The following is a 111,134-nucleotide window of genomic DNA, read 5'->3' as shown; positions in this document are numbered from 1 at the left end:
AGAAAATCAATCTTCCGAATGGGTCAGTTCCGGCACGTCCGAGGCGCCAGCGGAGCCGCGTCCCGACAGAGACGGGTATTCCATGAAGAAGCGGTGGCAGTTGAACGGGCGCTCGATCGTGGCCAGGTCCGGGCGGGTGAAACTGCCGTCCGGGTTCATCACCCAGCTTTGCGCCACATCGGCCAGGTTTGCCGCCATGATCTGGCTGACGATCTGCGCCTTTACCGTGGCATTGGTGATCTCGACCAATGTCTCGACCCGCCGGTTCAGGTTGCGCCCCATCCAGTCGGCGGACGAGATATAGACCTTCGCCTTCTTCGCGGGCAGCCCGTGGCCATTGCCGAAACAGACAATGCGCGAATGTTCCAGGAACCGGCCGACGACGGATTTCACGCGGATGTTTTCGCTCAGCCCCTTGATGCCCGGTCGCACCCCACAGATGCCGCGTACGACCAGGCTGATTTTCACGCCGGCCGCGCTGGCCTTGTAGAGCGCGTTGATCACCTCGGGTTCGATAAGCGAGTTCATCTTGGCCCAGATTTCGGCCGGTTTGCCCGCCTTGGCATATTCGATCTCGCGGTCGATCATCTCGATTAGCCGCGGTTTCAGGGTAATGGGCGAAATCGCCAGGTTCTCAAGAGCATCGGGCTGCGCGTAGCCCGACAGGTAATTGAACACTCGCGTCGCATCGCGCCCCAGCGCTGCGTCACAGGTGAACAGCGAAAGGTCCGTGTAAATGCGCGCCGTGATCGGGTGGTAGTTGCCGGTGCCATAATGCGTATAGGTCACCAGACGGTCGCCTTCACGCCGCACCACGGTCGAGATTTTCGCGTGGGTCTTGTAGTTCATGAAGCCGTACACGACATGCGCCCCTGCGCGCTCCAGGCGGCGCGACTGGCGGATATTGGCGGCCTCGTCGAAACGCGCTTTCAGCTCGACCAGGGCGGTGACCGACTTGCCGTCCTCGGCCGCCTCGCAAAGGGCCGAGACGATCGGACTGTCATGCGACGTGCGATAGAGCGTCTGTTTGATCGCCACCACATCAGGGTCGGCGGCAGCCTGTTTCAGGAAACGCACCACCATGTCGAAGGTCTCATAGGGGTGGTGCAGCAGCATGTCTTTCTGCTGGATGGCTGAGAACATGTCGCCGTCATGGTCCTGCACCCGTTCCGGCACGCGCGGGGTAAAGCTGGGCCACAGAAGGTCGGGGCGTTCGTCCAGCACCAGCTCCTTCAGGTCGGCGGTGCCGATCAGCCCGTCCACCTCGACGATCTCATCGTCGGTGACGCGCAGCTCCTCCTGGATCATCCGGCGCAGCCCGGCGGGGGCACCGGCAGAGAGTTTCATGCGCACGACCTCGCCGCGCTTGCGGCGTTTCAGGGCGGTTTCGAACTCGCGCACCAGGTCTTCGGCCTCTTCTTCCAATTCCAGGTCGCTGTCGCGCAGGATGCGGAAGGCGCAGTTGCCTTTCTCGACGTAGCCGGGGAAGAGCGAGCCGAGGAACTCGAGCAGCACCTCTTCCAAGGGGAGGAAACGGGCCTGGCCCTCGGGTGCGGGAAGGCGCACGAACCGGTCGATCTGTTGTGGCACCGGCAACAGCGCCTGCAGCTTGCGCTTGTCGGATTTGCGCTCCAGCTGAAGGGCCAGCGAAAAGCCGGTGTTCGGGATGAAGGGGAACGGGTGGGCCGGGTCGATCGCCAGGGGCGAAAGCACGGGGAAGATCTGGTGCAGGAAGGTCTGGTCCAGGTGTTTGCGATCCGCCTCGGTCAGGTCCTTGCGCGAGCAGATGGCAATGCCCTTTTCCCGCATTTCGGCCGCCAGAACTTCGAATGTGCTTTGCTGCCGGGCCATCAGATTGCGCGCATCCGCATTGATCAACTTCAGCTGGTCTGTGGGCGACAACCCGTCGGCGGCCGGGGTTGTCACGCCTTCGCGCATCAACTCGCGCAGGCCCGCCACGCGCACGGTGTAGAATTCATCGAGGTTGGTGGCCGAGATCGACAGGAAGCGCAGCCGTTCCAGCAGCGGCACGCGCGGGTTCTCGGCCTCTTCCAGCACCCGCCAGTTGAAGCTCAGCCAGCTGAGCTCGCGGTTGAAGAAGCGGCGCGGCCCGGCGGTGTCCTCTTGGGGCAGCGCGACAGGGGCGGGGAAGGCGGAGTGAAGGAAGTCGGCATTGGTCATGAGGAGACCTTATCGTGCTGGATTGTGAAGGGAAGGTGACGATAGGACGTTTCCCGCGATCTCCCCTTGCGATGGATCAACTTGGGCGGATTTATGCGCCCGTTTCCGGTGTCTGGTCCAGAATTCGCGCAGCGAAGGTGCGGGTGATCGGGCTGTGTTCGGCCAGTGCGGCGCGGTCCAGCTGTTCGACCAGCGCTGCGGCCTGCGCCAGCGACCGGTCCATGCGCCGCGCCAGGTAGGTGATCAGCGGGTGGTTCACGATGATCTGCCGGTCATCGAAGAATTTGACCAGCACGGCGGACAGCAGCATGTCGTCGGGCGCGTCCAGGCGGGTGAGCGTGGTGCCTTCCATGCGGCTTCGCAGGTCGGGCAGGGTAAGCCCCCAGCGGCTGGGCGCGCTACGCGCTGTGACCATCAGATGGCCCCCTTCGGCCAGCACCAGGTTGTGCAGGTGAAACAGCGCCTCTTCGGCGGGGCGGTCCCCGGCGATCTGGTCGGCGTCTTCCACCACCACCGACTGACCGGCCAGGGCGGCGATATCCGTGTCGGGCAGGTCGGCGGCACCGATCAGTCGCGCGCCTGTCATCTCGGCCCAGACCAGCGCCAGGTGGGTCTTGCCGGAGCCTTCCGGCCCCTCCAGCACAAGCTTGCGATTGGGCCAGCCTTGCCAGCCCTCGACCGTCGCCATGGCGGCTGCGTTCGAATGGGTGACGAAGAAGTCGCCACGCCCCTGCGCAGGCCGCGCAGGCAGGTCAAAGGTCAGTTGCCGGGCCATCTCAGTCGTCTGCCGCTTCGCCCTTGCCGACGATGCCGGTGTAAAGCCGCCCCTGCTGGTACTGCCCCACGCCAAAGCGCGCAACTACGCCAATGGATGCGGCCACCGGCACCGCGACCAGCATGCCGACGAAGCCGAAGAGCGCGCCGAAGGCCGACAGGGCAAACAGCAGCCAGACCGGGTGCAGCCCGACCGAGCTGCCCACCAGCTTCGGCGTCAGGATATTGCCCTCGAGGAACTGACCGGCAAAGAAGATCGCGGCCACGCCCGCCAGCGTCCACCATTCGCCCCAGAATTGGAACAGGCCCAGACCGATGGCCAGGGCCCCGCCCACCAGGGCACCGATATAGGGGATGAAGGTGATGAGCCCGGCGATGAAGCCGACAATCAGTCCGAATTGCAGCCCGATCACCATCAGCGCAATCGCGTAATAGGTGCCCAGGATCAGGCAGACCGTGCCCTGTCCGCGAATGAAGCTCGACAGGGTGGCGTCGATATCGGCGGCAATCCGGCGAATGGTCGGCGCATGATCGCGCGGCAAGAGCTTGTCGATCTCGGCCACCATGCGGTCCCAGTCCAAAAGCAGGTAGAAGGCCACCACTGGCGTGATCACCATCAGCACGACGACGTTGATAATGCCCATGGCCGAGCCGACCACCGCGCTGACCAGTTCGCCACCACGTTCCTGGATGGTCTGACCCAGTTCGTTCAACGACTGGCGCAGGGTCGAGCTTTCGTCCATCAGGGCGGGAAAACGCTCGGTCAGGAACCCCTGCAACTGGTTGAACAGGTCCGGCGCCACATTGACCAGCGAAACCGCTTGGCTGACCAAGGTCGGTACGATCAGCAGGATCGCGATGATGAAAACCAGCGCCGCGAGAACCGAGATGATCGCAGTGGCCAGCGCCCGTGAACAGCCCGCGTCCTCCAACCGGTCCGCCACCGGGTCGAGGAAATAGGCAATCGCGCCCCCCAGCACGAAGGGCAGGATCACGTCGCCCAGAAACCACAGGGCGGCTACAAGGATGGCGGTGGCAATGGTCCAGTACTTGGCCTGGGTCTGAACGGGCAGGGCCATGAAAACTCCGTATAACTCCTGCCCTATGTCGCGTTTTTTGGTCTGTGGTTCAAGGGGGCGGGCCTGGCCGCCCTGCGGGCCCCTCTCTTTTTCTCGCCCCAAGTATCTTGCGGGAGCCCCCTTTGCCAGGCGTCAATCGTGGATCGTGCCCAGCTCCGGTGTTTTCTCGTCGGCCTGCTCGTCCGGCCAGTTGGTGCGCCAGGTCTCTGCCGACCAATGGCCGACATGGACCGAGGGTCGGTCGAACCCGGGAACCGGGTCCAAAAGCGGCGCGATCACCACGTCATGGCGCGGCACCGCGAAATAGGGGAAGGAATAACGCTCCTTGCCCGACCGGTTCACCACCCGATGCGGGGTCGAGACCAGCCGCCCGCCGGACCACAGCTCCAGCATGTCGCCGATATTCACGACGAAGCCGCCGGGCGGGGTTTGCGGGCTGATCCAATCGCCCGCACGGGTCTTTACCTCCAGCCCACCCACCGGGTCTGGCGCGATGATGGTCAGCGCGTCGGTGTCCTTGTGCGCGTGAATGCCGAAGCCCGCTTCGTCTGGCGCCTGCGGCGGGTAATGCAGCAGGGTCATATTGGTCATCGGACGCTCGAACCCGCCCGTCAAAGCGCCGGGTGACAGCGCCAACCCCTCTTCCAGCGCACCCAGCAGCCGCATCAGCACCCCGTCCATCGCTGCCCAATAGGCCAGGATCACCTCCCGCGCCTCCGGCAGTTCGTGCGGCCAGACGTTCGGCCCATAAAGCCCGCAGTCGGCCACCACCGGATCATCCGCCGACACTTCCGCATGCAGCTTGTAACCCTCGTAGCGATCTGGCGTGCCGGAGCCGTCATTCGGCGTAAAGAACCCCATCGGGATGAAGCCGCGATAGTTCTCGCGCGTGATCGCCTGGTCCCATTTCGCCTGTTCCGGTAGAGCAAACAGCGCCCGCAGCATGTCGCGCGTGCCATCGACCAGCGCCGGATCCACACCGGTGCCGGTGATCGACAGAAAGCCGATCGAGGTGCAGGCCTGCATGACCTCGGCCACGCAATCCGCATGCCCCGGCCCGCCCAGGCGTGAGATGTCGATGGTTGGGATATGTTCAGTCAAGGCGCACCTCCTGCCTTTTGAGTTCAACCTGCACCGCCGTGATATCCACCGCGTCCAGCGCACAGCCGCGCCGCACCGCTTGGGCCGCCGCCACGCCCGCCCCCTGTCCGGCCACCGCGCAGCACGCCATGTTGCGCGTGGCGGCATGGGCGATCCTGTCCCCGCCAATGGCACGGCCCGTCACCAGCAGACCACGCACGCCCTTGGGAAGCATCGCCCGGTAGGGCACCTGCATGTAGCGGCCGGTCGTGGGCAGGATCAGCACGCCATAGCCATCAATGAACTCAGGATAGATGCCGATGCTGTCCTCGAAACGACCCTGATGTCGCACATCGGCCTCGGTCATGTTGTAATGCGCGTCGATCTTGCGCGTGTCGCGAATGCCGATGGTCATGCCGAAGTTCCGGAGCCGCGCTGCCTCGCAGCCGGGCGTATAGGCGCGCAACGCGTCAATCGCCAACATCGCCTGGCGCCGCCCCTCGATCTCGCCCTTGGTCATACTGTCGGGGCAGGTGCCGTCCACCTCAGCCAGGTGTACCAGGTTCATATAGGTCATCTCGCCACTGTCATGCACCGCGCCCCAGGTGCCGCCGATTGTGTTGAGGTTCGCGGGCAGCAGCCCGTCGCGAATGGCTTGCTCGAATGGTTTGCCCAGGAAGGGCGAGAACATGTTGTCCTCTTTGCCATCCGTCTCCACCACCCACTCGCCCGAGGACCAGTCGGCATAGGTCTGCGGATCGGCCCGCACCCCCTCCATGAACCGCGCCTTGTCGACGCCCGCGATGTGAAACATCACGCTGGCAGCCTGCATCTGCTCGATGGGCGTCTTCACACAGGGCGCGCCCATCATGCGGGCGATATCGGCGTCCCCTGTGGCGTCGATCACCACCTCGGCCAACACCGCCTCGCGGCCCGCCTTGCTTTCGACAATCACCCCGGTAATGCGGTCACCGTCGCGAATGGGAGCGACGAACATCCGGTGCAACATCGGATGAATGCCAGCTTCCTCGACCAGCCGGTCCGCCACCAGTTTGAACCCCTCGCTGTCCAGCTCGTAGGATAGCGACTGGCTTTCCGGCACCGCAGCCCCCATCGCCTTGGCGCGTTCCTCGAACTCGCGCCCGATCCCACCCGCCTCGACAGTCGCCTCATGCCGATACCAGGCAAAACCCTCGACGCCCACGGTGGTGATATTGCCGCCGAAACAGCCGAACCGGTCCAGCAGGGTCACCTCCACCCCCGCCCGAACCGCTGCCAGGGCTGCCGCCAATCCTCCGGGCCCCGAGCCCACCACCAGCACCTCAGTGCGATGAATGACCGGCACCTCCCGCGCCGGTTCCCGGATCGTATCTGCCATGCTCGCCTCCCTGTCACATGACCGTTGCAAACCGGCCCAGCCTGACCACGCAGGGCGGAATGCGTCAATTCAAAACAACACGCGGCCCCTCCTAGTTGTCTTGCCATGAATATCTCGGGGGAGGGGGCTGCCCCGGGGGCACCGCCCCCAGGCTCACGGAGTGAGCCACGCCCAACCCCGGACGAGCCGAAGGCGTGGGCCGGGGGCGGGAGACCCACCTTTGCCCACCTTCTTGCAATCAAGATTGCCCCCGCCCGCGCTTTGGCATAGGACGAAGCAAAGCTTAGAACAGCCAGATCAGACGAGAGACAGCCCATGCGCCTCAGCCGCTATTTCCTGCCGGTCCTGAAAGAGAACCCCTCCGAAGCCCAGATCGTATCCCACCGCCTCATGCTGCGCGCGGGCATGATCAAACAGCAAAGCGCCGGGATCTATTCCTGGCTGCCGCTCGGCTTCAAGGTGCTGCGCAAGATCGAAAACATCGTGCACGAGGAACAGGCCCGCGCTGGTCACATTGCAATCCAGATGCCGATCCTGCAGGGCGCGGACCTGTGGCGCGAAAGCGGGCGGTATGACGATTATGGTCAGGAAATGCTGCGCATGCAGGACCGCCACGGGCGCGACATGCTCTACACGCCCACGGCCGAGGAAATGGTGACCGACATCTTCCGCAGCCACGTCAGCTCCTACAAGGACCTGCCGCTGACGCTTTACCAGATCCAGTGGAAATTCCGCGACGAGATCCGCCCGCGTTTCGGCGTGATGCGCGGCCGTGAGTTCTACATGAAGGACGGCTACAACTTCGACCTCACCAAGGAAGACGCGCTGCACGCCTACAACCGTCACCTGGTCAGCTACCTGCGCACCTATGAGCGCATGGGCCTGCAGGCGATCCCGATGCGCGCCGACAGTGGCCCCATTGGCGGCGATGATACGCATGAGTTCCTGGTGCTGGCCGAGACTGGCGAGTCTGAGGTTTTCTACGACAGCGCCGTTACCGACCTGAGTTTCGGTGACCGCGTGATCGACTATGACAGCGTCGAGCAGTGCCAGGCCGTGCTGGAGGAGTTCACCTCGAAGTATGCCCGCACGGATGAGACCCATGACGAGGCCGCCTTCCACGAGCGTGTGCCCGAAGAGCGCCGCCGCGTTGCGCGTGGCATCGAGGTTGGCCAGATCTTCTATTTCGGCACCAAATACTCCGACGCCATGGGCGCCGAGGTCCAGGGCCCGGATGGCAAGAAGGTTCCGGTGCACATGGGATCGCACGGGATCGGCGTGAGCCGCCTCCTGGGTGCCATCATCGAGGCCAGCCACGACGACAAGGGCATCATCTGGCCGGAGGGCGTGACGCCCTTCCATGTCGGTATCGTGAACCTGAAACAGGGCGACGATGAAGCAGACGCGGCCTGCGAGAGCCTCTACAAGGCGTTTGAGGCCGCCGGTCTGGAGCCGCTCTATGACGACCGTACCGAACGGGCAGGCGGCAAGTTCGCCACCATGGACCTGATCGGCCTGCCCTGGCGCATCACTGTCGGCCCGCGGGGGCTGAAGAATGGCGTGGTGGAACTGACCTGCCGCCGCACGGGGACCAGCGAAGAGCTGCCGCCCGAACAGGCGATCGCCAAGGTGGTGGAGATCTATTCGCACCACTGAGGCGGAAAATCGCTGAGATATCAGGGGTGTGGGCGGTCATCTTGACGCCCGCGCCCTTTTTCTTTCATCCTGCCTGCAAAAGAACAGAGCAGGTGACAGGCATGATCAGCCAACCGGAGGCGGGGCGATGATCCGCGTGCTGGCCCTTGTGGGCGGGCTTGGCGGTGCCGTGACCCTGTCGCAATTCCCCGAGTACTCGCAGCAATATCTGCAACGCCTGGCGGGCGCGGTGGATGAGCTGACGGCGGTGGTCGCCGCCTTTGACGCCTCTGCCGATGGTTTTGGCCTGACCCGCGATGAGGCGCTCGATCAGATGGGAGGCACGGCTTTCCAGAACCAGCTGCGCGATGACATGCAGGGCAATATCGCCCGGTTGGAGCGTCTGTCGGCGGATTACGCGGCGCTTTCCGGCACCGCGCCGCTGGAGCGGCTCACCATGGTCTGGCGGTTGCGCGACAGTGAGCTTGCCGCGCGCACCTGGGGCGATTTCCGCCCCGCCGTGCCGGTGACTCGCGACGGGGCGCTGGCGACGGGCATCGGGTTTGGCGCTGGCTGGCTGGTGGTGGTGGGGTTTCTGAAGGGGCTGTTCGGCCTCTCGCGACGGCGCAGGGCCGCGCGAGAGGGGAAGACGCCCAGGCCGACCCCCGTTGCCGACAAGACCCGGGGCTTGCGTGAACCGCCCCCGGTGACCCGTGCCGCGCGCGCGGCGGTGGCGGGGCTGGAACACCCCGCCGAATGAGGATTAGAATCGCAGGTTCACCCCCAGTTTGAGATTGTGAAACCGCGGCGTGGCCTGGGTCGCGGCGCCGCCTGCATCCTCCAGCCGGGTCTTGCCGAAGCTGGAATGCTCGTATTCCCCGGTCACGGACAACCGATCGCCCAGCTGTTTCTCGATCCCGAGGCCGAGGATATGGCCGTTGGCCGAAAACGCCGTGTCGATCGCGGCCGGGCCAGCGGCGCCCGTCCCGGTGACCGCGTAGTCGAATTCTCCACGTGATACGCCCGCAATCGCATAGAGCTGCGTGCCCCAGGCCGGTTGGGCGAGCCCGGCCTTCAGGCGCAGGGACAGGGCGCGGATCAGCCGGGTCTCGGCGTCATAGCCGCCGGTACTGAACCTGTCCTCAACTTTGCCGCCTTCCAAGGCTAGTTCGGGGCCCGCCACCACCATACCGATCTGCCAGCGATAGCCCAGCCGGACCCCGCCGTTCAGCCCTTCGCTATCGAGCTGCCCGATCGCGATCGAGGCCGGGCTGCCAGCAGGAGATACTCCGACCGCGTCTTGGCCGGGCAGCGCGAAGCCCAATGTTAAACCGCCATAGGCGCCGGCCCACTCCGGATCGGGGCTGACGGTGGCGGGGGCCGAGAGAGCCGTGGGAGCGGCAGGGGGCACGGGCCCGGCCGCCCAGAGGGTGCAGGGCATGAGCGCGGCGCAGGCGAGCGTCGCGGCACGAGGGAACTGCTTCGATGTCATTGATCTGGTCCTGTGTTGGGGCGGAGATGCCCACAGGATCGCTAGCGTGACCGAGGGCGGCGTTCCAGTTTTGGCGGTTTTCGAAGAAAATTTAACTCTAACCTGTTGTAAATAAACATGAATATTTTGAACTGCAATAAGAGCAAGAATCGTTCGAACCTACCCTTTTCAAAGGGAAACGCCGCCACTCGAAAGAGCGACGGCGTTCCAGAAAAACATGCGGCTAGCGTCAGCTCTTCGGCCCAACAATCCGGTTCACGTGGCCCATCTTGCGCCCCAAGCGTGGGCCTTTGGCCCGCGCGTTGCCCGGCAGCGTATTTCGGCACGAAATGCGCGAGAGGGGGCCTTGGGTTCGAGTTGGCGTCAGCTCTTCGGCCCAATAACCCGGTTCACGTGGCCCATCTTGCGCCCCAAGCGTGGGCCTTTGGCCCGCGCGTTGCCCGGCAGCGTATTTCGGCACGAAATGCGCGAGAGGGGGCCTTGGGCTCGGTCCGGCTCAGTTCTTCGGCCCAACAACCCGGTTCACGTGGCCCATCTTGCGCCCCAAGCGTGGGCCTTTGGCCCGCGCGTTGCCCGGCAGCGTATTTCGGCACGAAATGCGCGAGAGGGGGCCTTGGGTTCGAGTTGGCGTCAGCTCTTCGGCCCAATAACCCGGTTCACGTGGCCCATCTTGCGCCCCAAGCGTGGGCCTTTGGCCCGCGCGTTGCCCGGCAGCGTATTTCGGCACGAAATGCGCGAGAGGGGGCCTTGGGCTCGGTCCGGCTCAGTTCTTCGGCCCAACAACCCGGTTCACGTGGCCCATCTTGCGCCCCAAGCGTGGGCCTTTGGCCCGCGCGTTGCCCGGCAGCGTATTTCGGCACGAAATGCGCGAGAGGGGGCCTTGGGTTCGAGTTGGCGTCAGCTCTTCGGCCCAATAACCCGGTTCACGTGGCCCATCTTGCGCCCCGCCTTGACCTCGGCCTTTCCATAGAGGTGCAGCGCCGCGTTGGGCTCCTTGGCGATGTCACCCACGCGGTCCATGTCAGCGCCGATCAGGTTCTCCATCACCACGTCCGAATGGCGCGATCCGTCGCCCAGCGGCCAGCCCGCAACGGCGCGAATGTGTTGTTCGAACTGGTCTATGGCGCAGCCGTTCTGGGTCCAGTGGCCGGAATTGTGCACCCGAGGCGCGATCTCGTTCACCACCAGGCCCTGCGGGGTGACGAAGAGCTCGACGCCCATGACGCCGACATAGTCCAGCGCATTCAGGATCTTGCCCGCCAGCAGCACGGCGTCCATGCGGTGGGCCGCATTCAGGCGCGCGGGCAGGGTGGTGGTGGACAGGATTCCGTCCTTGTGCACGTTCTCGCCGGGGTCATAGCAGGCGACCTCGCCGGTCACACCGCGCGCGGCGATCACGCTGACCTCGTGGGAGAAGTTCACGAACCCCTCCAGCACGGCAGGGGCGCCTGCCATGTCGGCCAGCGCTTGCGCCGCGTCCTCGGCGGCCATGATGCGGGCCTGGCCCTTGCCGTCATAGCCGAAGCGGCGGGTCTTCAGGATCGAGGGCGCACCGATGCTGCCCATCGCGGCATCCAGATCGGCGGCGTTTTCCACGTTGGCATAGGGCGCGACGGTCAGGCCCAGCCCGGTCAGAAAGTCCTTCTCCACCAACCGGTCCTGGCTCACGCGCAGGGCCTCGCGGTTGGGGCGGATCGGGCGGATCGCCTCGATCACGTCCAGCGCGGCGGTGGGGATGTTCTCGAATTCATAGGTGACCACATCGACGCTTGTCGCAAAGGCACGCAGCGCGTCTTCGTCGTCATAGCCCGCCGTGGTCACCCGGTCGGCGACATGACCCGCGGGCGGGTTGGCGCCCGGTTCGAACACATGGGTGCGAAAGCCAAGGCGGGAGGCCGCGACGGACAGCATGCGGCCCAGCTGACCGCCGCCCAGAATGCCGATCACGGCACCGGTTTGCAGCGCCTCAGTCATCGGAGGGCTCGTCGGGGATGGAGGCGGACAGCGCCTCGCGCCAGGTGTCCAGGCGCTGGGCCAGGTCGGCGTCAGCCACTGCCAGAATGCCAGCAGCCATCAGGCCAGCGTTGGCGGCACCCGCCGCGCCGATCGCCATGGTCGCGACCGGGAAACCCTTGGGCATCTGCACGATGGAATAAAGGCTGTCGACACCGGACAGCGCCCGGGTCTGCACCGGCACGCCCACCACGGGCACCCGGGTTTTCGAAGCCATCATGCCCGGCAGATGCGCCGCCCCTCCCGCGCCCGCGATGATCACGTGCAATCCGCGGTCGGCTGCGGTCTTGCCATAGTCCCACAACCGGTCCGGCGTGCGGTGCGCCGAGACGATCTTGGTCTCATAGGCAATGCCCAGTTCATCCAGAATGTTGGCGGCTTCCTTCATCGTGGGCCAGTCCGACTGGCTGCCCATGATGATCCCGACTTTCACGTCCGTCATGCTGTCCCCCGAAGTCTTTGAAGCCCGCTTTATAAAGGGCTTGGGCCTTTACGCAATGATATCCGGCGTCAGTTTGTCCTCGATCGCGGCAATCTTGTCCTTCAGCGCCAATTTCTGCTTTTTCAAGCGGCGCAATTGCAGTTGATCGGCGCGGCCGGTCTGTTCAAGGGCGGTAATGGCGTCGTCCAGATCGCGATGCTCGCGGCGGAACACTTCCAGCTCGACGCGCAGCACCTCTTCGGGCTTCATTTCTTCGGCATTGCTCATCAGTGAGTCGGCTTTCCAAATCTTGCCCACAACTTAGCCGCCCGACCCTGTTCCGCCAAGGGGAACAGGAGCAGGTGACCTAGGGTCGTGCACAACTGGTTAAGGCTGCGGGTGGAGAGGGCTTGCAGCCCGCCCGGTGCCCCCCCATATTCAACCAAGGGTCGCCGCGCGCGGGGCCCCAATACGTGTCGCTTTGATGAAGGACGTGTCGATGACGAAAATGACCCTTGGGTCCCACCCTTTCCTGCTTGGCTTTGAACAGCTTGAGCGTCTGGTTGAACAGGCGTCGAAAGGGCAGGATGGATACCCTCCCTTCAATATCGAACAGGTCAGCGAGCGGGGTTACCGCATCACCCTCGCGGTTGCCGGGTTCTCGGATGACGACCTGTCGATCACGGTCGAGGACCACAAGCTGGTCATTCGCGGTCGCCAGCCCGAGGCCGATGCCACCCGCGTCTTCCTGCATCGCGGCATTGCCGGGCGGCAGTTCCAGAAAAGCTTTGTCCTGGCCGATGGGGTCGATGTGAAGGGCGCCACGACCGAGAACGGGCTTCTGCATATCGATCTGGAACGGGCCGAGCCCGAGAAGGTCGTGCAGACGATCCAAATCAATCGCGGCTGATATTTCAGACCATCAACAGCTTGTGAGCGGACGGGCGAAACACCCGCGCCGACCCCATATCTTGTGTATGGAAGGAGACGTGTCATGGATGCGAAATATGAAATCATGCCGGAAAACGGCGAACGTATCGTCTATGTCCGGCCAGTGAATATCGAGGACCTGCCGGAGGAGATCCGGCCCCAGGTCGAGGGTATCAAGCGGCTCTTCGCCGTGCATGATGCCGATGGCGAACGCCTGGCCCTGGTGCGCGGTCGTCGCCTGGCTTTTGCGCTGGCACGGCAGAACGACCTGTCGCCGGTTTCGGTACACTAAGACGGCCGGTCAGCCCCTCGCGCAGGGGCTGGTCAAACGCGCGGATCGGAGGCATGGTGCCTCCGACGAAGGAGCGCGTGATGGCATATGAATTCGACTGGGTGGATGCGTTCACCTCTTCCCCATTTGGTGGCAACGGATGTGTCGTGGTGCATGGCGCCGCAGACTTGTCGATTGACGACCGGCTGGCGTTGGTGCGGGAAACCTCGCTCAGCGAATGCGCCTATCTGGTTGGTTCGGACAAGGCCGATTTCGGCGCGCGATACTACGTTGCCGACAAGGAAATCCTCATGGCTGGCCACCCGACGGTGGCGACCGTCGTGTCGCTTGTCGATCGGGGGCTGGTCGATCTGTCCTCGGGTCGGGCGGCGTTCACGCTGGAGGTTGGCGCAGGCGTGTTGCCGATCGAGGTCAAGACCGGGCCAAAGGGCCCCATCGTTACCATGACCCAGCTCGCGCCGGTGTTCGGTGCCACCCATGATCCGGCCCGGATTGCCGCGATGTACGGGTTGGAGGCCGGGGACGTGGTGGGTACCCCACAGATCGTCTCGACCGGCACGCCCTTCTGCATCGTTGTCCTGAAGGACAAGGAGGCCCTGCGCCGTGCCACGCTGCGTTCCGAGGCCTGGGAGGCGCTGAACCCGCCCGGCACCCTGCCTGGCGATCTTGTTGAACCCTTTCTGGTCACACTGGGCGGGGAAACGGCCATAGGCGATACCTTCTCGCGCCTGCTGTTGCCCGCGCCCATGCCGCCCGAGGATCCGTTCACCGGATCCGCCACCGGCTGCATGGCCGCCTATCTGTGGCATCACGGGCTGATCAATCAAACGGATTTCATCGCCGAACAAGGCCATTGGATGGGACGTCCGGGCGCGGCTCAGGTCGAGGTGCTGGGCCCACGCGAGGCCCCCACCGGGGTCAAGGTCGGCGGCCCGGGCCGGGTGCTCATGCGCGGGGAGCTCCTGCTGTGAAATGGGCTGCGCTTGTGGCCTGTCTGGCCGCGCCCGCAGTCGCCGAAGAGGTCAGCGCACCGGGGCCCGCCGGGCCGCTCAAGGGCGCGTATCTGCAGGCAGAAGATGAACAGGCGCTGGCCCTGATCATTCCCGGCTCCGGCCCGATTGACCGGGATGGCAACAACACCCTTGGCATGACCACCAACCTCTACAGGCAACTGGCCGAGGGGCTGGGGGCGCAGGGCATCAGCACGATCCGCATCGACAAGCGCGGCATGTTTTCCAGCGCCGCGGCGGTGAGTGATGCCAATGACGTGACCATCGGTGCCTATGCTGCGGACATTCGCAACTGGGTGGCCGCCCACCAAGGTGCGCGCGACTGTGTCTGGTTGATTGGCCATAGCGAGGGCGCGCTGGTTGCCTTCCACACGGTGGCGCATGGGGCGGAGAATGTCTGCGGCGTGGTCTCGCTGGCCGGGCCGGGGCGACCGCTGGGGGCAATCCTGCGCGAGCAACTGGCGGCCTCACCGGCGATGATGCCCGAACTTCTGGAGGTCTCGGAGCGCATCATCGCCTCGCTGGAAGTCGGGCAGGCGGTCAGTGCCGATCAGGTCCCGCCTGCGTTGGCCGGGCTGTTTGCGCCGGGGCTGCAACGGTACATGGTCGACCTGTTCTCCCATGATCCAGCGGCGCTGGCCGGGAAAAGTGACCTTCCCTTGCTGATCCTGCAAGGCGGGCAGGATTTGCAGATCACCGGCACGGATGCCGCTGCGCTGACCGCCGCAAGGCCGGATGCGCAGCGGGTGGATTTCACGCAGCTCAACCACATGTTCAAACCGGTCCCGCATGAGGACGTCGCGACAAATTTCGCGACCTATTTTGATGGTGAGCTGCCTGTGGGACAGCGCGTCGTTCCCCAAATCGTGCAGTTTCTGACTGCGAACTGATCCGCTCTACAGGGGGCGCCAAGTTCCGAATCGCGCCGCCAGATGCAGGGCGCAGGCCCGGTTGGCCTCGGCTCGGGTCTGGCCGTCCACCTGCGCGGCTTGCAGATTGCCGGGATCGGCCAGAGGGGTGGCCAGCCTGCGCGCCTCAGGCAGTTCGACCACCGCACGCCCCGCCCGGGCAAAGGCGCCGGACAGCCAGATGTCATCGACGGCCCAGGCGATCTCCGGCAGGGTCATGGCCAGGTCATCTAGCCAATCGGGCTGGATCATGACCCCTGCAAACCCCTGAACGATTGGTGGGCCCGAGAGCTTCAACCGCTCCGCCCCGAAGGTGGCGCCCGCCAGAACTGCCCCCGGATGCGCCAAGCGCGCCTTGCGAAAGGCGTCCACCCAGCCCGGCGCATAGTCCCAGTCATCATCGCAATACAGCAGGTCCACATCCTGCCCACGCAGCCTCTGCGCCGCATGCACTACCTTGGCCGCTGGCCCCAGATCCCCATCCGGGCGCAAGACCTCTGCGCCCGGCAGGTCCGGCACCGCATGATCCCCGGGAAAGCGGCGGTATCGACGGGGCAGGGTGACGATCACCTGCGCTCCTTGCGCCTGTAACGTTGCAACCACGCGGGGCAACTGCGCAAAACGGGGCGGGATCGAGGTGAGCGAGACGATGGTTTCGCTCATGTTGCGCTCTGTGACCGAAGCTGTTGCTGCACCCGCTGCCCATCCTCGGTCAAGGCAGCCGTGAAGCCGCGCATCCATGACCCCGTGATGGCGCCCTTGTCGATGATCTCGACCCAGTCTGGCATCTGCCGAAGCCTGTGCCAGAGAACAAGATCGCCCAGGTCGTCACGCGGGTCTCCTTGTGCCGCCATCGCCTCGCCCACTGTTCGTGCTGCTGGCCGATGTTCGGCGGTTGCGGCCAGGATCAACCGATGTTCGATTGACCCCAGTCCGGTTTCGGGGTCCGGACGGCGCGCGAGGCAAAGTGCAAGCGCCTGATCCAGTGGCGCATGGCCGGAACCGCGCGCGACAAGTTCGTCCATGTCCCTTGCCGTCCCAGAGGTCAGTGCCCCCAGCGCGTCAGTCAGCCAATCCGGAAATGCCTGCGCATCTGGCAGAGGTGCGAACTCCTCTGGGCGCAACATGAATAGGGCGGGGATGTTTCGAAACTGGTGAAACTGGCGAAAAAAGATGCGGTCCTTCGGGAAATCATGTCGTGCCAGAAGGCCCAGGCAGACGAGCAGAAAGAACTGCTCCCTGACGGTTTGGCCGACCCAGATCTCGATCCGTTGCGCCCCGCGCAGCTTTGCGACCTTGTAGGACAGGAACTTGCGCCAGTGGCGTTTGGTGGCCTCGTCTTCGGGAATTATGGTTTTCCAAAACCCAGAGCGCGCCTGGGCGAATGCGGCCATGTCTTCGAGACCCGGGAGCGGTCCGCAGGAAAAATCTTCGACACAGCCAATCACCTGGGCCGAGGTGTTTTGGGAGTTGAGAAAATCGGTAACGTGGCCCACCGCGCTGTCACCCATAGTCAGTACAGATAATGTCATGCGCCGACCCTGCCTGACAAAAAAGGCCGGGGCAATGCCCCGGCCTTCCAGTGTTTCTGACCAGGCGCTTACGCCTTGATCAGCCCCATGCTTTCGAGCTTCAGCAGAACCTGATGGGCGCAGTTGTCGACCTCGACATTCTCGGTCTCGACCGACAGTTCCGGGTTCACCGGCACGTCATAGGGGTCGGAGATCCCGGTGAATTCCTTGATCTTGCCCTCACGTGCCAGTTTGTAGAGCCCCTTGCGGTCGCGGCGCTCGCATTCTTCGATCGAGGTGGCAACGTGCACTTCGATGAAGGCGCCGAACTGCTCGATGTCCTCGCGCACTGCACGGCGGGTGGTCGCATAGGGGGCGATTGGAGCGCAGATGGCGATGCCGCCGTTCTTGGTGATTTCCGAGGCGACATAACCGATGCGGCGGATGTTGAGGTCGCGGTGTTCCTTCGAGAAACCCAGTTCCGAGCTGAGGTTTTTACGCACGATGTCGCCGTCCAGCAGGGTCACGGGGCGGCCGCCCATCTCCATCAGTTTGACCATCAGAGCGTTGGCGATGGTTGATTTGCCCGAGCCCGAGAAGCCGGTGAAGAAGACGGTAAAACCCTGCTCCGAGCGGGGCGGCTTGGTCTTGCGCAGTTCTTCTACCACGGCGGGGAAGGAGAACCATTCCGGGATTTCCAGACCTTCAGCCAGGCGGCGGCGCAACTCGGTGCCCGAGATGTTCAGGATGGTCACGTCATCCTTGTCGGCGATCTCGTCGGCCGGTTCGTATTGGGCGCGGTCCTGCACATAGACCATGTGTTTGAAATCGACCATCTCGATGCCCATTTCCTCGGCGTGTTCGCGGAACAGGTCCTGGGCGTCATAGGGGCCGTAGAAATCTTCACCGGCCGAGTTCTTGCCGGGCCCGGCGTGGTCGCGGCCGACGATGAAGTGGGTGCAGCCGTGGTTCTTGCGGATCAGACCGTGCCACACGGCCTCACGCGGGCCGGCCATGCGCATGGCCAGGTTCAAGAGGCTCATGGTGGTGGTGGCGGACGGGTATTGATCCAGCACCGCCTCGTAGCAGCGCACGCGGGTGAAGTGGTCGATGTCGCCCGGCTTGGTCATGCCGACCACCGGGTGGATCAGCAGGTTGGCCTGGGCCTCCTTGGCGGCGCGGAAGGTCAGTTCCTGGTGGGCGCGGTGCAGCGGGTTGCGGGTCTGGAAGGCCACCACACGGCGCCAGCCCAGCTTGCGGAAATAGGCGCGCAGCTCGTTCGGGGTGTCGCGGCGGGCGCGGAAGTCGTAATGCACTGGCTGCTGGATGCCCACGACCGGGCCGCCCAAGTACACTTTGCCCGCGTGGTTGTGCAGGTAGTTCACCGCCGGGTGCGCTTCATCATCGGCGCCAAAGACCTTTTCAGCCTCGCGTGCCTTGTTCGGCACCCAGTTGTCGGTGACGGTCATGGTGGCAAGGATCACGCCTTCCTGGTCGCGCAGGGCGATGTCCTGGCCTTCGGTAAGCTGCGCCGCGAAGTCCTCGGACACATCCAGGTTGATCGGCATCGGCCACAGCTGGCCGTCGGCCAGGCGCATGTTTTCCACCACGCCGTTGTAGTCTTCCTCGGTCAGGAAGCCCTTCAGCGGGTTGAACCCGCCGTTCATCAGCAGTTCCAGGTCGCAAATCTGGCGCGGGGTCAGGTCCCAGCTGACCAGGTCGGCGGCTTCCACTTTCAGTTTCTGCGCGCTTTCATAGCTCACATAGAGCTCGGGGATGGGCGTGAGGTTGTTTTCCATGGGATTGGTCCTGTGTTTCAGCGGCACAAGGCCGCTGGTGGTGCCGGTAAGCTCCGCGTGCAGGGCGTTGTATTCGGCCAGTTTGCGGGCAAGAAAGCGGTCGGTGAGGCGGCGCTTTTCGGTGCCGCCGCGGGCGGTGAGCGTATAGGTGAACCTCTGGCGCTTGTCGGGGCCCTTACGGTCGCTGACGCTGATCAGCCCGGCCTCGGTCGCCATACGCAACAGCGCGTTGAGTCGTCCCAACGAGACACCGATCACCGCCGCCAAGGCGCGTTGCGAGGCATCCGGCGCCGTATCAAGCTGGCGCAGGAGCCGGAAGAGCTGGTCTTCCTCGGCGGTGGTTTTTGTCTCTTGGGTGGTCATGGCGACGACTCAAAGTGTGTTCACGCATGAACGGATCGCATGAAATGCCCGCTCTGCAAAGCCTTTTTCACGTAAAAGGTGAATATTCGCCGAAACCTGTGCCACCACGGGCGCTGTTGCCTGACAAGGGGGCGGTCGGTGCGCTTGTTCGCTCCAGTGTGACGTTTTGAGGCGAATGTTCCGGGCCAATCCGCCCTTGATGGGGTGCCAGAAGTGTCTTAGGGCTTTCGATAAGTACTTACTCAATTTTAGGGAGATCGCCTGTTTCAAGGTGCGCAGAGCATAGCTCGGAATATTTCGACATTTGGGGATGGGTTCGCCTCGCTGATTATCCTTTGATCGACAGAGCGCATTGCTGCGGTTCGCGCTGAAGCCGTCAATGTGGTGGATGGCAAACAGATCCAGGCATTGGACGTGGATTTCAGCCGTTCGAACGCCGACATTTCCGAAGAGATCGTTGAACGTGTTGCCGCTCTGTCCGCCACACCCGACGACAGCCTGATCGTCCTGGCAGATCATGCGGGCGCACGGTTTCACCGTCTGGCGGCCATCGTCAATCCGCTGCGCCGCCGGGGGTACGTGGTCACACGGGTTTTCGGGCGCGTGATCTTCGGCGCGGGGGAGGTGGCGCCATCGCGCGGGGTCACCTTCCGCGAGGCATTTTCGACCGTGGCCCAATACGTACATTACCAGGCGTCACATCAATATGCCGGGCGCGAGATCGGTTATTTCGAGTTCGGTATGTTCGAGGGCAAGACCTTTACCCTTGCCTATCAGGAAATGGCCGCCAACCTTGGGGTGCGCTTTTGCGGTTTCGACAGTTTCGAAGGGATCATCGGGTCTCTTGAGGAAGAGGATTTCCGGGACGAGACCTTCTTCTGCAACAAGCGTACCTTCCTGCACAATCTGGCGCTTGCGTCGGTTGATCTGGAACGGGTCAACCTGTGGCAGGGGAACTTCGTGACCGACCTGCCGAAAAGTGGCCCAATCGAAGGTGTCTCCCAGACCTGCATGGTGGCGCATATTGATTGTGATGTCATGCTGCCCAGCAAGGCGGCGCTGGATTTCCTGACCGACAAGCTGGTGCAGGGCAGTGTTCTGATGTTCGACGACTACAATGCGCAATGCGGCTCGAACAAGACCGGAGAACGGGCGGCGCTGCATCAGTGGCTTGCGGAAAATCCACAGTTCTCGGTCGAGCCCTGGTTCGCCTATGAAGGTATGGCGCAGGTCTTCTTTGTCCATAAGGATGACTGAGGAACGGAAGAGGGCAGGCGTCGGGCTATGCCAAGCAGGTTACCCGGATTTATGGTGACCAGTCTTTGAGGGGGGCGCCCCTTCTGGGTCGGGCCAAGGCAAGGGCGTTCCGGCGCGCTGGACCTGCGCCTTGTGCATCTCGTTCCACGAAAATAGCGTCAGATGGGTCAGATCGGGGCGGAACCGTGACGGGGTCAAGATCCCGTCGGCCCCCATGTCTCGCAGCCGGTCCGCCAAGGTCCAGGTTGGGGAGTGCTGGCCTGCGTCTAAAAGATCGGCCCAGAAGGCGTGTATCTTGTCCAGCGACGTGCCCAGGGAGGTCCGGGCCTCCGGACAGCGCAGATCGGCGATCCGGCGGGCGCTGACGTCTAGCGGGTAGATGCCCCGCGGCCCATCGTCTTGGCGCAAATAGACCTTGAGCGCCACTTGGCAACCTTCCGGGCTGCCCGACAGGTAAAGCGCCTGTTGGCCGCCGTGATGCCAGCGGCCTTCGGGCGCGCGGGCCGGAGTCAGCAGATCCGCCTCGTGGGCGATGAACCCGGCCCGCCAGAAGCGCCCCGTCAAGGGGCGCAGCAGGTCACTCCTGTTCGGCAACGAAGGCCTCGGCTTCCAGCGCGGCCATGCAGCCCATCCCGGCCGAGGTCACCGCCTGGCGGTACTTGTGGTCGGTCAGGTCGCCGGCGGCAAAGACCCCGGGGATCGAGGTGGCGGTGCTGTCAGGCTGGGTCACGACATAGCCGCCCATATGGGTTTCCAGCGTGTCCTTGACCAGTTCGTTGGCGGGTGCGTGGCCGATGGCGATGAAGACGCCTTTCGCCGGGATCTCGGTAATCTCGCCAGTCTTCACGTGTTTGGCGCGCACGCCGGTCACGCCCAGCGGGTTCTCGTCGCCCACGACCTCTTCCAGGGTGTGATCCCACAGGGGTTCGATCTTCTCGTTCTTCATCAGGCGGTCGATCAGGATCTTTTCTGCACGCAGCGTGTCGCGGCGGTGGATCAGGGTTACTTTCGAGGCGAAGTTGGTCAGGAACAGCGCCTCCTCGACGGCCGTGTTGCCGCCGCCCACGACGACGATTTCCTGGCCGCGATAGAAGAACCCGTCACAGGTGGCGCAAGCCGAGACGCCGAAGCCCTTGAACTTCTCTTCCGACGGCAGCCCCAACCACTTGGCGCGCGCGCCGGTGGCCAGGATCACGCTGTCGGCGGTATAGGTCGCGCCGCTGTCGCCCTTCGCCTTGAAGGGGCGTTCGGACAGGTCCAGGTCGGTGATGATGTCGCCGACAACCTCGGTGCCCATGGCGCGGGCGTGCTCTTCCATTTTCACCATCAGCTCGGGGCCCTGGATGTCGATGAAGGACGGGTAGTTCTCCACCTCTGTGGTGGTGGTCAGCTGGCCGCCCGGTTCCATGCCCTGAACCAGGATCGGGTTCAGCATGGCGCGCGCGGCATAGACGCCGGCGGTGTAACCGGCCGGGCCGGAGCCGATGATCAGGGTTTTGGTGTGGCGGGAGTCGGACATGGGGACCTCTGCGGCAGAATTCAGCGTTCAGCCGCATATATATCTGACATGGGCCGAGGCAAACCCCTCTCACGCATTTGCGAGCGCGGGCGTGGTTTTGCGGCGTCGCACCGGGCGATTGACTTCGCTGGCGCCTCTGGCACAGTGCCGCGATGCGCGAAACGGATTTCGGTAAGAATTCATGACCCTGCCTCCCTTCCAGACGGTATCGACCGGGGCTGTCGTGGCCATTGTCGGCTTCTTCAGCTCCTTTCCGATCGTGTTGCAGGGGCTGACCGGTGTGGGGGCCTCGCCACAGCAGGCGGCGGCGGGGCTGATGGCGGCGGCCCTGGCGATGGCGCTTGCAGGCGCGGTTCTGTCGATGGCCTACCGCATGCCGATCAGCGCGGCATGGTCGACGCCGGGCGTGGCTTTGCTGGCCGTCACCGCCCCGGTCGAGGGTGGGTTTGCCGTTGCCGTCGGGGGCTTCCTGCTGGCAGGCGTTCTGACCGTGGTGGCCGGGTTCTGGCGGCCGCTTGCCCGCTTTGCCGCTGATATTCCCGCCCCTTTGGCCCAAGCGATGCTGGCGGGTGTGCTGGTATCCCTGTGCATCGCGCCGTTCGAGGCCCTGGCCGAGGCGCCCCGTGCCGCCCTGCCGATCATCCTGACCTGGTTCCTTGTCGGGCGGGTCAACAAGCTCTTCGCAGTGCCCGCCGCCGTTGTCGCCGCCGGGGGCGTGACCTTTCTGTGGGGCGACCTGTCCATCCTGTCGGAGAGCGCGGTTCTGACCGCGCCGCTGTTCATCCTGCCCGAGTTCACGTTCCAGGGCGCGATCAGCATCGGCCTGCCCCTGTTCGTCGTGACCATGGCGGCACAGAATATCCCGGGCATCGCGGTTCTGCGCAGCTTCGGGTACACCCCGTCGCCGGGTGGGCAGATCGCCGGGGTTGGTATCGTCAGCGTATTGGGCGCCCCGTTCGGCGCGCCGCAGACCTGCCTGGCCGCCATCACCGCCGCGATGTGCGCGGGCGATGACGCCTGCGCGGATGCCGCCCGCCGCTATTGGGCCGCGGTCATGGCCGCGCTGTTCTATGCGGTCTTCGGCCTCTTCGCCGCGCTGATCACCGCGCTGGCCGCTGCCGCCCCGCCGATGGTGCTGGAAACCTTGGCGGGCATTGCCCTCATGGGCGTCTTTGCCAACTCCGCCCAAGCGGCATTGCACGAGGTCTCCAGCCGTGAGGCCGCCGCCGTGACCTTCCTGATCACCGCCTCGGGTGCTTCGGTCGCCGGGATCGGTGCGCCGGTTTGGGGCTTGGCCGTCGGCGGGTTGGTCTATATGTGCACCGCACGGGCGCGCCGCGGCGCGTGACGCTGCGGAACGAGCGGAAATCCGGGCATGTCGAATGTTGCGCGAGTGCGAAATAATATTGCGCGTTCATGCGCGCGCGGATAAGGTTCGCGCAACTTCTGACAGGATATCCCGCATGGCCACCAGCAAACTTGACCCGATCGACCGCATGATTCTTGCTGAGCTGCAGGCCGACGGGCGCATGACCAATGTCGAGCTGGCCAAACGGGTGGGCATCTCGGCACCGCCCTGCCTGCGCCGGGTGCGTACGCTGGAGGAATCGGGCTATATCCGTGGCTACCACGCCGATGTCGACGCCCGCGCGCTGGGTTTCGAGGTACAGGTCTTTGCCATGGTCGGGCTGGTCAGCCAGGCCGAAGTCGACCTGTCCGCCTTCGAGGAAAAGTGCCGCGAATGGTCGCTGGTGCGCGAGTGCCACATGCTGAACGGCGAGGTGGATTTCATCCTGAAATGCGTGGCGCCGGACCTGTCGACCTTCCAGACCTTCCTGACCGAGCAGCTGACGGCGGCGGACAATGTGGCGAGCGTCAAGACCTCGCTGGTCATTCGCGACGCCAAGGACGATCCCGGCGTGCCCTTCGACGTGCTCGAAGCGCGGCTGGCGGAAACGCCCTGAGCCCTACCGGTACTGCGCGGCAGAGATGAACTCGCCGAAGGCCTCGCACCAGACCAGGACGGTATTGTAGGCTTCCAAGTTCGCGCCCTCGGGCAGGTCCAGCACGAACCCTTCGAAGGTCTTCACGGGACCAATGCGCAGGGATTGGCTTTTTACCGCTTCGAAACTGGCCTCATCCGTCACGAACTCCGGCACCAGATAGACCATGTAATCCGGCCCGGGCGACAGCTCGCCCGCGTGTACGATTTGGGTCGCCGTCAGGCTGACCCTGCCTTCGCCCCAATGCAGGAAATCGCTGCCCGGCAGGTCGCGGGTGAACTCGGCGGTAAAGACCGCGTCCTGTGACATGCTCTCCAGCGTCGCCGCATCGGGCGAGGGGGGGGCGGTCAGGATCGGCAACAGGTAGATGCCCAGGGCAAAGCCCACCGCCAGCGCCACCCCATGGGTGACCAGGAACATGATCAATCGGCGCATTGCACCCTCCCGTGTTGTTGCACGCATGGTACGGAAAATGCGGGTATTATCCTAAATCTTTATGAATGTAGGCGAGGCGCATGAAAAAGGCCGCCCTCCGGAGCGGAGCAGGCGGCCAGTTTTCTCTCTGCTACCGAGAAGTCTTACGCAGCGCGGGCGCGGGTCTTGGCGGCCTGTTTGCGCGCGGCGCGACGTGCGCCCCGGGCCCAGGGCAGTTCCACCGCATCGGTGTCGGCTTCCACGATCCATTTCATCCAGCGCTTCTGTTTCATCTCTGCCTCGTCATCTTCGCCATTCTGGCGGTGTTGTCCTTGTGTTGAGGATCAACCTAGGCCGGGATTCGGGCAGGGGTTTGGCGGTTTCGAGAATTCTTTGAAATTTGGCCGGGAAATGTTGCGGGTCACGCGGGGCCTTGAAAACAAGGGGTGTGGGAAACATTCGGCAAGTTGGGGCGCGATTGTTTCCGCGAATGGGGCGCGATTGGGGCGGGGGGCTGCCAAAGTTCGGTCACGATCCGGTAGAGCGGGTCGACCGCGCGGGTTACAACCGAATGGCCGAGACCAGCCGACCGTAATCCGGCTCTCCGCGATGTACGGAGCGGCGGTAGGAGTAGAACAGCTCCGGGTCGCCGTAGGTGCAGTGGCGCACCCATTCTGCGTTGCCGATCCCGGCGGCACGCAGGCGGGTCAGGCAATAGACCGGCAGGTCGAACTGGTACTTGTCGCCCCGGCCGTTAACGAAGAACCGGTGGTTTTCCTCATCCACGTCCAGGAAGCGATCCAGGAACTCGGGGCCCACCTCGTAATTGGCCTGCGAGATTGTCGGGCCGAGCACGGCGGTAATGCCCTCGCGGGTGGCGCCCAGGCTGACCATCGCCTTGATCGTGGCTTCCAGCACGCCGTCCAGCGCGCCCTTCCAGCCCGCGTGGGCTGCGCCCACGACACCGGCGGTGCGGTCAGCAAACAGCACCGGGCCGCAATCGGCGGTCAGGATGGTCAGGGCCAGGCCGGGGGTGGCGGTGACCACGGCGTCGGCCTTTGGCCTGTCGTCCAGCGGCCCCTCGGCCACGACCACGTCGGGCGAATGCACCTGGTGCACGCCGACCATGGCTTCGGGCGCCACGCCCATCGCCTCGGCCACGCGGGTGCGGTTGATCTGGACCGCCTCGGCCATGTCATCGCTGCCCGACCCGCAGTTCAGCCCGGCATAGACCCCCGACGAGGCGCCGCCCTTGCGGGTGAAGAACCCGTGGCGCAGGTCCCCGAAAGCGTCTGAGGTAATGGCTTCAAGCGTCATGTGTTGTTCCCGGAATGCAAGGCTCGCCCGCGCGAGTCAGGCCGAGCACCTTGAAGAGCGTCCCCATTTCCTCGGGGTGCGTCAAGCGGCGATGGGCGGCGATATGGCTGTCCAGCGCCGGACCGCTCAGCCCCTTGGCGAGCGTCTGGGCGCGCTGGGTAATGCCGAGCCGCTCCAGGAACAGGCCTTGCGGCGCCACACGGGCCGGGATCAGGTCACTGGCCGCGATCAGCGCCTCGAAATCGACGTGGCAGGTCAGGTCGGCCTCGCCGGGGTAGGCCAGGGGGGCGACGGGTTCATGTGCTTTCAGCGCCTGCAGCGTGTCGCCCTGGGAGCGCCATTCGCCATAGTCGATCACCAGAGCCACGCCCCCATGCGCCTGGATTCGGGCCGAGATCGGCGCCAGCACCGCGCTCGCGGTGGGGCAGTATTCGACCAGGTCGCCATGTTGGGTGTCTTCGCGCCGGTGGTTCAGGAACGGGGCGGGCAGAGGGTCGGACAGACCCAGCGTAAGCTTGCCCGCCTTCACCCCAATCTGACGTTCGCGCCACCCGTCTTCGTCACGCACGAACTGGCGCACGGGCAGGGCGTCGAAGAACTCGTTGGCGACCAGGAATAGCGGCTGGTCGGGCAGGGTCTCGGCGCTGTCGTGATGGGTGGGCGCGTGGCCCGCGAGCTTCTCGGTCTGGAGCGCGCGCAGGGTCGGGGAGGCTTCGACCAGGTGGACCTGCGCGGCCTCATGAAACCCCGGCACGCGCACGGTGGCACGCAGGATGTCACCCATCAGCGTGCCACGTCCGGGGCCAAGCTCGGCCAGGGTAAAGGGCGCCGGTGCGCCGCGGTCCAGCCAGGCCTGGGCCAGTGCCAGCCCGACCACCTCGCCGAACATCTGGCTGATTTCGGGTGCGGTGGTGAAATCCCCCGCCGCGCCCAGCGGGTCGCGGGTGGCGTAATAGCCGTGCTCCGGATGCAGCAGGCACTCCGCCATGTAATCGGCCACAGTGATGGGGCCGCTCTGGGTGATGCGGGCGATTAGCAGGTCTTTCAGCGCCGTCATAACGCGGGCCTCCGCGCGGCCCAGATCAGGGTGGCAAGGCCGATCAGGATCATCGGTGTAGACAGGAGCTGGCCCATGGTGATGCCGATCTCGGGGCTCAGGCGGATCACATGGCCCCAGGGGTTGTCCGGGGTAATGTACTGCGCATCGGCCTGGCGGAAGAACTCGACGGTGAAGCGTGCCAACCCGTAACCCAGAAAGAAGCTACCGGTCAGGAGGCCGGGGCGTTTCAGCCATCCAGACCGCCACGCGAGGTGCAGAAGGACCGCCGCCAACAGGGCACCTTCCAGCGCGGCCTCGTAGAGCTGGCTGGGATGACGCGCGCAGGGGGTGGTGAAACCGGGGCAGAACTGTGCGGCCTCGCCGGGGAAAATCACGCCCCAGGGTACATCGGTCGGACGCCCCCAGAGCTCGGCATTGATGAAATTCGTCAACCGGACCAGGCCGATGCCGATCGGGGCGGCGATGGCCAGAAGGTCGGCGATCGAGGCCGTGGCCAGGCCGTGCTTACGCGAGAACATCCAGACCGCCGCACAGACCCCCAAAAATCCGCCATGGAAGGACATGCCACCCTGCCAGACCTGCAGGATCTCGGCCGGGTTCGCCAGGTAATGTGCGGGTTGATAGAACAGCACGAAGCCCAGGCGGCCGCCCGCGATAATGCCCACCACGATCCAGGTCGACAGTGCCTCGAGCTGCTCTGAACTCATCGGTGCGCCATTCGCGCCCCAGAGCCGCAGTGTCTTCAGCGCCCGGGCGATGATCCACCAGCCGATGGCAATGCCGACCAGATAGCCGACCGCGTACCAGCGCAGGGAAAACCCGCCGTCGCCGAAGGGGATGGTGAAGATCTCGGGCGAGATATCGGGGAAGGGGATCGCTGCAATCATATGCGTTAGGTGCAGGCGCGCGCAGGGCAAGTCAACCTTGTGATTTGCCCCGTTCGGGCCCATATAGGCGTCATTGGACGAAGGAGGCCCATCCATGCAGACGCGCAACAAGGTTCTGGACGATATTTCCCAACTGATGACCAACGCCATGGGCGTGGCCCAGGGCGCGAAGGACGAGGCCGAGACCGCGATGAAAAGCTGGATGGATCGCTGGCTGGCCGACCGCGATTTCGTGACCCGCGAGGAGTTCGACGCGGTGCGCCTGATGGCCCAGAAGGCGCGCGAAGAAAACGAGGCGCTGAAGGCGCGTATCGCCGCGCTGGAAGAGGTCTCCAAGGGCTGATACCCGTTTCCCCGGATCAGACGTGCGCCCGGTGAGGCTTCGCCGGGCGTTAACCTTTCCGTTGCGGTGTCGCCCGATCCCGCCTACCTCTGCTAGGCAGAGGTGTTTCACGGTGAGGGTGTCATGAGATTTGATCGCATTGCAGCCGCCGCTCTGGCGGCAACTGTCTGTCTTGGCGCGTTCGGGCAGGCGGCACAGGCCGCATCCTGCAACATGATGCCCAATACGCAGGCGCTTCTGACCGAGGCGGCGGCCGAGGTCGAAGCCGCGCGGCGTCAGCTGGGGCGTCGGGCTTTGTCGCGCGATGCTACCCTGGACAAGGCGGCGCAGGATCACGCTTGCTGGCTGTCGCGCAAGAGCGGCAGTCTGCGTGATCCGCATCGCGGACAGGGGGGAAACACGCCCAAGACTCGTGTGAAGCGGGCGGGTTACCGCAGCTGTCTGACTGCCGAGAATATTGGTGTGAACCAGCGCTCCGGTACGGCGGCGGTTCAGGCCTGGCTTGCTTCGCCCGCCCACCGTGCCAACCTGTCGCGCGCCAAGCTGCGCGACTACGGGCTTGGCCTGGCGGTGGTCGAGGGCAAACCGGTCTGGGTCCTGGTGCTGGCAGAGCCCTGCTGAGGGTCTATTTCAGGATTGGCGGTTTCGCCGGATCCATGCCCGGCGGTTGCGGGGCAGAGGGCTCCTGCCTGGCCGGTTCGGGCAGGTCATAGCGCAGCCCATGGCGCATCAGGCTTTCGCCCGCCTTGTCTTCGCTTGAGAAGAAGCCGACATCCAGCTGCCCGGCCTCGATGCCCGAGAAGGTCAGCGCTTCGCTGACGGCGCCTGCCAGTGCGGCCTCGGCACCCGCAACCGGGTCGATGAAGCCCAGCAGATGGCCCTTGCGCCCATCCTCATAGATTACGCCGACCACACAGGCGCAGCGCGCCAGCCCGCCGGCGGTGGCCAGCTTCGCATCCAGCCCCTTCAAGAGGCCCTCAGGCAGGGCGCCAGGGGCGGAAACTTCGGTAATGCGCGCCTCGACCCGTTCCGGGCCATGGCCCAGGGTTTCGGCCAGCCAGCCCATCGCCTCGGCCGGGATCAGGATGGACGAGGGCGCGACGCCCAGGTTGACCCCCAGGCCAATGCCTTGGCCTGCCAGCATGCCCGCGATCACGCGCCCCGGCAGGGCGGCATAGGGCGAGGCGGTCTCGGTAAAGGCCGTCAACCGGTCTTCGCGGTCGAACACCAGCACGAACTTCTCGCCTTCCAGCTCAAAGAGCTCCGGATCCAGGCTGTCGCCCTCGGCCTCGCGGGTCAGCAGCAGGAACAGCTCGCCATCCGCCAGCCGTTCATAGAACCGCAGCCGCGCGGCGTCGTCTTCCAGGTTCGCCTGCATCTCGGCATGGGCGGCGTCGAGCCGGGTCAGGTCGTCGCTGGTGGGATCGGTCATGCAAGCACCTCGGATATGCGGGTTCGAAGGGCGGGCAACAGCTCTGCCTCGAACCAGGGGTTCTTCTTCAGCCATCCCGTATTGCGCCAGGACGGATGTGGCAAGGGAAAGAGCCGCGGCGCATGGGCGCGCCAGCCTTCGACGGTTTCGGTTACACCGGTTTTCGTGCCCAGGTGCCACTTGTGGGCATAGCCGCCGACCAGCAGGGTCAGGGGAACGTCGCCCAGGGCCGCGTCGACCCGGTCGGCCCAGGTTTCAGCGCAGATCTTCGGCGGCGGTAGGTCCGATCCCTTGGCGTCATAGCCCGGAAAGCAGAAGCCCATCGGCGTCACGGCGATCCGGTCGCGGTCATAGAAGGTCTCGCGATCCACACCCATCCAGTCACGCAGCCGGTCGCCGGAGCGGTCGTTGAAGGGAATGCCCGTCTCATGCACCCGTAACCCCGGCGCCTGGCCGATCACGCGAATGCGCGCTCCGGGTTGGAACCAGGCCACCGGGCGGGGCGCGTGGCCTGTATGGGTCGCGGCGAAGCGGTCGGCGCAGAGGCGGCAGGCCGAGATCTCATCGGTAAGCGCGGGCATGGGGGCAGGGTAGGGCGCCCGGGAGGGGGGAACAAGGTGGTGCAGTTATTTCGATGGCTCTCGAAATAAAGCTTGCGTCACGGCATTATTTCGATATTTCTAGAAATATGAAACACGAATCTCCCTCCACCCACGGGCTGTCCGTGGAAGTCGTTGCCAGCTCCTTCGCGGCGCTGGGCAGTGAGCAACGTCTTGAGGTCCTGCGCACGCTGGTGCGGGCCGGGCCCAAGGGGCTGAGCATCGGTGAGCTTGGCAAACGCTCCGGCGTGTCGGGCTCGACCCTCACCCATCACATGAAGATCCTGGCCGGTGCCGGCCTGGTCACCCAGGAAAAACAGGGCCGCTCCATCATCTGCGTGGCCGCGCAGATGGAGGTCATGCAGGCTCTCTCCGACTACCTATTGAACGAATGCTGCGCCGATTGCGCGCCAGAGGACAGAGGCCTGCACCACCATGGCTGACACGACACAACCGAACACCCAACCCACGGGCCGCACCTGGAAGGTCGACAAGGCCTGGGTCACGATATTGCTGATCCCCGTAGTCCTGGCGATCTTCGACCCGGCCGAGGTCTGGCCGATGCTGACCTTCGCCGCCGGGGCCATTGGCCATACCGGCATTTTCATCATCTTCGCCGTGCTCGCCGTGGGCTACATGAAGGCGACCGGGGCCGAGAACCTGCTGGCCAAGGCCTTTGAGGGGCGCGAGACGCATATGATCGTCATGGCCGCGATGATGGGCGGGCTGTCGCCCTTCTGCTCCTGCGAGGTCATTCCTTTCATCGCCGCCATGCTGGCGGTGGGTGCGCCGTTGTCTGCGGTCATGGCCTTCTGGCTGTCGTCGCCGCTGATGGACCCGGCCATGTTCCTGATCACCGCCGGGACGCTGGGCGTGCCCTTTGCGGTGGCCAAGGCGGTGTCGGCCGTGTCGCTTGGCCTGTTCGGCGGTTTCATGGTCAAGACCTTCGCCCGCACCGCTGTTTTTGACGACCCCCTGAAGAACGCGCCGGTGAAAAGCTGCTGTGGCTCCTCCTGCGGCGATGACAAGCCGCTGCAGGGCAAGACCGTCTGGAAGTTCTGGCCCCATGCGGACCGTCGCCGCACGTTCCGCGAAACGGTGATCGAAAATGTGCTGTTCCTGGGCAAGTGGCTGTTGCTGGCCTATATGATCGAGGCTCTGATGCTGCGCTATGTGCCTGCCGACATGATCGCCCGCGCGCTGGGCGGTGACGGGATCGGCCCAGTCATCCTGGGCGCCTTGGTCGGCATGCCTGCCTATCTGAACGGCTATGCCGCCGTGCCGCTGGTCGGTGGCCTGTTGGAACAGGGCATGTCCAACGGTGCCGCGATGTCCTTCGTCATTGCCGGTGGCGTCAGCTGCATCCCTGCCGCCATCGCCGTCTGGGCCCTGGTCAAGCCGCGCGTCTTTGCCGCCTACCTCGGCCTGGCCGTCATCGGCGCGGTTGCCGCCGGACTTGTCTGGAATGTTATCGCCTGAGGCAAGTTTCGCTGACTGTTGACATTGACCGGGCGCCTCGTTCCACTATCTGACCATCAGGGTCGGACAAGGAGCGGGGCGCCCGAACGCCTGCCACCGGCCCGAACGGGTGCTGCTCACGCATCCGGGGAGACACCGGGAACACCCGGGTAAATCAGGGGAGTCCCGCGACAGGCGGGGCAATACGGGGGACGGCATGTATCGCGTCTGGAACTTCATCACTACCTATTCGGTCCTTCTGATCAGCGGCGCGCTGATCGCGTTGATCTGGGCCAACATCGACGCGCACAGCTACCACCACTTCGTGGAATATCCGATCCTGTTCAATGACTTGATCGGGTTGGACCTGTCCTATTGGCAAAAGGCCTATGGTTCGGATGCGGCGCATTTCGACACGGGTGGCGCGGCCAAGGTGCTGACCTTTCACTACCTGATCAACGACATCCTGATGGCGCTGTTCTTTGCCATCGCCGGCAAGGAGGTCTGGGAGGCCGTGGCGCTGAAGAACGGATCGCTGCGCGGCAAGAAGGCGGCAACGCCACTGGTGGCGACGGCGGGCGGCATGTTCGGCCCGATCGCGGTCTACCTGGGACTTGCCGCATTTTTGGGCAGCGACGTCTATGACGCCGTGTCGCGTGGCTGGGCGATCCCCACCGCGACCGACATCGCGTTCAGCTATCTGGTGGGTCGCATCGTCTTTGGCGCAGGCCACCCGGCGGTGCGTTTCCTGCTGCTCCTGGCCATTGCCGATGACGCCGCCGGGCTGATCATTCTGGCGATCTTCTACCCGTCCGGCGACCTGGCGGTCGAATGGCTGGGCCTGTCGGTCGCCGCCTCGGCCGCCGCCTTCATCTTTTTCAACTGGCTGCCGCGCCGCATGGATCGTGGCAAGCAGGAGCGTCCGGCCTCGACCTGGGTGCGCCAGAAACTCAGCTTCTGGCCCTATGCGCTGGCCGGGGCGATCAGCTGGTTCGGCTTTGCCCAATCGGGCATCCACCCGGCGCTGGGCCTCTTGCCCGTGGTGCCCGCCATCCCGCACGCTGACCGCGCCTTCGGCATCTTCGCCGAGGCCGAGAAATACCTGCATGACCTGCTCAATGAAATGGAACACGCGCTGCAATGGCCGGTCGAGATCGTTCTGTTCTTCTTCGGCCTTCTGAACGCGGGCGTGACTTTCAACGCCATTGGAGAGGCGACCTGGCTTGTGCTGGCGGGCCTGATCATCGGCAAGCCGGTGGGCATTCTGCTGTTCGGCTGGATTGCGGCCTCGGTCCTGCGGTTGGGTCTGCCACAGGGGATGCGCATCATCGACCTTGTGGTGGTCGGGTTCATCGCAGCCATCGGCTTTACTGTCTCGCTCTTCGTGGCCTCGGTGGCCTTCGATCCGGGGCCGACGCAGGACGCGGCCAAGATGGGCGCGCTGTTCAGTTTCAGTGCCGTGTTCCTGTCGCTCTGGGCCGGAAAACTGTTCCGGGTCGAGAAACAGAACGCCTGATCCGGCCCCGATTCCCGGGCGATTGTTGCTGTCCGGGACACAAAAAACGCCGAATTTGCGCCGCAAACTGGCCGACAAGCCCCCGAACCCGTTGTGTTTCGGGGGTTTTTTCGGACATAATGCTGCCCAAATGGCCCTCTATAGCTCAACGTTAACAAAGCTCGTCTAAAACAGAGCAACGAGGCAGTAGCAGTTCGGAGCGCGTGAATGCTCGAATTCATCAATGTCAGCAAGTCCTTCTGGACCGGCAAGCAGCGCAAGGTCATCCTTGATCAGGCGTCGTTTCGCGTGGAGCTGGGCAATTCGATGGGTATCCTCGCGCCGAACGGCACTGGCAAGACCACGATCGTGAACATGATGGCCGGGCTTGAGAAGCCGGATGAGGGTGAGGTGCGGCGCAATTGCCGTGTGTCTTTCCCGCTAGGCTTCATGGGTGGGGTGATTGGCAAGCTCTCGGCCAAGGAAAACGCGCGCTATGTGGCGCGGCTTTATGGGCTCGACCCGGATTATCTGGAGGCGTTTACCCGCTGGCTTTGCGGGCTTGAGGAGTATTATGACTTCCCGGTCGCCACCTATTCCCAGGGCATGCGCGCCCGGTTCACCTTTGCGCTGCTGCTGGCGCTGGAATTCGACATCTACCTGATCGACGAAGGCATGCCGCAGACCACGGATGCCGAGTTCAACCGCAAGGCCGGGGATGTGCTGCGCCAGCGGCTGGAAAACGCAACGGTCATCGTCGTCTCGCACCAGGCGCAGACGCTAGAGAAATTCTGTCGCTCGGCAGCGGTCCTGAGAGATGGGCAGCTCTATCAGTTCGACACCTTGGAAGAAGCGAAACAGCTCTATGACTACCAAACCCAAGGCTAAGAAATTCCGCATCCGCCGGGCCGCCCCGGTGGGGAACTCGGGTGAGGCGCCCGGGCGGGGCGGAGCTGCTTCCGGTCCGGCCCGCGCGACCGCAGCCGGTGTGGCCGGGGGCGAACGGCCCGAGGTCACAACACCCGAACAGGCGGCTGCCCCCGCAGCTGCCCAGAGGGGCCGGGCCAAGCCGCGCAAGCTGAACCCGCTGGAAGAGGCCGCCCTGGGTCCGCAGGAAGACGGTTTCCCCTCCGGGCCCATGACCTCTCAGGCCGCCGCCAAATCCGGCACGGTCGAAAACGCCGGTGAGGTGGGCGCCGAGGCCGAGATCGCCGCGATCCGCAAGGAAGGCCTGACCGGGCGCCAGCTGCGCATGGCGCGTCGGGTGGCGCAGAAGCACGGGATGCCTGCGACCTCGGACTTTGATGCGGTGCGCCTGTTGCGCAAGGCGGGCATCGACCCGTTCCAACGCGCCACCATGCTGGAGCTGGTCAGCCCTGAGGGCGCCAAACCCGCCGAGAAGCAGGTCCAGCTGCCGCAGACGGTGAAACAGCCGGAACAGAACGTGCCCTCGACCCGGGTGATGGACGCTGCCGAACGTGCCAAGTCGGTGATGGAAATCCAGCTCGACATCGCCAAGCGGCGGCGTCGCAAGTCGATGCTGCTGTTGATCCGGTTGGCCTTCTTCGTCTTCCTGCCGACGATTTTTGCCGGGTACTATTACTACGCCGTGGCCACACCGATGTATGCCACCAAATCCGAATTCGTGATCCAGAACGCCGATGGCGGCGTCGGCTCGGGGGCTGGCAGCTTCCTGCAATCCGCTGGCCTGGGGTCGCCGGACAGTATCGGCGTTCAGGGCTACCTCTTGTCACGCGAGGCGATGCAGCGGCTGGATGCGGACGAGGGGTTCAAGGCACATTTTGCGGACCCGTCGATCGACCCGATCCAGCGCCTGGATGAGGGGGCCAGCGACGAGGACGCATACAAGCTCTACAAGCGCAACGTGAAGATCGGGTATGACCCGACCGAGGGCATCCTCAAGATGGAGGTGATCGCCGCCGACCCGCAGACCAGCCAGCGTTACTCCGAGATCCTGATTTCCTATGCAGAGGAAAAGGTCGACAACCTGACCCTGCGCAAGCGCGCCGACCAGATGAAAGGCGCACAGGAGGGCTTTGAGGAGGCCGAGGCCAAGTGGCTTGAAGCCCTGGCCGAAAAAGAGCGGTTGCAGATCGAACGCCAGGTGCTGGACCCGACCGGGGAAGGCAGCCTGTTGATGGGGCAGATCTCGAACCTGGAAACCTTGCTGCTGGACCAGCAGCTGAAGGAAGAGCGGTTGAAGAACAACTCGCGCCCCAACCAGGCGCAGCTGTCTGCGGTGCAGGATGAGATTCGCATCCTCACCGCCCAGATTGCCGAGCTGCGGCGCAGAGTGGACAAGCTTGCGCGAATCCAGGGCCAGCTCGCCGAGGCCGAGACCCTGGTGCTGACCCGCGCCGCCCTGATGCAGCAGTCGCTGCAACAGCTCGAGATCGCGCGTGTGGAAGCCAACAAGCAGACCCGCTATCTGGAAACCAACGTGAACCCGACCGCGCCGGACAGCCCGACCTATCCGCGTTCCTTCGAAAACACGGTCCTCGCCTTCCTGATCTTTTCGGGCATCTATCTGATGGCCTCGCTGACCGCATCGATCCTGCGCGAACAGGTCTCTGCGTGATGCAGCATGTGTCTGTCGGCGGGGGGCAGATCGGCAATGACCTGCCCCTGACCGTGATCGCCGGGCCTTGCCAGTTGGAAGGGTTGGATCACGCGTTGCACATTGCCGAAACAGTGGCGCGGGCCTGTGAGGCTGCCGGGCTGGGCTATGTCTTCAAGGCCAGCTTTGACAAGGCCAACCGCACCTCGATCGATGGCCAGCGCGGGCCGGGTATGCACGAGGGGTTGGAGATGCTGGCGGGCGTCAAGTCGCGCCTTGGACTGCCGGTTCTGACCGATGTGCATGCGCCTGACCAATGCGCCCCGGTGGCCGAGGTGGCCGATGTGCTGCAGATCCCCGCCTTCCTGTGTCGACAGACCGACTTGCTGCTGGCGGCTGGCCGGACCGACGCCGTGGTCAACATCAAGAAAGGTCAGTTCCTCGCCCCCTGGGACATGGAGCACGTGGCGGCCAAAGTTGCCTCTACCGGCAATGATCGCATCCTGCTGACCGAACGCGGCACCAGCTTCGGCTACAATACCTTGGTTGCGGATATGCGCGCCCTGCCGCAAATGGCTGCCAGTGGGTATCCAGTGATCATGGACGCCACCCACGCGGTGCAGATGCCGGGCGGGCAGGGTGGGTCAACTGGTGGCCAACGGGAGTTCGCCCCGGTCCTGGCGCGCGCTGCCGCGGCGGTTGGCGTGGCAGGCCTGTTCATCGAAACACACCCGGATCCGGACCATGCGCCCTCGGACGGACCCAACATGATTGAACTGGACCAGATGCCTGCGCTGATCACTCGCCTGGCGGCTCTGGATGCGTTGACAAAGGGGTATGGCTAGCGGCTGTGCCACCCCGCTCAGCCCGCTATGTCGCCGGTCGAGAAAACCGCGCGATTTTGTGTTTTTTGCTCTTGCACCCCCGCCCGGCTTTGACTAGATAAGCCTCCACCGTTGGGGTGTAGCCAAGTGGTAAGGCAACGGTTTTTGGTACCGCGTACCGTAGGTTCGAATCCTACCACCCCAGCCACCTTCCCTTTGAAAGACAGACGTAAGAGCGATGTAGCTCGCCACACATTTCCGCAGTAAATGACACACATTCTTGCAGTAGGCCAATTTTGCAGGCGAACCCAGACACCATTTTAAAACCGGATTGAATGTCGGCTTGAAGGTGACCAGAGACAATTAGCGCTGTAGCTCGCCACGCTTTTCCGCAGTAAATGACACGCTTTCTTGCAGCAAAGAGATTTTCAAGACCCGCTAGTAAACACCCGTCTCAACGGCGCTTTAAATAGATGCAGTCATCATCCTTTGGTCGACGGCCTTTCCTCAGTTTCCAAGTAGGCTCGATCTTTCCTGCATCCGCAAGTTCGACCACCACGTCCTTAATCTCCGCTTCCTTTAGATAATGCGTCTCCTGCATTTCTGCGCGGAGGGTCGCAAATTTCAAACTCGGGGATGAAGTCTGAAGTCTTTTCAAGATAGCGCCCGCTAAACCTGAAGCATGTTCCTGCCGGGCTTGGAGGTAGGGGCCCTGGACCTCGAGGTCTTCCCCAAACAGGCTAAACTGGTATTGATCTTCCTTCTTCTCAAACCGATTCCTGTCGTGTTGCGACAGCGCCTTGTATTCGGCGTCACGCATGACTTGCATCCCGGCAGGATGGTGGGTCCCATAGAAGAGGTGAAAGTGAACCTGATCCTTATCAGGGTTGTGAATTGGTGACTTTGCTGCAAAGCGAAACCCGAGGTCATCTTTCAAAACCTCAAACAGTTCTTCCTCGATTTTTGTGATTGGCAAATGTTGCCCTGCCAGCCGCTTGGCGCGTTTCTCTCCAAGCAAGTCGGTTAAACGGTCCATTTGCTCTGGGCCAGGTGGGCAAAGGTGCCGAACGATGAAACTGCGCATGAAGTTGATGATGACTTCGGAGTTTCGCTGGCCGATCAGAGTGCCTAGTGCGTCTGGCGAGAACCCGCTCCAACCCGTTGGATCGACGAACAAGAGCATGAATTTGTGCGTTGCCAGCTCCTTGATTTTTCCAGCGTTGTTTTCGAACGTTCCGTGCAGAGTGTGGATCTCAAGAAGAGGGAACTTTCCGCGATTAGCTTCCACATAGGCTTGAAGTTTGGCAAAGGACTTTGCGGTTTTCTCGTTGAAGATGCAGCGGATGCGCTTCCGCCCGTTGGTATCAAGAGTTTCCGCAACGCTTTGAAGCTTCCCTAGTGCGATCGCAATGGATGTGTCGCTGAGATCTTTGCTGTCCCTCTCTTCCCAAGGGCCACAAAAGGCATCGACGTAGTCGATCGTTTCATAGGTGCGCCCAACTTTGTGTGCAAAGCTCTCCAGATAACGGCGAAGAATCTCGTGTTTAGCCTCTGTCTGCTCGCGGTCCTTGTATAAACCGTTCATAAATGCCCCCTTGAATTCGGGAACACTAAAACAACCATTCATTGATTCTGCAATTCAAGCGAGTTGCACGTTCTGTGGCGGCAGTTAGGAGCGTAGGGCTTCCAGGATAGGCGCGGGAACGACTTGAGTTGGAAACCCATTCCATTCTTCGCCATCGAGAAGGCGGCCATTGGATTTTGGGCGAGCACCGCCCCATTGTTTGAAAAAGAACGCCACGTCGTCACGCGCGCAAATATCCCTGATTTCAGTTGCCCACTCCGGATGCATAGGGCGGGCTTTGGGGCCGCTCTCGCCTCCTACAATCGCCCAAGCAATGCCAGATAGGTCTACATCTCCAACGGCACCGAGCAATGGCTCAAAGGAAATAAACCGCGCGGGCGAGTTGATTTTGCGCAGATGTTCAATGCGGCCTGCGTGTGCACGGTCTTCGACCGACACACCGAGCCAGATGTGGGAGGGCACCTTGCCTCCAGCATATCGATTCTGAACGTACTTCATCATCAAGGAACTACGCTTGGTAAGAACCTGGTAAACGTGCCAGTTGGCCTTCTCCATGGCGTCAAACACCTGGTCGACAAAGTCTCGATCGATCTCCTTTTGGAACAGGTCGCTCATCGAGTTAACGAAGATCATTCGCGGTTTTTTCCAGATGGATGGCTGGGCCAGACGAGCGGGCCATAGACGAAGGTCAAACCCCTGTTCGTAGGGATGGCCAGGAATGCCACGCCACCTCTCAGCAAAGCGTTCAGCGTAGCAGTTGTCGCAGCCTGGCCCGACCTTGATACATCCAGTCACTGGGTTCCAGGTTGCATCTGTCCATTCAATATCGGATTTTTGGGCCATTCTCGATCCACCACTTTGTTCAACTCTAGATTTTAAACCGGAAGAAAGGAAGCCGTGTAGTGTCTTTGAAGTCAGAATTCCGCCGTGGTGGCGCAATGGTCCGTATCTTCCCGTGGTTAAAGACAATCGATAAGGTTCTCAGTGCCTGTGCCCCTCCGAGCCGAATAGAGGAGAACATGTTCGTCGGATCAGACTTTGGCGGGTACCACAAGGGAAGCCGATTTCTTGTTTTTGGCTATTTGGTATGTGGTCGCGGGATGGCTCCTTGGAACTCCCTTCGAACTTCTGTCCGGGATGCATTTCTCGGGGATGGTCGGAGAATTTCTTTTAAAAGACTGAACAACTCCTACACGCGGGATGCCCTCGAACCTTTCTTACAGGCAACGGACGCTTTGCATGGGAAACTTGTGTGTTTTATGGTCGACAAGCGTCTCTTTCCACTGAACAAGGCGGCTAAGGGCGGTCCACTGCTAGCATCACTAAAGGGGAAATGGTCAGATAAGGGGTTCGACGATGCCTTTATGAAGGCGCTGCTGTTTTCTGCGGTGTCAGCAAAGTGGCTTAGGCCCAACTCGAATGTCTCATGGGTGACCGATCAAGATCCTTTCATCGCAAACGAAAACTATCACGATGACATGCTTTCATTGTCAGCAAGGTTATGCGCTCTCTCTTCGCAAAAGCCAATTAGGCAGTTCGCGCTAGTGTCAACTGAGGATGATTTACATGACCGGATGTTCGAGGACTTTGTGGCTATTCCGGACCTTGCTGTTGGGATGCTGGCGGAGCTCGGAACAAGCCTGAGAGACGAGACCAATTGGCAAACACTAGGCAACTTGATCCCCCACTCCAAAGAACTCCAAGAGAAGACCAGCACGATAATGGACTGGTTTTGGAGCTATTCACCGTTTCTTGAAAAAACCTGCATTGTTATCGACAAAGCACCTGAGGGCATACGTGCATTCCGTTTGGATAGGTTTCAGTAGCATGGTCAATGGCGTGCAATCCCTTCGCTTTATCAAACGAAGCCCCCTGCCAGGTCGATCTGGCGGCTTCGACCTTCTTGAAATGCGAAGTTCATCTCCGCCACCCGCGTAGCCAGATCTCCTGGTGCGAGAGCATGGGACCGATCGTATCCCAACAGCATCCCAATGAACTCAGAGCAGAACCACCGGTCAGGATCATGGCGTCGAAGGGCGACGATTTGGGACAGGGCAATCCCGACCAGATCATACTTGGCTCCGAAATGACGATGCGCATTGTCCCAAAGGTGAGCCGGGTACCAGGGGCGCAGCTCGATCCAGTCCCAGCGATCGGGCTCGAAGTCGATGACCTTCGCCCGAACCCCGCCGTCGCGCCAGGACGAAGAGATCGCCCAGGCGCGATGGACGCCGTTCGGCATGTCCATGCCCATCTGCACCAGCTCAACGTGGCTATAGGGCGACCTGGTGCCCCAGCGGATCATCTGATCGACCCAGGTTCCCTTGCCCTTGTAGAAGGCTAGGCGCAGCTCATCAGCCATCGCGCTTCTCCTCGTTGTCGCGTTCGGCGTCGAAGCTGGTCAGCAGGCGACTGTCTAGACGGTGTTCGACCCGGTTCACCAGCCACTCGCCGCGCAGCTCAGGCTTGATGTCGGGAAGGGTGACGAGCCCCTCTGCGTAGAGATCGGGCAGGAAGCCGGTCAGGGAGGCGCTGAGCTTGCCGCTGGCGCGCTTGGAACGGTCCAGGGCACTCTGCGCCGCGCGCTGGGCCTCGGCTTGTGTGGCGTGCCTGTGGCGCAGTTTCAGGGTCGGATCGGCATCGCCCAGGGTGACCTGGTGAACGGTGGCCGCGCCCAACTCGGACCACTCGGCCGTGACCCTGCCGTAGCGCCCGCGTCCGGTAGCTTTCCAGGTGAGGTTCGAGATCTCGCTGGCGGGCACCGTCGCGGCCGGGAGGTCAGCCCCGTCAGCCGACTTGCCCTCGCCGCGTTTCACCACCACCAGGGCGTCGCCTGCGGGTTTGGCGGTGGCGTCCAGGTCGCGCGCCAGGCGGGTCAGGAAGTTCAGGTCACTTTCGGCCGTCTGTGCCAGGTAGCCGAAGAAGGCGGGCTTCAGACTGTCGCTGATCGCCGCCCGCAGACCGTGATCGCCCGCGATCTGGTTGACGATCTCTTCAAGCGTCTTGCCTTCCCAGGCGCGGGTCTTCGGCGCGCGGATGGTCTTCAGCATGTCGGCCGCCTTGGCCTTGATCGTCATCGTCCTGACCGGGTAGTCGCCCGCGATCTCGTCGACCGTATAGGCGCCCATGTAGGTCAGGCCGGTCTCCTTGAAGCCGATCGAGATCTCGAGCCGCACGCCGGTTTCGGGGAGCTCGATGAGGTAGTCCCGATCATCGACCACGATCTCGGCCGTGTCGGATTTCATGCCGACCTCGTCCACGATCACCAGGCTCTTCAAACGGTCCTTGAAGGGCTCTGTAATGTCCTCGCCATCCAAGAGGATCTGGAAGTCCGGTGTCATGATGAGCGGCTCCAAAGGCGGATCGGCCGAGCGACCGGCTGCGGCGTGGCCTCAGGCAGCTCGATGTAGTTTGACACACTTTATTGCAGGAAAGCGGAAGAGGTCGGACGATCACGGAAGACCTCGGATGGAGTAAGGAAAAAAGGCTTTCGAACAAATTGCGCATCGCTTCGGTGCTTTTTCCCGTGGGGCTGCGATGCGGCTCTCCCGGCCGCACACAGGTCGTTCAACGGGCAGGGGGAACAGGTCGGAACGGCGGGACGGCACTGGCCGAGTTGCTTCACGAGCTGATGATGGGCGTCAAGCTCCGCTGCGCTCCAGTCTGACGGAAGAAGCGGCGCCAATCGGTCATAGGCCTGTTCCATCGAGGCGCCGTGCCCGACCAATCCAAGGCGCGTGATCACCCGTAAATGATGCGTGTCGATGACAAGGGCCCGTCTTCGGAGTGTGCTGAAATTCAGGACCGTTGCGGCGGTCTTGCGTCCGACACCCGGCAGGCGCTCCAACCAGGCTAGAGCCGCGCTGACAGGGAGCGCTGCGAGAAAGTCGAGCGTAAGGGCGCCGCGCATCACTGTGATCTCAAGAAGCGCTGCTTTCAGCCACGGCGCCTCGATCTCGGCGAATGTGACACCCGAGATCATGTGTTCGATGTCAGTCACAGGCGCGTCGCGAAGGCTCTCCCAATCCGCATAGTGCAGCCGAAGACGCGTCAACGCGGTCGCCGAAACCGCACCGCGTGTTCGGCCGCCGATGAGACCCATGACCAGTTGCGACACCGGGTCGAGGGGCTGCCGAGGCTCGGGTAGGCCAAAATGCTCAGTGAGCCGACTATGAATGATCGTCAAACGCTCTGTTCGATCATCGGGGATCAGATTCAGTTGCATGGGTGGAGTATAGATTGAGTCAGAACAAAAAGCGAACAAATGACAATAAATAGGCGAAAATCAGTACTGATCCGTGCAAAGCTCACTGCTGTTGTCTTCAACAGGATGCCGGGTGGCGTCAGATGAGGCGCCTCGCCGGAACCCCACTGGCAACGAAAGTGCGATCATCGGCCGTGTCGCCGACAATTGCGCCATGCTGGCCTTTGCCTGTGCTCTCCGCTTCGCACGGGACGGGGGCCGCCGAGAACCGGTAGTCGCGTGATCTTTGGTGAGAAGAAGCAGCACTGTCACGGTCAAGTCTTCAAGGTGATCAAGACAATTGGCCAGCTGCGGATCAACGCTCTGGATCTTGCGAACTGATGGTGCTGTGGTATCTGGACATTCGCACAGCTCCTCGCCACTGTGGCCTCCGTGAAACGCAAGTCCCTCTCTCTCGGCCAGATGCGGGCGATCGAAGCGGTCGCGACAAACCGCAATTTCTCGGATGCCGCCAAGGCGCTGGGCGTATCCCAGCCGTCGGTCTCGAACCATGTCACATCGGTCGAAAGTCGCTTTGCCGTGCGCCTGTTCGACCGACGCGGCCATGTCGCCGTGCCCTCGCCCGAGCTGGAGGCGCTGCTTCCGCGCCTGCGCACGATCCTGATGCTGACCGACGAACTGGAGGGCGAGCTGGACAGCCGCCGCGCGCTGGAGATCGGTCAGCTCCGGGTGGGGTACTCGACCCACCAGGTGGCGGTGCCGATCCTGACCCGGTTCATGCGTGATTATCCGGCGGTGAAGGTCGAGGCGCGTGCGATGGCCTCGGACGATCTGATCAAGGGGCTGGAGGCGGGCGATCTTGATGTGGCCTGCGTGACCGCGCGCGAAGTGCCCGGGCAGCTTTCGGGCATCTGGCTCAGGGACATGAGAATTGTATTGGCCGTGCCAGAAGATCACCCCTTTGCTGCGCGCGGCAGGATTTCGATCCGCGAGCTGGAAGGCCAGCCGTTGATCCAGCGCGAGGTCGGCTCGTCAACCCGTCGCCTGCTGGAGGCGCGCGCGGCCCTGGCCCGGGTGCCGTTGACCACCATCCTGGCGGTTGGCTCCTGGGGTACCATCGTGTCCATGGTGCGCGCGGGCGTGGCCATTGGCGTGGGGCTGGACGTCGAGGTCGAGGGCGTGCGCGGTGTCACGCGGGTCGACATTGAGGATGGCGATATGGCGGCGGGTCAGTTCCTGGTCTATCTGCCCGAGCGCAAGGTCATCTCAGCGGTGCAGGCCTTCCTGGCCACCACCGGGGACATGATCGCTGAATGACGGTTTTCTTACAGTCTGGATATCATAGCAAAAAGCTATAGATACTTGTCTTGTGTTGATCTTGAAAATACGCCGGTTCGTGTGAGATTCCGCTCTGCAAGGACCGACCCATGCCCGATCTGCCTGCGCCCCATCACGGCGAACCCTATCTTCTGACCCCGGGGCCGCTGACGACCTCCTATACGGTGAAACAGGCCATGCTGCGCGATTGGGGCAGCTGGGACGGTGATTTTCGCGCCATGACGGCCGAGCTGCGCGCGCGGCTTCTGGCCATGCTGGGCGCGGGGGGCGAGGCGTTCGACTGCGTTCCCATGCAGGGCTCGGGTACATTCGCGGTCGAGGCGATGCTGTCGTCCTTCATTCCGAAAGACGGCGAGGCGCTGGTGCTGGCCAATGGCGCCTATGGCAAGCGTGCGGCCGAGACGCTGTCCTACCTGGGCCGTGCCCATACGCTTCTCGACAAGGGCGACTACCTGCCGCCACAGGGCGATGAGGTCGCTGCCGCCCTGGCCGCCGATCCAGCGATCACCCATGTTGTGGCCATTCACTGCGAAACCTCCTCAGGCATCCTGAATCCACTGGCGGAAATCGCCGAGGCCACCGCCGCCGCCGGACGCCGCCTGCTGATCGACAGCATGTCCGCCTTTGGTGCGGTGCAACTGGAGGCGGCCGACTTCCCCTTCGACGCTGTCGTCTCCTCGGCCAACAAATGTATCGAGGGCGTGCCGGGCTTTGGTTTCGTTCTGGCCCGCAAGACGGTGCTGGAAGAGGCCAAGGGCAATTGCCATTCGCTCAGCCTGGACCTGCACGCCCAATGGGCGGCGATGGAAAAGACCGGCCAGTGGCGCTTTACCCCGCCCACCCACGTGGTCGCCGCCTTCCTTCAGGCCCTGCGCGAGCATCAGGACGAAGGCGGCGTGGCCGCGCGCGGCGCGCGCTACGCGGCCAACCGCGATACCCTGGTCGTCGGTATGCGTGCGCTTGGCTTCGAGACGCTGCTGGACGACGCCTGGCTCTCGCCGATCATCGTCACCTTCTTCTGCCCTGCCGACCCCGCCTTCGATTTCGCCGTTTTCTATCAGGCGATGAAGGCGAAAGGCTTCATCATCTACCCGGGCAAGCTGACCGTGGTGGACAGTTTCCGCATCGGCTGCATCGGCCGGATGGACGCGCCCGTGATGGAACGTGTCGTGCAAGCCGCCCGCGAAGCGCTGACCGAAATGGGCGTCGCCGATGCCACCCCGCCCGCCGTGGCGCTGAAAGAACGCAAACGCCTGTCCGCCCCGCAAGCGGCGGCCTGAAAGAAAGGACCTCATCCATGACCAAATTCAAAGCTGCCGTATTCGACTGGGCGGGTACCACCGTCGATTTCGGCTCCTTCGCGCCGATGGGCGTTTTCGTTAAGGCGTTTGAGCAATTCGGCATCGCCGCCACCATCGATGAGGCCCGCGGCCCCATGGGCAGTGCGAAGTGGGACCACATCCGCACGATGATGGACATGCCCTCGATCTCCGCCCAATGGGAAGAGAAATACGGCGACGCGCCGACGGACGCCGACGTGGACAAGGTCTATGAGGTCTTCGTCCCGATGAATGAAAAAGTCGCCGCCGACTATGCCGACCTGATCCCCGGCACGCTGGACACGATGGCCTATCTGCGGGGCAAGGGCATGAAGGTGGGCTCGACCACCGGTTACACCCGCTCGATCATGGAAAACGTGCTGCCGGTCGCCGCTGCGCAGGGCTATGAGCCCGACAACCTGGTCTGCTCCGACGATCTGCCCGAAGGCCGCCCGGGCCCCCTGGGCATGTACAAATGCATGGTCGACCTTGTGGCCTATCCGCCGTCCGCGATCCTCAAGGTCGACGACACTGCGCCGGGCATCGGCGAGGGCGTGGCCGCGGGCTGCGTGACCGTGGGCCTGGCCCTGTCGGGCAATGCCGTGGGCAAGACGGTGGAAGAGCTGGGCGCCATGGATGCCGCCGAGATTGACGTGCTGCGCCAGAACGCCACCAAGATCCTCAAGGACGCAGGCGCCGATCACGTGATCGACACGATCGCCGATCTGCCTGCCCTGATCGACCAGCTGGAGGCAGAATGACCATGGCCCGGCGCCCCAACATCCTTCTGATCACCGCCGACCAATGGCGCGGCGAATGCCTAGGGGCGCTGGGTCACATCGTGAAGACGCCCCACCTGGATGCGCTGGCGGCGGAAGGCACCACCTTTACCCAACACCACGCTGCCTGCGCGCCCTGTTCGCCGGCCCGTGCGAGCCTGTACACGGGCCAATACCAGATGAACACACGGGTGGTGCGCAATGGCACGCCGCTGGACGCACGGTTCGACAATATCGCCTTGGCTGCCCGGCGGGGCGGCTATGTGCCGACGCTGTTTGGCTACACCGACACCTCGCCCGATCCGCGTGGGCTGGATCCGGCGGATCCGGCGCTCACCAATTATGAGGGTGTGCTGCCGGGCATGGAGGTGGGCCAGATCCTGCCAGAAGACGACGGCCCCTGGCTGGATTGGCTGGCGGATCAGGGCGTGACGGCAGACCATGCGCTGCAAGCCGGGGCGCCGCAGCCGGGCGAGCTGGTGACGAATGCCCCCACTGCCTTCACGGCCGAGCAGAGCCAGACTGCCTTCCTCACCGGCGCCTTTCTGGATTGGGCCGAGACGCAGGACGGCCCATGGTTCGCCCACCTGTCCTTCCTGCGCCCGCATCCGCCTTTCTCGGCCCCCGCGCCCTACAATGACATGTACGAGCCTGGCCAGGGCCCGGCCTATCTGCGCGCGGACAGCGCGGCGGCGGAACCGGCGCATCACCCGATGCCCGGCCACAAGCGCGCTACCACCAACCTGGGCGACTACATTGCCGAGGCGACCGGCGGGCTCGATCAGCTCACGCCGCGCGACTTCGACCGCATCCGTGCGGTCTATTACGGCATGATGAGTGAAGTGGACGCCCAGATCGGCCGCTTGATCGCGACCCTGCGCGCGCGCGGGGATTGGGAGGATACGCTCCTGGTCTTTACGTCCGACCATGCCGAGATGATGGGCGACCACTGGATGCTGGGCAAGGGCGGCTACCACGCGCAAAGCTATCATATCCCGCTGATCCTCAAGGTGCCGGGGCAGGGGGGGCAGGGCCGGGTCGAGGCCTTTACCTCAGCCATCGACATCTTCCCCACGCTTTGTGATGCCATGGGGGTGGCACCCGAAACCGTACCGAACGGCGCGTCGCTGTTGCCCTTTGCGCGCGGCGAAGACTCCGACTGGCGCAAGGGCGTGATGTGGGAGTTCGACTACCGCGACCATGACCAGCACGGCCATGACCCGGATGATTGCGTGATGGCCTGCTGGCGATCGGGCGATCACCTCTATGTCCATACCCCCCGGGATGGATCGCTTCTGTTCAACATCGCCCGCGACCCGGGCTGTTTTGAAAACCTTGCCGCTGTCCAGCCCTCGCGTCGTGCGGCAATGGCCGAAGGGCTGCTGACCGCCCGTCTGCGTGCCGCCGACCAAACCCTGGCGCGCCACATGGTCTGGGACTGGGCCGAAACCTGAGGACATCCGCCATGACCCCGCCGCTGATGACCCGCGATGCCCAGGCATTCATCCATCAGGCGGGGTCGACCCCGGCCATGGCGGCGGTGACCCGGGCCGAGGGCGCCTATCTGTGGACCGAGGACGGGCGCCAGTTGCTCGATTTTCACGGTAACAATGTGCATCACATCGGCTACGGCCATTCCCGGGTCAAGGCCGCCATCACCACCCAGATGGAAGCGCTGCCCTTCGCCCCGCGACGTTTCACCTGTGATCCCGCCGTGGCCCTGGCCGAACGTCTGGCCGCGCTTGCGCCGGGCGATCTGAACCGCGTGCTCTTTGCCACCGGCGGCTCGGACGCGGTGGAGATTGCCCTGAAAATTGCCCGTGCCGCCACCGGGTGCTACAAGACCCTGAGCTTCTGGGATAGCTTTCACGGTGCAGGCTTCGGCGCCGCCGGGGTTGGCGGCGACGGGATGTTTCGCTCGGGCCCCGTCGGGCCGCTCATGCCCGGCGATCAACATGTCGCGCCCTTCGCCTGTTTCCGCTGTCCCTATGGCCATTCCGCGCCGGACAGCTGCGGCCTGACCTGCGCACAGATGGTGCGCTATGTGCTGGAGCGTGAAGGCGACATCGGCGCGGTCATCGCCGAGCCCGCCCGCGCCGCCCCGTATATCCCGCCGCCTGGTTTCTGGGCCGAGGTGCGCGCGGCCTGTGATGATCACGGCGCGCTGCTGATCTTTGACGAAATCCCCACCGGCTTGGGCAAGACCGGCCGCATGTTTGCCTTCGACCATGACCGGGTGGAGCCGGACATTCTGGTGCTGGGAAAGGCGCTGGGCGGGGGCATCCTGCCGCTGGCCGCCGTGGTGGCGCGCGAGGGGCTGAATGTCGCGCCGGACCATGCGCTGGGCCATTACACCCATGAAAAGAACCCGGTCATGGCCGCCGCCGGACTGGCTACGCTGGACGTGATTGCCGACGAATACCTGGTAGAAAACGCTGCCGCCATGGGGACTTATACGATGGAGCACCTTGCCGGGCTACAGGCCCGCCACCCGCAGGTTGGTGACATTCGCGGGCGTGGCTTGCTGATCGGGATCGAGCTGACCCACCCGGGCACGCGCGACCCGGACCCGGCGCTTGCGGGCCGCGTGCTGGATCACTGCCTGGCCCATGGGCTCAGCTTCAAGACCACGATGGGCAACATCCTGACCTGGACGCCGCCACTGATCGTGACCCGGGCGCAGCTGGATTTCGCCATCGCCCGGCTGGACGCGGCCCTGACCGCTTGTGTGACAGTTTCGTGAAGATCGGAAAGTCATAGCTAAACGCTATAGATTTGCCCATTTTACAATTGTGTCACATGAAAGGGGTTCAAGGGCTGCGTCGATAATACGTCAAACCTGCCTGGGAGCACTTTCATGACGACCAAGACCATCCTTCTGTCGGGCGTTGCCCTGCTGGCCTTCGCCGCCACCGCGCAAGCCGCCGACTGCCCCGCCGCCACCGTTGCCGACATGCGCGGCCTGACCTCGGATTTCCCGCAGCAGTTCGAACTGGCCGAGTTCGAAAGCAAAGCTTCCTGCGACCTGGGCTTCAACCAGAACCCGACCATCGCCGAGCTGAACGCCCGCATCTATGGCAATGCCGAGCTGGCCGCCGTCACCGACCGTCTGCCGACCGAGCCTCTGGTCGTCGCCCCCTATGCCAAGATCGGCAGCTATGGCGGTGTGCTGACCGGCCTGTCGAAAGGCACGGAATCGGGCACTTCGGACCTTTTGTCGGTGCGCCACGTGAACTTCGTGCGCTACTCGGACGACCTGCAGACGGTCGTGCCGAACATCGCCAAGTCCTGGGAATGGAACGCCGACTACACCGTGCTGACCTTAACCCTGCGTGAGGGTCACAAGTGGTCGGATGGCGAAGCCTTCACCGCCGAGGACGTGGCCTTCTGGTACAACGACCTGATCCTGAACCCCGACGTCTACGAAAGCACCCCCGGCCGCTGGCTCTTCGCGGGAGAGCCGGTGAACGTGGAAGCCCTGGACGCCACCACCGTGCGCTTCACCTTCCCGGTGCCGACCCCAGGCATCCTGAACCGCTTTGCCGTCGACTTCGGCCAGCCGTTCCAGCCCAAGCATTTCCTGTCGCAGTTCATGCCGAAGTATAACGCGAACGCCGAGGCCCTGGCCCAGGAACACGGGTTCGAAAACGCCGCCGCCGCGGTGGATTTCTACTACGGTGGGTCCGACTGGAAAGACGTGCCCAGCCCGCTTCTGAAGGACGCCGACCGTGCCATGGCCCTGGGCCGCGCCGTCGTGCCGACCCTGGAAAGCCACATCGTGGTCGAAGAGAGCGCCGAAGGCCGCAAGCTGGTCGCCAACCCCTATTTCCACCAGGTGGACACGGCCGGCAACCAGCTGCCCTATATCCCGGAAATCGTCGAGACCTATGTCTCCGACAAGGAAGTTCAGAACCTCAAGATCATGGCCGGTGAGGTCGTGTGGAAACAGCAGGCGATCTTCCTCGAAGACTTCCCTCTGCTGAAGGAAAACGAAGGCCGCGGCGGCTATAACGTGCAGTTCGCGCCGACCTTTGGCGAAAACGTCTTCTTCTCGTTCAACCGCACCCACAAGGATCCGGTCCTGGCCGCGATCTTCTCGGACGTGCGTTTCAACCGCGCCATGTCCATCGCCATGGACCGCCACGAGATCAACGAGATCGTCTACCTGGGCCAGGGCAAACCGATGCAGGGCGTGCCGGCCGAACCCAAGACCGTTTCCTTCGTGACCGAGGAAACCCTGACCAAGGACATCAACCACGACCCGGCGGCCGCCAAGGCCCTGCTGGCCGAGATGGGCCTGACGGATGCCGACGGTGACGGCACCGTGGAACGCCCGGACGGTAAGCCGCTGGTCGTGCGTCTGGTCTATTCCTCGCAGGGTGTGCCGGTGAAGATGATGGAACTGGTGCGTGACTACTGGACCGCCGTGGGCGTGCGTGTCGACCTGAAGGAGGTCACCTCGGACGAATACCGCGCTGCCGGTAACAACAATGACCTGGACCTGACCACCTGGAAATACGACGGCAACGCGGGTCCGACCATTTCCCAGGATGTGACGGTCTTCATCCCGCCCTTCGGTGATTTCTTCAACCCGGGCACCGGCTTTGGCTGGGCCGAATGGAAGGCCACGGACGGCGCCGCCGGCACCGAGCCGCCCGCCGACATCAAGGAGCTGTGGACCCTGGCCGAGATGTTCATCCAGCAAGAGATGGGCAGCGAAGAAAGCAACCGTCTGGGTGCGGAAATCACCCGCATCCACGCCGACAACATGCTGAAGATCGGCACCGTCGGTGACATCGTCGCGCCCTTCCTGCACCGCAACGACCTGATGAATGTCGAGCCGATCCGCGCCAAGACCTACGACTTCTACTGGACCTATCCCTATCGTCCGACCCAGTGGTTCCTGGAGCAGTAAGCCGCTGACTTGAAAGATCTTTCGGGGCGGCAGTCACGTCGCCCCGAATGTTCGCGGGGGAAAGAGAATGCTGCGTTTCACGCTTGAACGGCTGGTCGGCATGGTGGTGACCATGGCCCTGGTGTCGGTCATGGTCTTTCTGATCATGGAAATCCCGCCGGGCGACTACGCCGACCGTTATGCGTTTCGAAAATACTCGGGCACCGGGGTCAACGTGACCCAGGCCGACATCCAGGCGATCCGGGTCGAGCTGGGCTTGGACAAGCCCATGGTGCTGCGCTACTTCGACTGGATCGGCGGCATCGTTCTGCGCGGCGATTTCGGCCAGGCCTTTGCCTTCGAGACCTCGGTGGTGAAGGTGATCGGGGACAAGGGGTTCCTGACCCTGGGCATCCTCTTTTCCACCCTGCTGGTCACCTACCTGATTTCCATTCCCGTCGGCATCTTTGCCGCCGTGCGCCGCGCCTCGGCGATGGATTACGGGCTCACGATCTTTTCCTACCTGGGCCTGGCGCTGCCGAATTTCCTTCTGGCGCTTGTGCTTCTCTACTTTGCCAGCCGCTGGTTCGGCGCGGATATCGGCGGGCTGTTCTCGGACGCCTATGCCGACGCGCCCTGGTCGCTGGCCAAGGCCTGGGACCTGATCAAGCACCTGTGGCTGCCCGCCCTGGTGCTGGCCTGGTCCGCCGTGGCCTATCAAATTCAGACCGTTCGCGCGACCATGTCGGACGAGCTGAACAAACTGTCCGTGACGGCAGCACGGGCGCGGGGCGTGCCGGAGTTGAAACTCCTGATGAAATACCCGGCACGCCTCGCCATCAACCCGGTCGTCTCGACCATCGGCTTCGACGTGAACCGCATCTTTTCCGAGCTTCCGATCGTCGCCGTGGTGCTGGGCCTGACCGAGCTGGGCGAGCTGCTTCTGAAAGCCTACCTCGACCTCGACATGTATGTGGCGGGCGCGATCCTTCTGCTGCTGACCTTCGTCATCGTCTTCATGAACTTCGTGTCCGACCTGCTGCTGGCCTGGCTGGACCCGCGCATCAAGCTGGGAGCCTGAGATGAGCGACGCGACCCTGAGCCCGGAAGAACAGAAGCGGCTGAAATACTACTCCGCTTCGCAATGGACCCTGATCTGGTGGCGCTTTCGCCGTCACAAGGCGGCGATGGTGGCGGGCATCATCCTGGGGCTGATGGCGCTGGCGGGCGTGTTTGCCGAGTTCGTCGCGCCCTATGGCACGACCACGCGCGACACCGCCTATATCGACGGGCCACCCCAGATCCCGCAGTTCTGCGACCAGAACGGCTGTTCGGTCCAGCCCTTCATCCACGGCGTCACCACCAAACGCGACCCGGTGACCCTGCGCGCCATTTCCGTGCCGGACCACGAGAAACGCATCTACGTGCGTCTCTTCGTAAAGGGCGAACCCGTGCGCGTGCTGGGCCTGATCCCGACCGAGCGTCACCTTTTCGGCCTCTCGGACCCGGCGGCCAAACTGCACCTCTGGGGCACCGATGACCTGGGGCGCGACGTATTCTCCCGCACCATCCACGCGACCCGCGTCTCGCTGTCCATCGGGGTGATGGGGGTGATGATCTCCTTCGTGTTGGCGCTGATCATCGGCGGCGTGGCGGGTTATGCGGGCGGTTGGATCGACAATGTCATCCAGCGTGCGACCGAGGTCATTCGCGTCGTGCCGATCATCCCGCTCTACATGGGGCTTGCCGCTGCCATGCCCAAGGAATGGTCCACCACCCAGGTCTATTTCGCCATGACGCTGATCCTGGGCCTGTTCGGCTGGCCCACCCTGGCCCGCCGCATCCGCTCACAGCTTTTGTCGATCCGAAACGAGGATTACGTGGTCGCCGCCCGTCTGGCGGGCGCCCGCCCGGCGCGCATCATCAGCCGCCACATGCTGCCCAGTTTCACCAGCTTCATCATTGTCGATCTGGTGATTTCCTTCCCTTACATGATCCTCAGCGAAACTGCGCTCAGCTTCGTGGGTCTGGGCCTGCGCCCGCCGACCGTCAGCTGGGGCGTTCTGCTGCAACAGGCACAATCGGTGCGGGTGATCGAACAGACCCCCTGGCTCTTCATTCCCGCGGTCTTCGTCGTCGTGGCCGTCCTGGCCTTTACCGTGATCGGCGACGGGCTGCGTGATGCCGCCGACCCCTATGCCGATAGCCACTGAGGAGCTGGGACCATGCTGACAGTCGAAAATCTGACCATCTCCTTCCACACGGACGAGGGGCTGATCACCCCGGTTCAGGGCGTAAGCTTCGAGGTCAAGGCAGGCCGCACCCTGGGCATCGTCGGTGAAAGCGGCTCGGGCAAATCCGTGTCGACCAAGGCGCTGATGCGGCTCTTGCCGGGCAATGCGGTGATCTCGTCCGAGGCACGCATGACCTATACCGACAGCTCCGGCGCCGTGGTGAAGATTGAAAGCCTGAAACCCAAATCCCGCACCCTGCGCCAGCTGCGCGGGGGCGAGATCGGCATGATCTTTCAGGAGCCGATGGCCAGTTTCTCGCCGGTCTACACGATCGGCAACCAGATGATCGAGTCGATCCGGCTGCACCGCAAAGCCTCGAAAAAGGAAGCGCGCGAGATCGCGGTGGATATGCTGAACCGCGTCGGTATCTCCAATGCCGCGGCCCGGGTGGACCAATACCCGCACGAGCTATCCGGCGGCATGCGCCAGCGGGCGATGATCGCGCTGGCCCTGTCGGCCGGCCCTGCGCTGCTGATCGCGGATGAGCCCACCACGGCGCTGGATGTGACCATCCAGGCCCAGGTGCTGGAGCTGATGGCCGAACTGCAACGCGACCTGGGCATGGGCATGATCTTCATCACCCACGATCTGGGCGTGATTGCCCAGGTGGCCGATGACGTGGCGGTCATGTACCTGGGCACCATCGTTGAACGCGGCGCGACCCGCGACGTGATCCGGAACCCGCGTCACCCGTACACACAGGGGCTGCTCAAGGCGATCCCGTCGCTCGACACGCTGCACGACCGCCTGTCCCCCGTGCCCGGCGACATTCCCAGTCCGACCGAGCGCCCGACAGGCTGCCCGTTCCACACCCGCTGCGCCCAGATACGCGCCGGGCAATGCGACACCTACGCCCCGCCCGAAGTGACCATTCGCGAAGGCCGCGCGGTGCGTTGCTGGCTGGACGCAGACGCCCCTGCCCAGACCCCTGCCGCCGTGGAGGAACCCGCATGAAAGACGATGTGCTGATCGAGGTGAAGGACCTGGAGGTCCGCTTTCCGATCAAGAAGAAGAAACTGTTCAAGACCGAGATCGAAGAACTGCGCGCGGTGGACGGGGTCACATTCGACATCCGCCGGGGCGAGACCGTCGGTCTGGTCGGCGAAAGCGGGTCGGGCAAGACCACCGTCGGCCGCGCCATCCTGCGTGCCATCGACCCGACCGGCGGCGACGTGATCTTTCACACCAAGAAACGCGACGTGGATGTCGGCCACCTGGAAGGTGAGGAGCTGCGCAAGTTCCGAAAGAAGATGAACATGGTCTTCGCCGAGGGTTCGCACAGCCTGTCCGACATGGCCTCGGACCTCCTGCGCGCCTTCCGTCCGCGTATGAGCCTGGTGTTCCAGGATCCCTATTCGTCGCTGAACCCGCGCATGACCGTGCGTGACATCATCGCCGAGCCCTTGGTGGCGGGCGGGTTGATGACGGACCGCGAGAAGATCGACAAACGCGTGCGCAAGATTGCCGCACGCTGCAAGCTGAACCTCGAACATCTGCGCCGCTTTCCCCACGCCTTCTCCGGCGGGCAACGCCAGCGTATCTGCATTGCCCGCGCCCTGGTGACCAAGCCCGATTTCGTGGTCTGCGACGAAAGCGTCTCGGCGCTGGATGTGTCGATTCAGGCCGAGATCGTAAACCTCCTGAAAGACCTGCAGGAGGAAATGGGCGTGGCCTTCCTGTTCATCGCCCATGACCTCAGCGTCGTGGCGCAGATGAGCCACCGTGTCGCGGTCATGTATGTCGGCAAGTTCGTGGAATATGCGCCGACCGAAAGCCTGTTCTTCGAACCGCGCCACCCCTACACCCGCGCGCTTCTGTCCGCGATCCCGCAGGCCGATCCGGACGCCACCTTTGATCCGATGCGGCTGCAGGGCGAAATTCCCAACCCGCTCGCCGCGCCATCGGGCTGCCGGTTCCACACCCGCTGCCCCTTGGCGACGGAAGAATGTGCTCGCGGCGAACCCGACTGGCGCGAGGTTGCGCCAGAACACTTTGTCGCCTGCCACAAGGTCTGAGCGGCCGACAAAACGCGGCGAGGTTGCCCAGAAGGAAGGCCAGCCCCAGAACGGTAATGCGCAACAAGTCGGGCCAGACCGTGTCCAGCCCTGCGCCGCGGAACACCACGGCCTGTGCGACGGACATGTAATGGCGCGAAGGCAACAGCGCGGTGATGGGCCGCAATGCCTCGGGCTGGCTTTCAATCGGGCTGATCCCGCCGGATAGCAGCATCATCGGCATGACGATCAACAGGATCAGCAGGGCAAACTGCGCCATGGTGCGGGCGAGCGTGCCCAGCAGGATACCAATGGCTGAGGCGGCGAACAGATAAAGCGACGCGCCCAGCACAAGCACCCAGCGCGATCCGGCCACCGGCACCTCCAGCGCCCCGTCGACCACGACGACCATCGACAGGGTAAAGGCCCCCAGGATCAACAGCCCGTTGGCCCAGATCTTGGCCAGGGCGACCTCGACCGTGCGCAGGGGCATGACCATCAGATGTTCGATCGTGCCGTGCCACGTTCACGGATCACGGCCGCGCCGGTCAGCATGGTGATGATCAGGTTCAGGAAATCCAGAATGCCGGTGCGCACATGCTCGATATGACCTTCGACCAGTTCCTGCGGAACGCGCACGCGGATGCGGAAGACCAGGTTCTGGCGCTCGTCGGCGGTCTCGACCTCGCGCGGTGTGAATTGCGAGGCCGGCGAGACGAAAGTGACCGTCGCAGGCACCACCGCATCGACCACGTCAAGCTTGATGCGCGCCTCGCTGCCAAGGGCCACCAGATGGGCCTGTGAGGCGGGCAGGTAGAACTCCAGATTGACTTCGGACAGATCGGCCATGGTCATGACCCGTGTGCCCGCGCCGATCACTTAGCCAGGTTCGACCAGCCGGTAAAGCACGCGCCCCATGGCAGGCGCGGTCAGTTCCGTATCCTCGAAGTTCGCGGCAATCTGCGCGGCGGCGGCACGGGCGGCATCGACGCTGCGCTCGTGGGCCACAAGCGCGGCGCGGGCAGCATCCAGATTGGCCTCGGCCACCGAGACGTCGGTCAGGCGTGCATCCAGCTGGGCTTGGGGTGATGTGCCGCGCGCGACCAGTTCGCGGGTCCGTTCGGCCTCGTCTCGGTCCAGGTTCAACATCGCCTCTGCCTGTGCCAGTTGCGCGCGGATCGTGTCGGCTTCGACCCGGGCGACGATCTGTTCGGGGTGGATCAGGTCCCCTTCCTTGACCGAAACCTCGGACACACGACCGGGCACCAGTCAGGCGATATCGACCCGGACCGCCTCGATCCGCCCATTTCCGAAGGCGATGTCGGCAGGCAGCCCATCGCCCTGCGTCTGCTGCCAGGCGTAATACCCTCCGCCCGCAAGCGCTACGGTGAGAAGGACGGCAAATCCGGTGTTCAAACGCATCTTACCTCTCCGCGAACGAAAATGACCATCGGGTCAAAACCGATCAATGCCGCGCTGCAGCCAGGTTTCAAGGAGGCGCGACAATTCGTAACGCGTGACCCTGGGGAAGCCTTGTGATACGAGGCCTGTGGGCGCTAACACTGAGCCCGCAGGACGACCTGGTCCGCAAGGGAGGGCAGGCGGTCGTAGGCAAGTTTTGCCGCGGCTGCAAAAGCATAACCGTTCCGTCACGTTTCTGCGGTAGGCAGGGGCGCGACGCGCAGAAAGGCCCGACCATGAGCACTCCGGTCAGCTCCCAATCCCCTCCCCACGGCGACGGTGAGACCCATGGCATGCAGGGGATGGTGATGCCCTGATCCCGGCCAAACTGGACCGACCCGCCCCCGGCAACTGGTCATGGACCCAAGCCGGGTGCGCGGCGCTAATGACGGGCAGGCCGCCCGTCGCTATATCACGAGACGAGTAGCCAAGAAGAGAGACGCGAACATGATCCGGCGCAACAAATTGTGGGACGACCTGTCGGTCGGTGACAGTGCCAGCCTGAAACGGCAGTGCACGGCGAATGACCTTTATGTCTTCGCCCATGCTTCGGGCAACCTGAACCCGCTGCACCTGCCCAATGACGAACATGACAATCACGAGGCGGTGGCGCCCTCGATGTGGGTCGGTTCGCTGTTCAGCTCGGTGATCGGCAATTCGCTGCCCGGGCCGGGGTCGCTCTATCGTTCGCAGACGCTGGAGTTCATGGGCCGCGCGCGCATTGGCGACGAGCTGACCGTGACCGTGACCGTGGCCGAGAAACTGCCCGACCAGATGGTGCGCCTGGACACGCAGATCACCAATGACCGGGGGCGCGTGCTCTGCGCCGGGGTGGCCGAGGTGCAGACCCCGACCTCCCGCGTGGCGATCGAGGTGGAAGAGGGCGACATCCCTGAGGTGCTGATCACCCGCCACGCCCATTTCGATCGGATCCTGGAAGAGGTCGAGGGGCTGGAGCCGATCCCCACCGCCGTGATCGCGCCCGAGGAGCCCGATGCGCTGGGTGGCGCTCTGCTGGCCGCGCAGCACGGGATCATCAAGCCGATCCTGATCGGTTCGCGCAAGCTGATCGAAGAATGTGCCGAGGAAACAGGCGATAACCTCTCGGGCATTGAAATCATTGACGAACCGCGCCACGACAAGGCCGCCGCCGCCGGTGTCGCCATGGCCCGCGCGGGGCAGGTGGGCGCGTTGATGAAGGGGCATCTGCACACCTCTGACCTGCTGTCGGCGATCCTGAAGAAGGGCGAAGGGCTGCGCACCGGGCGCCGCCTGAGCCACGCTTTCATCATGGATGTGCCGGGGCTGGACCACCTGCTGGTCGTCACCGACGCGGCCGTCAACATCGCGCCCACGCTGATGGACAAGGTGGATATCTGCCAGAACTCCATCGACCTGTGTCTGGCGCTGGGCATGGATCAGCCGAAGGTCGGTGTATTGTCGGCGGTCGAAACCGTGAACCCGGCGATCCAGTCCACGCTGGACGCCGCCGCCCTGTCGAAGATGGCCGACCGCGGCCAGATCAAGGGCGGGCTGGTCGACGGCCCCCTGGCGATGGACAACGCGATGGACGTGAACGCCGCGCGCACCAAGGGCATTACCTCGCTGGTCGCGGGCCGGGCCGAAGTGCTGCTGGCCCCGAACCTCGAAGCTGGCAACATGCTGGCAAAGGAGCTGACGTTTGTGGCCCATGCCGAGGCCGGCGGGCTGGTCCTGGGCGCGCGCGTGCCGGTGATCGTGACATCCCGCGCGGATGGCGAAAAGGCGCGGCTCGCGTCCTGCGCCGTCGCCGCGCTCTATTCGCAATGGCTGCTGCGCAACGGCCGTGGAGGACACTGAGACATGACCCATGTGCTGACCCTGAACTCGGGGTCTTCCTCGATCAAATTCGCGCTTTATGCCAATGGCGGCACGCCGGTGGAAGAGCTGCGCGGCCAAGTCGAAGGGCTGGGTGCCACGCCGCGCTTTGCCCTGAAGACGCAGGACGGCACCAGGGAAGAACGCGAGTTGAGCGCCGAGGAAGGCGCCGACCACGGCGCCGCGCTTCAGGTCATCCTGGCCCGGTTGGAGGCTTTGCGCCCCGACGCGCAGGTCACCGCCATCGGCCACCGTGTGGTGCATGGCGGGCCGGACCACTCCGCGCCCATCGTGATGGATGACGCGGTCATTGCCGACCTTGAAGGGCTGGTGCTGCTGGCCCCCCTGCATCAACCCGCGAACCTCGCGGGCATCCACGCCGCCCGCGCGGCCTTTCCCAGCGCCGTACAGGTCGCCTGTTTCGACACAGCCTTCCACCGTGCCCAAACCTGGGAAGCCGACACCTACGCCCTGCCCAAGGCGCTTTATGACGAGGGCATTCGGCGGTATGGTTTCCACGGGCTCAGCTACGAATATGTCTCCGGCCGCCTGACCGAGATTGCGCCGGAATTGGCCAACGGTCGGGTGATCATCGCCCACCTGGGCAACGGTGCCTCGATGTGCGCGGTGCATGACGGGCACGGGGTCGGCAGCTCGATGGGTTTTACCGCGCTCGACGGTCTGCCCATGGGCACGCGCTGTGGCCAGCTGGACCCGGGCGTGGTGCTTTACCTGATGGCCGAGAAGGGCATGTCCGCGGAAGAAATCGAAACGCTTCTGTATCGTGAAAGCGGGCTCAAGGGGCTCTCCGGGCTCAGCCATGACATGCGCACCTTGGAACAGGCGGATACCGAGGACGCGCGGCGCGCCATTTCCTACTTCGTGCACCGTATCAAGCGCGAGCTGGGCGGGCAGGTGGCTCTGCTGGGTGGGCTCGACGCGCTGGTCTTCTGCGGTGGCATTGGCGAGAACGCGACAGCCGTGCGCGCTGGGGTCTGCGAGGGGCTCGACTGGGCCGGGATCGCCATTGATCCGGCGGCCAATGAGGAAGGCCGCCGTGAGCTGACCGCCCCCGGTGCAGCCACCCGCGTCTTCGTCATTCGCACCGACGAAGAACAGATGATCGCCCGCCATACGGTGGCGCTTTTGACCGGATAGATTCTGCGAAAATTTCACGACCCGGGTTCGGGTTGAACGATCCAGACCGAGTCGCACCCGAATGCGCAAGATTGTTAGCGTCGCAATCAGAGCGATATTTTACCAGATAGTTTGCACGTGCTTCACAACTATCAATATGAATTTATTGGTGAAATGGTGTTAATGAAAATTCTTTTTACAGAAAAAATGAAGGATAGTTAAACGAATTTACAAGAAATCTGTTGTTCCGCACGGGGATGTGAACCTATTTTCGGCCTCGGAGGGGGAGTTCTGTCGCGACAGGGCCTTCCCCCGGGCGTGCCACGCACGTCAGAGGAGGATACTTTAGGAGGACCCCGAATGTCGTCGGATGCTACCACCGGTGCGACTTACGCCCCGTCGGACGAGATCGTTGCCAACGCCCATGTGAATGCCGAGCGTTACGAGGAAATGTACGCGGCTTCGATTGCCGACCCCGAAGGGTTCTGGGCCGAACACGGCAAGCGGATTGATTGGATCCGTCCGTTTACCCGGGTGAAGGATGTGAACTACAACTTCCCTGACGTGTCGATCAACTGGTTTGCCGATGGCACGCTGAACGTATCAGCCAACTGTGTCGACCGTCACCTGGCGACGCGCGGCGACCAGACCGCGATCATCTGGGAACCGGACAGCCCCGAGGATGAAGCGCAGCATATCACCTACCGCCAGCTGCACGCCGAAGTCTGCAAGATGGCCAATATCCTGACGGATCAGGGTGTGACCAAGGGCGACCGTGTGGTGCTCTATCTGCCGATGATCCCGGAAGCCGCCTATGCCATGCTGGCCTGTGCGCGCATCGGTGCGATCCACTCGATCGTCTTTGCCGGTTTCTCGCCGGATGCGCTCGCCGCCCGGATCAACGGCTCCGAGGCCAAGATGGTGATCACTGCGGACTTCGCCCCGCGCGGCGGCCGTCAGACCCCGCTGAAATCCAACGCCGACGAGGCGCTGAAACACGTCACCCACGCCTGCAAGTCGCTGGTCGTGCGCCGCGCCGGCGCGGACGTGGCCTGGAACGACGCCGTTGACGTGGATTACAACGCGCTGCGCGAAGGTGCCTCCGCCGAATTCGCGCCGGTTGAAATGAGCGCAGAAGATCCGCTCTTCATCCTCTATACCTCCGGCTCGACCGGCCAGCCCAAGGGGGTCGTCCACACCTCCGGCGGCTACCTGGTCTATGCTTCGATGACGCATGAGATCACCTTCGATTACCACGACGGGGACATCTTCTGGTGCACCGCCGACGTGGGCTGGGTCACCGGCCACAGCTATATCGTCTACGGCCCGCTGGCCAATGGCGCGACCACGCTGATGTTCGAAGGCGTGCCGACCTACCCGGATGCGGGCCGGTTCTGGGACGTTTGCGAAAAGCACAAGGTGAACCAGTTCTACACCGCGCCGACCGCGATCCGCGCGCTGATGGGCAAGGGCACCGAGTTCATCGAGGGCAAGGACCTGTCCGCCCTGAAGGTGCTGGGCACGGTCGGCGAGCCGATCAACCCCGAAGCCTGGAACTGGTACAACGAAAACGTCGGCAAAGGGAACTGCCCCATCGTCGACACCTGGTGGCAGACCGAGACCGGCGGTCACATGATGACCCCGCTGCCGGGCGCCCATGCAACCAAGCCCGGCGCGGCGATGAAACCCTTCTTCGGCGTGAAACCGGTGGTCCTGGACCCGACCTCGGGTGATCTGATCGAGGGCAATGGCGTCGAGGGTGTTCTGTGCATCGCCGACAGCTGGCCCGGTCAGATGCGCACCGTCTGGGGCGATCACGAGCGCTTCCAGAAGACCTATTTCAACGACTACCACGGCTATTACTTCGCCGGTGACGGCTGCCGCCGCGACGAGGATGGCGATTACTGGATCACCGGACGCGTCGATGACGTGATCAACGTGTCCGGCCACCGCATGGGCACCGCCGAGGTGGAAAGCGCCCTGGTGGCGCACGCCAAGGTCGCCGAGGCCGCCGTTGTGGGTTACCCGCATGACGTGAAGGGGCAGGGCATCTACTGCTACGTCACCCTGATGAACGATGTGGAACCGACCGACGAGCTGAAAGTCGAGCTGCGCAACTGGGTGCGCACCGAAATCGGCCCGATCGCCAGCCCGGACCTGATCCAGTGGTCGCCCGGCCTGCCCAAGACCCGTTCGGGCAAGATCATGCGCCGCATCCTGCGCAAGATCGCCGAGGATGACTTCGGCGCGCTGGGCGACACTTCGACCCTGGCCGAACCCGGCGTGGTGGACGAGCTGATCGAAAACCGCATGAACCGGAAGGACGCGTAAGATGGACGGAGCAAACACCGCCACCGCCGCCCCCGTCCTGATCCTGCTGGGCCCGCCGGGTGCGGGCAAGGGCACCCAGGCGCGCATGCTGGAAGAAAAGTTCGGCCTGGTCCAGCTGTCCACCGGCGATCTGCTGCGCGCCGCCGTGGCCGCGGGCACGGAAGCCGGGCTTGCGGCCAAGGCCGTGATGGAAGCGGGCGCGCTGGTCTCGGACGAGATCGTGATCAACATCCTGCGTGACCGTCTGGCCGAGGACGACTGCGCCAAGGGTGTGATCCTGGACGGTTTCCCGCGCACCACGGTGCAGGCCGAGGCCCTGGACACGCTGCTGGCCGAGAGCGGCCAGAAGATCAACGCCGCGATCAGCCTCGAAGTGGACGACGCCGCGATGGTGACGCGTATCTCGGGCCGCTACACCTGCGGCTCCTGCGGCGAAGGCTATCACGACAGCTTCAAGCAGCCTGCCGTCGAAGGCACCTGCGACAAATGCGGCGGCACGGAGATGAAACGCCGTGCCGACGACAACGCCGAAACCGTGGGCAGCCGCCTTGAGGCCTACCACGCGGAGACGGCACCGCTCATTACCTATTACGAAGGCAAGGGCGCTCTGCAGAAGATCGATGCCATGGGCGCGATCGAGGAGATTGCAGAAGGACTGAGCGCGATCGTCACCCAGGCGACCGCGTAAGGGTAGGAGAGGCGGGGGCCCGGCCCCCGCCATAATCGAAAGAGTGGGAGGGGACACATGTCCGACAACTCATCCAACAATGCGTATTGGTCCGCAAACCTGCGCATCATTGTGATCAGCCTGGTGATCTGGGCGCTGGTCTCGTTCGGGTTCGGCATTCTGCTGCGCCCGATGCTGAGCGGAATCTCGGTCGGTGGATCCGATCTGGGCTTCTGGTTCGCTCAACAGGGGTCGATCCTCGTCTTCTTGGCGCTGATCTTCTTCTATGCGTTCCGCATGAACAAGCTCGACCGTGAACACGGCGTTGAAGAAGAATAAGGACGGGACAGAGGGACAATGGATCAGTTTATTCTCAACTGGATCTTTATCGGTGCGAGCTTCGCGCTCTACATCGGTATCGCCGTCTGGGCCCGCGCGGGTTCGACGTCTGAATTCTATGCCGCTGGCCGGGGTGTGCACCCCGTCGTGAACGGCATGGCAACCGGCGCCGACTGGATGTCGGCCGCCTCGTTCATCTCGATGGCCGGTCTGATCGCCTTCACGGGCTATGACAACTCGACCTTCCTGATGGGCTGGACCGGCGGCTACGTGCTGCTGGCGCTGATGCTTGCGCCCTACCTGCGCAAGTTCGGCAAGTTCACCGTGTCGGAATTCATCGGTGACCGCTTCTACTCGTCGACCGCCCGCATGGTGGCGGTTATCTGCCTGATCGTGGCCTCGACCACCTACGTGATCGGCCAGATGACCGGCGTTGGCGTGGCCTTCGGTCGCTTCCTGGAAGTGGACAACACCACCGGCCTGCTGATCGGCGCCTGTGTCGTGTTCGCCTACGCCGTGTTTGGCGGCATGAAGGGCGTGACCTACACCCAGGTGGCTCAGTACTGCGTGCTGATCATCGCCTACACCATCCCGGCGATCTTCATCTCGTTCCAGCTGACCGGCAACCCGATCCCGGCCCTGGGCCTGTTCGGCGACCACGCTGCCTCCGGCGAGCCGCTGCTGGCCAAACTGGACCAGATCGTGACCGAGCTGGGCTTCAACGCCTACACTACGCACCACGCGGACACGCTGAACATGGTGCTGTTCACCCTGTCGCTGATGATCGGTACCGCCGGTCTGCCGCACGTGATCATGCGCTTCTTCACCGTTCCCACCGTGTCCTCGGCCCGTTGGTCGGCCGGTTGGACCCTGGTGTTCATCGCCCTGCTGTACCTGACCGCTCCGGCCGTTGGTGCCATGGCGCGTCTGAACATCTCGGAAATGATGTGGCCGAACGGGTCTGCTGGCGAACCGGTTTCCGTCGAACTGATGGAAAGCGATCCCAAGTACGACTGGATGGCGACCTGGCAGAAGACCGGTCTTCTGAACTGGGAAGACAAGAACGGCGACGGCAAGATTGCCTACTTCAACCAGGAGAACAAAGACAAGGTTGCCGAGATGGAAGCGGCTGGCTGGGGCTCGGAAAACGAGCTGGTCAAGTTCAACCGCGACATCCTGGTGCTGGCCAACCCGGAAATCGCCAACCTGCCGGGTTGGGTGATCGCCCTGGTGGCTGCCGGTGGTCTGGCTGCTGCGCTGTCGACCGCTGCCGGTCTGCTGCTGGCGATTTCCTCGGCGGTGTCGCATGACCTTCTGAAAGGTCAGCTGACCCCGAACATGACCGAGAAAGGCGAACTGATGTCCGCCCGTATCGCCATGGCCGTCGCGATTGTCATCGCCACCTACCTGGGTCTGAACCCGCCGGGCTTCGCCGCCCAGACGGTTGCCCTGGCCTTCGGTCTGGCTGCTGCCTCGATCTTCCCGGCGCTGATGATGGGGATCTTCTCGACCCGCATCAACAACTCGGGTGCCGTGGCTGGCATGATCGCGGGTATCACCGTGACCCTGATCTACATCTTCCTGCACAAGGGCTGGTTCTTCATTCCGGGCACCGCTCTGTATGGCGATGACAACCCGCTGCTGGGCACGATCAAGTCGACCTCCTTCGGTGCCGTGGGTGCTGCGATCAACTTCATCGTCGCCTATGTGGTGTCGGGCATGACCAAGGCGACTCCGAAAGAGATCGTCCAGCTGGTCGAATCGGTCCGCGTCCCGCGTGGTGCTGGTGCCGCCGCTGCGGATCACTAAGATGTGTGGGGCGGGTGGCCCTGCGGCCCTCCGCCCTCTTTTCATCCTGTCCCGTCCGGTGCACACCGGGCGGGACATTTCTTTTCCCGAGAGGCCATTGCCGCCATGCCCCTGACCCACGAGCAGATCCTGCGTTTCCTGTCTTCGGTGCATCCATATGATACGATGCCCGCCGAGGCCGTTGCCGCCATCGAACCGGCCTTCGAGGCCCGCGCGGTGGCCGCCGGTGACATGGTCTACAAGCTGGGGCAACCGCTGGATGGGCTGTTCATCATCTACGATGGTGAGGTGGAGGTGACCGACGAAAACGACGTCGTGGTCAGCCACCTGGGCCTGCGCAACACCTTCGGCGAACGCGGGCTCATGCGCGAGGGGCTGTCGGTCACCGCCGCCCGTGCCGTGACCGACACCACGCTTCTGATGTTGCCCGCCGCGGGCTTTCACAAGCTGATCGCCGAACAGGAGATCGCTGCCCGTTTCTTCGACCGTTCGCGCGGCGACAAGCCGGTGAAGGCCGACTTGGCCACCACCCAGGTGGATACGCTGATGGCCGCCAACCCGGTGACCTGCGTGGCCACGGACACGGTGCAGGACGCCGCCCGGCTGATGCGCGACAAGCGCGTCTCGTCGCTTTGTGTCACGGCTGGTGACAAGCTGTCGGGCATTCTCACCACGCGCGACCTGTCGGGCAAGGTGCTGGCCGAGGCGTTGCCGATTTCCACCCCCGTGGCCGAGGTCATGACCGCGAACCCGATCACGCTTGCCCCCAGCGCCATTGGCTCGGACGTGCTGCACGCGATGATGGAGCGCAAGATTGGCCATATCCCCATCGTCGAAAGCGGCAAGCTGGTGGGCATCGTCACCCAGACCGACCTGACCCGCTTCCAGGCCGTCAGCTCCGCCGAGCTGGTGAGCGAGATCGCCCATGCAGACACCGCCGAGGAGATGGCCAAGGTCACCGCCCGCATCCCGCAACTGCTGGTGCAGCTCGTCGCCGGTGGTCGCCCGCATCAGGTCGTCACCCGCCTGATCACCGACATTGCCGACACCGCCACGCGACGCCTGCTGATGCTGGGTGAAGAGAAGCTGGGCCCGCCGCCGGTGCCCTATCTGTGGCTTGCCTGCGGCTCGCAGGGCCGCCAGGAACAGACTGGCGTTTCCGACCAGGACAATTGTCTGATCCTGGATGACGCCGTCAGCGATGCCGACCGGACCGGTTATTTCGCCCAACTCGCCAAGTTCGTCTGCGACGGGCTCGACACCTGCGGCTATGTCTATTGCCCCGGCGATATGATGGCGACCAATACCAAATGGTGCCAGCCGCTCGCCACCTGGCGCGGCTATTTCGAAAGCTGGGTGAACAAGCCGGTGCCCGAGGCGCAGATGCTGGCCTCGGTCATGTTCGATCTGCGCCCCATCGGCGGGCACGTGGGCCTGTTTGAGGACCTACAGGACCAAACGCTCGCGATGGCCTCGAAGAACTCGATCTTCGTGGCGCATATGGTGTCGAACAGCCTGAAACACACGCCGCCGCTGGGATTGCTGCGCGGCTTTGCCACGATCCGCTCAGGCGAGCACAAGAACCAGCTCGACATGAAACACAACGGCGTGGTGCCGGTGGTCGATCTGGGCCGAGTCTATGCGCTGCAAGGGCGCTTGGGCGAGGTCAACACCCGCGCCCGGCTCGAGGCCGCGATGCACGCGGGTGTCCTGTCGGGCGGTGGCGGGCAGGACCTGCTGGACGCCTATGACCTGATCGCCGAGACGCGCCTCGAACACCAGGCCGCCCAGGTCAAAGCGGGCAGCGCACCGGACAATTACCTGACCCCCTCGGACCTGTCCGAGTTCGACCGCAGCCACCTGCGCGACGCTTTCGTGGTCATCAAGTCGATGCAATCGGCGATCGGCCACGGGCGGGGCATGTTGGGATAAGACAAGACCCCGTGCCGGGAGGCGCGGGGCGCAGGGAGGAAAGCCATGTTCTATGAAATCGTTGCCACGCTGGTGGCGGGTGTTGCCGGGGCCGGTATCGCGATGATGCTGAACAAGCTGACCGGCGGGCGGCTGCCGCGCTGGATCGTGCCCTTCGGCGTGGCCGCGGGCATGCTGGCCACCACGATTGCCAATGAGTACGCCTGGTTCGGGCGCACCATGGCGAACCTGCCGGACGAGATTGTGGTGATCTCGCAACAGGAGAACACCAGCTTCTACCGCCCCTGGATCCATGTGAAACCCTTCGTGGAACAGTTCGTCGCCGTTGATGGCGCGTCCCTGCGCACCCATCCCGACCACCCCGAGCTGCGCATGGTCAACCTCATGCGCCTGGGACGCTGGGCCACGCCCAGCCAGCGCGCGGTGATGGTGGATTGCGCGGGCGGGCGCCGCGCGCCCATCGCGGGCCCGGCCGAGATCGGCACCGAAGGCTGGCTGGACCGGCTGGGCTGGTTCGACGCGCCCGAGGATGACCCGGTCGTCTCCACCACCTGCGCGTTAAAGGTGAACCCATGAGCCTTGCCACCAAACTGTCCCTGCGCCTGCGCATCTTTCTGTTCTTCGTCCTGCTGGCTGTTGGCGGGATCGCCGTGGTCATGATCGCGATCTGGCTGGGTTACCAGCGCGCGGCGGAAGGGGATGCGGTCAACGGGTTTGCTTTCGCCGCCATGCTGGCGGGCTTCGGCCTTCTGGCCCTGTCGACCACCATCTGGTTCCTGTTCGATGAAAACGTCGCGAAGCCCATCGAACGGCTTGCCGTGTCGCTGCGCTCCCGCGCGGCGGCCGGGGCAGGCGGCATGGACACCCATTCTGCCCGCTACCTGGGCGATCTGGTCCATGCGGCAGAGGCCGTTTCCGTGCAGTTGGAACAATCAACGATGGACCAGGCCAATATCGTTGCGGCCGAAACCGCGCGGCTGGCCAATGACCAGGCTCGCCTGACCGCGCTTCTGTCCGAGATCCCGGTCGCCATGGTGCTGATCAACCCGGCGCACCAGATCGTGCTCTATGACAGCCAGGCGGCGGGGCTTCTGAACCAGGTCTGCACCGCGCGGCTGAATGCGTCCATTTTCGACTACTTCCAGGAAGGCCCCTTCCTGGCCGCCTATAACAAGATGATGAAGACGGGGCTGGAGCAGAGCTTTACCGATCTTTCGGCCGCCAACGGGCTGGAGTTCGACGCCCGCCTGAAACCGCTGGAGGCCGGGCAGGGCTATCTGCTGATCATCGATGATGCGCATTCCATGATGGACGCCGACGCCGCGCGGCCCGTGGTGTTCGACTTCGGTCTGATGGAGGAGCAGGTCAGCGGCAGTATCTGGGACCGGCCCCTGTCCGAGCTGACCTTCGTCGTTTTCGACACGGAAACCACCGGGCTTTTGCCGCATAAGGACGAGATCGTGCAGATCGGCGCGGTGCGGGTTCTGAAGGGCCAGATCGTGCCCGGCGAGGTGCTGGACACGCTGGTCGATCCCGGCATGAAAATCCCGCCCGCTTCGACCAAGGTGCACGGGATCAGTGACATTATGGTGGCCGACGCGCCGCTGATCGCCGAGGCCGGCAAGCGCATGCACAATTTCTCGCGCGGGGCTGTGCTGGTGGCCCATAACGCGCCCTTTGACATGGCGTTCCTGCGCCGCCACGCGGATGACATGGGGGTCGATTGGGATCACCCGATCCTCGACACCGTATTGCTGTCCGCCGTGCTTTACGGCACCACCGAGGTGCACACACTGGATGCGCTGTGCGAACGGCTGGACGTGGTCATCCCGGAGAAACTGCGCCACACCGCCCTGGGCGATGCCCAGGCCACCGCCGAGGTGCTGGTCAAGATGCTTGCCATGCTGGAATCGCGCGGCATCCTGACCCTGCACCAGGCCGTGGACGAGGCGAAGAAGCACAAGCGGCTGCTGAGCGACCTGAACTAGAGCGTTAGAGCTCGATATCCGCCAGAACCTGCGCGAAGGACGCGCCGTGCATGTCCCGGTCTGCCCCGGTGCCCTGGATCTGCGGGCGGGGCAGGCTGAACTTGACCACGTTCAGCTCGGCCATGTCGAAGCGTTTCAACTGCTCTGGCGCGACCCGAAACCGCGCGGCGACGTCGCCCGTATCCAGCCCGTCACGCACCCGCGTGAAGGCCTCGGGCGTGCCGCAGAAGATATCCACGGTCAGCCAGAAGGGCCCGGCGTTCTTCGACCGGATCTTCTGCACGATATCCTTCAGCGCCGTCATGGCCCCACCTCCTCGACCGACAGGCGGAAGGCCTGCATCGGGTCGTCCAGGGTCAGCACATGGTGCAGGCAGAACTCGTGCACCAGCCCGCGCGGCATTTCGGGCGGCGAGAAGGGAAAGGCGAAGGTTGGCATTTCTTCCTGTTCCGTCAACGGATGGTGCAGAAGGTAAGGGTTCAGCATCTTGGCAATCTCGCGCGCCAGCGCCTCGGTGGGGGCGGTGACCACGCCCATGACGGCCACCTCGCTGCCCTTCGCGGGCGCGGGGTCGAGTGCACCCAAGGTGGCGTCGTGCCCGATCACGCGCAGCTCCAGGGTAAAACCGTCGCCCACCCGCGCGCGGGCCTTTTCACTGCATTTCGCATGGATGTCGGCGCACCAGGCGTCGATGTTCTCGACATAACGCGGATCACGCACCAGCACCAGCGAGACAACCTGGTATCCCGCCGCCCGCGCCCCTTCGAGCTTGACCGTGTAGCGGTCTGACGGCACCCAGCGCGAGCCGGTCACCCGCACCCGGCGCACATCCAGTGCTTCGTAAGAGGTGCCCGTCACATCCAGATGCCCACCGGGTTCATGCAGGATGTAGGGGTCCGAATTCTCGTAGAGCATATGGGCGGAGACCGTGTGCGGCGTCGCCCGCGCCTCCGCCCCCATCGGGGTCATGGTGAAGCCGCCCTCGTCGAACTCCAACAGGATCGTGCCCGAATTCGGACTGGTCGTCGCCAGCGCGCCGCATTCGCCCACCTTGGCCCCGTGCCAGGCCGCCCCCGCGTCGCAGCCGTGCATCAGGGGCAGAGCGGCGATGACCGCCGTGTCCGTGGTGCGGCCCGCGATGATGATATCGGCGCCGGTGTTCAGGGCTGCCTGGATCTGCTCGGCCCCGGCGAGGGCCACGATATTGGTGCAGGTCGGGAAGGTGGCCGCGTCCACCTCCGGCGCGCCGGGCAGGGGGGTGATGCGCCCGGCCTCGAAGGCCGAGGCCATGGCCGCTCCACCTTGACCGGATTTCAGCACCGCAACTTTCAGCGCCTCGCCCCGCTCGGTGGCGATCTCGCGGGTAATATCGACCATCCAGTCCACCGCTCTGTCCGCCCCGCAGGTGCCCGCGGTGCCGATCAGCAAGGGCACGCCCGCCTCGGCCCGTGCCGCCATCAGTTCGGCCCATTCCGCCTTGACCGACCCGCGCGAGTATTTCGACGTGCCGGTGCCCAGGTAATGGGGCCCACTGTCCGTGGACCCCCCGTCGATGGCGATGATATCGGGTTTGTGAGTGATCCCCCGGGCGAGCGCGTCGCGGTCGTAACCGAGACCCAGCGCGCCCGAGGGAATGAGGACTTTGACCATCAGTCTGTAATCCTTTGTGGTTTCTGCAGCACGCCGCGCAGGAACATCGGCGCGACGAAGCCCGCGATGGCCACGGCCCAGAGCGTAATGGCGATGCCCGAGCTGAACAGGTAGGTCCAGTCGCCGCCCGACAGCACCATGGCGCGGCGCAGGCTGTCCTCCATATGACCGCCCAACAGGATGCCAAGGATGATCGGCACGGTGGGCACGTCAAGCTTGCGCAACACCCAGCCCAGTACGCCGAAGGCGACCATCAGCAGCAGGTCAAAGTAGCTGCCCGACAGCGAATAGATGCCCACGAAGCTGACCATGGTCACGCCGGGCAGCAGCACCCAGGGCGGTACCGACAGGATTTTCACGAAGATCTTGACCATCGGCACGTTCATCAGAAGCAGCACGAAGTTGGCAATGAGCAGGCTGGCGATCAGGCCCCAGACGACCTCGGGCCGTTCGGTGAACAGCGTCGGGCCGGGCGTGATGTTCAGCGTCATCAGCAGGGCTAGAAGGACCGCCGTTGTACCCGATCCGGGCACGCCCAGGGTCAGCATCGGCACCAGCGCGCCACCGGCGGCGGCGTTGTTGCCAGCCTCTGGCGCGGCCACGCCCTTGGCGACACCGGTGCCGAACTTGCCTTCCTCACCGGCGATGGATTTCTCCGACATATAGGCCAGGAAGCTGCCTAGCGAGGCCCCCGCGCCGGGCAGGACGCCCGCGATGAACCCTACCAGCGAGGCGCGCAGCTGGACCCACTTGGTGGACCAGATTTCACGCACGGGGATCGTCACTTTCTCCAGCTTCACCCCGATCGAGGTGTTCTTGCCGTGGCTTTCGATGAAGAAGAAGACCTCGGCAATGGCAAAGAGTCCGACGATGGCGACCAGGAAGTCGATCCCGTCAAACAGGTGCAGGTTGCCCCCGGTCAGGCGCGGAATGCCGGAGTTGTTGTCGACGCCGATCATGGCGATGCCCAGGCCGATGCAGGACGCAATCGCCGCCTTCGCCTGGTTGTTCGAGGCGATGCCGCCGAGCGTCGCGAAGGCCAGCAGGTAAAGCGCGAAATATTCGGCGGGGCCGAACTTGAACGCCACCTGCGCCAGCATGGGGGCCAGCAGCATCAGGCCAATGGTCGACAGGAAGGCCCCGGTGAAGGACGCCACGCCCGAGATCACCAGCGCATCGCCCGCGCGGCCCGCCTTGGCCATGGGATAGCCGTCCAGCGTGGTCATCAGCGCCGGTTCGTCGCCGGGGATATTGAGCAGGATCGAACTGATCCGCCCGCCATACATGGCGCCGTAATAGACGGCTGTCATCAGGACCAGCGCGCTGGTGGCGTCGAGGCCAAGGGTAAAGGTCAGCGGGATCAGGATGGCCACGCCGTTCGACGGGCCAAGCCCCGGCAGCGCGCCGATGATCGTGCCGATGAAACAGCCGAAGACGGCCAGCATCAGCGTGTAGGGTGACAGCGCGATCGAAAAGCCGGTCGCGAGATTAGCAAGCAGGTCCATGGGATCCCCCTCAGCCGTGGAAGACGGCCGGCAGAGCGACAAGGCCGAGGCCGAGCGCGAATTTGAAGATGAAGAACAACCCAACCGACAGGCCGATCCCGGCCAGCGCGGCGGCCATCGGGCGCGGGCTGATCTGGTAGCTCAGGATCGCGGCGGTCACGGCAGTAGGCAGGATGAAGCCCAGCGGTTTCAGCGCATAGGCATAGCCGACCAGCACCACGACGGCGACAAGCAGGGCGCCCAGGGTGGCCAGCGCGGGCCATTCGGGGTCCTCGTCCGGTTTCAGGGCGACAAGGATGCCGCAGAGCGCGGCGACGGAGCCCACGAGGATCGGGAAGGTGCGGGGGCCGACCGGGTCGGCCAGGAAGCTGGTCTGGATCTGCGTGGCGCTGGCAACATAAGCCAGCGCCACCAGGGTCACGACCGCTCCGAAGATGCGGTCCGACGCCATTACTGGATCACCCCGATCTCTTTCGACAGGGTGCGGATTTCGGCCACGACCTCATCGACGTAGGACTGGAAGTCACCGCCCACCTTGGTGAAGGGGGCCAGACCGTTGGCGGCCATCGCCTCGGCCCATTCGTCGCTGTCGGCAACCTGCTGCAGGCGCTCGGCCCACATGTTGAACGTGTCGTCGCTCACATCCTTGGGGATGTAGAGGCCACGCCAGTTCACCGCGACCACGTCGATGCCCTGTTCCTTGGCGGTCGGGATGTCGTCAAATCCCGGCACGCGTTCCTCGGTCAGAACCGCCAGGGCGCGCACGTCGCCTGATTTCAGGAAGCCGACGATCTCGGACATGTCGCCAGACATGGCGGCGGTAAAGCCGCCGACGGTCTGGGTGATCGCATCCGCGCCGCCATCGACGCCGATGTATTTCACCGCTGTCACGTCGGTCACACCCGCCCGTTGCAGCACCATCAGCGGTTTCAGGTGGTCGAAACCGCCCACCGCCGAGCCACCGGCAAAGGCCAGTTCGCCCGGGTTGGCCTTGATCGCCTCCACCAGGTCGTTCAGCGACTGATAGGGGCTGTCGGCAGCCACGACGATCACGCCCGGGTCCGCGCCGATTGCGCCCACGAACCGCACCTGGTCGGCGGTCATGCCGGCATAGGCATCCTGCGCCAGGCGGGTCGAGGTCGCCGAGCTGGCGGCGACGATCAGGTCCGCGTCATCGCCGCGTTCGGTGACCACATGGGTAAAGGCCAGGCCGCCGCCTGCGCCTGCCATGTTGGTGACCTGCACCGGTTTGTCCACAGCGCCGATGTCGAACATGATCTTGCCGATCTGACGGCAGGTGAAGTCCCAGCCACCGCCGGGGTTGGCGGGCGCAATGCATTCGGCGGCGTATGCGCCGCCTGCCGACAGGCCCAGAACGGCACTGGTCATCAGCGCCTTGAAAAGACGTTTGGTCATGGTTTCCTCCCATTGATGGCGGTTACATCCGCCCGTTTGACACGGCGAGATCCGCCGCTCATGCTCTAGCCAAACGCCCCAACCTGACATCAACCTGACACGCGTTCAGGTGGAGGATGTGCGGGGCGCGGGAAGGGAAGGCGATGCGATTTCTGCTGATCGAGGATAATGAAAGCCTGGCCGCCGCGGTGGTCGAACGGCTGCAGCTCGATGGTCACGCGGTGGACCATACCGTGACGTTGGACGCTGCCGAGGGGTTCATGGATGTCGCCTCTTACGATTTGATATTGTTGGATATTATGCTGCCCGATGGCGACGGGAGAGATTTTCTGGAGCGTCACCGACAGGCCGCGGAACGCACGCCGGTGATTGTGATCACAGCGCGCTCGGCGGTATCGGATCGGGTCGGTCTTCTGGACCTCGGCGCGGATGATTACATCACCAAACCCTTCGACTTTTCCGAGCTCGAAGCGCGCTGTCGGGCGGTGATGCGGCGTCAGGGCGGGGCGGCTGACAACCGCAAATCCTTCGCCAATGCCACGCTTGATTCGACGGCCGGAGAGTTGCGATTCGCGGGCCGCCAGGTGCCGCTGCGCAACCGTGAATTGCGCCTTTTGGAGGTCTTCTTCAACGCCCCCGGCCAGGTCTTTTCCAAGGCGCATCTGGTGGATCGGTTGTTTTCCCTGTCCGACGAGGCCAGCGAGAATGCGATCGAGGTCTATGTTGGTCGCCTGCGAAAACGGCTCGAAGGGTCTGATGCGCGGATCGAAACCGTGCGCGGGTTGGGCTACCGGATGGTCGCGGCGTGAGCCCTCTGGGCTCCATTCGCGGGCGTCTGTTCCTGCAACTGGCGGGGGTCGCGGCGCTCCTGTCGCTGGCCTTCTTCCTGGTGGTGCGCGGGGTGGCCGAAAGCGCGGCCGAGGGCACGCAGGACGATATCCTCGCCGCCTCTGCCACCGCCATTGCCGACAGCCTGCGCAGCGAGGACGAGGGGGTCACGCTGGACATTCCCTATTCCGCCCTGTCGATGCTGGGCACGGTGGGCGAGGACCGGGTATTCTACCGCGTGACCGTCGCGGGCACGACGCTCACCGGCTATGATGACCTGCCGGAGGCTGCGCGTGATGACGTGCCCGAAGGCGCGCTGTTCCTGACCCGCGATTATCGCGGTGACGAGGTGCGCATCGTCTCCGTAACCCGCCAGGTGGGGTCGGTGGCGGACCGGGCCGAGGTCGTGGTGACCGTGGCCCAGACCCGCCAGGCCCTGGCCGCCACCTCGCGCCGCATCACCACCACCGCGATGGGGGTTGGCGTGGGCTTCTTCCTTCTGGCCACTGCGCTCAGCCTCTGGGCGGCCAGCTCGGCGCTGGCTCCGATCTCGCGCCTCACCGGGTCCGTCACCCGCCGCGGCCCCAAGGACCTGCGTCCCGTGGTGGCCGACACCCCCGCCGAATTGGTGCCCTTGGTCGAGGCCTTGAACGGCTTCATGTCCCGCCTGCGCGCGTCCTTGTCGCGGACCGAGGACTTCATCTCCGAGGCCGCCCATCGCGTGCGTACACCACTTGCCACCGTGCGCGCCCAGGCCGAGGTTACCCACCGCAAGCTCAACAAGCCCGAACATAAGCAGGCCATTCGCGAGATGATTCGCGCGATCGACGAAAGCTCGCGCTCGGCCGGGCAGATGCTGGATCACGCCATGGTCACCTTCCGCGCCGACAGCCTGGCGCGGGATGACTTGGACCTGGGTGTGCTGATGGCTGAAACTTGCGACCGCCTCGCCCCCACCGCCGAGCTGCGCGACATCGCCATTCAGCTGGATACTCCCGATGATCCGGTGCCGTTCCAGGGCGACGGTATCCTGCTCCAGGCGGCGCTGTTGAACGTGCTGGACAACGCGATCAAGTATTCGCCCGAGGACAGTGACATTGTTGCTACGCTCACCACCGGTAACGAGCTGCGCCTGACGATTGCGGATCGTGGCCGCGGCTTCGGCGATATGGACCTGGCGCGGCTGACCGGGCGCCATGTGCGCGGCGGGAACGTGGGCAATATCGTCGGCTCCGGTCTGGGGCTGACCATCGCCGATGACGTGGCGCGCGCCCATGGCGGGCGGCTGGAGATCGGCAACAACAGGGAAGGGGAGGGCGCATGCGTCTCGCTGGTCTTGCCGCGCTGATCCTGGGGCTCTGCGCGCGCGCCGCGCTGGGGTTCGAGGTGGAGGAACAGGTGCTGTACCAGGCGCCCGAGGAACGCGTCGTGTTGCGTGTCATCTCCACCGCCGACCGTGCGGCCTTCGAGCCGATCCTCCTGGGCTTTCAGGCGGAACATCCCGGCATCACGGTGGATTACACGATCACCAGCACCTCGGAACTGATGCGCGCCATAGCTGATGAGGGCGCGCAGTTCGACCTCGCCATTTCCTCGGCAATGGACCTACAGACCAAGCTGGCCAATGACGGCTTCGCCATGACCTACACGGATGCCGAAACCGAAGGCCTGCCCGGCTGGGCCACCTGGCGCGACCAGATCTTCGCCTTTACCCAGGAACCCGCCGTGCTGGTCGTGTCCGAGGCCGACTTTCCCCCCGGCACACCGGTGCCTCGCAATCGCGACGAGCTGATTTCGCTCTTGCGCGACAATGCCGACCGGTTCATGGGGCGCGTCGGCACCTATGACGTGCGTCGGTCAGGGTTCGGTTACCTCATGGCCACCCAGGACAGCCGCAACAGCGAAGCCTTCTGGCGGCTGATGGAGGTCATGGGCCGCCTTGATGCGCGGCTCTATTGCTGTTCGGGCGACATGATCCGCGATGTGGCCAGCGGCGACCTGGCCCTGGCCTATAACGTGCTGGGCAGTTACGCGCGGTCACAACAGGAGGCTGTGCCGGGTTTTCGCATCGTCGAGATGGAGGACTACCTGTCCGTCATGCTGCGCACTGCGTTGATCCCGGTCAATGCCGAGGAGCCGGAAGCTGCCCGCGCCCTTGTCGATTTTCTGCTACAACTGCGCAAGCGTCCGGACCTGGTGGTTGCGTCGGGCCTGCCTTCGATAGACGCGCAGATCCCAAGGGCAAACGCCGCCCTGCGTCCGATCCGCTTTGGCCCCGGGCTGCTGGTCTTCCTCGACCAGCTCCGACGCGAAAACTTCCTGCGCAGCTGGGAAAGCTCCTTGGTGCAGAACTAGGTCGCCCCGTGGCCTGCGCTGGCTGCCTGGGCTTCGACGGCAAAGGGTGCGCACGATGATCTTGGAGTTCATTTGACCGGCCCCATCCGGCGTGACATGCAGGAAGTTGCGCCCGAGATCACGCCATTCACATCGCCCACGGCGGGCCCGGTGAAATAACCGTTCATGCGCAGCCCCTCCTCGGGGATCGGCACCAGGCCACCGAAGATTGCGACGACCTCGATGCCATAGTTTTCGGCCCTGTTCAGGCGACCTTCGCCGGAATAGACCGACTGCGCCGCCGGGTTTGCTTGCAGATGTTCCAGCGTGGAGGGGAAGTTGGCGTGGTCCATGGTGCTGATATCGGGGTCGGCGAAGGGCGCCTCCGCCTCGGATTTATGGATGGCGGGCCTTGCGGCACCGCCCGGCGCAGCCGGATCTCGGTCCGCTTCTCGCCCCCTTTGCAGCGCATCCGGAAGAAACCCAGGTTCTCGGCCCGTGCCGCCGACCGGTATTCGTAGAACAGGCCAGGGGTCAGGATCGCGACAGTCATGAATCAATGATCCAATGATCCAATGATCCGCCCGGCAGCGCGGCCGTTAAAGTGCGTTTGACACGGCCTGACATCGCCCCCGTGCCCATCCGATCCTCATGTTGCTTGATGAAGCTTGGCTCCAATGCTTCCCAAAGCGAAGCGCCTCGTGTGATGAGCGGCAACTCTGCATCTTTGGCGGAGAAGGTGATGCACGGGCTGTCCGAGAGGGTCGGGCTCATTCCCAGATAGTCGAGACAGGCGGCATCCAGCAGGCATTGCCCGGGCAGGGTCGCGACAACTGGGGTTGCCGACGAACCGGAAAAGGTCCGCGCGCAGTCGGTGATGTACAACAATTCGAACAGGCCCATGCTTGGCGTCATCGACAGGCCGGGCTCGGATGGGTCCAGCGACAGGCTCAACTGCTCGTTTGTGCGCGTGAGGTCATGTTGAACGGCCCGATGAGTGGCTTGAAGTCGGGCAGGCGTGCCAGCCCCAGGAGAAGGCGAAAGCAGCGGGGAGGAAAGGCCCGTGTGAATAGGCCATGGCCAAGTCCATCTCGACCCCGGGGCGGTTTGCCTCGGTGGCCATTGCCTCCCATATGGTGAAGAACCTCTCGGCATCGACCTTCAACTCTTCGCCGTCGGCGAGGGTGGCGGACAGGCCAGCGCGACGTCGCACCCGTTCGGGAGAGGTGTCGAGGATGACGACAGTCTGCTTCAGGATGGGGCCGAGCGCGTATCGCATGGGCATGGCCGTCCTCCGGGTCGAAGATGATCGCCATTTGTGCGTCAAACAGGCCCACCCTTTCCATAGGATCGCCGCGCTTTGACATGATGCGCCAGTAATTTGGCGCGATATGCTAGTACACCCGACCTGCTTCTTTCAGTACGCTCATTGCAACAGCGAACAGGGAGGCAGCTTAATGCGACTGACTGTGAATGGAACCGAACATGAAGTGGATGTCGAACCCGACATGCCGCTGCTTTGGGTGTTGCGCGATGAGCTGAACATAACCGGCCCCAAATACGGATGCGGCATCGCGCAATGCGGCGCCTGCACCGTGCATGTGGATGGTATGGCCGTGCGTTCCTGCCAGTTGGCCGTGGGGGACCTGGCCGGGGGCGAGGTCACCACGATCGAAGGGCTGGGCCAACCGGAGAGCCTTCATGCGGTGCAGGAGGCCTGGGTCGAAAACCAGGTCGCACAATGTGGGTATTGCCAGGCGGGCCAGATCATGCAGGCGGCCGCTCTGCTCGATCTGAACCCGGAACCTACCGATGATGATATCGACGCGGCGATGTCCGGCAACCTGTGCCGCTGTGGCACCTATCCCCGCATTCGCGCTGCGGTGAAAGCCGCCGCTCTCAAGCTGCAGGAGGCGTGATCCATGCCCAGTATCGGAAAAATTGCCCGCCGCACCTTCCTGATCGGCTCCGCCGCGGTTGCGGGCGGCGTCGCCTTTGGCGTCTATGCTGCACGCCAGCCCTTTGACAATCCCAACCTCGATGATCTTCCCGAAGGATCCGCCAGCTTCAACCCCTGGGTCATCATTGACAGTGACAAGATCACGCTGATCGCCACCCATGCCGACAAGGGGCAGGGCATCTTCTCGGCCCAGGCCGCGTTGATTGCCGAAGAACTGGACGTGGACCTCGACCAGGTCGAGATCAGCTTCGGCGTGCCCGACAAGGCCTATTACAACGGGGCCGCCATGGACGCGATGGCGGGTTTCCCGATGTATGACGTCAGCCCGACCGCCGAGCGTGTGCGTGGTTTCCTGGGCGGCGTGGTCAAGCTGGCGCTGCCGATGATGGCCACCGGCGGGTCGTCGGCCATCCCCGACACCTATGACAAGCTGCGCAAGGCGGGTGCAACCGCGCGCGAGACGCTGAAACTTGCCGCCTCTCAGCAGACCGGCGTTCCGGTGGATCAGCTCAAGACCGAACGTGGTGCCGTGATCCTGCCCGATGGCACGGAACTGGCCTACACCGCGCTGGCCGGGCTCGCGGCGGCGATCGAACCCGTTACCGAGGTTCCGCTGCGCGACAGCAAGGATTGGAAAATCGTCGGCAAGCCGATGGAACGGGTCGATATGGTGCAGAAATCCACCGGGACCCTGAACTACGGCATAGATTTCCGCACCGAGGGTATGCTGCATGCCACCATCAAGGTGAACCCGCGTCAGGGCGGGGCGATGAAGGGCTATGACGCCTCGGCCGCCGAAACCATGCCCGGCGTCAAGAAGATCCTTGAGATCACCGGTGGTGTCGCGGTTGTCGCCGACAACACCTGGCGCGCGATCCAGGCCGCCAACGCCATTGAATTCGACTGGGACGAGGCGCCCTATCCCGCCGAGCAGGACCAGCATTGGGAGGTGCTTTCGAATATCTTCGATGACGAGCACCTGAACTCCGAAGCCCGTGTCGAGGGCGATGTCGAGGCCGCCGAGGGCGAAAAGGTGACTGGTGAATATCGGTCGCCCTACCTGGCCCACGCGCCGCTTGAGCCGCTGAATGCCACCATCCTCGTGACGGACAATCGCGTTGACATCTGGACCGGCCACCAGATCCAGATGTTCGTGGAACAGGTCGTCGCGGGGATCACAGGTGTCGACCAGGAGAACGTACACCTGCACAACATGTTCATCGGCGGCAGCTTTGGCCACCGGTTGGAGTTCGACTTCATCAGACAGGCCGCCGAGATCGCCAATCAGATGCGCGGCACGCCGGTGCAGATGACCTATTCGCGAGAAGAGGATTTCGCCCACGACTTCCCGCGCCACATCACCATGGGGCGCGGTGTGGCCAAGCATATGGACGGTAAGGTCACATCGCTGGATGTCCAGATCGCCGGGCAATCGGTGATACGCTCGCAGATGAGCCGGATGGGCCTGAGCCTGCCGGGACCGGACAGCCAGCTGCATGAGGGCGCCTGGGATGCGCCCATGTTCAACCTGCCGAACCTGCGGGTCCGGTCCTACCTGACCGAGGAACTGGCGCCCGTGTCCTCCTGGCGCGCGGTGGGCGCCGGGCCGAACGTGTTCATCTACGAAACCCTGCTGGACGAAGCGATTCACGCCGCCGGGGCCGACCCGCTGGAAGAGCGCATTCGCCTGATGGGCCATGACGTGTCGGTCAAGGTGCTGGAAGCGGTGGGCGAGATGTGTTCGTGGAACGGCCATGATCTTGGGGACAACCGTGGCCGTGGTGTCGCCTATGGCTTCTCCTTTGGCGTGGCCGTGGCAACCGTTGTCGAGGTGACGCGCACGGACGCGGGTATCAAGCTGGATCATGTCTGGATGGCCGCCGATGTGGGCAAGGTCATCGACCCGGTGAACCTGGAAAACCTCGCGCAGGGTGGCACCGTGTTCGGGCTTGGCCACGCGATCAACTGCGAGATCACCTATGCGGACGGCATGGCCGAGCAGACCAACTACCATGCCCATGAAGGCATGCGCATGTGGCAATGCCCGCCGATCGAGTTCCGGGCGCTTGAGAACAACCCCAAGATCCGCGGATTTGGCGAGCCTCCGATCCCGCCCTCGGCCCCGGCCCTTGGCAATGCGATCTTTGCCGCGACCGGACAGCGCATCCGCGAGATGCCGTTCAACAAGCACATCACCTTCGTTTGAGGAGCGCCACCATGAAAGCCACTGTTCTGGCGGCCCTCGTGCTGGCCGTCGCCGCCCCGGTCCATGCCGAGGTTGATCTCACCCCGCCCGCCTCGGCCACCAAGGCCGAAGGGCTTGACGCCTGGAACCGCATCTATGAGGTGGCAAGCCACCCGCGCTGCGCCAATTGCCACACCGGCCCCAGCGACAGGCCCATGTGGTCAGGCCCCAGCTATGGCCAGCCACGGCCGCACGGCATGAATATCCAGGCTGGTGAAAGCCGTATCGGTGCCGAATACGTGCTTTGCCAGACCTGCCACACCACCAAGGACGAAGACTGGGAAAACGCCAATGCGGTGCCCCATGCCGCGCCACGGGTGGCCGCGTTCTGGCAGTTGGCCCCGGTCGAGGCCCATTGGTTCGGACGCAGTTCGGTCGAGATCTGCCAGCAGCTTCGCGATCCCGAGCAGAACGGCGACCGCGACATGATGGAGCTGGCCGAGCATCTGGACCACGATGTGATCCTGCACTGGGCCTGGGCGCCGGGCGGCAACCGCGAACCTGCCCCCTATTCGCTGCAGGAACACGTGACTGACATTCTGATCTGGGGCACCGCAGGCTTCCCCTGTCCCGAAAGCTGAGGAGACACGACATGTATGCAGGAATTGCAGGTGGGCTCCTCGTCTTCACGGGGCTTTGGCACGCAACCGAATGGATGATGGACGGCCGCCGTCGGGATACCTGGGCGCTGGTTCCGGTGGGGCTGGTTTATGCCCTGCTGGGGTGTCTTGTCGTGATGGGTGCCGGTGGCATGGTCGCGCAGGGCGTCGCGCTTGTGGCCGTCGCCGCAGGTGGCAGTTTGGCCTTCATGCGGCGCAACCAGTTCGAGATCCGCAAATGGGTGACCTGGACCTTCATTGTCATCGACATCTTCATCGTCGCGGCGCTTTTGGTGTCCCTGCTCGGCTAGGGGGCGTCGAACAAGCCCGAGGGCCTTCGACGACAGCCCGGTTCATGCTGATCATGTGTCTGGCAAGGGCCTTGTCAGTCCCGGCTGCGGGGGGAGCAGGGCGAAGAGGCGCGCGGGCATCTTTGTTTTCCGGGCTCCTCAACCATCCTTGCGGTGGCGCTGTTGTTATTGCGATCCGAAAGCCGAGCGCTTCTAGATGACCAGATCCAAAGGCAGATCTGCAATGTCCCGCAGGCGTTGGCCTTCAATCATCGTTTCCACCAGTTCCAAGGTTTCACGCTCCTGTTCGCGCAGAACCGCGACAAGCTCCGGCAGTGCGAAATGGTAGACGCAGTCAATATCGCCGGTTCCCAGGGCAATCGCCGCAATGCGCGACGGTACGGGCTCCGCGGTGACCGCTGCGATATGAGGAAGGCGCCCCTTCCTGTTGCGCATGAGATTGAGCGCTTCGGAACGGGTGTTCTGAACCCGGTCCGAGCGAATGGTCAGCTTGCAGCTGATCGAGGCGTGCAAGGTCGAAATCGCTCCATTTGCGGCACGCAGGGAGGTTCGTCGCGCAACGTTCGCATCAACCAAAGGCGAAACGCTATTGATGCTGTCATCGGTTTCAGCTTCTCGAATGACGACCACGTCCGGTTTGATGAGGTAGTCTGTGCCCAGATGCGTTTTCAACTCCTTGCTGGCGTCAGCAAGGACACGGAGCTCATCCAGATGCGCATACTGGTCAAACTGGGAGATGGCTTTGCCCCTCTCCACAGAAAATGCTCCAGGGCGCAGGTGCTGTAGTTTGTCGAATGCGTCCGCCAGGAAGTTTTGGCACGCACTCTCAAACATGTGGCCTGCGGTCTGACCTGCGGGTTTTTCAGCAAGCTGTTGCGTGTCACCGATCTTGGCAACCAGTCCAATGGATATCTCACGGCTCGCCTTGTTCGACACGTCAGCGATACTGGGGACACCTTTGGTTTCGGTGATCGGACCGGCAAGGCATTCTGCGTGAAAGCGCTTACGTGCTTGAGTGAGCCAAACCGCCATCACCCAACCGCATAGATTTTCTTCGTGGACGTAATCGCCGTCCGGATGTTCTGGGCGACGGCCTCTGCGACGGGCGGAGGGAAGGCATTGCCCACCTGCCGATAGGCGGCGGTTTTCCGTCCCGCGAAGGTCCAGTCGTCAGGAAAGCCTTGGATGCGGGCCACCATGTTTACCGTCAGGCGGGGCATGCCGACGAAATCCGGATCCGGAGCTTCTTCGGCAATGGTCTTGCCATTGACACCAAGTGCCTCCCAGGCACGTTTGGCGCGTGTCGGACCGAGATCAGGGCCCCCATGCTTCTTTGAACCACCGACGATTGTCGGAGCGATCTCATCCGCTTGGTCGCGCCACTTGCGCGCGCCTTTCCACCCACGCTCCGCCATCAGGTCATACAAGAGGTTCCCGACGGTCGGGGGCTGCATGTCTCCCCCCACGGGCCAGTGGAAATTGTCAGCGTAGTCCTTGTGGATCGCCACGATCACGACCCGGGGACGAAGTTGCGAAACGCCAAAGTCACAGGCGTTGAACAGGTGCCAGTCGACGTAGGTATATCCAAGGCGCTTGAGTTGGCGCTTCAGTTTCTGCCGGTAGTCATGGAAAACGGCGTCAAGAAACCCACGCACGTTTTCAAGCATCACCGCTTTGGGGCGCACCTCATCGACGACGCGCACGGCGTGCGGAAACAGGTCGCGTTCATCGGCAGCCCCAAGCTGTTTTCCTGCCTTGGAAAACGGGGGGCAGGGCACCCCTCCGGCAACGAGGTCAACGCCCTTGAAAGGGGTTGCGTCAAATTTGGTAAGATCCGTCTGCTCGCCTTCGATCACATTCCAGGCCGGGCGGTTCAGGTTCAGCGTCTTGCGCGCCCAGTCGTCGATCTCCACCAGGGCTTCATGGCCAAAGCCAGCGTGTTCCAGACCAAGGGCCTGACCGCCGCCACCGGCACAAAGCTCGATAGATGATAAAGAACCGCTCGCCATCAAGCTAACCTCGGATTTGTTCTGCTTTTGTTGCATACAGCAGGTTCACCCCGGAAAAGTCAATATTGCCGACAATCCTGATCGCGATAAACAGATCGTGCGTCGCGTCTTCCTGTTGCTTACGCAGGGGGGCAGGATTTTGAAGAGCCTTTGCCAGGGCAGCAGGCTTCCACCTTGTGTCACAGGCGACACCCGGAGAAGCCAGGTCATTCAGGCATAAGAAGGTGGAGGCGAGTACCGGAATCGAACCGGTGTACACGGATTTGCAATCCGGAAAATTTCTTTGATTTTAAAGGGAAAAATTGTAAACGGACTTGTTTCGTTCAGGGTCACTTTTCAATAGGTTACGAGGCCGAAGTAAACGGTTTTTCACAGTCTCCCGCTCTGGCGAAAGGGCAAAGAAAAACCGCTGAGGGGGCGGCCACCCACCTCAACGGCATAGAAGAATATTTCCATCCCAATACCTACGGCATTTCCAGTCTGACCTCAACCCAATTGGCGGTGAGATCATGAGCTGGCGCATCGCAAATGAATGCGCCGAGCGCCGCTTTGGCAGCGCTGCGCGCAAGCAGATCATCATGTTTCTGGCCGACAAGGCGAGCGATGACGGCTCAGGAATTTGGTGCTCCAAGGGGACGATCCAGCGGCACACAGAGCTCAGCGAGAGCACGGTCAAGCGCACCATCATCGACTTCCTGCGCGAAGGCATTCTGATCGAGACAGGGCGGCGGCACTGCAAGAACGGCTACACCGTCATTTACCGCATCGTTCTGGAGCGCGTGGCCGCGCTCGAACCCACGGCTGAGCCCGACATCGAGACGGGGGTCACTGTGAACCCCGTCCAGCCTGAACCCGGTACGGGGTCCACGGTGAACGGGGTACGGGGTTCACGGTGGACCCCAAACCATCCTAAAACCATCCATAAACCACCTACGCGCAAGCGCGAGGCGGCGGAGGAGGTTGAAGATCTTGAAGCTGAGAAGATCTTGGCGGCCTATCCCGAAGACAGGATCCGAGACCGGCGAACCAGTCTGCGCCTGATCGCAGCGGCTGTGAAAGCAGGGGTGAAGCCCGATGACCTGCTGCAGGCGGTCAAAGCCTATGCCAAGGAAAGCGAAGGCTACACGCGCAGCAAGGTCTGCTTCTCAGACAACTGGTTCAAGATGCGACGTTGGGAGAAGGGGCTTGCCCAGGTACAGGCGGACCGAGAGAAAGCGCGAGAGGCCGAAGCCAAGGGGCGTGCTAGCCTCGCCGAGTGGATCCATGAGCGCCATCCCTTGTGCCGCCACATCACCAACCGGCAGATCGAGGACTTGATCGCGTCAAAGCTGGTGACGCCCGAACAGGTGCGCGCCGCGGGGCTGCAGGCGTGACTTTCGAAGGAAGGTAACGCAATCATTTCGTTCGAGCAAACGCGCTGTATGTGTGCGGTGAGGTAACCAGGTCATGTTTCGTAATGGTAACCTTAATGCTGTCAATGTTATGATGAGATAACATAAGTCGTGGTGCGAGCAGGGGCGTTGGATCGTCAGATTGAGCGGCGAAAATTGACAATAATGTTTTATCAGCGTAACATATAGAGGCTTAGTGTCGCTTGGAGATATCATTATGGCTGTTTCGATCAAGGTGCCCAGAGCGGCGCGTAAGGAGCTTGTGACACTTGGGGAAAACATTCGTGTTGCGCGACTACGTCGCAAATTGACCGCTGAGATTGTCGCGCAGCGCGCTGGCACAACGCGACAGACCATCGCCAAGATCGAAAGCGGGAACCCTGCAGTCAAGATCGGTACATACGTGGCCGTGTTGCAGGCGCTCGGCCTTTTGAAAGGTTGGGGGGATATCGACGATCCGGTTGGCGAGCAGATGGCCGTGGATGACCTCCCGCAGCGTGCGAGACTGAAAAATGGTTGAGGTCTGGATCGACCGGAAGGGGCTGAAACAGGTCGGTACGCTCCACCGCACAGCGGGGCGCGGCCGAGAGCGGGTGTCCTTTACCTATCATGACGGCTGGCTTGCCGACGAAAATGCCTTTGGGCTATCGCCGGACATGCCCCTAGTCAAAGGACAATTCGTGCCTGAGGCAGGGCAGGACATGCTTGCACCGCTTGGGGATTCTGCCCCTGATACCTGGGGCAGAACGGTCATGCGGCGTTTTGAAGGTCGCATGGCAGAGGCCGAGGGGCGACGCTCGAGAACGCTGCAAGAAACCGACTACCTGCTTGGGGTGAATGATGAGACCCGTTTGGGTGCGCTGCGCTTCAGGGTTGATGGCGAGTTTCAAGCACCCGAGGGTATAGGGGTGCCTGCGCTCGTGAGCCTCGGGGATTTGCTTCATGCGTCTCAACGCGTTCTGTGCGGCGAAGAGACCACTGAGGACCTGAAAATGCTGTTTGCTCCGGGCAGTTCTCTGGGCGGCGCTCGGCCGAAGGCCAGCATCCTCGACCAACACGGCCGTCTTTCTGTCGCCAAGTTCCCGAGAGAGACGGACACCTATTGCGTGGAACGCTGGGAAGCCATAGCGCTGGAGCTGGCAAGGCGCGCGGGAATTACGGTCTCGGATCACACGCTTGAGATGGCTGGCGACAAGCCTGTTTTCCTGTCCCATCGGTTTGACCGGAACGAGGACGGCAGGATCCCGTTCATCTCAGCTATGGCGATGCTGGGCGGCAAGGATGGCGAAAGCTACAGCTATTTGGACCTGGCAGATATCATCACTTCAGAAAGCGTAACGCCCGACCAAGACCGCGAGGAACTCTACCGGCGGGTTGCCTTTTCCATTCTCGTGACGAACCTCGATGACCATATGCGCAATCACGGATTTCTGCGTGGGCGGGGCGGATGGCACCTCTCACCAGCCTACGACATCAACCCCGTGCCGAACCAGCCGCGTGTGCTAAAGAGCTATGTCGACGATGACAACCCGGATGCCAGTATTGCTCTGCACCGCGCGCAACATGACTCCTATCTTCTCGAACGCGGCGAGGCAGATCGCATCATTGCCGAGGTGGCCGAAGCGACTATTGCTTAGCGTGATGTTGCCCGTGCCTTGGGGGCTCCGGAGCGAGAGATCAGGGAGATGGCAACAGCCTTCGAGCACGAGGAAGCGGATCTGGCGCGCGCGTGAACTGGGGCCGCTGTTGAATTGGATTGACCAAAAGCCGTTTGGCTGCAACGGGAATTTGAAGTCCTTGGCCATTCCGATGCGTGATGACGTGGCAGGTCGATTTTGGAGTGCCGAACTCAGACCCTCAACGCTGTGTTTCTGATTGCTGAACATAAGCGGGCAGCCGTAGCAGGCGCGGTGCAAGCCCCGCTTCAACAAGAAAATTCCCCTGCGCAAGCGCATTCCTCGCGAGGCAAGTTTCTCGCTGACAGCCCCTTGGTGCCAACTTTGGTCATGTTCATCGAAACACTCAAAGTGAGGATCAAAAAATGGCTACTCAAACTCTGAAACTGAACGTCAAATCCGGCGAAAAAGACGGCAAGAACTTCTGGGACCGCTGCGGCGTCCTCTTCGTGAACACCGACGACAGCGGCAACATCACGTCGATCAACGTCAAGCACAGCATGTTTCCCGACGTCGAAATGGTCGCCTTCCCGCGTCGCGATGAAGATCCGGTCACCGAGTGATCTTAGCGCCAGGGCGGGTTTCCCGCTCTGGCTTTCTTCTGGGGCGACAGAACTAAGCTGTAGTTCGGCTTTCAGGTGAAATTTCGTGGGCATGGGCGATTTATTTCTGCCGTATTCACTTCGCTATCGGCTGGACTGTAAGGACGTATTCGCACCACGTCGCCGGTGCCCTTGGGTTCCCGATCATGGTCAGCTAGGCTTTCGAGATGTGTAGGAACGCCGCTGATTTCAGATTTGTCGATGTACATCCAAGAGTACTGCTGGTCGGGGCCTGTCCTGGACGTGAAGAGGAACGGGACGGAAGGCCTTTCGCAGGGCAGTCCGGTCAAAATCTTGAAATCATGCTGCGACGCTTGCAGGTCCTGCATCCGCTGGTTTTTCCATCGCCGCAACTAGATGCCTACAGCTTAGTTAATGCACATTCACTGCCAAGATATCCCGAGCGCGAGGGATATGATGGGAGCACGCAGCCACGCAAACAGGACGTTCTGGCACCCGAGAACCGAGCTAGGCTCATTGCCCGTTTGCAGCGCGTTCAGCCCGAAATCATCGTTTACCTGGGAAAGGCGGCACAGTTCGCCCACGAAGTGTTTGAAGAGCATATTCCTGACATAAGAGCCTACCGAACAGGGCACCCATCAACCCAAGCCTGGAATACTCCGCGCCAATATCGAGGCATGCCGCGAGAAGAAAAAATCCGCCGCTGGGCTGAAGACCAGTTCGCTGCAGTTGAGTGAAGTCGGCGCACGGCCCGAAGCGTGCGAAATTGGGCTGCCTCTGTTCTGAGGTCGAACTCCCGATAGGATCCCCGACGTCGAAATGGTCTCCTTTCCGCGCCGGGACGAAGATCCGGTCACCGAGTAACCTGAGCGCCATGGCGGGTTTCCCGTCTTGGCCTTCATCGCTGAAAACAAGGTTGCCAGCTAGGTCGCTTCATCTTGTGACCGAACCTGACGGTTGAGGCGCGAAAGGGGTTCACTGAAGGCCGCTTCCAGTTTTTGGATATGACCGGCAAGCCAACCAATCATCTCGGGCCATGCTTCCCGGTTGAAACCGTCAAAGGGTTGCCCTGCCAACCCGACACAACGGGGAGGAGTATCGCGGGATTAATATCCTGATGCTCTGGGTCATGGCGGCCAAGCATGGCTATGCGTCCAGCCGCTGGATGACCTACAAACAGGCGCAGGAGCTGGGCGGCCAAGTCCGCAAAGGTGAGACGTCGTCCACCGTGGTCAAATACGGGACGTTCACCCGAGAGAACGAGCTGGGCATAGAGGAAGAGTTTCCCTATGCGCGCGCCTATCGCGTCTTCAACGCGGATCAGATCGAGGGCTTGCCGGAGGATTACTACATCCGGCCCGAGGCCCCGCGCGACCTTGGCACGACGGAAAATCCAGAGCTTGAGGCATTTTTCAGCCAGACAGGGGCGGAGATCCTCACCAGTGATGACCCGCGCGCCTATTACAGCCCCGCCAAAGACCACATCCACATGCCGCCAATTGCCACGTTTCACAATGCGGCAGGCTACTATGGGACGTTGGCCCATGAGATGATCCATAATGCCGAGGTTCGGATTATGCCGCGCTTCTCTCCACAAAAGCCTGTTTTGCGAGGTTTTTGGCCCAACATGGCTGCATAACATCGTAGTCGAAATCGGTTGGCTTTAGGGAAGGATTCTTGATCTTCGGGGATAGTAAATCCACATTTTTTGACTCGTCTCAGGGAAGGTCTGGGAATGTCCGAAACAAAGGGAGCCTCAGTCTATGGTGTTGCGCCTCGCGTCAAGACATGCCGCGTTGCCGCAATCACCGGTGTCAACAGATACACGCCAAAGGCCACTGGGATCAGCTTTTGCTTTGTCAAAGTGGCGATGTTCGTGGCATCCACCAGTCCTTGGGAAATCTCGGGGAACTGGAAATTCATGGCGAATAATCCGATGTTCTCGATCAAGTCGAGCAGTCCGAAGGCCACCGGTCCGAAGGCGAAGGCCCAGATCAGCCAGGTGTTTCGAAAAGTCTGCCGCGCGATCAAGTATCCTGCGAACGCCAGCATCAGCGGCCAGACGGTATCGAAGACGGTGGAGCGCATGTAAAAAGCCCGACCGAGCGCGCCCAGACCATCAAAGAAGGCGAAAGCTTCTGCATGGTCATAGCCATCGAACCTTAGGTCCAGGTAGATGTCAGGTGCCAGGAAGTCCTTCAGTGGCTGGACATAGATCAGGTAAAGTCCAAATACGATCAGTGTGCTGACCCAAAGCGCGAGTACACTGCGCCAGGAGATCCGAGGGATCATTCCGAGGTCCCCCGAATTCTACGTAGTGTCCAAAGCACGATCCCGATGACCAGCGGCGACATGCCGATGACAAGAAGCCCGTTCTTGATCAGGCTCAACGCGGAACTGACCTGCACAAGACCTTCCGGCACATCAGGAAATGCGCGCGCGATCAGGAAGAGCGTCACATTCTCTGCATAGTCACCAAAGCCACCCATCAGGGGCATCAGGCACACCCAGGCCGGTCCTCGACCCCGCCACAGGAGATAGGTGAGCGCTGCCGCGACAAGCGAATAAAGTGCTGGGTTGAACACATCGAGAATCTGAATGCGGTTGTAGAGCGACATTCCCTCAGGTCCGTAGCTGCCCAGAATCTCGTTCACCCGGTCCGGGGAATAACCCTGTTCGAAGTCGAGGATCCCGTAACCGCCGCTGACGTTGGAAAGCTGGCCGAGCGTCAGGAGGATCGTTCCGAAAACTACAGCATAGGTGACCAATAGAACGGTCAACCCACGTCTCGTCGCGAATTTACTTTCAAGTCCCACCATGTGACGCTCCCAAAATGACAGTTGTGTCAGATTGAAGTGACAGTTATGTCAGAAATATGATCGGCGCAAGGAAAATCTTCTTGAAGGCAGAACTAGACAATCTCACTCCGAAGGCTCGCCGAACGCGGGCCGCGTTGATCAAGGCCGCCAAATCCTTGATCGGCCGAGAGGGCACAGCGGGCGTGAATGTGATGACCGCTTGCGCCGAGGCCAATGTCGGGCGTACCTCGTTTTATAACTACTTCGAGGACATCGATGTTCTAATTGCTGCTGTGGCATTTGAGGCCGCAGCCGATATCAAGGCGCGCTTTGATGAACTGCACGAGGGGCAGCCACGTGGCCGGGAGCGATTGAAGCGCTGTCTTGCCATGATCCTGTCGCTGGCGGAAAGCGACCCTGACATGGTCATGTTGCTGACGTCGCTGGCGAAAACGCAACCAGAGATCGGAGAGTTGATTGAGGCTGAGATCGTTACAGAACTCTTGGCAGCACCTCCAGGCGACGCGCGCCACACCGAACTGCTTGCCCGCTATCTGACCGTCACAACAATGGCACTTGTTCGCCAGTTGGCTTCGGGGGCGATCCCATTAGACGGCATGGACCAATACTTGGCCTATTTGATGAAGGCCTGTGATTGATTTGCTAAGTGCCGGGTATGGCCATACTCGTTTGGCCCCTTCTCTCTGAGTTGTCGGCTTCACCTAAGCTTACGTGTCGCGAAACAGCGTCGTGAACATCCACCACGACGATCTGGCATAAGCACACCCTTCAGCCAACTGAAGGAAATACTTATGAAAAACAATACACAAGCTGGTCCGGCGACCCAAGCCAATCAATATGCAGGCAACCATGCGAAAAGGTTCGCCGCCCAGATCGCGAAGGATGGGTACAGCCCCGGTTCCATAGCGAAGTACGGGGCCACAGCCGAGGCGCTTTGGGCGGCGATGCTGGAGGCAGACGTCTGTCCCACTGAGCTGACCGATGATCGTGTGAACCAACTGGCGACGCCGATCATCAGTGCGGCTTCTGCGATAGACCAGAAGCACTGTCGCTACCGTATCAATCGGTTCAGGGATTACCTTATTGAAAACGCAGCCGCTCCACCGCGCTTAGAACCGCCGCTCGACATGTCTCCGAGGGCAGTGCTGAAACGGGAATACGAAACCTACCTGCGCGTCCAGCGCGGTCTGTCCGAGGACACCATCTACCACTGTCTGCGGTTTTATGACCGGTTCCTAACCGCGAAGTTCGGCCCCGATCTGGGTGATCTCAACGCCATTAGGCCTGACGACATCACGGGGTTCATTCTTCGCCTACGCGAGAAACAAAACGCACCGCGCGACAAAACAGGCCCGTCGCATCTTCGTAACCTTTTCCAGTTCCTGTTTTGGAGCGGCAAGACCGAGCGCAACCTTAGCAACGCCGTACCAAAGGCACGACAGCCGAAACCAACCGGCATTCCGAGATATCTTGAGCCGGAAGAGGTCAACCGTCTCATCAAGGTGGTGCGTGATCACAAGAAAACCGGCCGACGCAACTATGCGATGCTGATGTTGATCGCGCGGCTCGGTCTTCGCGCCCCGGAAGTGACCGCGATAGAGCTGGACGACATCGACTGGCGTGCAGGTGAAATCCTGATCCGTGGCAAGAGGCAGCTGCATGACCGAATGCCAATGTCGGCGGAGGTTGGCGTAGCGATTGTCGATTACATCAAGAATGAGCGCAGGGGCCCGGAGCGGGCGCTGTTCGTCTCGGTCAAGCCGCCGTTCAAGCGGTTCAAGGACGCGCAAATCCTTCGCTGGATATTGAGAGATGCCTACGACGCCACCGGCATAAGGCCGCCGCAAGCTTATATCGGCACACATATCCTGCGGCACAGCCTCGCCACTGACATGTTGCGCAAGGGCGCGTCGCTGGCTGAGATCGGTGACGTCCTGCGTCACCGTTCTGCGATGACCACGACGATCTATGCGCAGCATGATGTTGATACCCTGCGCTCGATCTCGCGGCCCTGGCCGACTTCGGGAGACGTACGATGAAAACGCTTTCCCAACGACTTGACGAATATCTGGCCCTGCGGCGTTCGATGGGTTTTGATCTCGCCTTTGATGAACGGGTTCTGCGCAAGTTCGTCGACTTTGCTGACGACAACGGGTTCGATCGTATCTCAACGCCCTTGTTCCTTGATTGGAGGGCAAACTACGGCAGTGCGGACAACAACACATGGTCTCATCGTCTTGGCATGGTGCGCCGGTTTGCCTTCTGGCTTGCGGAGCACGACAATCGGACCGAGGTCCCGTCCAGCCAGCTCGTCATCGGCCGATACCGAAGGCGTGTCCCCTACATCTATGCGCCCAGTCAGATCGCAGACCTTGTCGCTGAAGCCGGTCGGCTGCCGTCGCCCTATGGCCTCCGCGCCGCCCTGTGGCAAACCCTGTTCGGCTTGATCGCTGTGACGGGCATGCGCGTGAATGAAGCTTTGTCTTTGGATAGGCATGACGTCGATCTGGAACGCGCTACCCTGATGCTCAGAAACACCAAGAATGGCAAAGACCGCCAGCTTCCAGTCAAAGGCGATACCGTTGCCCGGCTCACCCGATATGCCGAGTTGCGGGATCGCCTGGTTACGCAGCAATCATCCCGGTTCTTCATCAAAGAGGATGGCGAACCGGCGGGAGATTGCGGGGCACGCTACAACTTCGCGCATGTCAGCAGAAACATCGGCCTTCGGTCACCACAAGCCTTCAACCGCCACGGTCACGGGCCACGCATCCATGATTTGCGGCACACATTTGCCGTTCACACCATCCTGGACTGGTTCCGGGACGGACGGGACATTGAGGCCGAAATGTACAAGCTCAGCACCTATCTCGGCCATTCCGAGCCCAAGCACACGTCCTGGTACATCGAGGCCGTGCCCGAGCTGATGCAGTTGGCGGCGGAGCGTGCCGAACGACGGGTTTTGGAGGGCGCATCATGATCGCAACCTATCCCTTGCCCGTCTACGTGCAACGGTTCTTCACCGAGCGTTTGTTGACGCAGATGCGGGCCAGCCCGAACACGATCGCCAGCTATCGCGACACATTCAGACTCTTGCTGAGATACGCCGAGGCGCAAACCAGACTGCCGCCGACGGATTTGCATGTGGCTCACATCAATGCCGACATGATCGGGCAGTTCTTGACGTTCTGCGAAGAGGAACGCGGCAACAGCGCGCGAAGCCGAAACACACGCCTTGCCGCCATTCGCTCGTTCTTCAAATATGTCGCGGGCTGTGAACCTCAGCTGTTGCATCATTGCCAGAAGGTGCTGGCAATGCCGTCCAAACGACACGAAAAACGCGTCGTGGACTTCCTGACCCGTGACGAGATGGAGGCCTTGCTGAAGGCACCCGACCAATCGACCTGGTTTGGCCGACGCGATCGGGTTCTTCTCCTCACGATGCTTCAGACGGGGTTGCGCGTGTCAGAGATGATTGGCCTGCGTGTTGGCGATGTCGAACTTGGTACAGGTGCGCACTTGAAGTGCTTGGGCAAGGGCCGAAAAGAACGCGCAACGCCGCTTCGTACGGATAGTCGGGATGCTTTGAAAGCCTGGCTTGCTCAAATCGACGCTGAACCTAGAGACCCCTTATTTGCAACAATCCGGGGCGCGTCTTTGAGCCGAGACGCGGTTGAACGGATAGTTCGGAAGCACGCAACCACCGCAGCTTCGACCAGTTCGACGTTCAGATTGAAACGCGTCACGCCGCATGTCTTGCGCCATACCGCCGCAATGCAGCTTCTGCAAAGCGGTGTTGACCGAACAATCATCGCGCTCTGGCTGGGCCATGAATCGGTCGAGACGACCCAAGTCTACATCCATGCCGATATCGAACTGAAGGAAAGAGCGATGGCGCTGACAAAACCGGTCGACGGCACGGGCGGACGCTATCGACCGGGTGACGAACTCTTGGCATTCCTCGAAGCGCTCTGAATTATGCCGACACGCCGCGCCGATCTAACCGCAACGCAACTGGTCGTGCGGATCGGCGCGGCATAATCCGAACCTCGGCATTATGGATCTTATGCCGATGTCGGCATAACGCCCATTGGACCGGCAGCGAAAAGCGGCTTGAGCGGATCAAGAAATTTGCGAACCGCGAAGCCTATGCCTTTGAGGAGTTGGTGGCGGAAATCGGCGCTTGTTTCCTTGGTGCCCAGATTGGCGTCGCGCCGGAATTCGACCAAAGCGCCGCCTATGTCGAAGGTTGGTTGAAAGCGCTCAAAGAGGAAAAACGGGCGATTTTTCGTGCGGCGTCCGAGGCGCAGAAAGCCGCCGATTTTGTCCTAGCAGCCGCAGGTCAATCGAAAGCGGCTGCAGCATGAGCGGCCCCGCAATCTTACCCCCGATGACGTGCCGCAAATGCGGCGCGTCAAATCCGGTGATCTTTCTTGCGCCGGTCATCGTGAAAGGCAGTTGCTCCTGTATTTGCTTGGATTGCGCCGAGGCCCGTTCGTGGCTCGATCCGGACGGCAACTTGAAAGCCGGTGTTGAGCTTTGAGCACCTGCGCCCCGCCTCATGTGGCGGGGCGCAGGCACTTTCAACGAGATGCAAAATTGTGGCCCGTGCTGCTGCGCACGGGCCGCTCTGAGAAACGGACTGTGTGGAGGATCGACCGGCTTTCAGCCCGCTCACCTCCTTCAGGCTTCTTTCAATTTGATTAGCCCGCCCAACATCCCTGTCGCGCCTCGTCAATGGGCAAGCGCCGCGCGGGCGCGTCGTCAAAGCCTGCAACCCGTGTCCTCGCGCGAAGGCGCGCTGCGGGCCGCACAAGTTGCTGGCGTTGACCCATTGACTGGCCGCTCCTGGGCCGTGGGTCGGGCTGTGCCCCCACCCACTCTGTTCCGCCGAATACATGCGTATTCGGTCAGATCAGATTGGCCGGTGTGCAGCCCATCGGCGGAAGGGGAGCCAAGCCCCAACCGCAGCAGCCAAGAGGAGGCCACAAATGGCTCACAAATATCAGCCCCCGAAATTCTGGACCTGCGACTGTGATCGCGCGACCGGCGGTCACATCATCGACGGGCTCTATAACACCTGCGTCTATTGCGGGAAGCATCGGCACGAGCTGAGAGAGATCGTTGTTCCGTCAGGTTTGGGCGGCGTGTTCTGTGTCGAGATCCTCAGCGTCGAGGATGATTGCGCCAAGGTGAAGGTGGCCAAAAGCTCGAACGGCTTTGACGCGCTACCGCCCTTCACGGTGCCGTTCAAAGACATCGCCCCGCGTTGGAAGCACAAGGCGGGAGAAATCCGATGATCCCTGACTATCACAGCGATGATTTTGCGACGGCGCGTCTGGACGATACCGTCAGCTTGCGAAGCGCCGCCCGCGAGGCCCGCGCCACGCTTTACGCGGTGTTGAACCGGCTGGAACTGAATGATCTGGAAGGTGAAGAGCAGCCCTATATCGACGATTGTCTTGGGGCTCTCGCAATCCTTGAGGAGGCGTTGCGATGACCTTGGAAGACATCAAAGCAGCAATGCACGCGGGCAACCGCGTTCATTGGGTCAACAGCGGGTATGTCGTGACGCGTGATCGCCTCGGGCAGTATCTCATCACCTTCACGCGGAACGGGTCGGCTATCGGCTTGACCAGTCGGGATGGCACCCGCCTGAACGGCGAGCCTGACGAATTTTTCATCGGGGAAAGTGCAAAGGTTTGGCATGGAATATTCTGACATCAGGCAGGCGGCCCGAGAGGGCCGCGCCAGCGTGCATCTTCACGGGTTCTGCAATCTGCCTGATGGCGGGCAGGAGTATTGTGATGATCCAGAACTGATTGATGGCTGGGCAATCTATGTCCGAGTTGAGACCCCGGACGACCCGCAACAGCCCTTTGATCTGCAAGAGCTGCCCGATCATCAAACCTATGCCAGCGCTGAAGGCGCGGCCCGCGCAATAGCGCTGCAATTACTTGGCGATGCTGAGGCATGGAACCACGATTAGTGGTGCCATGCCTTGCGCATGTAGCCAGGCTTTGCCCGGCGGTCGCAGCGTTTCGCTGCTCCATACGGAATACAGGCAGTTGATTCAATATTATAATATTGAATCAATTGTGGCGAAATGCCATAACTGGGCTGCCTGTATGATGCTGGCAAGAAATAGGGGTGATTACTTCACATGGGTCGACCGAGCGCACCACGGCACAAGCGACTGACGCAGAACCAGCGTTTTGCCATCGTGCGCAAGCGTGCCGAAGGGGTGCCCATCGAGGCTCTGGCCCGTGAATTCGGCGTCACGACCCGCAGCATCTTCTACACGTTGAAGGCCGATCAAAGCCGCAAGCTTGATGCGCGTGTGCGCTCCGAGCTGGTGAATGTCCGGCTGACGCCAAATGAGCTTGCGAGCTTTGATGCGGTGCTGACGCGGCATGATATCATCAGCCGCGCCGAAGGGTTGCGGCGGTTGATCCATGCCTCGAACGATCTCTTCGTACCCGACGATGAGCTGGCCAATCAGATGCAGGGTCTGTCGGCCTCGCTCAATCGCACCGGCAACAATATCAATCAGATTGCGCAGCGCCTGAACGAGGCAAAGCGCCAGGGCAAGACGCCGCCCTATGGTAATTCTGCCCATAGCCAGGTGCGCGCCTTGGCCGGGCTGATCTTCGATATCGCCGACCAGGTTCAGGACATGGCGCAGCGCCGCCGAAGCGCGCTGTCCGGCGAGGTTGCCCGCGTTCTGGGAGGCTTTGTCAATGGCCCGGAATAGCGCCGTTGCCGCCGCGCAGGAGGCCTTCTTCGATCGTGACTGGAGCCGCATTCGCGGCAGCGTTCCGCGCGCACGTGCCAAGCAGATGGCGCGCGCCGCCATGGGCCATTCCCCTGCGATCTTCAAAGCCATTCGCGACGGCGGAACGCACAACAAAACGCAGCTGCGCAACCAGCTGGAGTACCTGACCACCAAGTCGAGCTTCATCATCGACAGCCGTGGTACCTATGACGGCCAAAGCGTGCTGTCAGGCAAGGAGATCGAACAAGTCACGCGCCGGTTTTCAGCTCAGTGGAATGAGGGGTTCCATCCCAAACTGGGGCATACCTCGCACCTCTTGATGGCCTTCCCAAGTGGCACGCGCGGCGGGGACGTCGCCGAGATCACGCGCGAGATTTGCGAGCGGTTCTTTCAGGGCGACGGCAGCCATTTTGACTACATCGCCGCCGTGCATGAAGACCGGGACCATCCGCACGCCCATATCGTTCTCAACCGGCGCAGCAAGGACGGTGAATTTTTCTTTCTGAAGGAAGGGCACCATTTCAACTACGACAGTTTTCGCGAGGCCATGGTGGAGGTATCGGACCGCTATGGGCTGCGCCTTGAGGCTACGCGAAAGCTGGAGCGAGGGATCACGACGAAGAGGCCAAGCGACGTGGACCAACGTCGTGCAGAAGCAACGGGCCAGAAGCTGACCGAGCGTGAGCGCGTGGGGCCGGAGCTTGACCGTGCCTTGGCCGAAGTGGCGCAGAATGCGCGGCTTTATCGCGGCCTGACTGCCGAGGCCTCGCGCGAGAACCAGCATGACATTGCAGCAGCCTTGGACAAGGCTGCGACGTTTTTGGCGCAGGGCAAACCGATTGAAGCAGATGGAAAGGTATATGGCATGGCCGAAGAACAGCATTACTTTGACGAGGTCGTGGATGCCTTTCACGACAAGATCAACCAGGCCGAACGCATTGTGGCGGACGCCCCGGTAGAGCGGCGCGCGGCGCTCGAGCATGAGCTGAACGACATCTATCGCTCTTTGTCACATCTCAGCCCAATGGGAACGCAGTCCCACACCTTGCTCGAAGATGCCTCCAAGAGCGGGATCTATTCGGCCGCGAACATTCAGGCCGACGCCCAAAGTGCATTGCGGGATACAGCTCTTACCGAACGTCTTGAACAGGCTTTGAAAGGCACCGGCATTGACGCGCAGGATGTAGCGCGTCGGGTCGAAATCGGCGCGGGCAATGCTGCGCTCGAGCGGCAATGGCTTGGGCAGGATTTGAAGGCGATTGCCGAGAAGGACGGCTTTGACTTGTCACGCGCTGATGAGCTCGAGAAAGCTATCGACCGTCTTGACCAGGTTCACAGCGATCTGGGCCGTGTGTTGGCCGAGACGCACGTTCTCAAAGACAGCGGGACGGTGGAGACCGACCGGCAGGAAGCCATCATCGACCGGCTGCCTCCGACCACTGCTGAAATCCTGAGCCGTATGAGGGACGACCCGACGGCAGATCCATTCCGAAACGAACAGGAACGCGAGACGTTGCGCTCCGAGCTGGAGGAACTGGTCGGCGAAGAAAGCACCCCGGACTTGGCGATTGGTGATGAGACACCGCTGGAGGAACATATCGAAGACCGCCTGGACCGGCTCTACGCGGCCAAGGCCTATCTGCAGAGCGATGCCGCTCTGGCAAACAGTGTGGCGATGGAACATGTCCTCGACGAGATCGCCAATGAAGAAATTGATGTTCAGCGCGAGCGGCATGTCGATGCCGATGGCGAAAAGGGTGTGACGCATGGGTAAGACGCGGATCGCACTCGGCGTCTTGAGCTTTGCTCTTCTCGGCGCGGTGCTGGGGTATGTTCTGGCGTCGGCCTTTCTGTCGTTCCGCTGGATCGGGGTTGGGGCGGAGATCGATTTCTTGATGCTGGCACGCAGCTATGGGGTTCTTCGAACGAACCATCCGGACGATATGCAGATCGTTCACTTGATTGTCGGGATCAGCACCGGTGCCGGTGTCTTGCTCAGTGCCGTCCTGATGAATGACGCACTGACCAAATTTGGGGAAACCCATTGGCAGCACATGTCCGAGATGAAGCGGAACGGCTTTTTCGGCAAGCCTGGCCACGGCTTTGTTCTCGGCAAAATGGGCAAGCCGAAGAGTCGCAAACCCTTCGTTATGTCCAAGGTATTCCCTCATGCCCTGATCGTCGCTCCGACCGGACGGGGCAAGACGACGGGGTTCGTCATCCCGAACCTACTGACCTACCAGGGCAGTGCGGTGGTGCTGGACGTGAAGGGCGAGAACTTCGCGGCAACGGCGCGCCACAGGGCCGCGCAGGGCGACAGGGTATTTCGCTTCGCGCCCACTGACTGGAAGGATGGTCGCTCGCATCGCTACAACCCCTTGCTGCGCATATCGGCGCTTGAGAATGTCGACCGCCAGCAGATGGAGCTGCAACTCCTGGCCTCGCTGTTCCTGCAGGCCGAAAACGACCGTGTTCAGGGCCTTCTTGATGGAGGTATCGATTTGTTCGTGGCGGCAGGGCTTTTGGCGTTCGAGCGAAAGCGGCCGACCTTGGGCGAGATCTACCGCATCACTGCATCAGGCGGGGACAAGCAGAAGGAGTATCGCCGCCGGGCCGATGAAGTAGTCAATCCAGCCGCGAAGCTGATCTTCATGCGCATGGCCTCGACCAACAACGACACGCTAACGTCTTATCTGTCGCTCTTGATGACGTCCGGCCTCAAACAGTGGTCGAACCCCGCCATCGACTGCGCAACCGCTACGTCAGACTTCGATTTCCGCGACATCCGAAAAACGCCGTTTTCGGTCTATCTCGTCGTCGAGCCGCTGATGGTGAAACCCCTCGCGCCGCTGATCCGATTGTTCTTCTCGGACTTGCTGGCATCGCTGCAGGACCATGAACCCGGCAAGGACGAACCTTGGCCGGTGATGATCATGCTCGATGAGTTTAATCGCTTGGGCAAAATGCCGATCGTTCTGGACAGCATCGAAACTCTGCGCTCCTACCGCGCCAATCTCGCGATCGTCACCCAGACCATCCCTGCACTTGATGAAATTTACGGCGAAAATGCCCGCCGTGCCCTGCAGGGCAACGCGGGCATCAAGCTCTATCTGACCCCCTCAGATGAAAAGACCATCGAAGAGCTCAGCAAAGCCGTCGGCAAAACAACCAAGCGCGTTGTGACCCGCTCGCGTTCCGTCGGCCGAAACCCTTTCGCCGGGCGCAGCATGTCCGAACGGACCGAGGAAACTGCGTTGCTACCCGAGGATGAAGCGCGGCGCATGGATCTTGATGACATCGTTCTGGTGGTCGACGCGCAAATGCCCGTGCGCGCCAAGCGGATCAAATACTATGACGATCGCTTCTTTAAGCAGATCTTCGACAAGCAGGCAGGCGATATGCCATATCCGTCAGCTGGTGACCAGATGCGCGGGCTGCAAGGGCAGATCAAGGCGTTGGAGGCGAAGATTGGGGCGTTGGAGGTGCCAACAGGGGCTGCTGCTGATGCCTTTGAAGGTGGTGGGAACCGGCGCGATGAAATTGAGGAATTGGCGTCCGGTAGTCAAAATGCACAGTCAGGTGATCAGGCCAGTTTGGGGGATTATCAGGCTGGAACTCAAAGGGTGGAAAGGTTCATGGAACGGGCTGCTCGGGGATGAGGGCGAATTCCGGTCGTTCGCTACTTGAGCAACACGACAAAGGCTCATGTGTCAAAGCCGACGTTCGCTTTGATCTATGAAAGCAACCTTTACATGCATGGGGCTTATGCCTCATTAACGATCGCGTGTCCCATTCCCGCTAAGCAGTTGCAATAAAGTTGTTTAATGAAAAAGCTTTTAGATCCTATGCTGACCACACTGGCTGCCCACGGAGCAACACCACAAGGCATCAAGGATGCATTGACCTCCTCAGATGGCAGCCAATACGTGAAATGCGCCTTTCAGGTGAACCCGTTCGCTTATGGAAGCCGTCATTCCAAAACGAATGGTTTTACAGACGAAGATCAGTACAATGGTGCGATGGTCAAGGCATGCCAAGAAAATGGTGTGCATGTGGTCGCGCTTACCGATCACTTCCGTTTTGACGATTCCGAAAACCTCAGAGCGAAGTTGGAAGAGGCCGGGATCACGGTTTTCCCCGGCTTCGAAGCAAATTCCGCTGAAGGTGTACACATACTTTGCCTCTTTCCACCCGGAACATCTGGCACCGATATGAATGAGAATGTGGGTGCCTGCGATATTCGAAATCGCGACGATCCTTCACCCATTGCACGCAAAGGATTCGAGGAAATTCTCGAAGTTGTTAATGAGCGTGGCGGCATCACAATTTCAGCGCACGTAACCCAAAGCAGTGGCTTGCTGAAAGAACTCTCCGGTCAGACGCGCATGAATGCATGGAAGTCGCCATTGCATTTGGCGTCAGCTATCCCCGGACCGCTTGGCGATGTGCCTACTGAATACCGGCAAATTTGCTTCAACAAAGATGGAGCGCACAAACGGGACCGGCCCGTCAGCTTTGTCAACGCATCTGACGTTTCAGCGCCGGGGGATTTCGCGAAACCCGGCAATACGACCTTACTCAAAATGACAGAGGTCTCGATAGAAGGTTTGCGGCAGGCTTTTCTCGATGGTGAAAGCCGGATCATGCTCAACTCGGACGAAGCGCCATCTGATTTCGCGCGAGTTGTCGCCGTCACTTGGGATGGCGGGCTACTCGATGGACAGTACGTTGCGCTGAATGCTGGATTGAATGTGATGATTGGCGGTCGTGGTGCTGGCAAGTCCACAATCGTTGAAAGCCTGCGCTTCGCCTTCGACATACCACCGCTGGGTGCGGATGCAGCGAAGAGTCATGAATCGATGATCAAGCATCTATTGGGGTCGCGTTCAGCGGTTTCGGTCTTGATTTTTTCGCCAAGCCCGTCGCCCGGTTACTACCTGATTGAGCGCGCCTACAAACAGGAGGCCCGAGTTAGAAATCAGTCGGGTGAAATCGTGGCTGATTTGAAGCCCGGTGACATCATTTCTGACTTGGAGGTTTACGGCCAACACGAGATTTCTGAGATCACGAGGCACAAAGGCCAGCTTGCCGAACTGCTTGGGCGCTTTGTCGGTACGGATAACGAAGCGGCGGTCAGTGAGGATGGGATCAGGGAACGCTTCCGAACCTCTCGAAAGAAAATCACGGATCTTGACGAAAAAAATCGCCGAATTGGACCTTGCTCTGGCCGCTCTGCCGGGGCTCAAGGAACAACTCAAACGCTTCGAAGAGACCGAGCTTGCGACCCGCCTGCAAGAACAGGCATCTGTCCAGCATGAACAACGAATACTCGACGACTTCTCCAACGCCATAACTGGATTTGGACAAGAGGGAGACGCGTTAAAGCCGGACGGAGAATCCGCATCAACCGTTTTGCCGCCAGAAAAAGAGGTAAAACTCCCGCACAGGGATGACTTGGCCAATGTCCAAGCGATTGCGCAGGATATGCACGATGCCAAAGTGCAAGCAGCAGAGGTGCTAGCAATAGCGGCTAAAAAGGCAACCGCCGATTTGGCTGCGATACGATCTGAGTGGCAGCCAAAGGCCGATGCTGTTGAGGCGACGTATAAGTCGCTCAAGAAAGAACTGGAGGGTGATGGTTTCGATCCCGACGCCTATCTGACCGTGAAAAATCAGGTCGCTGTACTTGAACCGAAGCAAGGGGAGAAGGATCAGGCCGTTTCGGAACTGGCGATCGAACAAAAGGCGCGACAGAGCATAGTCGATGAATGGGAAAAAGCTGACCGAAAAGCCTATCGTGACCTTGAGAAGGCCGCGAAGAAGGTCAGCAAAAAGCTAAAAGGAACGGTTCGGGCAAGTGTTCGCCCCAGCTCCGATTTGGGGCCACTGGAACAGGTTTTGCGGGATGGAACTGAAGGGCAGATCAGTCAAGCCCTGACGAAGCTGCAAGAGCTTGAGGACCTACTACCTTCGAAACTGGCCGCGACGATCCGTAAGGGTGCTCAAGCGCTCAGCGATGAATTCGGGTTCACCGATTCATCCTCTCAGAAGATCGCCGCTGGAGGCGAAACACTGGCGTTGCTGGTGGAAGAAACGCGGATACCGCCGGAGGCCGTTATTGAACTCAACGTTGGTCGAGACGGGGCCGAGAACTGGAAGGAACTCGACCGCCTATCTGCCGGTCAAAAGGCAACGGCAGTTCTGATGCTGTTGCTTCTGGAGTCTGATGCCCCTCTGATCATCGATCAACCCGAAGACGACCTCGATAACCAGTTCATTGCAGGGCATGTAGTCGAGAAAATGCGCGTCGCCAAGAAGCAACGCCAGTTCTTGTTTTCAAGCCACAATCCAAACATCCCGGTTTTGGGCGACGCTGATCAGATCATTGGTCTCAAGCCAGTCGTAGAAGATGGCGAAGATCGGACGAAGATCGATCAAAAGCTGTGCGGTTCGATCGACAAGGAAGAAGTCCAGGAGCTGATAAAGGAGCTTTTGGAAGGCGGCGAGCAGGCGTTTTCGACCCGTCGAAAAAAATGTGGCTTTTAGCTTATGCTGAATTGAACACGGCTGAAATGGTGATTTTATGGACGAAGAAGACTGGTTGGAGATACTTCGCCACATTCAAGCAGAACTGCGAGAAATTGGCCTTCATTCAATAGCAGAACTCTCTGGCTATGAAGAAGAGACCCACGAAGCACGTCGATCATTTGGCGCTCGGAAACTGTCAATCCTGATGCTTGAAGCCTTGGACCGGCACATGGCAATCCATTCGTCTGACACGGTAGATCTGGCGTTGAATATGATCCGAGAGAACAGTGATAGCAAAGGACTGGACGGTGCTATCTTGATTAATGACAGGGACGACATCGACGTTGAAGGGCGTGATCATGAAGAAATGCTCCGAGGTGACCCACGTATCCCCTATGCTATGAAGGACCTGAGGAACTTGATCGGGCAGTTATTGGAGGCCGATAGCTCAGGCAGTGCTGATGGCGAGGATTTTGAATGACGTTGGATCAAGCCAAAGCCAAGAAGGCCATCTCTACATTTTTCACTAAACATAAAGCTTGCATGAAGGCGACGTTGGTAAAGTCAAAAGGCGGAAAGATCTATGAACTTTATTGTTTGGCTAGAACGCTGGCATGGCTCCGATCCACTTATGGTGTGAGCATTCGGCTTGCAAACGGGACCGTGGTGAATTTCAAAGCCAGTCCAGGCAACATCGATCGTTCTAGATCTTACTTCGTAGTGGCCAAGCACGGTAAGTTGTTAGAACTTCACACTGATATCCAAGTCCAAACACTAGGCGCATCAATGATTGGGGGGTGGATTGGAAAAAGTGGATACCACGAGATCGACTTGGTACTGATTGATCCAAGTGTTCATGATGGGGACATGCCACAGCATAGCGACGTGGTTTTGGGCGTTGAGTGCAAGTCTAATGCCAAGTTCGAAAAGGGTATCGTGAAACAGGTTCTTGGCATTAGGCGGGAGCTTTCACTACTTAGCCAGCCAACTACTAATGAATTGGATAGGGCGTTTGGGCCAGCTACGCACATTGTGGGCTACAGCCCGTTCGTAAATGCCGACCCAGCATCTTTGTACTGGCTAAGTTACATAGACCAATCCGGAGATGATTATGCTGGCAGCCCAGGGTTCTTCTCAATCGAATTTAAGCACTGGCAACCATAGCCGCGGAAGTCCAGCAGCCGGCAAAGGAACAGGAGCAAACGGAAAAGTTGACTTTACAGTAGCTGGACCGCAGCGACAGACGAAGCCATAAATAGCGGCTCAGGGCCGAAAATTCCTATTTCAGCCGCTTCGCCCGTTCCGCCACCCGCTGAACCATCGAGACAGTCGCACCGCCTGCCTGCCGTATTCCCGACCCCGCGATCTCGGCGTTTGACCTGGTCCCAAACCGCGCGCGAGCCCGCGATCCCTTAGTGCCGATCAAGCCCTTGGCGAACCCGCTCGGTCCAGGAATGCTCGGCGGCCCGGCCAACATGAAGTTGCCGGAGATTGAACGCACGATCAGCGGGGTAGCGATTATCATGCCGCCTGCGAGGAACATCATCATGAAGAAGGGCACCAGCGCGCCGATGTTGCTTGCGCCGGAAGGATCTCCGAGCTCGGACATCAGAGAGCGCGACATTCCGACGACGGTGGAAAACACGCCTGCGATCACGAGGGGGTAGAGCGCGTAGGACACCGTGCTGGACAGCCAGCGGTGGAAATAGTCCTTGCTGACATCAAACAGGGAAAGCGCGATCATGATGGGGGCGATGCCGATCATGAATGCCAGCATGATCTTCGCGAAAATCAGGACAAGACCGCAGAGCGCGCCGATGACGCCGAGGAGGAACGCACCAATCGCGCCAATCAGGGCTCCGGCCATCCAATGCATGTTGTCACCGGCCGCGTTCAGGTAATCGCCAAATTCTTCGATGAGATCGTCGAAGGCCTCGGCAAAATAGGATGCACCTGCACCGCCCCCGCCAAGCCCAGCCACCATGCCGCCTGCGAGCTGGTCGAGCCCGTTGATGAGGGCGCTGGCGACCGCGTTGAACTGGATCCAGTTCATTGCAAACAGAGAGATGAGCATCAGCTTGAGGACAAACCAGAAGGCAGTCCGGCCATCCATGGATTTGTACTGAAACACCATGTTGAGGAAGACGCCGATCACGGCGAGCGTCGAGGCAACGGCAATGACACCGCCCAGCTGACCGGCGACGTTGCCAAATGTGGTTTGGGCTGCGTCATCCAGAAAGCTATCGGTGGTCTCTACCATCCAGGTGACGACGCCCATCGGATCTTCCTCGCTTGGGTTTAAGAACTGTCACCAGTGCGACGTTTCAAAAAGGCCTTCAGGATGTGTTCGCCGTCGAAATCCGGCACCACTGAAACCAGTTCCCAGCCTTCTTGGCCGAGCGCGGTCAGCTGCGCTTCGATCTTTGGCGGCTTAGTTTTGGCGGTGTTAATCTGCTCAATCTTGTATTCAAACATGGGCTGTTTCCTTCGAATGGGCCGGATCAATCGGCAGGTAGAATTCGGTAATGCCGCGCGTGCCTTCATGGCGACCGGCCTGAACAATCACATCGATCGAGCGGGTGATGTAGTCGTTCATATCCTGGTAGGTCATGGGCACATCGGTTTTGAGGGCGGCGATGGCGAGGCGCTGGACCGCCAACTGAGGCGTTTCAGCGTGCAAGGTGGTGAGAGAGCCACCATGGCCGGTATTGATCGCCTCGAGGAAGGTCATGGCCTCTTTGCCGCGCACTTCGCCTAAGACAATCCGGTCCGGCCGCATGCGCAGGGTGGAGGTCAGCAGGACATCAGCACTGCGCGTGGGCTCATTGCGGTCAGACATCAGCGTGACGACATTGGGCTGTGTTGGACGCAGCTCCGCGGCCTCTTCGATCGTGATGATGCGCTCGTCATCGGGCACGAAGGAAAGGATTTTGCGCGCCGTGACGGTCTTGCCGGTGGAGGTCCCGCCGGACACGATCATGTTGAGCTTGTGGGTCACGCAGAACTTGATCGCGGCGTCGATGTCGCCGGTGGCCACGACATCGCGCAGCTCGGCATTGCGCTTGCGCCGCGCGCCTTCATTGCTGCGCTCTTTGCCGAAAAGATAGGACAGCTTGATCTGCTCCAATGGCAGGTCAGCAAAGAACCGAAGGGAAATCGCGTAACCGCCGTCAACGGCGGGGGGCTGGATGACTTGCGCTCGGATTGGGCGGTCACGATAGGTGATGCTGACCGAAACGATAGGTTTCGTTCGACTGAGCGTGGTGTTCGCGGCGGAAGCAACCTGATTGCCAAGGTCCTTGATCTCGTTCTGCGTGATCCGCCGATTGGCGGACCGCATAAAGTGATCCCCCTGAAACTCGGCCCACAGGGTGCCGTCGGGATTGATACAAAGCTCGATCAGCTTCGGATCGCGCGCCTCGGGGATCTTGTCCATAGAGCTTTGCAGATAGCTGGCCGCCATGGTCAAAAAATCTCCAGATCGCGGTCGACCATCACGGTGACGCGGGCACCTTGATCGACATAGATCACGGGCGAGACGGAGAGATATTCGCCAATCACGCTTTGCGCGCTGTCCTGAAGGTCTTCGCCAATGCCTTCCAAGACATCAGAGGTGATCTCGTCTTCGGTGTTCTGCGCGGCGACGGCAGGCAAGGCTCCGATCAGAGATATCAGGGCGGCAGACCCAAACCGTGTGCCAAAACGGCTCTCGACGAAACCAGTTGTGCCGGACCGCCCCAGTTCGTCGCCACCAAACGAACTGATTTCGACGGTCTGGTTACTGGGTAAAATGATCCGGTCCCAGGCGATCGTCACGCGTTGCTGCGCAATGTCGAGACCGGATTGATACCGCCCGATCAGTCGTGCGCCGCGCGGGATCAGGACGCGTGAGCCGTCATAGGCGTGGACATCCTCAGACACCATCGCGCGGACCTGACCGGCGAGCGAGCTGTCGATTGCGGTCTCGAGCACGGCCTGGATCATCGTGCCCTGAACAACTGTGTTTGACGGGTTCACGATCAACTGGGCCTGCGTCACCTCAGCAGGTTCAGCGCCGTTGCGAACAAAGTCTGCGTCGCCATCAAGCCGCCGCTGTTGCGTGGCGGTATCATCGTTGCCGCTTCCAGTGCCGCCAAAGGCGATAATTGGGCTGGCAATACGCGCTTGCAGTTCCTCAAGCTCGGCTTGCCGCCGCCGCTCGAGCTCTTGCAGACGCAGCTCCTCGGCCGTGGGGCCGGTTGGTGCGGGCGTGCGCGGGGTTTCGAGGCGCGCAAGCTCCAGATCGTTCTGCAGTCGCTGTATCTGACGTGCGCGTTCTTCCAACTCTTCGCGCAAGGCGGCTTGGGTGGAGGCGGCCTCGCTGCGCAGGTCATCGATCTCCGCGCTCAGGCTGTCGAGCGCTTCTGTGTCGACGGCCGGGGCCTCGGGTGCAGGTGCGTTGCGCAGAGCTTCAAGCGCGCTCCGCATGGCGTCCATTTGCGCGCGCAGCTCTTCCGTCTCGCTGTCTGGTCCCGGCTCCGGCGGCGGCGTTGTGTCAATCGGTGCGGGCGTGGGCTCGAGCGCACCAAAGCCCGGTCCCGCCGCTTGGAATTCATCCGGGGAGGCAGTTTCCAGGCTGTCGGGTTCAGAGCTGCCAGAGAACAACAGCAAGAGACCGCCAAGGGCCGCGATCGCCCCAATGCCCAACGCAATAGCGACAATTGACGGTCGTGCCTTTGAGTATTGTGGTTTGCCTTCAAGCGCTTCGAGGCGCTTCTTAAGCTCAGCTGTTTCACTCATCGTGGTTTGCCTCGCTCATCTCTTGGACGCAGATCTCGTCCTCGCCGAGCCTGAGAACCCATCGAGTGCTGACACCTGACACGCGGATCACGCCGTCTGGCCGCGCGAGCGCATTAACGCTGCGCTCATTGCCGTTTGACCAGCGAAAGATCGCAGGTAGCGGCGCGTTTGCGGCAAAACGGAAATAGGTGAAGTTGCCGTCGTCCCAGATTTCGCGCGGCGTGATCTCGGATCGCGCGCTGACGCCATAGGCGTGATTTGCAGGTTGGCTTGCTGCCAAACGCGATTGCTGGGGAGCGGGCTCGGGATAGGAAAAGCGAATGACATAGAACGTCGGCGAACTCGCCTCGGTCACGTTGAAATAATAGCTTCGCCGGTTGGTGTAGACGGTGATGTTGGTATGCGCGCCGCGCGTGACCGGCTTGATCGCAAAAGCCTGGCCACCGGGCACGCCGTCCAAAAGGAACCCTTCGGTGTCGCCCGCAATGATCGAGCGGATGGTCTCGCCTTGGCCGAATTCAATGCTGGTCACATGGGTCAGGCTGGTGCGGATGCGATAGACCTGCCCATCCTGATAGGTGGCGAGCCGGACACGGGCATCATAGGGGCCTTGGCGCGGCTGAGTCTCCGCATAGGCGGTGCCAGCAAGCGGTACGATTAAAGCGAGGATAAGGAACAGGCAGCGCATTGGTTACTCCAAGCGATCCGAGCGGATCGCGTATTCGGTGACAGTGAAGCCGAAAGGGTTCTGCCAGACATCATCGATCGACCGGCTATTCTCCGCCGAAACTCGAACATCAGCGTTGCGGTGAAGAGCCCATTTTGCGCGCCGCGCGGTGAATTGAGCCGCTTACGAAGGCGCACCTGGGCGCGATTGACGCTGATATGGGTGATCGACAGAATCTCGACATCGAGCCGCGCATCTGTGCCGTAGCTGTCGGGCGGATAGGCTTCGTGGCCGCTGGTCCATAATGCGCGCAGCCCTGCAGCTGCCGCACCGTCCGACTGGTCCAGGACCCGCCGCACCCGCACGTCATTGTCGAGCTGATTGTATGTCTCTCGATCAATGACATAGCGGTAGACCTGTGCCTCGATGATAGCGGGGCGTTCCGTGAGTGAGACCGCTTCAACCATGGCATTGGGGAGGGCCATGCCGGTTTCGCTATCAAAGGGCACGATCATGGGCGGCGGGTCCACGCCGAACAGGGCGACAAGAGCAGCGGCGAGACAACCTGCCATGCCAAACGCCATGCCTGTCAGCCCCAGTTTCTGCCACATGAGCTCGCGTCGTCGTGCGCCGTAGACGAGCTCTTCTTCGATGATTTCTGCCTCACTGTTCATGGGGTCAGTCCGCGCGCAGGTCTGGCAGGGTGAAGTCCATGTAGCGGCGCTCTTCGGCCAGCGTGGCGGCATCCACCACGCCAGATTGGCCAGCGCCGACCGTTTGAATGGCTTCGAGCTCCCACATGCGCGTCATGGCGATGGCCAGCTCCGCCGTGACGCGGGTGTTATGATCGACTGCTTCCTTGAGCGTTTCCATGTCCGGGATCAGTGAGACCAGCTGCTCGACCCGTTCGAGGGACTGCGCTGCCTCGTCATAACTGTTCTCAGCGGCCGCCGACATCACCGCCCCGGTGCCCGCCTGGCTAGCAATGCGTTCCGCCCCCGGATTGCCGCTGCTGGCCATGTCGGAGAGGGTATCTTGATCAAAGCCAGCATCTTCCAGGGCTTGCGTCATGCGGCCTTCCATCTGGGGTGCGGCGTTGCCGATCAGGCCGCTGAAATCGCCGCTTTGGATTTGACGGATGGTGCTGAGGAGATCGCCAAATTCTTGGTCCAAAAGCCCATCGAGGTCACCGCCCATGGCCATTTCGATGATGTCCGACGCACCGGTCAGGGCTGCGTAGGTCTCGTTGAGCGTGTCGAGTTGCTGCTGCACCAGGTCACGTTGTTCGAGAAGCGTGTCGAGCTGGTCGGTTTGGATGCCGAAATCCTCCAGCATTTGCTGCAGCTGGCGAATTTCCTGCGCGAGATTGCGGGTGTCGACTGTGGGAACGCCTTGGGCAGATACGGGAGACGCAACTAGCAACGCGCAGGTGGCAATGGTTGAAAGAAAGCGGATCATCGGAGGACCTCCAGATCGAATTGCATGAAGTCTTGCTCACGGGCCAGCGCGGCCGCCATGGCCAGCTCTGCCGCGCTAAGCGGGCGGGTATGGGCGGCCTTGAGGCGCGTGCGGATCGCGATCAGGCGAGCGAGTTCAGCCCGCGCATAGGTGTTGAGCGACATGGCCGCGTGAATGTCATCTGTCTCACCAATGCGGGTGATGATGTCCTGCACCCGGAGCGCGGCCGCTTGCACCGACACCAAGGAGTAATCGCCGTAGACCCCTGCGCCGAAAGAGGTCAGGCTCATCGTGGAGTTGGCGAGCAGAACCGGATCAATCGTCCCGAGTGCATCAACACCGCCGACGCGTGCAAGGTAGAGATTGTAGCGCTCGGGGATCACCTGAACGTAGTGTTGGGTTTCGGCAAATGGCGGCACGCCGCTGTAGCGCTGCACATTACCCGGACCTGCATTGTAAGCCGCGAGCCCATGGATGATGTTGCCGTCAAACATGGCCAGCATCTGCGCCAGATAGCGCGCGCCGCCCGTGACCTGGATATAGGGATTTTCATAATAGGCGGGATAAATCCCGAGATCCTGCGCCGTACCGGGCATGATCTGGGTCAGGCCGAATGCACCAACAGGCGAGCGCGCGCCGATGGTGAAGCGGCTTTCTTGCCAGATCAGCGCCTGCAAAAGACAGCGCCATTGCTTGGGCGAAAGACCGGCAGCGCGCACGCCGGACATGTGGTGCGTTTCTTGGGCGGCACGAATGATCAGCTGTTCAATCGAACCGGAGGCATCGCCGAACATCTGGGCTGCGCCGGGGTTCGGATCGACCGAACCATAGAGCGTGCCTGCGGCGCTTTCAGGTGTTGAACCAGCTTCTAGGCTTGCGACCAGTGCGCCTGAGTTCCCGCTGGCCAACGTCGTAGCATCAAGGATGTCTTCCAGCGCCTGGAGTTGTTCCTGCTCGAGCGCTTCAAGCACTTCTTCTTTGGTCAAACGATCCCGCTGCAGTGCCAGATCTTGTTCGCCCTGCTGCAACACGCGCTCGCGCTGAAAGAACATGCCTGCATCAAAGGTGGGCACACCTTGGGCAAAGGCCATTGGCGCGTTGAGCCACACCAAACCCGCAAGGATATGCAGGCGGTACTTACTCACCGAGGCCACCAATCGGCCCGAGCAGCTCAAAATTGCAGTTGCTGCGGCTGACCTCGGCAAAGGACTTGAAGCAGTCGGCCTCTGATGGCCGGTATTCCGCGCAGGCTGTCAGGGTCAAAAGGGTGAGGGTCAGCACACAAAGGCTACGCATCAATATGTCTCCAAAAATCGGGGTTTTGGCGGTAATCCGCGCCGACCAGCGCCTCGCCTTTTTCCATACCGCCAAGGATCGTGAGGTATGGGCCAAGGGCGCTCAGATCGGCATCGATCACGACCGAGCCTTGATCATCACGCACCAGCGCCAGGCGGGAATTGCTGCCGGTGCCGAGCAAGACGCTCAGCTCTTTGTCAGTGAGCCCCAACATGGTGTAGTCGCCCGCCGAGGCACGGATGTTGGGAAGCAGGAGCTGCGTGGGCACAGCCTCGACAATCGTCTTGCCGGTGCGAGTTTTCTCGAGCTGACTTGCGTATTGGGTCATCATCACGACAACCGCGT

General features: G+C 62.2%; 116 protein-coding genes, 1 tRNA gene and 3 pseudogenes. 67 read left to right on the top strand and 53 right to left on the bottom strand.

Features of this window, described 5'->3' with window-relative positions; translation table 11 throughout:
* Positions 1-6: 6 nt before the first annotated feature.
* From ACO07D_RS01525 to ACO07D_RS01505, 5 genes are all read right to left on the bottom strand, one after another.
* Positions 7-2,181 (bottom strand): RNA degradosome polyphosphate kinase, encoded by a 2,175-nt coding sequence (locus tag ACO07D_RS01525; protein ID WP_421701167.1) that lies wholly within the window; start codon positions 2,179-2,181, stop codon positions 7-9.
* 91 nt (positions 2,182-2,272) lie between these two features.
* Complete coding sequence (locus ACO07D_RS01520) at positions 2,273-2,956, bottom strand: chromosomal replication initiator DnaA (RefSeq protein ID WP_421701166.1); 684 nt, start codon at positions 2,954-2,956, stop codon at positions 2,273-2,275.
* 1 nt (position 2,957) lies between these two features.
* Entirely contained in the window at positions 2,958-4,034 is a 1,077-nt protein-coding gene (locus tag ACO07D_RS01515; protein ID WP_421701165.1) for an AI-2E family transporter, read from the bottom strand.
* A 132-nt stretch (positions 4,035-4,166) separates the two neighbouring features.
* The gene (locus ACO07D_RS01510) at positions 4,167-5,135 is read right to left on the bottom strand and encodes an isopenicillin N synthase family dioxygenase (protein ID WP_421701164.1); all 969 of its coding nucleotides are present in this window, start codon (positions 5,133-5,135) and stop codon (positions 4,167-4,169) included.
* Positions 5,128-6,492 (bottom strand): FAD-dependent oxidoreductase, encoded by a 1,365-nt coding sequence (locus tag ACO07D_RS01505; RefSeq protein ID WP_421701163.1) that lies wholly within the window; start codon positions 6,490-6,492, stop codon positions 5,128-5,130. The genes ACO07D_RS01510 and ACO07D_RS01505 overlap by 8 nt, the downstream gene beginning before the upstream one ends.
* 315 nt (positions 6,493-6,807) lie before the next feature.
* Between ACO07D_RS01505 and proS the strand changes: the two genes are divergently transcribed.
* Positions 6,808-8,148 carry a proline--tRNA ligase gene (proS, locus tag ACO07D_RS01500; protein WP_421701162.1) on the top strand — a complete coding sequence of 447 codons (1,341 nt, stop codon included), beginning with the start codon at positions 6,808-6,810 and terminating at the stop codon, positions 8,146-8,148.
* A gap of 127 nt (positions 8,149-8,275) precedes the next feature.
* Entirely contained in the window at positions 8,276-8,887 is a 612-nt protein-coding gene (locus ACO07D_RS01495; RefSeq protein WP_421701161.1) for a DUF2937 family protein, read from the top strand.
* Positions 8,888-8,890: 3 nt separating this feature from the next.
* Here the strand turns inward: ACO07D_RS01495 and ACO07D_RS01490 are convergent, their stop codons facing one another.
* The 4 genes from ACO07D_RS01490 to ACO07D_RS01475 all read right to left on the bottom strand — a co-directional run bounded on the left by ACO07D_RS01490 (position 8,891) and on the right by ACO07D_RS01475 (position 12,341).
* Entirely contained in the window at positions 8,891-9,619 is a 729-nt protein-coding gene (locus ACO07D_RS01490) for an outer membrane protein (protein ID WP_421701160.1), read from the bottom strand.
* A gap of 897 nt (positions 9,620-10,516) precedes the next feature.
* Entirely contained in the window at positions 10,517-11,593 is a 1,077-nt protein-coding gene (locus ACO07D_RS01485; protein WP_421701159.1) for a 5-(carboxyamino)imidazole ribonucleotide synthase, read from the bottom strand.
* Positions 11,586-12,074, bottom strand: a complete 489-nt coding sequence (gene purE / locus ACO07D_RS01480) for a 5-(carboxyamino)imidazole ribonucleotide mutase (RefSeq protein WP_421701158.1) — start codon at positions 12,072-12,074, stop codon at positions 11,586-11,588. Before purE ends, ACO07D_RS01485 begins: the two co-directional genes overlap by 8 nt.
* Before the next feature lie 48 nt (positions 12,075-12,122).
* Positions 12,123-12,341, bottom strand: a complete 219-nt coding sequence (locus ACO07D_RS01475; RefSeq protein ID WP_421704973.1) for a YdcH family protein — start codon at positions 12,339-12,341, stop codon at positions 12,123-12,125.
* 211 nt (positions 12,342-12,552) lie between these two features.
* Here ACO07D_RS01475 and ACO07D_RS01470 point away from each other — a divergent pair, with 211 nt between their 5' ends.
* The 4 genes from ACO07D_RS01470 to ACO07D_RS01455 all read left to right on the top strand — a co-directional run bounded on the left by ACO07D_RS01470 (position 12,553) and on the right by ACO07D_RS01455 (position 15,175).
* Entirely contained in the window at positions 12,553-12,963 is a 411-nt protein-coding gene (locus ACO07D_RS01470) for an Hsp20 family protein (protein WP_300519145.1), read from the top strand.
* Between the two features lie 84 nt (positions 12,964-13,047).
* Positions 13,048-13,275 (top strand): DUF1150 family protein, encoded by a 228-nt coding sequence (locus ACO07D_RS01465; protein WP_421701157.1) that lies wholly within the window; start codon positions 13,048-13,050, stop codon positions 13,273-13,275.
* An 80-nt stretch (positions 13,276-13,355) separates the two neighbouring features.
* On the top strand, positions 13,356-14,246 hold the full coding sequence (locus tag ACO07D_RS01460; protein WP_421701155.1) for a PhzF family phenazine biosynthesis protein: 891 nt from the start codon (positions 13,356-13,358) through the stop codon (positions 14,244-14,246).
* Positions 14,243-15,175: an alpha/beta hydrolase gene (locus ACO07D_RS01455; RefSeq protein WP_421701154.1), complete on the top strand. Its 933-nt coding sequence runs from the start codon at positions 14,243-14,245 to the stop codon at positions 15,173-15,175. Before ACO07D_RS01460 ends, ACO07D_RS01455 begins: the two co-directional genes overlap by 4 nt.
* Positions 15,176-15,181: 6 nt before the next feature.
* On the opposite strand, the gene ACO07D_RS01450 is transcribed toward ACO07D_RS01455, so the two are convergent.
* From ACO07D_RS01450 to ACO07D_RS01440, 3 genes are all read right to left on the bottom strand, one after another.
* Complete coding sequence (locus tag ACO07D_RS01450; protein WP_421701153.1) at positions 15,182-15,856, bottom strand: hypothetical protein; 675 nt, start codon at positions 15,854-15,856, stop codon at positions 15,182-15,184.
* A complete protein-coding gene (locus tag ACO07D_RS01445) occupies positions 15,853-16,704 on the bottom strand; it encodes a DUF1835 domain-containing protein (protein ID WP_421701152.1) in 852 nt (283 codons plus the stop codon). The genes ACO07D_RS01450 and ACO07D_RS01445 overlap by 4 nt, the downstream gene beginning before the upstream one ends.
* An 89-nt stretch (positions 16,705-16,793) precedes the next feature.
* Positions 16,794-18,866 carry a bifunctional sulfate adenylyltransferase/adenylylsulfate kinase gene (locus tag ACO07D_RS01440; RefSeq protein WP_421701151.1) on the bottom strand — a complete coding sequence of 691 codons (2,073 nt, stop codon included), beginning with the start codon at positions 18,864-18,866 and terminating at the stop codon, positions 16,794-16,796.
* 384 nt (positions 18,867-19,250) lie between these two features.
* On the opposite strand from ACO07D_RS01440, the gene ACO07D_RS01435 reads away from it, so the two are divergent.
* Positions 19,251-20,123: a hypothetical protein gene (locus tag ACO07D_RS01435; protein WP_421701150.1), complete on the top strand. Its 873-nt coding sequence runs from the start codon at positions 19,251-19,253 to the stop codon at positions 20,121-20,123.
* 39 nt (positions 20,124-20,162) lie between these two features.
* Here ACO07D_RS01435 and ACO07D_RS01430 read toward each other — a convergent pair whose 3' ends face one another.
* Positions 20,163-20,687: an RES family NAD+ phosphorylase gene (locus ACO07D_RS01430; protein ID WP_421701149.1), complete on the bottom strand. Its 525-nt coding sequence runs from the start codon at positions 20,685-20,687 to the stop codon at positions 20,163-20,165.
* Between the two features lie 13 nt (positions 20,688-20,700).
* Positions 20,701-21,642, bottom strand: a complete 942-nt coding sequence (gene trxB / locus ACO07D_RS01425) for a thioredoxin-disulfide reductase (protein WP_421701148.1) — start codon at positions 21,640-21,642, stop codon at positions 20,701-20,703.
* 181 nt (positions 21,643-21,823) lie between these two features.
* Between trxB and ACO07D_RS01420 the strand changes: the two genes are divergently transcribed.
* Together ACO07D_RS01420 and ACO07D_RS01415 are read left to right on the top strand one after the other, a co-directional pair.
* Positions 21,824-22,990, top strand: a complete 1,167-nt coding sequence (locus ACO07D_RS01420) for a benzoate/H(+) symporter BenE family transporter (protein WP_421701147.1) — start codon at positions 21,824-21,826, stop codon at positions 22,988-22,990.
* A gap of 115 nt (positions 22,991-23,105) precedes the next feature.
* Positions 23,106-23,606 (top strand): Lrp/AsnC family transcriptional regulator, encoded by a 501-nt coding sequence (locus ACO07D_RS01415; RefSeq protein WP_421701146.1) that lies wholly within the window; start codon positions 23,106-23,108, stop codon positions 23,604-23,606.
* A 3-nt stretch (positions 23,607-23,609) separates the two neighbouring features.
* Here the strand turns inward: ACO07D_RS01415 and ACO07D_RS01410 are convergent, their stop codons facing one another.
* From ACO07D_RS01410 to lgt, 5 genes are all read right to left on the bottom strand, one after another.
* The gene (locus tag ACO07D_RS01410) at positions 23,610-24,080 is read right to left on the bottom strand and encodes a DM13 domain-containing protein (protein WP_421701145.1); all 471 of its coding nucleotides are present in this window, start codon (positions 24,078-24,080) and stop codon (positions 23,610-23,612) included.
* A gap of 143 nt (positions 24,081-24,223) precedes the next feature.
* Positions 24,224-24,352, bottom strand: a complete 129-nt coding sequence (locus ACO07D_RS01405) for a hypothetical protein (protein ID WP_421701144.1) — start codon at positions 24,350-24,352, stop codon at positions 24,224-24,226.
* A 268-nt stretch (positions 24,353-24,620) separates the two neighbouring features.
* On the bottom strand, positions 24,621-25,376 hold the full coding sequence (pgeF, locus tag ACO07D_RS01400; RefSeq protein WP_421701143.1) for a peptidoglycan editing factor PgeF: 756 nt from the start codon (positions 25,374-25,376) through the stop codon (positions 24,621-24,623).
* The gene (locus tag ACO07D_RS01395; RefSeq protein ID WP_421701142.1) at positions 25,366-26,433 is read right to left on the bottom strand and encodes a class I SAM-dependent methyltransferase; all 1,068 of its coding nucleotides are present in this window, start codon (positions 26,431-26,433) and stop codon (positions 25,366-25,368) included. The genes pgeF and ACO07D_RS01395 overlap by 11 nt, the downstream gene beginning before the upstream one ends.
* Positions 26,430-27,323 (bottom strand): prolipoprotein diacylglyceryl transferase, encoded by an 894-nt coding sequence (gene lgt, locus ACO07D_RS01390; protein ID WP_421701141.1) that lies wholly within the window; start codon positions 27,321-27,323, stop codon positions 26,430-26,432. Before lgt ends, ACO07D_RS01395 begins: the two co-directional genes overlap by 4 nt.
* A 94-nt stretch (positions 27,324-27,417) precedes the next feature.
* Between lgt and ACO07D_RS01385 the strand changes: the two genes are divergently transcribed.
* Entirely contained in the window at positions 27,418-27,666 is a 249-nt protein-coding gene (locus ACO07D_RS01385; protein WP_421701140.1) for an accessory factor UbiK family protein, read from the top strand.
* Between the two features lie 123 nt (positions 27,667-27,789).
* A complete protein-coding gene (locus ACO07D_RS01380) occupies positions 27,790-28,287 on the top strand; it encodes a CAP domain-containing protein (protein WP_421701139.1) in 498 nt (165 codons plus the stop codon).
* A gap of 4 nt (positions 28,288-28,291) precedes the next feature.
* Here ACO07D_RS01380 and ACO07D_RS01375 read toward each other — a convergent pair whose 3' ends face one another.
* Positions 28,292-29,098 carry an SseB family protein gene (locus ACO07D_RS01375; protein WP_421701138.1) on the bottom strand — a complete coding sequence of 269 codons (807 nt, stop codon included), beginning with the start codon at positions 29,096-29,098 and terminating at the stop codon, positions 28,292-28,294.
* Entirely contained in the window at positions 29,095-29,679 is a 585-nt protein-coding gene (locus ACO07D_RS01370; protein WP_421701137.1) for a uracil-DNA glycosylase family protein, read from the bottom strand. The genes ACO07D_RS01375 and ACO07D_RS01370 overlap by 4 nt, the downstream gene beginning before the upstream one ends.
* Before the next feature lie 107 nt (positions 29,680-29,786).
* Here ACO07D_RS01370 and ACO07D_RS01365 point away from each other — a divergent pair, with 107 nt between their 5' ends.
* From ACO07D_RS01365 to ACO07D_RS01335, 7 genes are all read left to right on the top strand, one after another.
* Entirely contained in the window at positions 29,787-30,140 is a 354-nt protein-coding gene (locus tag ACO07D_RS01365; RefSeq protein ID WP_421701136.1) for an ArsR/SmtB family transcription factor, read from the top strand.
* Positions 30,133-31,176, top strand: a complete 1,044-nt coding sequence (locus ACO07D_RS01360; protein ID WP_421701135.1) for a permease — start codon at positions 30,133-30,135, stop codon at positions 31,174-31,176. Before ACO07D_RS01365 ends, ACO07D_RS01360 begins: the two co-directional genes overlap by 8 nt.
* Before the next feature lie 196 nt (positions 31,177-31,372).
* Positions 31,373-32,671 (top strand): Na+/H+ antiporter NhaA, encoded by a 1,299-nt coding sequence (locus ACO07D_RS01355; RefSeq protein ID WP_421701134.1) that lies wholly within the window; start codon positions 31,373-31,375, stop codon positions 32,669-32,671.
* Positions 32,672-32,878: 207 nt separating this feature from the next.
* Complete coding sequence (locus tag ACO07D_RS01350; protein ID WP_421701133.1) at positions 32,879-33,538, top strand: ABC transporter ATP-binding protein; 660 nt, start codon at positions 32,879-32,881, stop codon at positions 33,536-33,538.
* Positions 33,516-35,249 (top strand): capsule biosynthesis protein, encoded by a 1,734-nt coding sequence (locus ACO07D_RS01345; RefSeq protein ID WP_421701132.1) that lies wholly within the window; start codon positions 33,516-33,518, stop codon positions 35,247-35,249. Before ACO07D_RS01350 ends, ACO07D_RS01345 begins: the two co-directional genes overlap by 23 nt.
* Entirely contained in the window at positions 35,249-36,073 is an 825-nt protein-coding gene (kdsA, locus tag ACO07D_RS01340; RefSeq protein ID WP_421701131.1) for a 3-deoxy-8-phosphooctulonate synthase, read from the top strand. Before ACO07D_RS01345 ends, kdsA begins: the two co-directional genes overlap by 1 nt.
* A 112-nt stretch (positions 36,074-36,185) precedes the next feature.
* Positions 36,186-36,260: transfer RNA gene (locus tag ACO07D_RS01335), tRNA-Gln, on the top strand.
* A gap of 246 nt (positions 36,261-36,506) precedes the next feature.
* On the opposite strand, the gene tcmP is transcribed toward ACO07D_RS01335, so the two are convergent.
* A complete protein-coding gene (gene tcmP, locus ACO07D_RS01330) occupies positions 36,507-37,637 on the bottom strand; it encodes a three-Cys-motif partner protein TcmP (RefSeq protein WP_421701130.1) in 1,131 nt (376 codons plus the stop codon).
* A gap of 84 nt (positions 37,638-37,721) precedes the next feature.
* A complete protein-coding gene (locus tag ACO07D_RS01325; RefSeq protein ID WP_421701129.1) occupies positions 37,722-38,480 on the bottom strand; it encodes a DUF5131 family protein in 759 nt (252 codons plus the stop codon).
* A gap of 59 nt (positions 38,481-38,539) precedes the next feature.
* Between ACO07D_RS01325 and ACO07D_RS01320 the strand changes: the two genes are divergently transcribed.
* Entirely contained in the window at positions 38,540-39,463 is a 924-nt protein-coding gene (locus tag ACO07D_RS01320; RefSeq protein ID WP_421701127.1) for a hypothetical protein, read from the top strand.
* Between the two features lie 32 nt (positions 39,464-39,495).
* Here ACO07D_RS01320 and ACO07D_RS01315 read toward each other — a convergent pair whose 3' ends face one another.
* From ACO07D_RS01315 to ACO07D_RS01305, 3 genes are all read right to left on the bottom strand, one after another.
* Entirely contained in the window at positions 39,496-39,999 is a 504-nt protein-coding gene (locus ACO07D_RS01315; RefSeq protein WP_421701126.1) for a hypothetical protein, read from the bottom strand.
* On the bottom strand, positions 39,992-40,978 hold the full coding sequence (locus tag ACO07D_RS01310) for a phage late control D family protein (RefSeq protein WP_421701125.1): 987 nt from the start codon (positions 40,976-40,978) through the stop codon (positions 39,992-39,994). Before ACO07D_RS01310 ends, ACO07D_RS01315 begins: the two co-directional genes overlap by 8 nt.
* Positions 40,979-41,058: 80 nt before the next feature.
* Positions 41,059-41,862 (bottom strand): endonuclease III domain-containing protein, encoded by an 804-nt coding sequence (locus tag ACO07D_RS01305; protein WP_421701124.1) that lies wholly within the window; start codon positions 41,860-41,862, stop codon positions 41,059-41,061.
* Between the two features lie 411 nt (positions 41,863-42,273).
* On the opposite strand from ACO07D_RS01305, the gene ACO07D_RS01300 reads away from it, so the two are divergent.
* From ACO07D_RS01300 to ACO07D_RS01255, 10 genes are all read left to right on the top strand, one after another.
* On the top strand, positions 42,274-43,158 hold the full coding sequence (locus tag ACO07D_RS01300; RefSeq protein ID WP_421701123.1) for a LysR substrate-binding domain-containing protein: 885 nt from the start codon (positions 42,274-42,276) through the stop codon (positions 43,156-43,158).
* A gap of 110 nt (positions 43,159-43,268) precedes the next feature.
* Positions 43,269-44,459 carry a 2-aminoethylphosphonate--pyruvate transaminase gene (locus ACO07D_RS01295; protein WP_421701122.1) on the top strand — a complete coding sequence of 397 codons (1,191 nt, stop codon included), beginning with the start codon at positions 43,269-43,271 and terminating at the stop codon, positions 44,457-44,459.
* A 17-nt stretch (positions 44,460-44,476) separates the two neighbouring features.
* The gene (gene phnX / locus ACO07D_RS01290) at positions 44,477-45,259 is read left to right on the top strand and encodes a phosphonoacetaldehyde hydrolase (RefSeq protein WP_421701121.1); all 783 of its coding nucleotides are present in this window, start codon (positions 44,477-44,479) and stop codon (positions 45,257-45,259) included.
* Positions 45,256-46,731, top strand: a complete 1,476-nt coding sequence (locus ACO07D_RS01285; RefSeq protein WP_421701120.1) for a sulfatase-like hydrolase/transferase — start codon at positions 45,256-45,258, stop codon at positions 46,729-46,731. The genes phnX and ACO07D_RS01285 overlap by 4 nt, the downstream gene beginning before the upstream one ends.
* Before the next feature lie 11 nt (positions 46,732-46,742).
* Positions 46,743-48,020: a (R)-1-hydroxy-2-aminoethylphosphonate ammonia-lyase gene (pbfA, locus tag ACO07D_RS01280; RefSeq protein WP_421701119.1), complete on the top strand. Its 1,278-nt coding sequence runs from the start codon at positions 46,743-46,745 to the stop codon at positions 48,018-48,020.
* 114 nt (positions 48,021-48,134) lie between these two features.
* Positions 48,135-50,192 carry an ABC transporter substrate-binding protein gene (locus tag ACO07D_RS01275; protein WP_421701118.1) on the top strand — a complete coding sequence of 686 codons (2,058 nt, stop codon included), beginning with the start codon at positions 48,135-48,137 and terminating at the stop codon, positions 50,190-50,192.
* 67 nt (positions 50,193-50,259) lie between these two features.
* Positions 50,260-51,252 (top strand): ABC transporter permease, encoded by a 993-nt coding sequence (locus ACO07D_RS01270; RefSeq protein WP_421701117.1) that lies wholly within the window; start codon positions 50,260-50,262, stop codon positions 51,250-51,252.
* Position 51,253: 1 nt separating this feature from the next.
* A complete protein-coding gene (locus ACO07D_RS01265) occupies positions 51,254-52,384 on the top strand; it encodes an ABC transporter permease (protein WP_421701115.1) in 1,131 nt (376 codons plus the stop codon).
* Between the two features lie 12 nt (positions 52,385-52,396).
* Entirely contained in the window at positions 52,397-53,419 is a 1,023-nt protein-coding gene (locus tag ACO07D_RS01260) for an ABC transporter ATP-binding protein (RefSeq protein ID WP_421701114.1), read from the top strand.
* Positions 53,416-54,480: an ABC transporter ATP-binding protein gene (locus ACO07D_RS01255; RefSeq protein WP_421701113.1), complete on the top strand. Its 1,065-nt coding sequence runs from the start codon at positions 53,416-53,418 to the stop codon at positions 54,478-54,480. The genes ACO07D_RS01260 and ACO07D_RS01255 overlap by 4 nt, the downstream gene beginning before the upstream one ends.
* A gap of 85 nt (positions 54,481-54,565) precedes the next feature.
* On the opposite strand, the pseudogene ACO07D_RS01250 reads toward ACO07D_RS01255, so the two are convergent.
* From ACO07D_RS01250 to ACO07D_RS01235, 4 genes and pseudogenes are all read right to left on the bottom strand, one after another.
* Positions 54,566-54,952, bottom strand: a pseudogene (locus ACO07D_RS01250) (ABC transporter permease); the annotation flags it as partial.
* 5 nt (positions 54,953-54,957) lie between these two features.
* The gene (locus ACO07D_RS01245) at positions 54,958-55,338 is read right to left on the bottom strand and encodes an HlyD family efflux transporter periplasmic adaptor subunit (RefSeq protein ID WP_421701112.1); all 381 of its coding nucleotides are present in this window, start codon (positions 55,336-55,338) and stop codon (positions 54,958-54,960) included.
* Positions 55,339-55,725 (bottom strand): biotin/lipoyl-binding protein, encoded by a 387-nt coding sequence (locus ACO07D_RS01240; RefSeq protein ID WP_421701111.1) that lies wholly within the window; start codon positions 55,723-55,725, stop codon positions 55,339-55,341.
* Positions 55,726-55,728: 3 nt separating this feature from the next.
* Complete coding sequence (locus tag ACO07D_RS01235) at positions 55,729-55,881, bottom strand: hypothetical protein (protein WP_421701110.1); 153 nt, start codon at positions 55,879-55,881, stop codon at positions 55,729-55,731.
* A 486-nt stretch (positions 55,882-56,367) separates the two neighbouring features.
* Here ACO07D_RS01235 and ACO07D_RS01230 point away from each other — a divergent pair, with 486 nt between their 5' ends.
* The 9 genes from ACO07D_RS01230 (at position 56,368) to ACO07D_RS01190 (ending at position 67,980) form a co-directional block, all read left to right on the top strand.
* Positions 56,368-57,759 carry a bifunctional enoyl-CoA hydratase/phosphate acetyltransferase gene (locus tag ACO07D_RS01230; protein WP_421701109.1) on the top strand — a complete coding sequence of 464 codons (1,392 nt, stop codon included), beginning with the start codon at positions 56,368-56,370 and terminating at the stop codon, positions 57,757-57,759.
* 3 nt (positions 57,760-57,762) lie between these two features.
* Positions 57,763-58,935, top strand: coding sequence for an acetate/propionate family kinase (locus ACO07D_RS01225; RefSeq protein ID WP_421701108.1), 1,173 nt, complete (start codon positions 57,763-57,765; stop codon positions 58,933-58,935).
* A 339-nt stretch (positions 58,936-59,274) separates the two neighbouring features.
* The gene (gene acs / locus ACO07D_RS01220) at positions 59,275-61,245 is read left to right on the top strand and encodes an acetate--CoA ligase (protein WP_421701106.1); all 1,971 of its coding nucleotides are present in this window, start codon (positions 59,275-59,277) and stop codon (positions 61,243-61,245) included.
* Position 61,246: 1 nt separating this feature from the next.
* Positions 61,247-61,933, top strand: a complete 687-nt coding sequence (locus tag ACO07D_RS01215; RefSeq protein WP_421701105.1) for an adenylate kinase — start codon at positions 61,247-61,249, stop codon at positions 61,931-61,933.
* Between the two features lie 57 nt (positions 61,934-61,990).
* Positions 61,991-62,251 carry a DUF4212 domain-containing protein gene (locus ACO07D_RS01210; protein ID WP_421701104.1) on the top strand — a complete coding sequence of 87 codons (261 nt, stop codon included), beginning with the start codon at positions 61,991-61,993 and terminating at the stop codon, positions 62,249-62,251.
* 18 nt (positions 62,252-62,269) lie between these two features.
* Positions 62,270-64,060, top strand: coding sequence for a sodium:solute symporter family protein (locus tag ACO07D_RS01205; protein WP_421701103.1), 1,791 nt, complete (start codon positions 62,270-62,272; stop codon positions 64,058-64,060).
* Between the two features lie 105 nt (positions 64,061-64,165).
* Complete coding sequence (locus ACO07D_RS01200; RefSeq protein ID WP_421701101.1) at positions 64,166-65,992, top strand: DUF294 nucleotidyltransferase-like domain-containing protein; 1,827 nt, start codon at positions 64,166-64,168, stop codon at positions 65,990-65,992.
* Between the two features lie 45 nt (positions 65,993-66,037).
* A complete protein-coding gene (locus ACO07D_RS01195) occupies positions 66,038-66,568 on the top strand; it encodes a hypothetical protein (RefSeq protein ID WP_421701100.1) in 531 nt (176 codons plus the stop codon).
* On the top strand, positions 66,565-67,980 hold the full coding sequence (locus ACO07D_RS01190; RefSeq protein WP_421701099.1) for an exonuclease domain-containing protein: 1,416 nt from the start codon (positions 66,565-66,567) through the stop codon (positions 67,978-67,980). Before ACO07D_RS01195 ends, ACO07D_RS01190 begins: the two co-directional genes overlap by 4 nt.
* 4 nt (positions 67,981-67,984) lie before the next feature.
* Here the strand turns inward: ACO07D_RS01190 and ACO07D_RS01185 are convergent, their stop codons facing one another.
* The 5 genes from ACO07D_RS01185 to ACO07D_RS01165 are packed head-to-tail and all read right to left on the bottom strand — an operon-like array spanning position 67,985 to position 72,551.
* Positions 67,985-68,284 (bottom strand): DUF4387 family protein, encoded by a 300-nt coding sequence (locus tag ACO07D_RS01185; RefSeq protein WP_421701098.1) that lies wholly within the window; start codon positions 68,282-68,284, stop codon positions 67,985-67,987.
* The gene (locus ACO07D_RS01180) at positions 68,281-69,630 is read right to left on the bottom strand and encodes an acyclic terpene utilization AtuA family protein (protein ID WP_421701097.1); all 1,350 of its coding nucleotides are present in this window, start codon (positions 69,628-69,630) and stop codon (positions 68,281-68,283) included. Before ACO07D_RS01180 ends, ACO07D_RS01185 begins: the two co-directional genes overlap by 4 nt.
* On the bottom strand, positions 69,630-71,135 hold the full coding sequence (locus ACO07D_RS01175) for a tripartite tricarboxylate transporter permease (protein WP_421701096.1): 1,506 nt from the start codon (positions 71,133-71,135) through the stop codon (positions 69,630-69,632). Before ACO07D_RS01175 ends, ACO07D_RS01180 begins: the two co-directional genes overlap by 1 nt.
* A 10-nt stretch (positions 71,136-71,145) precedes the next feature.
* Positions 71,146-71,586 carry a tripartite tricarboxylate transporter TctB family protein gene (locus ACO07D_RS01170; RefSeq protein WP_421701095.1) on the bottom strand — a complete coding sequence of 147 codons (441 nt, stop codon included), beginning with the start codon at positions 71,584-71,586 and terminating at the stop codon, positions 71,146-71,148.
* On the bottom strand, positions 71,586-72,551 hold the full coding sequence (locus tag ACO07D_RS01165) for a Bug family tripartite tricarboxylate transporter substrate binding protein (RefSeq protein WP_421701094.1): 966 nt from the start codon (positions 72,549-72,551) through the stop codon (positions 71,586-71,588). The genes ACO07D_RS01170 and ACO07D_RS01165 overlap by 1 nt, the downstream gene beginning before the upstream one ends.
* Positions 72,552-72,694: 143 nt before the next feature.
* Between ACO07D_RS01165 and ACO07D_RS01160 the strand changes: the two genes are divergently transcribed.
* Genes ACO07D_RS01160 through ACO07D_RS01150 form a run of 3 tightly spaced genes read left to right on the top strand, consistent with a single transcriptional unit; the run spans position 72,695 to position 75,734 of the window.
* Entirely contained in the window at positions 72,695-73,360 is a 666-nt protein-coding gene (locus ACO07D_RS01160; protein WP_421701093.1) for a response regulator transcription factor, read from the top strand.
* Entirely contained in the window at positions 73,357-74,727 is a 1,371-nt protein-coding gene (locus ACO07D_RS01155; RefSeq protein ID WP_421701091.1) for a sensor histidine kinase N-terminal domain-containing protein, read from the top strand. The genes ACO07D_RS01160 and ACO07D_RS01155 overlap by 4 nt, the downstream gene beginning before the upstream one ends.
* A complete protein-coding gene (locus tag ACO07D_RS01150) occupies positions 74,700-75,734 on the top strand; it encodes an ABC transporter substrate-binding protein (RefSeq protein WP_421701090.1) in 1,035 nt (344 codons plus the stop codon). The genes ACO07D_RS01155 and ACO07D_RS01150 overlap by 28 nt, the downstream gene beginning before the upstream one ends.
* Before the next feature lie 68 nt (positions 75,735-75,802).
* On the opposite strand, the gene ACO07D_RS01145 is transcribed toward ACO07D_RS01150, so the two are convergent.
* The 3 genes from ACO07D_RS01145 to ACO07D_RS01135 form a co-directional block, all read right to left on the bottom strand.
* Positions 75,803-76,066, bottom strand: coding sequence for a hypothetical protein (locus ACO07D_RS01145; protein ID WP_421701089.1), 264 nt, complete (start codon positions 76,064-76,066; stop codon positions 75,803-75,805).
* A gap of 196 nt (positions 76,067-76,262) precedes the next feature.
* Entirely contained in the window at positions 76,263-76,667 is a 405-nt protein-coding gene (locus ACO07D_RS01140) for a hypothetical protein (protein WP_421701088.1), read from the bottom strand.
* Between the two features lie 22 nt (positions 76,668-76,689).
* On the bottom strand, positions 76,690-76,998 hold the full coding sequence (locus tag ACO07D_RS01135; protein WP_421701087.1) for a hypothetical protein: 309 nt from the start codon (positions 76,996-76,998) through the stop codon (positions 76,690-76,692).
* Between the two features lie 172 nt (positions 76,999-77,170).
* Between ACO07D_RS01135 and ACO07D_RS01130 the strand changes: the two genes are divergently transcribed.
* The 4 genes from ACO07D_RS01130 to ACO07D_RS01115 are packed head-to-tail and all read left to right on the top strand — an operon-like array spanning position 77,171 to position 80,828.
* Positions 77,171-77,632: a (2Fe-2S)-binding protein gene (locus ACO07D_RS01130; RefSeq protein ID WP_421701086.1), complete on the top strand. Its 462-nt coding sequence runs from the start codon at positions 77,171-77,173 to the stop codon at positions 77,630-77,632.
* A 3-nt stretch (positions 77,633-77,635) separates the two neighbouring features.
* A complete protein-coding gene (locus tag ACO07D_RS01125) occupies positions 77,636-79,879 on the top strand; it encodes a molybdopterin cofactor-binding domain-containing protein (RefSeq protein WP_421701085.1) in 2,244 nt (747 codons plus the stop codon).
* 11 nt (positions 79,880-79,890) lie between these two features.
* Entirely contained in the window at positions 79,891-80,499 is a 609-nt protein-coding gene (locus ACO07D_RS01120) for a hypothetical protein (protein ID WP_421701084.1), read from the top strand.
* Between the two features lie 11 nt (positions 80,500-80,510).
* The gene (locus ACO07D_RS01115) at positions 80,511-80,828 is read left to right on the top strand and encodes a hypothetical protein (protein ID WP_421701083.1); all 318 of its coding nucleotides are present in this window, start codon (positions 80,511-80,513) and stop codon (positions 80,826-80,828) included.
* Positions 80,829-81,020: 192 nt separating this feature from the next.
* Here ACO07D_RS01115 and ACO07D_RS01110 read toward each other — a convergent pair whose 3' ends face one another.
* Genes ACO07D_RS01110 through ACO07D_RS01100 form a run of 3 tightly spaced genes read right to left on the bottom strand, consistent with a single transcriptional unit; the run spans position 81,021 to position 83,096 of the window.
* Positions 81,021-81,860: an NgoMIV family type II restriction endonuclease gene (locus tag ACO07D_RS01110; RefSeq protein WP_421701082.1), complete on the bottom strand. Its 840-nt coding sequence runs from the start codon at positions 81,858-81,860 to the stop codon at positions 81,021-81,023.
* A complete protein-coding gene (locus tag ACO07D_RS01105; protein ID WP_421701081.1) occupies positions 81,860-82,873 on the bottom strand; it encodes a DNA cytosine methyltransferase in 1,014 nt (337 codons plus the stop codon). Before ACO07D_RS01105 ends, ACO07D_RS01110 begins: the two co-directional genes overlap by 1 nt.
* Positions 82,842-83,096 (bottom strand): hypothetical protein, encoded by a 255-nt coding sequence (locus ACO07D_RS01100; protein WP_421701080.1) that lies wholly within the window; start codon positions 83,094-83,096, stop codon positions 82,842-82,844. The genes ACO07D_RS01105 and ACO07D_RS01100 overlap by 32 nt, the downstream gene beginning before the upstream one ends.
* 250 nt (positions 83,097-83,346) lie before the next feature.
* Here ACO07D_RS01100 and ACO07D_RS01095 point away from each other — a divergent pair, with 250 nt between their 5' ends.
* The 6 genes from ACO07D_RS01095 to ACO07D_RS01070 all read left to right on the top strand — a co-directional run bounded on the left by ACO07D_RS01095 (position 83,347) and on the right by ACO07D_RS01070 (position 88,106).
* Positions 83,347-84,210: a hypothetical protein gene (locus ACO07D_RS01095; protein WP_421701079.1), complete on the top strand. Its 864-nt coding sequence runs from the start codon at positions 83,347-83,349 to the stop codon at positions 84,208-84,210.
* A 235-nt stretch (positions 84,211-84,445) separates the two neighbouring features.
* A complete protein-coding gene (locus tag ACO07D_RS01090; RefSeq protein ID WP_421701078.1) occupies positions 84,446-84,748 on the top strand; it encodes a helix-turn-helix transcriptional regulator in 303 nt (100 codons plus the stop codon).
* On the top strand, positions 84,741-85,865 hold the full coding sequence (locus tag ACO07D_RS01085; protein WP_421701077.1) for a type II toxin-antitoxin system HipA family toxin: 1,125 nt from the start codon (positions 84,741-84,743) through the stop codon (positions 85,863-85,865). The genes ACO07D_RS01090 and ACO07D_RS01085 overlap by 8 nt, the downstream gene beginning before the upstream one ends.
* Before the next feature lie 404 nt (positions 85,866-86,269).
* Complete coding sequence (locus tag ACO07D_RS01080; protein WP_035262952.1) at positions 86,270-86,467, top strand: hypothetical protein; 198 nt, start codon at positions 86,270-86,272, stop codon at positions 86,465-86,467.
* 206 nt (positions 86,468-86,673) lie between these two features.
* Positions 86,674-87,204, top strand: a complete 531-nt coding sequence (locus ACO07D_RS01075) for a uracil-DNA glycosylase family protein (RefSeq protein WP_082626229.1) — start codon at positions 86,674-86,676, stop codon at positions 87,202-87,204.
* Between the two features lie 332 nt (positions 87,205-87,536).
* Positions 87,537-88,106 (top strand): ArdC family protein, encoded by a 570-nt coding sequence (locus tag ACO07D_RS01070; RefSeq protein ID WP_421704972.1) that lies wholly within the window; start codon positions 87,537-87,539, stop codon positions 88,104-88,106.
* A 122-nt stretch (positions 88,107-88,228) separates the two neighbouring features.
* Here the strand turns inward: ACO07D_RS01070 and ACO07D_RS01065 are convergent, their stop codons facing one another.
* Together ACO07D_RS01065 and ACO07D_RS01060 are read right to left on the bottom strand one after the other, a co-directional pair.
* A complete protein-coding gene (locus ACO07D_RS01065) occupies positions 88,229-88,759 on the bottom strand; it encodes a hypothetical protein (RefSeq protein WP_421701076.1) in 531 nt (176 codons plus the stop codon).
* The gene (locus tag ACO07D_RS01060; protein WP_421701075.1) at positions 88,756-89,286 is read right to left on the bottom strand and encodes a hypothetical protein; all 531 of its coding nucleotides are present in this window, start codon (positions 89,284-89,286) and stop codon (positions 88,756-88,758) included. Before ACO07D_RS01060 ends, ACO07D_RS01065 begins: the two co-directional genes overlap by 4 nt.
* Before the next feature lie 56 nt (positions 89,287-89,342).
* Between ACO07D_RS01060 and ACO07D_RS01055 the strand changes: the two genes are divergently transcribed.
* The 16 genes from ACO07D_RS01055 (at position 89,343) to ACO07D_RS00980 (ending at position 103,753) form a co-directional block, all read left to right on the top strand.
* Positions 89,343-89,924, top strand: a complete 582-nt coding sequence (locus ACO07D_RS01055; RefSeq protein WP_421701074.1) for a TetR/AcrR family transcriptional regulator — start codon at positions 89,343-89,345, stop codon at positions 89,922-89,924.
* Positions 89,925-90,077: 153 nt separating this feature from the next.
* Positions 90,078-91,325: a tyrosine-type recombinase/integrase gene (locus ACO07D_RS01050; RefSeq protein ID WP_421701072.1), complete on the top strand. Its 1,248-nt coding sequence runs from the start codon at positions 90,078-90,080 to the stop codon at positions 91,323-91,325.
* The gene (locus ACO07D_RS01045) at positions 91,322-92,266 is read left to right on the top strand and encodes a tyrosine-type recombinase/integrase (RefSeq protein WP_421701071.1); all 945 of its coding nucleotides are present in this window, start codon (positions 91,322-91,324) and stop codon (positions 92,264-92,266) included. The genes ACO07D_RS01050 and ACO07D_RS01045 overlap by 4 nt, the downstream gene beginning before the upstream one ends.
* Positions 92,263-93,261: a tyrosine-type recombinase/integrase gene (locus ACO07D_RS01040; protein ID WP_421701070.1), complete on the top strand. Its 999-nt coding sequence runs from the start codon at positions 92,263-92,265 to the stop codon at positions 93,259-93,261. The genes ACO07D_RS01045 and ACO07D_RS01040 overlap by 4 nt, the downstream gene beginning before the upstream one ends.
* Positions 93,243-93,653, top strand: a complete 411-nt coding sequence (locus ACO07D_RS01035) for a zincin-like metallopeptidase domain-containing protein (protein WP_421704971.1) — start codon at positions 93,243-93,245, stop codon at positions 93,651-93,653. The genes ACO07D_RS01040 and ACO07D_RS01035 overlap by 19 nt, the downstream gene beginning before the upstream one ends.
* Positions 93,654-94,277: 624 nt before the next feature.
* On the top strand, positions 94,278-94,586 hold the full coding sequence (locus tag ACO07D_RS01030) for a hypothetical protein (protein ID WP_421701068.1): 309 nt from the start codon (positions 94,278-94,280) through the stop codon (positions 94,584-94,586).
* Positions 94,583-94,786, top strand: a complete 204-nt coding sequence (locus ACO07D_RS01025; RefSeq protein ID WP_299424039.1) for a hypothetical protein — start codon at positions 94,583-94,585, stop codon at positions 94,784-94,786. Before ACO07D_RS01030 ends, ACO07D_RS01025 begins: the two co-directional genes overlap by 4 nt.
* A complete protein-coding gene (locus ACO07D_RS01020) occupies positions 94,783-95,007 on the top strand; it encodes a hypothetical protein (RefSeq protein ID WP_421701067.1) in 225 nt (74 codons plus the stop codon). Before ACO07D_RS01025 ends, ACO07D_RS01020 begins: the two co-directional genes overlap by 4 nt.
* Positions 94,994-95,275 (top strand): hypothetical protein, encoded by a 282-nt coding sequence (locus ACO07D_RS01015; protein ID WP_421701066.1) that lies wholly within the window; start codon positions 94,994-94,996, stop codon positions 95,273-95,275. The genes ACO07D_RS01020 and ACO07D_RS01015 overlap by 14 nt, the downstream gene beginning before the upstream one ends.
* A 174-nt stretch (positions 95,276-95,449) precedes the next feature.
* Positions 95,450-96,040 carry a hypothetical protein gene (locus tag ACO07D_RS01010; protein ID WP_421701065.1) on the top strand — a complete coding sequence of 197 codons (591 nt, stop codon included), beginning with the start codon at positions 95,450-95,452 and terminating at the stop codon, positions 96,038-96,040.
* Positions 96,027-97,835 (top strand): relaxase/mobilization nuclease domain-containing protein, encoded by a 1,809-nt coding sequence (locus ACO07D_RS01005; protein WP_421701064.1) that lies wholly within the window; start codon positions 96,027-96,029, stop codon positions 97,833-97,835. The genes ACO07D_RS01010 and ACO07D_RS01005 overlap by 14 nt, the downstream gene beginning before the upstream one ends.
* On the top strand, positions 97,828-99,720 hold the full coding sequence (locus ACO07D_RS01000; RefSeq protein ID WP_421701063.1) for a type IV secretory system conjugative DNA transfer family protein: 1,893 nt from the start codon (positions 97,828-97,830) through the stop codon (positions 99,718-99,720). Before ACO07D_RS01005 ends, ACO07D_RS01000 begins: the two co-directional genes overlap by 8 nt.
* A gap of 186 nt (positions 99,721-99,906) precedes the next feature.
* Complete coding sequence (locus tag ACO07D_RS00995) at positions 99,907-101,379, top strand: hypothetical protein (RefSeq protein WP_421701062.1); 1,473 nt, start codon at positions 99,907-99,909, stop codon at positions 101,377-101,379.
* Positions 101,273-102,607: a hypothetical protein gene (locus ACO07D_RS00990; protein ID WP_421701061.1), complete on the top strand. Its 1,335-nt coding sequence runs from the start codon at positions 101,273-101,275 to the stop codon at positions 102,605-102,607. Before ACO07D_RS00995 ends, ACO07D_RS00990 begins: the two co-directional genes overlap by 107 nt.
* Positions 102,608-102,644: 37 nt before the next feature.
* On the top strand, positions 102,645-103,070 hold the full coding sequence (locus tag ACO07D_RS00985) for a hypothetical protein (RefSeq protein WP_421701060.1): 426 nt from the start codon (positions 102,645-102,647) through the stop codon (positions 103,068-103,070).
* Positions 103,067-103,753 (top strand): hypothetical protein, encoded by a 687-nt coding sequence (locus ACO07D_RS00980; protein ID WP_421701059.1) that lies wholly within the window; start codon positions 103,067-103,069, stop codon positions 103,751-103,753. The genes ACO07D_RS00985 and ACO07D_RS00980 overlap by 4 nt, the downstream gene beginning before the upstream one ends.
* 115 nt (positions 103,754-103,868) lie before the next feature.
* On the opposite strand, the gene ACO07D_RS00975 is transcribed toward ACO07D_RS00980, so the two are convergent.
* From ACO07D_RS00975 to ACO07D_RS00930, 10 genes and pseudogenes are all read right to left on the bottom strand, one after another.
* Positions 103,869-104,867 (bottom strand): type IV secretion system protein, encoded by a 999-nt coding sequence (locus ACO07D_RS00975; protein WP_421701058.1) that lies wholly within the window; start codon positions 104,865-104,867, stop codon positions 103,869-103,871.
* A 20-nt stretch (positions 104,868-104,887) separates the two neighbouring features.
* The gene (locus tag ACO07D_RS00970) at positions 104,888-105,064 is read right to left on the bottom strand and encodes a DUF4177 domain-containing protein (RefSeq protein WP_421701057.1); all 177 of its coding nucleotides are present in this window, start codon (positions 105,062-105,064) and stop codon (positions 104,888-104,890) included.
* The gene (locus ACO07D_RS00965; RefSeq protein ID WP_421701056.1) at positions 105,057-106,052 is read right to left on the bottom strand and encodes an ATPase, T2SS/T4P/T4SS family; all 996 of its coding nucleotides are present in this window, start codon (positions 106,050-106,052) and stop codon (positions 105,057-105,059) included. The genes ACO07D_RS00970 and ACO07D_RS00965 overlap by 8 nt, the downstream gene beginning before the upstream one ends.
* A 2-nt stretch (positions 106,053-106,054) precedes the next feature.
* Entirely contained in the window at positions 106,055-107,368 is a 1,314-nt protein-coding gene (locus ACO07D_RS00960; RefSeq protein WP_421701055.1) for a TrbI/VirB10 family protein, read from the bottom strand.
* Positions 107,361-108,056: a TrbG/VirB9 family P-type conjugative transfer protein gene (locus ACO07D_RS00955; protein ID WP_421701054.1), complete on the bottom strand. Its 696-nt coding sequence runs from the start codon at positions 108,054-108,056 to the stop codon at positions 107,361-107,363. Before ACO07D_RS00955 ends, ACO07D_RS00960 begins: the two co-directional genes overlap by 8 nt.
* A 3-nt stretch (positions 108,057-108,059) precedes the next feature.
* Positions 108,060-108,709 (bottom strand): annotated as a pseudogene (locus ACO07D_RS00950) (virB8 family protein).
* 4 nt (positions 108,710-108,713) lie between these two features.
* Positions 108,714-109,493 (bottom strand): type IV secretion system protein, encoded by a 780-nt coding sequence (locus ACO07D_RS00945; protein ID WP_421701053.1) that lies wholly within the window; start codon positions 109,491-109,493, stop codon positions 108,714-108,716.
* A complete protein-coding gene (locus ACO07D_RS00940) occupies positions 109,490-110,584 on the bottom strand; it encodes a lytic transglycosylase domain-containing protein (protein WP_421704970.1) in 1,095 nt (364 codons plus the stop codon). Before ACO07D_RS00940 ends, ACO07D_RS00945 begins: the two co-directional genes overlap by 4 nt.
* Before the next feature lie 46 nt (positions 110,585-110,630).
* On the bottom strand, positions 110,631-110,789 hold the full coding sequence (locus ACO07D_RS00935) for a hypothetical protein (protein WP_421701052.1): 159 nt from the start codon (positions 110,787-110,789) through the stop codon (positions 110,631-110,633).
* Positions 110,782-111,134, bottom strand: a pseudogene (locus ACO07D_RS00930) (type IV secretion system protein B4); the annotation flags it as partial. The pseudogene ACO07D_RS00930 and the gene ACO07D_RS00935, both read right to left, overlap by 8 nt.

The organism is Aliiroseovarius sp., from assembly GCF_965228805.1.
GTDB lineage: Bacteria > Pseudomonadota > Alphaproteobacteria > Rhodobacterales > Rhodobacteraceae > JASBTN01.
This window is presented reverse-complemented; position numbering and strand designations above follow the sequence as displayed.

Coding starts and splice junctions, on each gene's coding strand:
- ACO07D_RS01265 (WP_421701115.1), top strand. CDS start 51,254: ATGAGCGACGCGACCCTGAGCCCGGAAGAACAGAAGCGGCTGAAATAC.
- ACO07D_RS01025 (WP_299424039.1), top strand. CDS start 94,583: ATGATCCCTGACTATCACAGCGATGATTTTGCGACGGCGCGTCTGGAC.
- ACO07D_RS01450 (WP_421701153.1), bottom strand. CDS start 15,856: ATGAGCGAAACCATCGTCTCGCTCACCTCGATCCCGCCCCGTTTTGCG.
- ACO07D_RS00985 (WP_421701060.1), top strand. CDS start 102,645: ATGGACGAAGAAGACTGGTTGGAGATACTTCGCCACATTCAAGCAGAA.
- ACO07D_RS01235 (WP_421701110.1), bottom strand. CDS start 55,881: ATGCGTTTGAACACCGGATTTGCCGTCCTTCTCACCGTAGCGCTTGCG.
- ACO07D_RS01050 (WP_421701072.1), top strand. CDS start 90,078: ATGAAAAACAATACACAAGCTGGTCCGGCGACCCAAGCCAATCAATAT.
- ACO07D_RS01415 (WP_421701146.1), top strand. CDS start 23,106: ATGGCCACCAGCAAACTTGACCCGATCGACCGCATGATTCTTGCTGAG.
- proS (WP_421701162.1), top strand. CDS start 6,808: ATGCGCCTCAGCCGCTATTTCCTGCCGGTCCTGAAAGAGAACCCCTCC.
- ACO07D_RS01165 (WP_421701094.1), bottom strand. CDS start 72,551: ATGACCAAACGTCTTTTCAAGGCGCTGATGACCAGTGCCGTTCTGGGC.
- ACO07D_RS01085 (WP_421701077.1), top strand. CDS start 84,741: ATGGTTGAGGTCTGGATCGACCGGAAGGGGCTGAAACAGGTCGGTACG.
- ACO07D_RS00935 (WP_421701052.1), bottom strand. CDS start 110,789: ATGCGTAGCCTTTGTGTGCTGACCCTCACCCTTTTGACCCTGACAGCC.
- ACO07D_RS01135 (WP_421701087.1), bottom strand. CDS start 76,998: ATGCCCATGCGATACGCGCTCGGCCCCATCCTGAAGCAGACTGTCGTC.
- ACO07D_RS00995 (WP_421701062.1), top strand. CDS start 99,907: ATGCTGACCACACTGGCTGCCCACGGAGCAACACCACAAGGCATCAAG.
- ACO07D_RS01120 (WP_421701084.1), top strand. CDS start 79,891: ATGAAAGCCACTGTTCTGGCGGCCCTCGTGCTGGCCGTCGCCGCCCCG.
- ACO07D_RS00955 (WP_421701054.1), bottom strand. CDS start 108,056: ATGCGCTGCCTGTTCCTTATCCTCGCTTTAATCGTACCGCTTGCTGGC.
- ACO07D_RS01420 (WP_421701147.1), top strand. CDS start 21,824: ATGACCCTGCCTCCCTTCCAGACGGTATCGACCGGGGCTGTCGTGGCC.
- ACO07D_RS01315 (WP_421701126.1), bottom strand. CDS start 39,999: ATGGCTGATGAGCTGCGCCTAGCCTTCTACAAGGGCAAGGGAACCTGG.
- ACO07D_RS01175 (WP_421701096.1), bottom strand. CDS start 71,135: ATGGACCTGCTTGCTAATCTCGCGACCGGCTTTTCGATCGCGCTGTCA.
- ACO07D_RS01525 (WP_421701167.1), bottom strand. CDS start 2,181: ATGACCAATGCCGACTTCCTTCACTCCGCCTTCCCCGCCCCTGTCGCG.
- ACO07D_RS00960 (WP_421701055.1), bottom strand. CDS start 107,368: ATGAGTGAAACAGCTGAGCTTAAGAAGCGCCTCGAAGCGCTTGAAGGC.
- ACO07D_RS01405 (WP_421701144.1), bottom strand. CDS start 24,352: ATGAAACAGAAGCGCTGGATGAAATGGATCGTGGAAGCCGACACCGAT.
- ACO07D_RS01055 (WP_421701074.1), top strand. CDS start 89,343: ATGATCGGCGCAAGGAAAATCTTCTTGAAGGCAGAACTAGACAATCTC.
- ACO07D_RS01200 (WP_421701101.1), top strand. CDS start 64,166: ATGCCCCTGACCCACGAGCAGATCCTGCGTTTCCTGTCTTCGGTGCAT.
- trxB (WP_421701148.1), bottom strand. CDS start 21,642: ATGTCCGACTCCCGCCACACCAAAACCCTGATCATCGGCTCCGGCCCG.
- pbfA (WP_421701119.1), top strand. CDS start 46,743: ATGACCCCGCCGCTGATGACCCGCGATGCCCAGGCATTCATCCATCAG.
- ACO07D_RS01260 (WP_421701114.1), top strand. CDS start 52,397: ATGCTGACAGTCGAAAATCTGACCATCTCCTTCCACACGGACGAGGGG.
- ACO07D_RS01020 (WP_421701067.1), top strand. CDS start 94,783: ATGACCTTGGAAGACATCAAAGCAGCAATGCACGCGGGCAACCGCGTT.
- ACO07D_RS01345 (WP_421701132.1), top strand. CDS start 33,516: ATGACTACCAAACCCAAGGCTAAGAAATTCCGCATCCGCCGGGCCGCC.
- ACO07D_RS01365 (WP_421701136.1), top strand. CDS start 29,787: ATGAAACACGAATCTCCCTCCACCCACGGGCTGTCCGTGGAAGTCGTT.
- ACO07D_RS01210 (WP_421701104.1), top strand. CDS start 61,991: ATGTCCGACAACTCATCCAACAATGCGTATTGGTCCGCAAACCTGCGC.
- ACO07D_RS01000 (WP_421701063.1), top strand. CDS start 97,828: ATGGGTAAGACGCGGATCGCACTCGGCGTCTTGAGCTTTGCTCTTCTC.
- ACO07D_RS01460 (WP_421701155.1), top strand. CDS start 13,356: ATGGCATATGAATTCGACTGGGTGGATGCGTTCACCTCTTCCCCATTT.
- ACO07D_RS01205 (WP_421701103.1), top strand. CDS start 62,270: ATGGATCAGTTTATTCTCAACTGGATCTTTATCGGTGCGAGCTTCGCG.
- ACO07D_RS01520 (WP_421701166.1), bottom strand. CDS start 2,956: ATGGCCCGGCAACTGACCTTTGACCTGCCTGCGCGGCCTGCGCAGGGG.
- pgeF (WP_421701143.1), bottom strand. CDS start 25,376: ATGACGCTTGAAGCCATTACCTCAGACGCTTTCGGGGACCTGCGCCAC.
- ACO07D_RS01515 (WP_421701165.1), bottom strand. CDS start 4,034: ATGGCCCTGCCCGTTCAGACCCAGGCCAAGTACTGGACCATTGCCACC.
- ACO07D_RS01065 (WP_421701076.1), bottom strand. CDS start 88,759: ATGATCCCTCGGATCTCCTGGCGCAGTGTACTCGCGCTTTGGGTCAGC.
- ACO07D_RS01380 (WP_421701139.1), top strand. CDS start 27,790: ATGAGATTTGATCGCATTGCAGCCGCCGCTCTGGCGGCAACTGTCTGT.
- ACO07D_RS01495 (WP_421701161.1), top strand. CDS start 8,276: ATGATCCGCGTGCTGGCCCTTGTGGGCGGGCTTGGCGGTGCCGTGACC.
- ACO07D_RS00940 (WP_421704970.1), bottom strand. CDS start 110,584: ATGGCCTTTGCCCAAGGTGTGCCCACCTTTGATGCAGGCATGTTCTTT.
- ACO07D_RS01395 (WP_421701142.1), bottom strand. CDS start 26,433: ATGACGGCGCTGAAAGACCTGCTAATCGCCCGCATCACCCAGAGCGGC.
- ACO07D_RS01305 (WP_421701124.1), bottom strand. CDS start 41,862: ATGCAACTGAATCTGATCCCCGATGATCGAACAGAGCGTTTGACGATC.
- ACO07D_RS01215 (WP_421701105.1), top strand. CDS start 61,247: ATGGACGGAGCAAACACCGCCACCGCCGCCCCCGTCCTGATCCTGCTG.
- ACO07D_RS01125 (WP_421701085.1), top strand. CDS start 77,636: ATGCCCAGTATCGGAAAAATTGCCCGCCGCACCTTCCTGATCGGCTCC.
- ACO07D_RS01195 (WP_421701100.1), top strand. CDS start 66,038: ATGTTCTATGAAATCGTTGCCACGCTGGTGGCGGGTGTTGCCGGGGCC.
- ACO07D_RS01465 (WP_421701157.1), top strand. CDS start 13,048: ATGGATGCGAAATATGAAATCATGCCGGAAAACGGCGAACGTATCGTC.
- ACO07D_RS01160 (WP_421701093.1), top strand. CDS start 72,695: ATGCGATTTCTGCTGATCGAGGATAATGAAAGCCTGGCCGCCGCGGTG.
- ACO07D_RS01410 (WP_421701145.1), bottom strand. CDS start 24,080: ATGCGCCGATTGATCATGTTCCTGGTCACCCATGGGGTGGCGCTGGCG.
- ACO07D_RS01080 (WP_035262952.1), top strand. CDS start 86,270: ATGGCTACTCAAACTCTGAAACTGAACGTCAAATCCGGCGAAAAAGAC.
- ACO07D_RS01040 (WP_421701070.1), top strand. CDS start 92,263: ATGATCGCAACCTATCCCTTGCCCGTCTACGTGCAACGGTTCTTCACC.
- ACO07D_RS01110 (WP_421701082.1), bottom strand. CDS start 81,860: ATGGCGGTTTGGCTCACTCAAGCACGTAAGCGCTTTCACGCAGAATGC.
- ACO07D_RS01090 (WP_421701078.1), top strand. CDS start 84,446: ATGGCTGTTTCGATCAAGGTGCCCAGAGCGGCGCGTAAGGAGCTTGTG.
- ACO07D_RS01185 (WP_421701098.1), bottom strand. CDS start 68,284: ATGACGGCGCTGAAGGATATCGTGCAGAAGATCCGGTCGAAGAACGCC.
- purE (WP_421701158.1), bottom strand. CDS start 12,074: ATGACGGACGTGAAAGTCGGGATCATCATGGGCAGCCAGTCGGACTGG.
- ACO07D_RS01150 (WP_421701090.1), top strand. CDS start 74,700: ATGCGTCTCGCTGGTCTTGCCGCGCTGATCCTGGGGCTCTGCGCGCGC.
- ACO07D_RS01015 (WP_421701066.1), top strand. CDS start 94,994: ATGGAATATTCTGACATCAGGCAGGCGGCCCGAGAGGGCCGCGCCAGC.
- ACO07D_RS01095 (WP_421701079.1), top strand. CDS start 83,347: ATGAGCTGGCGCATCGCAAATGAATGCGCCGAGCGCCGCTTTGGCAGC.
- lgt (WP_421701141.1), bottom strand. CDS start 27,323: ATGATTGCAGCGATCCCCTTCCCCGATATCTCGCCCGAGATCTTCACC.
- ACO07D_RS00965 (WP_421701056.1), bottom strand. CDS start 106,052: ATGGCGGCCAGCTATCTGCAAAGCTCTATGGACAAGATCCCCGAGGCG.
- ACO07D_RS01145 (WP_421701089.1), bottom strand. CDS start 76,066: ATGGACCACGCCAACTTCCCCTCCACGCTGGAACATCTGCAAGCAAAC.
- ACO07D_RS01170 (WP_421701095.1), bottom strand. CDS start 71,586: ATGGCGTCGGACCGCATCTTCGGAGCGGTCGTGACCCTGGTGGCGCTG.
- ACO07D_RS01130 (WP_421701086.1), top strand. CDS start 77,171: ATGCGACTGACTGTGAATGGAACCGAACATGAAGTGGATGTCGAACCC.
- ACO07D_RS00945 (WP_421701053.1), bottom strand. CDS start 109,493: ATGATCCGCTTTCTTTCAACCATTGCCACCTGCGCGTTGCTAGTTGCG.
- ACO07D_RS01010 (WP_421701065.1), top strand. CDS start 95,450: ATGGGTCGACCGAGCGCACCACGGCACAAGCGACTGACGCAGAACCAG.
- ACO07D_RS01375 (WP_421701138.1), bottom strand. CDS start 29,098: ATGACCGATCCCACCAGCGACGACCTGACCCGGCTCGACGCCGCCCAT.
- ACO07D_RS01115 (WP_421701083.1), top strand. CDS start 80,511: ATGTATGCAGGAATTGCAGGTGGGCTCCTCGTCTTCACGGGGCTTTGG.
- ACO07D_RS01355 (WP_421701134.1), top strand. CDS start 31,373: ATGTATCGCGTCTGGAACTTCATCACTACCTATTCGGTCCTTCTGATC.
- ACO07D_RS01030 (WP_421701068.1), top strand. CDS start 94,278: ATGGCTCACAAATATCAGCCCCCGAAATTCTGGACCTGCGACTGTGAT.
- ACO07D_RS01045 (WP_421701071.1), top strand. CDS start 91,322: ATGAAAACGCTTTCCCAACGACTTGACGAATATCTGGCCCTGCGGCGT.
- ACO07D_RS01360 (WP_421701135.1), top strand. CDS start 30,133: ATGGCTGACACGACACAACCGAACACCCAACCCACGGGCCGCACCTGG.
- ACO07D_RS01475 (WP_421704973.1), bottom strand. CDS start 12,341: ATGAGCAATGCCGAAGAAATGAAGCCCGAAGAGGTGCTGCGCGTCGAG.
- acs (WP_421701106.1), top strand. CDS start 59,275: ATGTCGTCGGATGCTACCACCGGTGCGACTTACGCCCCGTCGGACGAG.
- ACO07D_RS00980 (WP_421701059.1), top strand. CDS start 103,067: ATGACGTTGGATCAAGCCAAAGCCAAGAAGGCCATCTCTACATTTTTC.
- ACO07D_RS01230 (WP_421701109.1), top strand. CDS start 56,368: ATGATCCGGCGCAACAAATTGTGGGACGACCTGTCGGTCGGTGACAGT.
- ACO07D_RS01060 (WP_421701075.1), bottom strand. CDS start 89,286: ATGGTGGGACTTGAAAGTAAATTCGCGACGAGACGTGGGTTGACCGTT.
- tcmP (WP_421701130.1), bottom strand. CDS start 37,637: ATGAACGGTTTATACAAGGACCGCGAGCAGACAGAGGCTAAACACGAG.
- ACO07D_RS01485 (WP_421701159.1), bottom strand. CDS start 11,593: ATGACTGAGGCGCTGCAAACCGGTGCCGTGATCGGCATTCTGGGCGGC.
- ACO07D_RS01445 (WP_421701152.1), bottom strand. CDS start 16,704: ATGGGTGACAGCGCGGTGGGCCACGTTACCGATTTTCTCAACTCCCAA.
- ACO07D_RS00975 (WP_421701058.1), bottom strand. CDS start 104,867: ATGGGCGTCGTCACCTGGATGGTAGAGACCACCGATAGCTTTCTGGAT.
- ACO07D_RS01255 (WP_421701113.1), top strand. CDS start 53,416: ATGAAAGACGATGTGCTGATCGAGGTGAAGGACCTGGAGGTCCGCTTT.
- ACO07D_RS01285 (WP_421701120.1), top strand. CDS start 45,256: ATGACCATGGCCCGGCGCCCCAACATCCTTCTGATCACCGCCGACCAA.
- ACO07D_RS01470 (WP_300519145.1), top strand. CDS start 12,553: ATGACGAAAATGACCCTTGGGTCCCACCCTTTCCTGCTTGGCTTTGAA.
- ACO07D_RS01295 (WP_421701122.1), top strand. CDS start 43,269: ATGCCCGATCTGCCTGCGCCCCATCACGGCGAACCCTATCTTCTGACC.
- ACO07D_RS01440 (WP_421701151.1), bottom strand. CDS start 18,866: ATGACCACCCAAGAGACAAAAACCACCGCCGAGGAAGACCAGCTCTTC.
- ACO07D_RS00970 (WP_421701057.1), bottom strand. CDS start 105,064: ATGTTTGAATACAAGATTGAGCAGATTAACACCGCCAAAACTAAGCCG.
- ACO07D_RS01180 (WP_421701097.1), bottom strand. CDS start 69,630: ATGGTCAAAGTCCTCATTCCCTCGGGCGCGCTGGGTCTCGGTTACGAC.
- ACO07D_RS01275 (WP_421701118.1), top strand. CDS start 48,135: ATGACGACCAAGACCATCCTTCTGTCGGGCGTTGCCCTGCTGGCCTTC.
- ACO07D_RS01075 (WP_082626229.1), top strand. CDS start 86,674: ATGTGTAGGAACGCCGCTGATTTCAGATTTGTCGATGTACATCCAAGA.
- ACO07D_RS01385 (WP_421701140.1), top strand. CDS start 27,418: ATGCAGACGCGCAACAAGGTTCTGGACGATATTTCCCAACTGATGACC.
- ACO07D_RS01490 (WP_421701160.1), bottom strand. CDS start 9,619: ATGACATCGAAGCAGTTCCCTCGTGCCGCGACGCTCGCCTGCGCCGCG.
- ACO07D_RS01190 (WP_421701099.1), top strand. CDS start 66,565: ATGAGCCTTGCCACCAAACTGTCCCTGCGCCTGCGCATCTTTCTGTTC.
- ACO07D_RS01505 (WP_421701163.1), bottom strand. CDS start 6,492: ATGGCAGATACGATCCGGGAACCGGCGCGGGAGGTGCCGGTCATTCAT.
- ACO07D_RS01105 (WP_421701081.1), bottom strand. CDS start 82,873: ATGCAACAAAAGCAGAACAAATCCGAGGTTAGCTTGATGGCGAGCGGT.
- ACO07D_RS01350 (WP_421701133.1), top strand. CDS start 32,879: ATGCTCGAATTCATCAATGTCAGCAAGTCCTTCTGGACCGGCAAGCAG.
- kdsA (WP_421701131.1), top strand. CDS start 35,249: ATGCAGCATGTGTCTGTCGGCGGGGGGCAGATCGGCAATGACCTGCCC.
- phnX (WP_421701121.1), top strand. CDS start 44,477: ATGACCAAATTCAAAGCTGCCGTATTCGACTGGGCGGGTACCACCGTC.
- ACO07D_RS01370 (WP_421701137.1), bottom strand. CDS start 29,679: ATGCCCGCGCTTACCGATGAGATCTCGGCCTGCCGCCTCTGCGCCGAC.
- ACO07D_RS01225 (WP_421701108.1), top strand. CDS start 57,763: ATGACCCATGTGCTGACCCTGAACTCGGGGTCTTCCTCGATCAAATTC.
- ACO07D_RS01005 (WP_421701064.1), top strand. CDS start 96,027: ATGGCCCGGAATAGCGCCGTTGCCGCCGCGCAGGAGGCCTTCTTCGAT.
- ACO07D_RS01270 (WP_421701117.1), top strand. CDS start 50,260: ATGCTGCGTTTCACGCTTGAACGGCTGGTCGGCATGGTGGTGACCATG.
- ACO07D_RS01325 (WP_421701129.1), bottom strand. CDS start 38,480: ATGGCCCAAAAATCCGATATTGAATGGACAGATGCAACCTGGAACCCA.
- ACO07D_RS01310 (WP_421701125.1), bottom strand. CDS start 40,978: ATGACACCGGACTTCCAGATCCTCTTGGATGGCGAGGACATTACAGAG.